Source organism: Brachybacterium sp. J144, assembly GCF_036321705.1.
In the GTDB taxonomy this organism is placed as follows: Bacteria; Actinomycetota; Actinomycetes; order Actinomycetales; family Dermabacteraceae; genus Brachybacterium.
In genome coordinates this window covers 1-96,118 of the sequence record NZ_JAZDCG010000011.1, presented here as the reverse complement: position 1 = coordinate 96,118, position 96,118 = coordinate 1, and the positions used below count along the sequence as shown (strand labels likewise).

At 72.5% G+C, this 96,118-nt stretch carries 83 protein-coding genes; 39 read left to right on the top strand and 44 right to left on the bottom strand.

The window, feature by feature from the left end; translation table 11 throughout:
* The first annotated feature begins 39 nt into the window (after positions 1 to 39).
* Entirely contained in the window at positions 40 to 519 is a 480-nt protein-coding gene (locus tag V1260_RS05755) for a carboxylesterase family protein (protein ID WP_329745851.1), read from the top strand.
* A 421-nt stretch (positions 520 to 940) separates the two neighbouring features.
* Here V1260_RS05755 and V1260_RS05750 read toward each other — a convergent pair whose 3' ends face one another.
* The 3 genes from V1260_RS05750 to V1260_RS05740 all read right to left on the bottom strand — a co-directional run bounded on the left by V1260_RS05750 (position 941) and on the right by V1260_RS05740 (position 3,933).
* Positions 941 to 1,747 (bottom strand): FadR/GntR family transcriptional regulator, encoded by an 807-nt coding sequence (locus V1260_RS05750; RefSeq protein WP_329745850.1) that lies wholly within the window; start codon positions 1,745 to 1,747, stop codon positions 941 to 943.
* 183 nt (positions 1,748 to 1,930) lie between these two features.
* Positions 1,931 to 3,157 carry a toxic anion resistance protein gene (locus V1260_RS05745; protein ID WP_329745849.1) on the bottom strand — a complete coding sequence of 409 codons (1,227 nt, stop codon included), beginning with the start codon at positions 3,155 to 3,157 and terminating at the stop codon, positions 1,931 to 1,933.
* A gap of 20 nt (positions 3,158 to 3,177) precedes the next feature.
* Entirely contained in the window at positions 3,178 to 3,933 is a 756-nt protein-coding gene (locus V1260_RS05740) for a hypothetical protein (RefSeq protein WP_329745848.1), read from the bottom strand.
* Between the two features lie 498 nt (positions 3,934 to 4,431).
* Between V1260_RS05740 and V1260_RS05735 the strand changes: the two genes are divergently transcribed.
* The 5 genes from V1260_RS05735 to V1260_RS05715 all read left to right on the top strand — a co-directional run bounded on the left by V1260_RS05735 (position 4,432) and on the right by V1260_RS05715 (position 9,578).
* Complete coding sequence (locus V1260_RS05735) at positions 4,432 to 5,370, top strand: sugar phosphate isomerase/epimerase family protein (protein WP_329745847.1); 939 nt, start codon at positions 4,432 to 4,434, stop codon at positions 5,368 to 5,370.
* A gap of 116 nt (positions 5,371 to 5,486) precedes the next feature.
* Positions 5,487 to 6,290: an SDR family NAD(P)-dependent oxidoreductase gene (locus tag V1260_RS05730; RefSeq protein ID WP_329745846.1), complete on the top strand. Its 804-nt coding sequence runs from the start codon at positions 5,487 to 5,489 to the stop codon at positions 6,288 to 6,290.
* Positions 6,291 to 6,430: 140 nt separating this feature from the next.
* Positions 6,431 to 7,735, top strand: coding sequence for an alpha-hydroxy acid oxidase (locus tag V1260_RS05725; protein ID WP_329745845.1), 1,305 nt, complete (start codon positions 6,431 to 6,433; stop codon positions 7,733 to 7,735).
* Positions 7,732 to 8,775 carry an NAD(P)-dependent oxidoreductase gene (locus V1260_RS05720; RefSeq protein WP_329745844.1) on the top strand — a complete coding sequence of 348 codons (1,044 nt, stop codon included), beginning with the start codon at positions 7,732 to 7,734 and terminating at the stop codon, positions 8,773 to 8,775. The genes V1260_RS05725 and V1260_RS05720 overlap by 4 nt, the downstream gene beginning before the upstream one ends.
* Positions 8,772 to 9,578, top strand: a complete 807-nt coding sequence (locus V1260_RS05715; protein WP_329745843.1) for an SDR family NAD(P)-dependent oxidoreductase — start codon at positions 8,772 to 8,774, stop codon at positions 9,576 to 9,578. The genes V1260_RS05720 and V1260_RS05715 overlap by 4 nt, the downstream gene beginning before the upstream one ends.
* A 112-nt stretch (positions 9,579 to 9,690) precedes the next feature.
* Here the strand turns inward: V1260_RS05715 and V1260_RS05710 are convergent, their stop codons facing one another.
* From V1260_RS05710 to V1260_RS05680, 7 genes are all read right to left on the bottom strand, one after another.
* Entirely contained in the window at positions 9,691 to 10,968 is a 1,278-nt protein-coding gene (locus V1260_RS05710; RefSeq protein ID WP_329745842.1) for a TRAP transporter large permease, read from the bottom strand.
* Positions 10,969 to 10,972: 4 nt separating this feature from the next.
* Positions 10,973 to 11,578: a TRAP transporter small permease gene (locus V1260_RS05705; protein WP_329745841.1), complete on the bottom strand. Its 606-nt coding sequence runs from the start codon at positions 11,576 to 11,578 to the stop codon at positions 10,973 to 10,975.
* Positions 11,575 to 12,609, bottom strand: a complete 1,035-nt coding sequence (locus V1260_RS05700) for a DctP family TRAP transporter solute-binding subunit (protein ID WP_329745840.1) — start codon at positions 12,607 to 12,609, stop codon at positions 11,575 to 11,577. Before V1260_RS05700 ends, V1260_RS05705 begins: the two co-directional genes overlap by 4 nt.
* Entirely contained in the window at positions 12,606 to 13,700 is a 1,095-nt protein-coding gene (locus V1260_RS05695) for an Ldh family oxidoreductase (RefSeq protein WP_329745839.1), read from the bottom strand. The genes V1260_RS05700 and V1260_RS05695 overlap by 4 nt, the downstream gene beginning before the upstream one ends.
* A gap of 134 nt (positions 13,701 to 13,834) precedes the next feature.
* Complete coding sequence (locus V1260_RS05690; RefSeq protein WP_329745838.1) at positions 13,835 to 15,088, bottom strand: MFS transporter; 1,254 nt, start codon at positions 15,086 to 15,088, stop codon at positions 13,835 to 13,837.
* Positions 15,085 to 16,155 (bottom strand): 2-keto-3-deoxygluconate permease, encoded by a 1,071-nt coding sequence (locus tag V1260_RS05685; RefSeq protein WP_329745837.1) that lies wholly within the window; start codon positions 16,153 to 16,155, stop codon positions 15,085 to 15,087. The genes V1260_RS05690 and V1260_RS05685 overlap by 4 nt, the downstream gene beginning before the upstream one ends.
* A gap of 98 nt (positions 16,156 to 16,253) precedes the next feature.
* The gene (locus V1260_RS05680; protein ID WP_329745836.1) at positions 16,254 to 17,195 is read right to left on the bottom strand and encodes a LysR family transcriptional regulator; all 942 of its coding nucleotides are present in this window, start codon (positions 17,193 to 17,195) and stop codon (positions 16,254 to 16,256) included.
* A gap of 275 nt (positions 17,196 to 17,470) precedes the next feature.
* On the opposite strand from V1260_RS05680, the gene V1260_RS05675 reads away from it, so the two are divergent.
* From V1260_RS05675 to V1260_RS05665, 3 genes are read left to right on the top strand one after another with little or no spacing between them, the layout of a single operon-like run.
* Positions 17,471 to 18,535 (top strand): tripartite tricarboxylate transporter substrate binding protein, encoded by a 1,065-nt coding sequence (locus tag V1260_RS05675; protein WP_329745835.1) that lies wholly within the window; start codon positions 17,471 to 17,473, stop codon positions 18,533 to 18,535.
* Positions 18,532 to 19,194 (top strand): tripartite tricarboxylate transporter TctB family protein, encoded by a 663-nt coding sequence (locus tag V1260_RS05670; protein ID WP_329745834.1) that lies wholly within the window; start codon positions 18,532 to 18,534, stop codon positions 19,192 to 19,194. The genes V1260_RS05675 and V1260_RS05670 overlap by 4 nt, the downstream gene beginning before the upstream one ends.
* Before the next feature lies 1 nt (position 19,195).
* Positions 19,196 to 20,779, top strand: a complete 1,584-nt coding sequence (locus tag V1260_RS05665; RefSeq protein ID WP_329745833.1) for a tripartite tricarboxylate transporter permease — start codon at positions 19,196 to 19,198, stop codon at positions 20,777 to 20,779.
* A gap of 68 nt (positions 20,780 to 20,847) precedes the next feature.
* On the opposite strand, the gene V1260_RS05660 is transcribed toward V1260_RS05665, so the two are convergent.
* On the bottom strand, positions 20,848 to 21,609 hold the full coding sequence (locus V1260_RS05660) for an SDR family NAD(P)-dependent oxidoreductase (protein ID WP_329745832.1): 762 nt from the start codon (positions 21,607 to 21,609) through the stop codon (positions 20,848 to 20,850).
* 384 nt (positions 21,610 to 21,993) lie between these two features.
* Here V1260_RS05660 and V1260_RS05655 point away from each other — a divergent pair, with 384 nt between their 5' ends.
* From V1260_RS05655 to V1260_RS05620, 8 genes are all read left to right on the top strand, one after another.
* Positions 21,994 to 23,334, top strand: a complete 1,341-nt coding sequence (locus V1260_RS05655) for an MFS transporter (RefSeq protein WP_329745831.1) — start codon at positions 21,994 to 21,996, stop codon at positions 23,332 to 23,334.
* An 87-nt stretch (positions 23,335 to 23,421) separates the two neighbouring features.
* Positions 23,422 to 24,504, top strand: coding sequence for a zinc-dependent alcohol dehydrogenase (locus tag V1260_RS05650; RefSeq protein ID WP_329745829.1), 1,083 nt, complete (start codon positions 23,422 to 23,424; stop codon positions 24,502 to 24,504).
* The gene (rhmD, locus tag V1260_RS05645) at positions 24,501 to 25,685 is read left to right on the top strand and encodes an L-rhamnonate dehydratase (protein WP_329745828.1); all 1,185 of its coding nucleotides are present in this window, start codon (positions 24,501 to 24,503) and stop codon (positions 25,683 to 25,685) included. Before V1260_RS05650 ends, rhmD begins: the two co-directional genes overlap by 4 nt.
* A 106-nt stretch (positions 25,686 to 25,791) precedes the next feature.
* Complete coding sequence (locus V1260_RS05640) at positions 25,792 to 26,643, top strand: fumarylacetoacetate hydrolase family protein (protein WP_329745827.1); 852 nt, start codon at positions 25,792 to 25,794, stop codon at positions 26,641 to 26,643.
* A gap of 247 nt (positions 26,644 to 26,890) precedes the next feature.
* Positions 26,891 to 27,862: a 3-hydroxyacyl-CoA dehydrogenase family protein gene (locus tag V1260_RS05635; RefSeq protein WP_329745826.1), complete on the top strand. Its 972-nt coding sequence runs from the start codon at positions 26,891 to 26,893 to the stop codon at positions 27,860 to 27,862.
* 363 nt (positions 27,863 to 28,225) lie between these two features.
* Entirely contained in the window at positions 28,226 to 29,626 is a 1,401-nt protein-coding gene (locus tag V1260_RS05630) for a GntP family permease (protein WP_329745825.1), read from the top strand.
* A 28-nt stretch (positions 29,627 to 29,654) separates the two neighbouring features.
* Positions 29,655 to 31,067, top strand: coding sequence for a four-carbon acid sugar kinase family protein (locus V1260_RS05625; RefSeq protein ID WP_329745824.1), 1,413 nt, complete (start codon positions 29,655 to 29,657; stop codon positions 31,065 to 31,067).
* Positions 31,067 to 31,948, top strand: a complete 882-nt coding sequence (locus tag V1260_RS05620) for an NAD(P)-dependent oxidoreductase (protein WP_329745823.1) — start codon at positions 31,067 to 31,069, stop codon at positions 31,946 to 31,948. The genes V1260_RS05625 and V1260_RS05620 overlap by 1 nt, the downstream gene beginning before the upstream one ends.
* A 194-nt stretch (positions 31,949 to 32,142) precedes the next feature.
* Here V1260_RS05620 and V1260_RS05615 read toward each other — a convergent pair whose 3' ends face one another.
* The 4 genes from V1260_RS05615 to iolD all read right to left on the bottom strand — a co-directional run bounded on the left by V1260_RS05615 (position 32,143) and on the right by iolD (position 38,129).
* Positions 32,143 to 33,315, bottom strand: a complete 1,173-nt coding sequence (locus tag V1260_RS05615; RefSeq protein ID WP_329745822.1) for a Gfo/Idh/MocA family protein — start codon at positions 33,313 to 33,315, stop codon at positions 32,143 to 32,145.
* 38 nt (positions 33,316 to 33,353) lie between these two features.
* A complete protein-coding gene (locus tag V1260_RS05610) occupies positions 33,354 to 34,304 on the bottom strand; it encodes a TIM barrel protein (RefSeq protein ID WP_329745821.1) in 951 nt (316 codons plus the stop codon).
* Between the two features lie 229 nt (positions 34,305 to 34,533).
* Positions 34,534 to 36,030 (bottom strand): CoA-acylating methylmalonate-semialdehyde dehydrogenase, encoded by a 1,497-nt coding sequence (locus tag V1260_RS05605; protein ID WP_329745820.1) that lies wholly within the window; start codon positions 36,028 to 36,030, stop codon positions 34,534 to 34,536.
* A 131-nt stretch (positions 36,031 to 36,161) separates the two neighbouring features.
* Complete coding sequence (gene iolD, locus V1260_RS05600) at positions 36,162 to 38,129, bottom strand: 3D-(3,5/4)-trihydroxycyclohexane-1,2-dione acylhydrolase (decyclizing) (protein WP_329745819.1); 1,968 nt, start codon at positions 38,127 to 38,129, stop codon at positions 36,162 to 36,164.
* Positions 38,130 to 38,743: 614 nt separating this feature from the next.
* On the opposite strand from iolD, the gene iolC reads away from it, so the two are divergent.
* From iolC to V1260_RS05575, 5 genes are all read left to right on the top strand, one after another.
* A complete protein-coding gene (gene iolC, locus V1260_RS05595) occupies positions 38,744 to 39,808 on the top strand; it encodes a 5-dehydro-2-deoxygluconokinase (protein ID WP_329745818.1) in 1,065 nt (354 codons plus the stop codon).
* A complete protein-coding gene (locus V1260_RS05590; RefSeq protein ID WP_329745817.1) occupies positions 39,805 to 40,722 on the top strand; it encodes a Cgl0159 family (beta/alpha)8-fold protein in 918 nt (305 codons plus the stop codon). The genes iolC and V1260_RS05590 overlap by 4 nt, the downstream gene beginning before the upstream one ends.
* A gap of 35 nt (positions 40,723 to 40,757) precedes the next feature.
* Positions 40,758 to 41,639, top strand: a complete 882-nt coding sequence (iolB, locus tag V1260_RS05585) for a 5-deoxy-glucuronate isomerase (RefSeq protein WP_329745816.1) — start codon at positions 40,758 to 40,760, stop codon at positions 41,637 to 41,639.
* Positions 41,636 to 42,724, top strand: coding sequence for a Gfo/Idh/MocA family protein (locus V1260_RS05580; protein WP_329745815.1), 1,089 nt, complete (start codon positions 41,636 to 41,638; stop codon positions 42,722 to 42,724). The genes iolB and V1260_RS05580 overlap by 4 nt, the downstream gene beginning before the upstream one ends.
* A 74-nt stretch (positions 42,725 to 42,798) precedes the next feature.
* The gene (locus tag V1260_RS05575; RefSeq protein WP_329745814.1) at positions 42,799 to 43,677 is read left to right on the top strand and encodes a GntR family transcriptional regulator; all 879 of its coding nucleotides are present in this window, start codon (positions 42,799 to 42,801) and stop codon (positions 43,675 to 43,677) included.
* 121 nt (positions 43,678 to 43,798) lie between these two features.
* Here the strand turns inward: V1260_RS05575 and V1260_RS05570 are convergent, their stop codons facing one another.
* The 3 genes from V1260_RS05570 to V1260_RS05560 are packed head-to-tail and all read right to left on the bottom strand — an operon-like array spanning position 43,799 to position 47,353.
* Positions 43,799 to 44,830: a nucleoside hydrolase gene (locus V1260_RS05570; RefSeq protein ID WP_329745813.1), complete on the bottom strand. Its 1,032-nt coding sequence runs from the start codon at positions 44,828 to 44,830 to the stop codon at positions 43,799 to 43,801.
* 40 nt (positions 44,831 to 44,870) lie between these two features.
* Positions 44,871 to 46,586 (bottom strand): hypothetical protein, encoded by a 1,716-nt coding sequence (locus V1260_RS05565; RefSeq protein ID WP_329745812.1) that lies wholly within the window; start codon positions 46,584 to 46,586, stop codon positions 44,871 to 44,873.
* Positions 46,583 to 47,353 carry an SDR family NAD(P)-dependent oxidoreductase gene (locus V1260_RS05560; RefSeq protein WP_329745811.1) on the bottom strand — a complete coding sequence of 257 codons (771 nt, stop codon included), beginning with the start codon at positions 47,351 to 47,353 and terminating at the stop codon, positions 46,583 to 46,585. The genes V1260_RS05565 and V1260_RS05560 overlap by 4 nt, the downstream gene beginning before the upstream one ends.
* A 338-nt stretch (positions 47,354 to 47,691) precedes the next feature.
* Here V1260_RS05560 and V1260_RS05555 point away from each other — a divergent pair, with 338 nt between their 5' ends.
* Complete coding sequence (locus tag V1260_RS05555; RefSeq protein ID WP_329745810.1) at positions 47,692 to 48,156, top strand: VOC family protein; 465 nt, start codon at positions 47,692 to 47,694, stop codon at positions 48,154 to 48,156.
* Between the two features lie 69 nt (positions 48,157 to 48,225).
* Here V1260_RS05555 and V1260_RS05550 read toward each other — a convergent pair whose 3' ends face one another.
* On the bottom strand, positions 48,226 to 49,194 hold the full coding sequence (locus V1260_RS05550; protein WP_329745809.1) for a hypothetical protein: 969 nt from the start codon (positions 49,192 to 49,194) through the stop codon (positions 48,226 to 48,228).
* Positions 49,195 to 49,558: 364 nt separating this feature from the next.
* Positions 49,559 to 51,127 (bottom strand): M81 family metallopeptidase, encoded by a 1,569-nt coding sequence (locus V1260_RS05545; RefSeq protein ID WP_329745808.1) that lies wholly within the window; start codon positions 51,125 to 51,127, stop codon positions 49,559 to 49,561.
* A 178-nt stretch (positions 51,128 to 51,305) separates the two neighbouring features.
* Between V1260_RS05545 and V1260_RS05540 the strand changes: the two genes are divergently transcribed.
* Positions 51,306 to 52,712 (top strand): alpha-L-fucosidase, encoded by a 1,407-nt coding sequence (locus V1260_RS05540; protein ID WP_329745807.1) that lies wholly within the window; start codon positions 51,306 to 51,308, stop codon positions 52,710 to 52,712.
* Between the two features lie 411 nt (positions 52,713 to 53,123).
* On the opposite strand, the gene V1260_RS05535 is transcribed toward V1260_RS05540, so the two are convergent.
* The 4 genes from V1260_RS05535 to V1260_RS05520 all read right to left on the bottom strand — a co-directional run bounded on the left by V1260_RS05535 (position 53,124) and on the right by V1260_RS05520 (position 56,625).
* On the bottom strand, positions 53,124 to 53,642 hold the full coding sequence (locus V1260_RS05535) for an SRPBCC family protein (protein ID WP_329745806.1): 519 nt from the start codon (positions 53,640 to 53,642) through the stop codon (positions 53,124 to 53,126).
* A complete protein-coding gene (locus V1260_RS05530) occupies positions 53,639 to 54,409 on the bottom strand; it encodes a DUF899 domain-containing protein (RefSeq protein WP_329745805.1) in 771 nt (256 codons plus the stop codon). Before V1260_RS05530 ends, V1260_RS05535 begins: the two co-directional genes overlap by 4 nt.
* Positions 54,406 to 54,963, bottom strand: a complete 558-nt coding sequence (locus V1260_RS05525; RefSeq protein WP_329745804.1) for a dihydrofolate reductase family protein — start codon at positions 54,961 to 54,963, stop codon at positions 54,406 to 54,408. The genes V1260_RS05530 and V1260_RS05525 overlap by 4 nt, the downstream gene beginning before the upstream one ends.
* 435 nt (positions 54,964 to 55,398) lie before the next feature.
* Positions 55,399 to 56,625 (bottom strand): amidohydrolase, encoded by a 1,227-nt coding sequence (locus V1260_RS05520; RefSeq protein WP_329745803.1) that lies wholly within the window; start codon positions 56,623 to 56,625, stop codon positions 55,399 to 55,401.
* Between the two features lie 272 nt (positions 56,626 to 56,897).
* Here V1260_RS05520 and V1260_RS05515 point away from each other — a divergent pair, with 272 nt between their 5' ends.
* Positions 56,898 to 57,155 carry a hypothetical protein gene (locus V1260_RS05515; protein WP_329745802.1) on the top strand — a complete coding sequence of 86 codons (258 nt, stop codon included), beginning with the start codon at positions 56,898 to 56,900 and terminating at the stop codon, positions 57,153 to 57,155.
* A gap of 35 nt (positions 57,156 to 57,190) precedes the next feature.
* On the opposite strand, the gene V1260_RS05510 is transcribed toward V1260_RS05515, so the two are convergent.
* The gene (locus V1260_RS05510; RefSeq protein WP_329745801.1) at positions 57,191 to 58,075 is read right to left on the bottom strand and encodes an aldo/keto reductase; all 885 of its coding nucleotides are present in this window, start codon (positions 58,073 to 58,075) and stop codon (positions 57,191 to 57,193) included.
* A gap of 269 nt (positions 58,076 to 58,344) precedes the next feature.
* On the opposite strand from V1260_RS05510, the gene V1260_RS05505 reads away from it, so the two are divergent.
* On the top strand, positions 58,345 to 59,145 hold the full coding sequence (locus V1260_RS05505; protein ID WP_442878126.1) for an SDR family NAD(P)-dependent oxidoreductase: 801 nt from the start codon (positions 58,345 to 58,347) through the stop codon (positions 59,143 to 59,145).
* Positions 59,146 to 59,164: 19 nt separating this feature from the next.
* Here the strand turns inward: V1260_RS05505 and V1260_RS05500 are convergent, their stop codons facing one another.
* Entirely contained in the window at positions 59,165 to 59,833 is a 669-nt protein-coding gene (locus V1260_RS05500; protein ID WP_329745800.1) for a class I SAM-dependent methyltransferase, read from the bottom strand.
* Positions 59,834 to 59,984: 151 nt separating this feature from the next.
* On the opposite strand from V1260_RS05500, the gene V1260_RS05495 reads away from it, so the two are divergent.
* Positions 59,985 to 61,304, top strand: coding sequence for an acyltransferase family protein (locus V1260_RS05495; protein WP_329745799.1), 1,320 nt, complete (start codon positions 59,985 to 59,987; stop codon positions 61,302 to 61,304).
* A 9-nt stretch (positions 61,305 to 61,313) separates the two neighbouring features.
* Here V1260_RS05495 and V1260_RS05490 read toward each other — a convergent pair whose 3' ends face one another.
* Entirely contained in the window at positions 61,314 to 64,454 is a 3,141-nt protein-coding gene (locus V1260_RS05490) for a DUF3427 domain-containing protein (RefSeq protein WP_329745798.1), read from the bottom strand.
* Positions 64,454 to 64,882: a (deoxy)nucleoside triphosphate pyrophosphohydrolase gene (locus V1260_RS05485; RefSeq protein WP_329745797.1), complete on the bottom strand. Its 429-nt coding sequence runs from the start codon at positions 64,880 to 64,882 to the stop codon at positions 64,454 to 64,456. The genes V1260_RS05490 and V1260_RS05485 overlap by 1 nt, the downstream gene beginning before the upstream one ends.
* Positions 64,883 to 65,074: 192 nt before the next feature.
* Between V1260_RS05485 and V1260_RS05480 the strand changes: the two genes are divergently transcribed.
* The 3 genes from V1260_RS05480 (at position 65,075) to V1260_RS05470 (ending at position 70,085) form a co-directional block, all read left to right on the top strand.
* Positions 65,075 to 65,929, top strand: a complete 855-nt coding sequence (locus V1260_RS05480; RefSeq protein WP_329745796.1) for a protein NO VEIN domain-containing protein — start codon at positions 65,075 to 65,077, stop codon at positions 65,927 to 65,929.
* A gap of 77 nt (positions 65,930 to 66,006) precedes the next feature.
* Positions 66,007 to 67,845: an HSP90 family protein gene (locus V1260_RS05475; RefSeq protein WP_329745795.1), complete on the top strand. Its 1,839-nt coding sequence runs from the start codon at positions 66,007 to 66,009 to the stop codon at positions 67,843 to 67,845.
* Positions 67,842 to 70,085: a hypothetical protein gene (locus tag V1260_RS05470; protein ID WP_329745794.1), complete on the top strand. Its 2,244-nt coding sequence runs from the start codon at positions 67,842 to 67,844 to the stop codon at positions 70,083 to 70,085. The genes V1260_RS05475 and V1260_RS05470 overlap by 4 nt, the downstream gene beginning before the upstream one ends.
* 84 nt (positions 70,086 to 70,169) lie before the next feature.
* Here the strand turns inward: V1260_RS05470 and V1260_RS05465 are convergent, their stop codons facing one another.
* On the bottom strand, positions 70,170 to 71,009 hold the full coding sequence (locus V1260_RS05465) for an NAD-dependent epimerase/dehydratase family protein (protein WP_329745793.1): 840 nt from the start codon (positions 71,007 to 71,009) through the stop codon (positions 70,170 to 70,172).
* A gap of 113 nt (positions 71,010 to 71,122) precedes the next feature.
* Complete coding sequence (locus tag V1260_RS05460; RefSeq protein WP_329745792.1) at positions 71,123 to 71,773, bottom strand: VOC family protein; 651 nt, start codon at positions 71,771 to 71,773, stop codon at positions 71,123 to 71,125.
* 216 nt (positions 71,774 to 71,989) lie between these two features.
* Here V1260_RS05460 and V1260_RS05455 point away from each other — a divergent pair, with 216 nt between their 5' ends.
* Complete coding sequence (locus V1260_RS05455) at positions 71,990 to 74,422, top strand: helix-turn-helix transcriptional regulator (RefSeq protein ID WP_329745791.1); 2,433 nt, start codon at positions 71,990 to 71,992, stop codon at positions 74,420 to 74,422.
* 4 nt (positions 74,423 to 74,426) lie between these two features.
* On the opposite strand, the gene V1260_RS05450 is transcribed toward V1260_RS05455, so the two are convergent.
* From V1260_RS05450 to V1260_RS05410, 9 genes are all read right to left on the bottom strand, one after another.
* Entirely contained in the window at positions 74,427 to 75,410 is a 984-nt protein-coding gene (locus V1260_RS05450) for a LacI family DNA-binding transcriptional regulator (RefSeq protein ID WP_329745790.1), read from the bottom strand.
* A 51-nt stretch (positions 75,411 to 75,461) separates the two neighbouring features.
* On the bottom strand, positions 75,462 to 76,589 hold the full coding sequence (locus tag V1260_RS05445; protein WP_329745789.1) for a Gfo/Idh/MocA family protein: 1,128 nt from the start codon (positions 76,587 to 76,589) through the stop codon (positions 75,462 to 75,464).
* A complete protein-coding gene (locus V1260_RS05440) occupies positions 76,586 to 77,386 on the bottom strand; it encodes a ThuA domain-containing protein (protein WP_329745788.1) in 801 nt (266 codons plus the stop codon). Before V1260_RS05440 ends, V1260_RS05445 begins: the two co-directional genes overlap by 4 nt.
* 20 nt (positions 77,387 to 77,406) lie before the next feature.
* The gene (locus V1260_RS05435) at positions 77,407 to 78,306 is read right to left on the bottom strand and encodes a carbohydrate ABC transporter permease (RefSeq protein ID WP_442878123.1); all 900 of its coding nucleotides are present in this window, start codon (positions 78,304 to 78,306) and stop codon (positions 77,407 to 77,409) included.
* The gene (locus V1260_RS05430; RefSeq protein ID WP_329745787.1) at positions 78,303 to 79,241 is read right to left on the bottom strand and encodes a carbohydrate ABC transporter permease; all 939 of its coding nucleotides are present in this window, start codon (positions 79,239 to 79,241) and stop codon (positions 78,303 to 78,305) included. The genes V1260_RS05435 and V1260_RS05430 overlap by 4 nt, the downstream gene beginning before the upstream one ends.
* 23 nt (positions 79,242 to 79,264) lie before the next feature.
* The gene (locus V1260_RS05425; RefSeq protein WP_329745786.1) at positions 79,265 to 80,530 is read right to left on the bottom strand and encodes a sugar ABC transporter substrate-binding protein; all 1,266 of its coding nucleotides are present in this window, start codon (positions 80,528 to 80,530) and stop codon (positions 79,265 to 79,267) included.
* A 231-nt stretch (positions 80,531 to 80,761) separates the two neighbouring features.
* Positions 80,762 to 81,253, bottom strand: coding sequence for a DUF3592 domain-containing protein (locus V1260_RS05420; protein ID WP_329745785.1), 492 nt, complete (start codon positions 81,251 to 81,253; stop codon positions 80,762 to 80,764).
* Positions 81,254 to 81,262: 9 nt separating this feature from the next.
* Positions 81,263 to 81,700: a DUF3592 domain-containing protein gene (locus tag V1260_RS05415; protein ID WP_329745784.1), complete on the bottom strand. Its 438-nt coding sequence runs from the start codon at positions 81,698 to 81,700 to the stop codon at positions 81,263 to 81,265.
* A 165-nt stretch (positions 81,701 to 81,865) separates the two neighbouring features.
* Entirely contained in the window at positions 81,866 to 82,465 is a 600-nt protein-coding gene (locus V1260_RS05410) for a hypothetical protein (RefSeq protein ID WP_329745783.1), read from the bottom strand.
* Positions 82,466 to 82,588: 123 nt separating this feature from the next.
* Here V1260_RS05410 and V1260_RS05405 point away from each other — a divergent pair, with 123 nt between their 5' ends.
* Entirely contained in the window at positions 82,589 to 83,437 is an 849-nt protein-coding gene (locus tag V1260_RS05405; protein WP_329745782.1) for a sulfite exporter TauE/SafE family protein, read from the top strand.
* Here V1260_RS05405 and V1260_RS05400 read toward each other — a convergent pair.
* Entirely contained in the window at positions 83,400 to 84,374 is a 975-nt protein-coding gene (locus V1260_RS05400) for a helix-turn-helix transcriptional regulator (protein WP_329745781.1), read from the bottom strand. The two genes, V1260_RS05405 and V1260_RS05400, sit on opposite strands and share 38 nt — an antisense overlap.
* Positions 84,375 to 84,453: 79 nt before the next feature.
* Here V1260_RS05400 and V1260_RS05395 point away from each other — a divergent pair, with 79 nt between their 5' ends.
* From V1260_RS05395 to manD, 5 genes are all read left to right on the top strand, one after another.
* Positions 84,454 to 85,101 (top strand): hypothetical protein, encoded by a 648-nt coding sequence (locus V1260_RS05395; protein WP_329745780.1) that lies wholly within the window; start codon positions 84,454 to 84,456, stop codon positions 85,099 to 85,101.
* A 9-nt stretch (positions 85,102 to 85,110) separates the two neighbouring features.
* Complete coding sequence (locus V1260_RS05390) at positions 85,111 to 85,659, top strand: SRPBCC domain-containing protein (RefSeq protein WP_329745779.1); 549 nt, start codon at positions 85,111 to 85,113, stop codon at positions 85,657 to 85,659.
* Positions 85,660 to 85,773: 114 nt separating this feature from the next.
* Positions 85,774 to 86,373, top strand: coding sequence for a mycothiol transferase (locus V1260_RS05385; RefSeq protein WP_329745778.1), 600 nt, complete (start codon positions 85,774 to 85,776; stop codon positions 86,371 to 86,373).
* A 61-nt stretch (positions 86,374 to 86,434) separates the two neighbouring features.
* Entirely contained in the window at positions 86,435 to 87,055 is a 621-nt protein-coding gene (locus V1260_RS05380) for a DinB family protein (RefSeq protein ID WP_329745777.1), read from the top strand.
* 100 nt (positions 87,056 to 87,155) lie between these two features.
* The gene (gene manD, locus V1260_RS05375) at positions 87,156 to 88,394 is read left to right on the top strand and encodes a D-mannonate dehydratase ManD (protein ID WP_329745776.1); all 1,239 of its coding nucleotides are present in this window, start codon (positions 87,156 to 87,158) and stop codon (positions 88,392 to 88,394) included.
* Positions 88,395 to 88,457: 63 nt separating this feature from the next.
* Here manD and V1260_RS05370 read toward each other — a convergent pair whose 3' ends face one another.
* On the bottom strand, positions 88,458 to 89,771 hold the full coding sequence (locus tag V1260_RS05370; RefSeq protein ID WP_329745775.1) for an MFS transporter: 1,314 nt from the start codon (positions 89,769 to 89,771) through the stop codon (positions 88,458 to 88,460).
* Positions 89,772 to 89,827: 56 nt separating this feature from the next.
* Positions 89,828 to 90,304 (bottom strand): MarR family winged helix-turn-helix transcriptional regulator, encoded by a 477-nt coding sequence (locus tag V1260_RS05365; RefSeq protein WP_329745774.1) that lies wholly within the window; start codon positions 90,302 to 90,304, stop codon positions 89,828 to 89,830.
* Between the two features lie 209 nt (positions 90,305 to 90,513).
* Here V1260_RS05365 and galB point away from each other — a divergent pair, with 209 nt between their 5' ends.
* Entirely contained in the window at positions 90,514 to 93,156 is a 2,643-nt protein-coding gene (galB, locus tag V1260_RS05360; RefSeq protein ID WP_329745773.1) for a beta-galactosidase GalB, read from the top strand.
* A 96-nt stretch (positions 93,157 to 93,252) separates the two neighbouring features.
* Here the strand turns inward: galB and V1260_RS05355 are convergent, their stop codons facing one another.
* On the bottom strand, positions 93,253 to 94,335 hold the full coding sequence (locus tag V1260_RS05355) for a Gfo/Idh/MocA family protein (protein WP_329745772.1): 1,083 nt from the start codon (positions 94,333 to 94,335) through the stop codon (positions 93,253 to 93,255).
* Between the two features lie 154 nt (positions 94,336 to 94,489).
* Positions 94,490 to 95,314 carry a PadR family transcriptional regulator gene (locus V1260_RS05350; protein ID WP_329745771.1) on the bottom strand — a complete coding sequence of 275 codons (825 nt, stop codon included), beginning with the start codon at positions 95,312 to 95,314 and terminating at the stop codon, positions 94,490 to 94,492.
* 113 nt (positions 95,315 to 95,427) lie between these two features.
* Between V1260_RS05350 and V1260_RS05345 the strand changes: the two genes are divergently transcribed.
* On the top strand, positions 95,428 to 96,118 hold a 691-nt coding region (locus V1260_RS05345; RefSeq protein ID WP_329745770.1), incomplete at its 3' end, for a maleylpyruvate isomerase N-terminal domain-containing protein.

The window sequence follows — 96,118 nt, the reverse complement described above, 5'->3', positions numbered from 1 at the left end:
GGCGGATGGGGGGAGGCGGCCTCTTCCTTGTTCTCGGCGATGCCCCCCCCCCACCCGTCGGCCGACGGCTATGAGCTTTCCGTCGCCCTGTTCTCCGCGCTGCTGTTCACGGGCCCCGCCGAGGAGCTCGCCGCCCGCCACGCCGCGCAGGGCACCTCGCCGGTGCACCGCTACCGGATCACCTGGCGCACGCCGGCGGGGGACGGGGCGCTGATGTCCCCGCACGAGATGGACGTGTCGCTGACCTTCGGGAACCTCGATGCGGCCGTCGGCCTCCACGCAGCGGCGCCCGAGGCGGCGGAGCTGTCCGCGACCCTGCGCTCCGCGTGGACCGCTTTCGCCCGCACCGGCAGCCCGCTCACCGAGCGCACCCCGGAGTGGCCCGCCTACGGGGAGGAGAAGCCGGTGCTGGTTCTCGCCCCGGAGCCGACGCTGGCCGCCGACGTCGACGGGGAGCTGATCCGCGCGGCGCAGGCCGTGCGCATCGAGGGCGTGAACTGGTTCTCGGTCTTCGGCTGAGGGCTCAGGCGGGGGCCGTTTCCTCGGGGCATCTGCTCGAGTGCTGCATGTGGACCGCTATGAGGGCGTGGTGACGGTCCAGATGCAGCACTCGGTGCGGGGGAGGGCCGGGGCGGGGGTCGTTTCCTCGGGGCATCTGCTCGAGTGCTGCATGTGGACCGCTATGAGGGCGCGGTGACGGTCCGGATGCAGCATTCGCTGCGGGGGAGGGCCGGGGCGGGGGTCGTTTCCTCGGGGCATCTGCCCGAGTGCTGCATGTGGACCGCTATGAGGGCGTGGTGACGGTCCAGATGCAGCACTCGGTGCAGGGGCTTGCGGCAGGAGCTTGCTGCAGGGGCTGAAGGCAGGGCCGAGGGGTGAGGGCTGGCGGCAGGGGTCGAAGGCAGGTCGACGTCCGGTCCGCCGCCCCCCGGCTGACGTCTCAGGCGGGGGCGGCGGCCGACGGGTCGCCGCCGGCCGCGCGCAGCAGGCGCGAGCGCGCCGTCTCCATGTGGGCGACCATCGCGGAGGCGGCGCGATCTCCGTCGGCCTCTTCGAGGGCGGCGAGGATCGCGGCGTGCTCCTCGCCGGCCAGGTGCATGTCCTCGGGGTGGTGCACGGCGCGGTCGTTGTAGACCCGCAGCAGGGTGCGGGTGACGTCGAGCAGATCGGTCAGCATCGGGTTGGCGGCGGCGCGGGCGAGGACCGCGTGGAACTCCGCGTCGGCCGCCACGAAGGTCACGAGGACCTCGTCGGGAATGCCGGCGCTCGTCCCGTCGGCCCCGGCCTGGGCCGCGGACGCGCCCCGCATCGCCGCCACCGAGCCGCGCAGGGTCTCCAGCTGGGCGGCGTCGACCCGGCCCGCGGCGAGCCGCGCCGTGTAGCTCTCCAGGCCCGCGCGCAGCTCGATGAGCTGGGCGGTGTTCTTCTCGCCGATCATCAGGCCCCAGCGCAGGGTCTGCGGCAGCAGATCGCTCGCCGCACCGCGCAGGTACGTGCCGGAGCCCGGGCGCACGTCGACGATGCCCAGGATCTCGAGGGCGGCCAGCGCCTCCCGCACCGCGGAGCGGCCGACGCCCAGCGACGCGGCGAGCTGCCGCTCCGGGGGCAGGCGCGTGCCCACCTCGAGCTCACCGCCGGTGAACAGCTCGAGCAGACGGTGGGCGACCTGCGAGACGGGGGTCCCCGCCGGGACGGCCTGCAGCGAGGAGGCGATCGCAGCCGAGGAGTCGTCGGAGAAGACGGGCATGGGAGGAACCTACCAACCGGTCGACCGTCGGCCGCCGGTCGCCCACCGTGTCGCCGGAGCGGGCTCGTCGGCGGTGCTCGGCGCACGGCGGGCCGGCCCCGCAGGCGGCCCCGCCCCATCGGCGGGACCGTACCGTCATCGGCCGCGCCCGTCGGCCCCCCGCAGGCGGCGCCGCCCCGGAGGTCAGTCCTCGACGGCGAGGATGTCCGCGGCCGACCGCAGCGAGGGCGCTCCCGTGCCGGAACCGGCCTCGATGCCCTCGGCCTGCATCCGGTTCATGTACGGCTGGGCCCGCTGCACCTGCTGCTCGAGGGCGGTGACCGTGGTGAGGAAGTTCTGGTTGGCCTGGGCGCGGAAGGCGTCGATCCCGTCCATGGTGGTGAACAGGTTGTCGAAGGCGCGCTGCAGCGTCTCGGGGGAGACGCCGGAGGTCGCGGCCTGCTCCTGGATGCGCACGGTGTTCTGCGCGAGCATCTCCGAGGTGCGGTCGATGAGATCGTTCGTGGTCTTGTTGACCGCGTCGATCTGGTCGAGCACGATCTTCTGGTTCTCGAGGGCCTGCGCCGTGATCACCGCGGTGCGCAGCGCCGTCACCGTGGTGGTGCGGGCCCGCTCGACGCCCTGGGCGAGCTTGGTGTTGTTGTCCTCGATGAGGCCCATCGACAGATACGCCTGCACGGTCACCGCGATCTGCGTGGCGACGTCCTGGCGGCGCTGGCGGACCGCGAAGAGCACGTCCCGCTCGAGGGCCGCGCCGACCTCCGGCCGCCCCTCGGACTTCGCCTGCTCGGCGCGGGCGACGACCTGGCCGTCGAGCTGCTGCAGCAGCTGGGAGGCCTTCTGCAGGTTGCCGAGGTCCTCCCACAGGGAGCGCCGCTCGACGGCCAGCTCGGCGTTGTCGCGCAGCAGCATCTCCTGGCCGCGGCCGAGGGCCTGCAGCACCTCGTCGAGCTGCTTCTGGTTGGACTCGAAGCCGCGGAAGTAGCGCTTGGCCGCGCCGCGACCCGGCAGGAAGCCGAGCGCCTTCGTCGCGAAGGTGTCCGGCTTGGGGGCCAGGTCCTCCATGCGCGTGCGGAGGTCGGCGAGGCTCTTGGAGACCTTCTCGGAGGTGCCGGATCCCTTCGCGTCCCGCAGCGACTGGTCCATGAAGCGCGAGGAGGTCGCGCCGGTGCGGTCGAAGGTCTTCTTGGCGACCGCGCCGATCGCGGTGACCTGCGCGGTGAACTCCTGGGAATGCGGGTTCAGCGCGGTGACCGTGTCGAGCCAGGTGCTCGCCTTGACCTCGAGCTCCTTCGACTGCTCCGGAGGCAGGTCGGAGAGCAGGGAGACGGCCTTCTCCTCGCTGATCTCCGCGACGGGCTCGGCGGCCTGGATCGCGGGGGCGGGGGTCGGGGGCTGCAGCTTGTCCATCGGTTCTCCTCGGGCTCGGATCAGATGTCGATGATCGGGGTCAGGTGCTCGTCGGCGAAGCGACGCCGCAGGAACTCGGCGTGCACCTCGAGGTCGCGGGAGACGCCGGCGACGACGTCCCGCTCGACCCCCTCGAGGCTCTCGCCGAGCACGGTCAGCTGGTGGTCGATGCTGGTGAGGTTCGCCAGGGCGTCCTCGCGGGCGGCCCCCTGGAAGGAGGCGAGGAAACCGATCGTGTCCTCGATCGCCTCCACCAGCTCGGGCAGGTACCGGGTGGCCATGCCCTCGAGCAGGGTCACGGAGCCGTCGGAGGGCCTGCTGGACTGCACGGATTCGGCGCCGGTGAGGGCCTCGAGGCGTCCCAGCAGGGCGTCCACGTGGTCGAGGGCCGGCCGTGCCGCCGGGTCGGGGGCGCGGCCGCGCAGCGCGGCGGTGGTCGCGCGGGTCTCCGCGGTCGCGCGCAGGATCCGCTCGAGCAACTCGCGGGTGCCCTCGCCGACGCCGGTCTCCGCCTCCACGAGCAGGGTCGGCGCGGGCTGCAGGGCGCGCAGCAGCAGGTGGCTGCCGCCGGCGAGCAGGACTCCGGCGCCGAGCGCCGCGACCAGCGCGAGGGGCAGGGCGAGCGAGGCCACGAGCCCCAGCGCGAGGGCTCCCACGGCGCCGACGCCGCCTGCCGCCAGGGGCACGCCTGCCGCGAGGGCGCCGCCCGGCCGACGGGGTCGGTCCACGGCGGCCGAGCGGGGCGGGTGCACGGCGCCCTCGAGCGGCTTCTGCACCGGGCCCCACAGGTCGCGCCGCTCGGCGGTCGCCTTCCAGGGGAGGTCCTGGTCGCCGGGGGCGCCGGGGACTCCGGGGGTGCTGGACGCCGACGGGGCTCCCGAAGCCGACGGGGCTCCGGACGACGCATCGCGTCGGGACGCCGCAGTGCTCCCGGCCGGCGCGGGGGTTCCGGGCGCGAACGGGTCGGGGAACGAACCGTTCCCCTGGGCCGGCGTGCGAGCCGGGTCGTCCGGACTGGTCGTCACAGGTCCCCGCGGATCTCTCGGAGTGCTGGGCTGAGGTGGTCGGTCAAACGGTGGTCGGCGTGAGGGAAGGCTATCGCGGGCGTCTGGGGCCGTGCTGGCAGACGGGGGGGGGGGATCCGCAGACCGTCGATGACCGCTCCGCCGTCCCATCCGCTGTCCCACCTGCCTTCCCATCCCTCGTCCCACCCGCCTTCCCTCCCGCCGTCATTTCCTATAGGATCCACGGGAAGCCTCCACGAAAGGACGACGATGTCTTCCGCCCAGACCCCGTACACCGCCGAGACCTGGCCGATCGGCGCCAACATGCTGTCCTTCGGGAGCGTCACGCCCGACGGCACCCCCACCCTCGAGGCGTCCTCCTCGGTGTGGGCCTCGCAGCTGCGACAGGTCAAGGAGCTCGGTGTCGACCAGATCGACCCGACCGACGCCTGGCTGCCCCTCGCGAAGCTCTCCGACGAGCGCGTCGAGGAATTCCGCCGCGTGCTCGACGGCGAGGGACTCTCGCTCTCCTCGATCTCCATGACCCGCAACTCGGTGGTCGACGTCGAGAACGGCGAGCAGAACCTCGCCGACGCCCTGCGCTTCGTCGAGCTCGCCCCGAGCTTCGGGGTGACCGTCGTGAACACCGGCTTCATGCAGGCCACCACTCCCGCGCAGAACGAAGCCATCTGGTTCTGGCTCGCCGACGGCCACGTCGACGACCCGGCGCTGCGCGACCTCGCGATCGAGCGCATCCGGACCCTCGGCGACGCCGCGGCGGCCCAGGGCATCCAGATCAGCCTGGAGATGTACGAGGATACCTACGTCGGCACCGCCGACGACGCGGTCTCCTTCGTGACCGACGTGGCCCACGAGGCCGTCGGCCTGAACCCCGACGTCGGCAACCTGGTGCGCCTGCACCGCCCCGTCGAGCCCTGGCAGGACATCTTCGAGAAGGTGCTGCCGCACTCGAACTTCTGGCACATCAAGAACTACACCCGCGACCTCGACCCGGCGACCGGCGCCTTCTCGAGCGCGCCCATGCCGCTCAAGTACGGCTACATCAACTACCGCACCGTGATCCGCCGCGCCCTCGAGCTCGGCTACTCGGGGCCGTTCTGCTGCGAGCACTACGGCTCCGACTCCCTCGGCGTCATCGCCGAGAACGTGCAGTACATCCGGCAGGTGCTGGCCTCCGCCCTCGCCTGATCCGCGCAGCCCCGGCGGACTCCGCGGAACCCTGACCGGCCCCATCCGGCCCATCCGGCTATATCCGGCACCCCGTACCCCAGTACCCCAGCACCCCCGTTCGAAGGAGAACACCCATGACCCTCGAGATCACCCGCATCCAGCCCTTCCCCGAGGCGCGCACCGCCGTCGTCACCGGCGCGGGCGCCCCGCGCGGCATCGGCCGACGCGTCGTCCGCAAGCTCCTCGCCGAGGGCTGGTCCGTCGCCGCGGCCGACATCGACGGCCCCGCCGTCGAGGAGTTCGCCGCCGAGGTTACCGCCGAGCTGCCCGCCGAGGCCGGCGTGCGCGTGATCGGCGTCGGCGTCGACATCTCCGACCAGGCCTCCGTGGACGCGGCCTTCGCCCGCATCGACGCCGAGCTGCCGCCGGTGGTGGCGCTGGTGAACCTCGCCGGCATCCCCAGCCCGCATTCCTTCTTCGAGCTCACGGGCGAGATCTGGGACCGCGTCATGGACGTCAACGCCAAGGGCACCCTGCTCATGACCCAGGCCGCGGCGCGGCGCATGATCGATGGCGGCGTGGGCGGCCGCATCGTGAACACCGCGTCGATCACCGCCCTCGACGGCGGCGGCACCTTCTCCAAGACCGGCTACGCCGCCGCGAAGGCCGCCGTGCAGGGCCTGACGCGCGGCTTCGCCCGCGAGCTGGGCGAGTTCGGCATCACCGCGAACGTGATCCTGCCCGGCCCGATCGACACCGACATCATGGGCGGCACCCTGACCGATGAGCGCAAGGCCGGCATGTCCTCGAACATCCCGCTGCAGCGCGTGGGCCAGCCCGAGGAGGTCGCGGGGCTGATCGCGTTCCTCGTCTCCGAGGACTCGTCGTTCGTGAACGGCACCTCGATCAACGTCGACGGCGGCAAGCACATGCACTGACGACCCCCGGGGTCCCGGGGCCGGGCGCCCCGGGGCCCTCTCGTCGGCGATCCAGCGGCCGGCCCGCCCGTCGGGCCCCCGCGCCCGGCCCCCGTCGGACCCACCGCCCTGCCCCGCCCGGACATCGAAGGAGATCTCCCATGGCCGATTCACCCCTGTCCTCCGCCCTCGAGTTCGCGAAGATGCTCGCCGCCGGCGGATTCCGTCTGGACCCGATCGACTCCGCCCCGTCGATCGAGGACATCCGCCAGGTCGCCCGCCGGCGTCTGCCGCGGATGGCCTTCGACATCGTCGACGGCGCCTCCAACCACGAGCTGACCCGGGAAGCGAACGTCGCGGACCTCCGCGAGGTCACCTTCCGCCCCCGCTGGCTCACCGACATCTCCACGATCGACACCGCGGTCGAGGTGGACGGCATGCGCCTGGACCGCCCGTACGTGATGGGCCCGCTGGGACTGCAGCGCATGATCGGCGGCGTCGGCGAGCTCGGCGCCGTGCGCGCCGCCGGAAGGGCGAACATCCCCTTCACCATCTCCACCGCCTCGAACTGGTCGATGGAGGAGCTCGCCGACGTCGCCACCGGCCCGCTCTGGTACCAGCTGTACATGTACAAGTCCGACCGGATCGTGCAGAACCTGATCGACCGGGCGCGCTCCATCGGCGCGATCGCGCTGGTCATCACCGTGGACGTGCCGCTGAACGGCAAGCGCTACCGAGACCACCGCAACGGCATGTCGATCCCCCCGCGGATCACCCCGCAGAACGCGGTCGAGGCCGTGCGGCACCTGAACTGGACCCGCTCGGTCATGCGCCCGCCCGCGATCGGCTTCCGCAACCTCCAGGGCGAGGTGCAGGGGAACAACGCCGTCTCCCACCAGGAGTTCGTCAAGAAGTACCTCGCGAACCTCACCCTCACGTGGGAGGAGGTGCGCCAGGTGCGCACCCGCTGGGACGGCCCGGTGTACATCAAGGGCATCCTCACGCCCGAGGACGCGCAGCGCGCCGCCGCGATGGGCGCCGACGGCATCTACGTCTCGAACCACGGCGGCCGTCAGCTCGACTCCTCGCCGTCGAGCATCTCGGCGCTGCCGAGGATCGTCGATGCGGTCGGCGACCGCATGACCGTGGTCTTCGACTCCGGGGTGCGCACCGGCGACGACATCGCCAAGGCGCTCGCCGTCGGCGCGGACCTCGTCTCGATCGGCCGGGCCTGGGGCTACGGCAACGCGGCGGCGGGTGAGAAGGGCGTGCTGCGCGTGCTCGACATCCTCGACGAGGAGCTCGAGCTCGCGATGGGCCAGCTCGGCGCGACGAGCATCGCGGCGCTGGACCGCAGCTTCGTCGAGTACCCCGAGGCGTGGCACGGGGAGGGCCGGCACCGTGAGCCGGAGCCCGACGGGGGAGCGGCCGACGGGCGCGTCGGCGGGAAGCAGGCCGCCCGATGAGCGCGCGACCCTGGCGACTGGCCGTCACCGCGGACTATGCGGAGGCCGACGGCTCCACCATCTACGGCGACATCGGCCTCGGCCTCCTGGCCGAGCAGGGCGTGGAATGGTCCCGCGTGGACGTCCCGATCGCGTCCGGCGCGCTCGAGGGCTTCGACGCCGTGCTCCTGCTGAGCGGCACCCCGTTCGGCGCGGCGCAGCTCGAGGGGGTTTCGACCCTGCGGCACGTGGCCCGCTTCGGCGCCGGCTACGACACGGTCGACCTCGAGGCCTGTGCGGCGCGCGGGATCGCGGTCACCAACGCGCCGACGGGCCTGCGGGTCCCCATGGCGCACACCGCGTTGACCTTCCTCTTCGCCCTCGCCCACAACCTCCTGCCCAAGGACCGCCTGGTGCGCGAGGGGCAGTGGGACCGCAAGTCCCAGTACCGCGGGCCCGGCCTCGCCTCGGCGACCGTGGGCGTGGTGGGACTCGGCGGCATCGGCCGGGAGACCGTCCGCCAGCTGCGAGCCCTCGACCTCGAGGTGATCGCCTGGAACCGCACCCCGCGGCCCGAGTTCTGCGCCGAGGAGGGCATCGAGCAGCTGCCCTTCGACGAGGTCGTCTCGCGCAGCGACTACCTGGTGCTGACCGTCGCCGCGGCCGAGGGCACCCGCCACCTCATCGGCGAGCGGGAGCTGGAGCTGATGCAGGACTCGGCGTTCCTCATCAACATCGCCCGCGGCGCCGTCGTCGACGAGGAAGCGCTCGTCCGGGCGCTGCAGTCGGGGGCGATCGCGGGCGCCGGCCTCGACGTCTTCGCGACCGAGCCGCTGCCGACGACGAGCCCGCTGATCGGCCTGGAGAACGTGGTCCTCGCCCCGCACTCGCTGTGCTGGACGAAGGACTTCACCGAGGCCACCGCCGCGGAGGTGCGCGGGGAGATCCTCGCCGTCGCCGCGGGACGGGTGCCGGGAAACCTGGTGAACGCCCCGGTGGGAGTCGACGGATCGGCGGCCGACGGGTCGGGAGCCGACGCGGCGGACGGAGCGGGCGGATGAGCCCCGCCCACGCCCCGGGCGAGCGCTCCGTCGCCGAGGAGGCCCGGATCAGCGAGGTCACCGCCGTCGTCACTGGGGCGTCCTCCCCGCGCGGCATCGGACGCGGCGTGGCGCTGCGCCTGGCCCGCGAGGGTCGGCCGCTCGCGTTGCTCGACCTCGACGAGGCCGGACTCGAGCAGGCCGCGGCCGCGGCCCGGGACGCCGGCGCCCCGCAGGTCCTCACCCGGCGCACCGACATCGCCGACTGGGAGAGCGTCGACGCGGCCTTCGCGGCCGTGGAGGCGGAGCTGCCCGCCGTCGGCGCCCTCGTCGGCTGCGCGGGGATCGCCGACCCGACCCCGTTCCTCGAGTCGACCTCGCAGACCTTCGCGCGGACCCTCGCGATCAACACCACCGGCACCTACCACCTCGCCCGGCGCGCGGTGCCGGGCATGCTCGCCCAGGGCCTCGGGCGGCTCGTCGCGATCTCCTCCACCGCGGCGCAGGACGGCGGCGGGAACTTCTCGACCTCCGCCTATGCGGCGTCCAAGGCCGGGGTCGAAGGGCTGCTGCGGGGCCTGGCGAAGGAGCTCGCCGGCACCGGAGTGACCACCGCCGCGATCGCTCCCGCGAACATCGACACCGACATCATGGGCGGCGCCCTCGAGGGGGAGCGGCGCGCGCAGTTCGTGGCCCGCACCCCCGTGGGCCGACTGGGCACCGTCGAGGAGCTCGCCGAGCTGGTGGCCTGGCTCGTCGGCCCCCACGGCGGCTTCACCACCGGCGCGACCTACAACCTCAACGGCGGCATGCGCGTCGGCTGAGCGGGGCCGGGCGCGGCGCGGGAGGTCGACACTGTCGACTCACGGAGCGGGGCGGGGTGGAGCAGGGCGCGACGGGGCGGGGCCGGATCCCTCCGGTCCCGCCCCGCTGGCGTCAGGTCCCGAGCAGCCCCGGCAGCCAGGTCGACAGCGCCGGGATGAAGGTGATCAGCAGCAGCACCACGACCATCGGGACGAAGAACGGGATCACGCCCTTGATCACCCTTGTGACCGGCGTCTTCGTGACCGAGGACAGCACGAACAACACGAGCCCCACGGGCGGCGTGAGCAGGCCGATCATCAGGTTGAAGATCATCATCACCGCGAAGTGCGTGGGGTCGATCCCGTACACGGACGCGATCGGGGCCAGCACCGGCACGAGGATGAGGATCGCCGCCGTCGGCTCGAGGATCGCGCCGACGATCAGCAGCAGCAGGTTCACCAGGATCAGGAAGATCAGCGGACGATCCGTGATCTGCAGGATCAGCTCGCTCATGACCTGCGGGGCCTGCTCGCGGGCGAGCACCCAGCCGAACAGCGAGGCGCTCGTGACGATCACCAGCACGCTGCCGGTGGTCTCCACGGTCGACGCGGCGATCCGGCCCAGCGTCCTCGGGGTGAGGGTGCGGTAGATCAGGGCGAGGACCGCGATGTAGGCGACGCCCAGGGCGGACGCCTCGGTGGGCGTGACGATCCCCGAGAGGATGCCGCCGAGGATGATCACGGCCGCGCCCGCGACGGGGAGCGCTTTGGCCACATCCTTGACGCGCTGCGCGGCAGGAGGCTTCGGCAGGCGCAGGTCCTCGCGCTTGCGGGTCTGCACCCACACCATCAGGCACAGCGCCGCCACGAGCACGAGGGCCGGGACGATGCCCGCCATGAACAGCGAGCTCACCGACAGCCCGGCGGTGACCGCGTAGATGATCGCGGGGATCGACGGCGGGATCATCGGGGCGATCAACGAGGAGGCGCCGGTGATGCCGAGCGCGAAGCCCTCGGGGTAGCCGCGCTGCTTCATCGCCGGCACCTGGATCCGACCCATCGCCGCGGCGTCGGAGATCGCGGCGCCGCTCATCCAGGAGAAGCCGAAGGAGGTCGCGATGTTGACGTACCCGAGCGAGCCGCGGACGTGCCCGATCGCGCTGGTCGCCGCGTCGAAGAGCCGGTCGGTGGCCCCGGAGACGTTGGCCAGGTTCCCCAGCAGGATGAACATCGGCACGGCGAGGATCGCGAAGTCGAAGACGCCGGAGGCGGTCTGCTGGGCGGCGAGGGCCGCCGTCGCGGTGTCGTCGAGGATGATGTACGCGATCGACGGCACGAGCAGGGCGATCCACACGGGGACGCGCAGGGCGAGCAGCACCAGCAGGGCTGCGAACATGATCAGCAGGACCATGGGGTCACAGACCTTCCATCGCGGCGGCCTTCTCGACCGCGTCGGGGACTTCCTCGGGGTGGCGCAGGTACAGCACGATGTTCAGCACCGTGTGTCCCAGCACCATCAGGTAGCCCACGAGGACCGCGCCGTACAGCAGCGGCATGGGCAGGGCGGTCGCCGTGAGGGTCAGCGACCCGGTGAGCAGCATGAGCGAGATCGCGGCGATCACCATGTAGAGCGCGGCCGCGGCCACGACCAGCATCGCGAAGATCTGCGAGGCGGTCGCGAGGCGACGGGGCAGATACACCGCGAGGATGTCCACGGCGATGTGCGCGTTGCGGCTCGAGACGAAGCCGGCGCCCACGAAGGTCAGCCACACGACCAGCAGCCGCGCCGCCTCTTCGCTCCAGGACAGCGGCGTGTTCAGCACGTAGCGGGTGAAGACCTGGAAGATGATCAGGCCGAAGATGCCCAGCAGCATCGCCCCGGCGACATAGCGCTCGGCGTCGATCAGCCAGGCGTAAGCCCGGAACCGCTGCTCGTAGCGGTCCCGCTCGATGTAGGTGTCGAGCTCGGGGACCTGGCCGTCCTTCGCCCCGGGGATCGGCTTGGGGGACTGCATGCTCATCGGACCGACTCCTGGATCTCGAGGTACAGGTCGCCCCAGGGGACCCGCGACGGGAACTCCTCGGCGATCAGTGCCTGGAAGGCGGCGACGTCCACCTCGTCGTTGACCTTGATGGCGTCCTCGTCCTGCCAGCGCTGGAGCACCTCCTCCTCGGCCTCGACGATGCAGTCGCGGGTCGCCACGCGGGCCTTCTCCATGGCGTCCTCGAACGCGGTGCGCTCCTCGGGGGTCAGCGACTCCATGAAGCGCTCGGAGGAGACGATGTTGACGGCCTGGACCATGTGCCCGGTGAGGTTGATGTAGTCCTGGACCTCGTAGAACTTCTGCACGTCGATCGTGGGGATCGGGTTCTCCTGGGCGTCGATCGCGCCCTGCTGCAATCCCAGGTACGCCTCGGACAGCGCCATCGGGGTGGCGGAGCCGCCCATGATCTGGAAGCTCGTGAGGTAGAGCGGCGCATCGGGGGTGCGGATCTTGATCCCCTGGAGGTCCTCGGGCTCGGTGATCGGCATGTTCGAGGTGATGTGCCGGGTGCCGTAGTACCAGGTGCTGTTCACCCGCAGGCCGGTCCCCTCGGCCATCTCGTCGTACACCTCGGCCATGATCGGGCCGGTGGTCGCCTCGTCGAACTGCTCGACGTCGGTGAACAGGAACGGGGCGTCGAGCACGGCGGCGTCCGGGTACCAGACGCCGAGGAACGAGGGGCCGATGACCCCGAGCTCGAGGCCGCCGGTGGCGATCTGCTCGGTCGTCTCGCCCTCGCCGCCGATCTGGCCGGAGGGATAGGACTTCACGGTGAAGCCGTCGTCGGCCAACTCGGTGCGCAGCGTCGCGGCGCCGCAGGTCTCGACGGGATGGGCGGGATCGTACTGGTGGGCGAAGCGGATCACGCGGGCGTCGGGGTCGACGGCCTGCTTCTCGATCTGGGCGGTGTCCACCGGCTCCCACAGCCCGCACCCGGCGAGGGCGAGGGTCGTGAGGACGGTGGCGGCCAGCATCGCCGGGCGGCGCCGACGGGCGGGGGCGGTCACGGGCGGCTCCCTTCGGAGGCAGCGGAGGCAGCGGCCGGCTCGTGTTCCGGGACGGGGTCGGGGAACGGGAGCGAGGCGGCGGCCGCGAGCTCCCGCAGCTCGGCCACGGTCGCCTCGGGCACGGCGACGCCGGCCCCGGCCTGCCGACGGCGGCGGTGCTCGAGGTCGCCGGGGGAGAGGACCTCGCGCTCGGGATGGGAGGCGCGGACGCTCTCCTGCAGCGCGGCGACCCGGCCGCGGATCGTCGCCGGATCGCCGAAGGCGGCGAGGTCGAGGGCGATCAGGAGGTGCCCGGTGTTCATCCGGGAGGAGGGGTCCTGCCAGATGTCGACAGTGTTCATGGCGAAGGATGCGCTGGTCAGCGCCGCGGAGAGCGCCTCGAGCAGCACGGCGATGCCGGAGCCCTTGTGACCGCCGAAGGGCAGCAGCGCCCCGCCGTCGAGCACGGCCGACGGGTCCGTGGTGGGCCGGCCGGCGGCGTCCACAGCCCAGTCCTCGGGGATCGGCTCGCCGGCGTCGCGGGCCGCGACGACCTTGCCGTAGGCACCCGCGGTGGTCGCGAGGTCGGCGACCAGCGGGCCCTCCCCGGCCGACGGCAGGCCGATCGTGAACGGGTTGGTGCCGAGCACGGGCACCGATCCGCCGTAGGCGGCGGCGACCGGCCCGGTGGTCGAGGCGAGGATTCCGGCGATGCCCTGGTCCGTGAGCTGCTCGATCCAGAAGCGGCCCGCGCCGAAGTGGCTCGAGCCCTGCACGGCGACGGTCGCCATGCCGTGCTCGCGGGCGGTCCCGGCCGCGAGGTCGACGGCCCGCTGCATGGCCACCTGACCGAAGGCGGCCCGGGCGTCGAGCACGGTGACGGCGCCGTGCTGGCGGATCACCTCCGGCTCAGAGGTCGGGTCAATGCCGCCGGAGGTGACGGCGCGGAGGTAGAGCGGCAGGCGCAGCAGGCCGTGGGAGAAGATGCCGGCGGCGTCAGCCTCCACGAGGGAGCGGGCGACCAGCGAGGCGTTGGCGGGCGGGGCGCCGCGCTGCTCGAGCAGTCCGGTGGCCAGCTCGATCAGGGAGGGCGCGGCGAATCGTGGTGACATCGTCGTCACGGTCCTTTCGTCAGGGACGATCGCAACCTATAGGATCTCTGGAGGCCCCGCAAGGGAGATCGCAATTCCCGAACCGGCCTCGGCTCCTTCCCGGCTCACTCACTGCCCTTCGAGACCTCCGAGGTCTAGGTGGAGGCTCGGTCGATCGACCATCGACGCGTGGTGAGGAGCAGGCCGAGGGCGGCGAGGGCCATCGGCAGGGCCATCGCGGTGAGCGCCACCCGGTAGTCCGCGAGGTCCGCCGCGCCGTCGGGCGCTCGAAGGTCCAGCACCATCCCGATCAGCAGCACCGCGAGCAGCGAGGCGGCGTAGCCGCCGATGTTCACCATCCCCGTCGCCGTGCCGATCGCGCGCCGTGGCACCCCGGTGCGAGCCAGGTCGAAGCCCACGGCGCAGGTCGCCGAGCCGAGGGAGAGGGCGAGCAGCAGCGGGACCAGCTGCAGCGCGCTGAGCGGTGCGGGGGCGGCGAGGGTCAGTGTCCACCCGATGAGGAGGATCCCCCCGGCGATCCAGCCCAGCCGGGCGCGGTGCGCCGGGAAGCGACCGGTGAGCAGACCGATGAACGGCCCCACCCCCACCATCACCAGGGCGTTGAGCGTCAGCAGTGCGCTCACCTCGCCCTCGGCGAGCCCGTGCCCGAGGGTCAGGAAGGGCACGCCCCAGAGGAACAGGAAGGAGTTCGCGGTGGCGAGCGTGAGGGCGTGCAGGAAGACGCCCGACCAGGCCGCCCGGGAGCCGAGCACATCGCGCAGCACCTGGATCGGATGGGCCGGGGGAGGGGGCGGTGCGCCGTCGAGGGCGGTCGGCTCGTCCCGGATCGCCGCGATCACCAGCAGCACGCTCACCAGCAGCAGGCCGGCCAGTCCGGCCCAGGCGGCGGTCCAGCCGCGGGAGACGAGGAGGGCCAGGAAGGGGACCGCCGCGACGACCTGGCCGAGCTGCCCGATCATCGTCGCGAGCTGCGTGAACAGCGGCACCTGCGCGGTCGGGAACCACGCCGCGATCAGGCGCACGACGCTGATCAGGGTCGCGGCGTCCCCGACCCCCGTGAGCATCCGCGCGAGCAGGGCGACGGGCACGACCGTCGCGGCCGCGAGCAGCACCTGCCCGAGCGCCATGGTCACCGCCCCGATCACCAACATCCGCCGGGGGCCGAGGCGGTCCAGCAGCAGCCCCGCGGGGATCTGCGCCACCGCATAGGTGCCCAGCTGCACCACGCCGAAGAGGCTCAGCACCGTGCCGTCGACCCCGAAGCGCCGCGACGCCTCGACGCTCGCGACGCCGAAGGCCGCGCGCCCCGACACGGCGCAGAGATAGGCGAGGACGCCGACGGCCCAGATCAGGTGGGCGTGGCCGAGCCGGGGCACGGGGGCGGTCATCGGGCGCGCGGCTCCACGGGGTCGGACGGCACGGTGGCGGTCGCGAGCGGTTCCCCGCGCTCGTCGAGGCCGTCCTCGTCGGGGTTGGAGAGGGCGCCGCTGCGGCGCAGCACCCAGGCGGCGATAAGCGGCGCCGTGATCGCGGAGATCAGCACGGCGGTGGCGACCTGGACGGTCGCGACGTCGACGTACTGCTCGAAGCGCGGATCCGCGGAAGCGATGATCGCCGGGGTCACGATCGAGTTGCCCGCCGTCGTGCCGGCGACGATGCCGATGCCCGAGCGCTTCCCGCGGCGCAGCAGGAACCGGTAGGCGAGATAGGCGCAGCCGCCCGTGAACGGGGTGACCAGCAGGCCGAGCAGGATACCGGTCACGCCGCCAGTGAGGATCGCGCCGATGTCGATGCCGGTGCCCAGGCCGAAGGCGAAGAAGGGGATCACGATCGTGGGCACGGGACGCATGATCTCGGTCCAGCGGTGGTCGATGTTCCCCACGATGATGCCCAGGACCAGCGGGATGATCGCTGCGGCGAAGGCGTCCAGCGGGATCGAGCCGAGGCCCGCCGCGCCGATGAACAGCATGGTGAAGAACGGTCCGTCGTTCACCGCGGAGGCGACGTACGCGCCGCGATCGGTCTTGGTGCCGTACTTGCCGGTGAAGGCCAGCCAGATCCCGCCGTTCGAGTTGTCGAAGGTCGCGAGCATGGCCAGGATCGAGATGCCGAGGATCCCGTCGAGGCCCAGGAAGAAGCCGAGGGAGACGACGATCAGGCCCGGCACGATGGTCTTGCCGAGGAGGATCGCGCCCGTCGTGCCCGCGACCGGGCCGATGCTGCGCGGCGTGATCTGCATACCGGTCGCGAAGATGACCAGCGCCATCATCGGCATCGGCGTCGCGAAGAGCGCGGTCGTGAAGCTGCCGAGCTCGAGGAAGGCGGGGGCGGTGGTGCCCACGATCGCGCCGAGGACCAGCGGGATCACCATGGTGCCGCCGGGGATCCGGTCCATCACGCCGTAGAGAGGGGAGCGCAGCGAGCTCAGGTCGGTGGTCGGGGATGCATCGGTCACGAGGACCTCCTTGTCGCCTCATCACGAGAAGGGGAGCGGGGAGGACGGACGTCGTACCCCGAGTGCGACCTATAGGATCTACGGCTCGCCCGCGGGCGTCAAGCGGTCCGACGCACCCCCGCGGGCACCGGGGCGGCGAGGATCGCGGCGAGGACCGCCTCGACGCTCGGCGAAGACGCGGTGCGCCGATCCCGGGTGACGGCCACGTGCCGCCCCTGCTCGAGCGTGCCCACCGGGGTGATCGCCATCCCCTCGGTCGCGGAGATCGCGGCGGCGAGCCCGTTGAGCACGCCGACGCCGAGCCCGGCCCGTGCGAGCTCGACGACCGTCTGCGGCTGCTCGGTCTGCCAGGCCACCGGGATCGAGAGGCCCCATGCCCCGAGGGCGCTGCCGGTGTCCGGGTCGACCTCCGCCCCCGGCAGGGCGACGGCGATCAGCGGGTGCTCCGGGATCGCCGCGGGCGGCAGGTCCCCCGTCACGGGATCCCGTGCGTCGAGCAGCGGATGATCCGGCGGGGTGAGGGCGACGAACCGCTCCGACCACAGCGGCTCGCTCTGCAGCTCGGGCGGTGGCGGATCGCCGGCCAGGGAGTGGATCGCGAGGTGGTACCGGCCGGAGAGCACGCCGGAGACCAGGTCCTGGGTGGTGCGCTCGCTCAGCTCGATCCGGATCAGGGGATGGCGGGCATGGACGGCGGCGAGGACGCCGGGGAGGAACCCGGCGCTCACGCTCGGGTGGCAGCCGATCACGACGGTCCCGCGGGGCGTGTCGGTGTGGCGGTCCACCGTGTCCGCCCCGCGCTGCAGGGCGTCGAGCACCTCGCGCGCGTGCGGCAGGAAGGCGGCGCCCAGCTCGGTCAGTCCGATCGGTCGATGGCTGCGATCCACGAGCGTCCCGCCGAGGGCGCGCTCGAGGGAGGCGACGTGCGTGCTCACTCGCGACTGGGCGCGGTGGAGGGCACGGGCGGCCGCGGAGAAGCTGCCGTGGTCGATGACGGCGACGAAGGTCTCCAGCCAATCGGTCTGCTCGATGCGGGGCATCGCATCCTCCTTCACGCGGATCACGATTCGATGTCGGCCCTGCGGCCCGGCGATCGTCCGCGCAGGCCATCGGTGCTCTGTGACGGAGCTTACCAATATCGCATATAGGATTTCCGGATCGCGGATCGTCTCCGGGCCGTGAGCGGGGTCTCCCGTTGGTAGCTTGCGGAGCACCCCGAGGGGAGCCGTCCCCGGGCCGGACCGCATCGATGCGGCGACCCCGCGACTCCCCGCGACGGACCATCCCTGACCCTCACGACGAAGTGGAGTCCCCCATGTCACGCCACAGCTCTGCCCGCAGCCCCCGCCCGGCACGCCGCCTGATGACCGGCCTCGCCTCCGCGGCCGCCCTCGCCCTCCTCGCCACCGGCTGCTCCGAGGGCGGCGGCGGGGAGGGCTCGGTCGCGGCCGACGCGATCCAGGCCTGCAACGACATCAACGCCGATTACCCGGCCGGCCCCGTCGAGCTGGTCGTCCCCTGGGCCGCCGGCGGCGGCACGGACGGCGTCGCCCGACTCATCGGCGACCAGCTCTCCGGCCAGCTCGGCACCAACGTCAACGTCGTCAACCGCACTGGCGGCTCCGGCGTCGTGGGCCACCAGGCCATGGTCGACGCGGCCCCCGACGGCCAGACGATCGGCCTGGTCACCGTGGAGATCGGGATGATGCACCACCAGGGCCTCACGGAGATCAGCGGCGAGGATCTCACCGCCATCTCGCAGATGAACGAGGACGGCGCGGGGATCACCGTCGCCGCCGACGCCGACTGGCAGAACGCCGAGGAGCTGCTCGCGTACATCGAGGCCAACCCGGGCGAGGTCACCGCCTCCGGCACCGGCCAGGGCGGCATCTGGCATCTCGCGCTCCTGGGCATGCTGCTCGACAACGGCCTCCCCGTCGACGCCGTGAACTTCGTGCCCTCGGAGGGGGCGGCCCCCGCTCTGCAGGAGCTCGCCGCGGGCGGCATCGACATGACCACCAACGCGCTGGGCGAGTCGAAGACCATGCTCGACTCCGGTCGCGCCCGGGCAATCGGCGTGATGGGCACCGAGCGCGATCCGGCCTTCCCCGATGTGGAGACCCTGCAGGAGCAGCTGGGTTCCGACTACTCGATGAGCGTGTGGCGCGGCATCGCGGGCCCGGTCGGCCTCGACCCGACCGTGGTCGAGGAGCTCGAGTGCCATCTCGGCCTGATCGCCGAGTCCGAGGAGTTCAACGAGTTCATGACGGACTCGGGCCTGGGCGTGAAGTACGCCGGGGCGGAGGACTTCCAGACCCTCATGCGCGAGGACGACATCCTCAAGGGCGAGGTCATGGAGGAAGCGGGCCTGGCGAAGTGACCGCCGCGGCTCCGAACTCCACTTCCCCGCCCCCTACCGCGCCGACCGCGCCGCTGCGCCAGAACCTGCTGATCGGCGGACTCGCCACGCTCGCGGGCGCGATCGTCATCCCCTACGGCGCCTCGATGCCGTACATCCGCGAGGGCATCCCCGGCCCGGGTCTGTTCCCGATGCTGGTCGGGGGACTGCTCATCCTCTTCGGGATCCTGCTGCCGGCGACCACCTGGTGGGGGCGGGGGCGGGATCTCCGCCACCGGGCCGAGCTCGCCGCGATCGCGGCGGCCGACGGCGCGGACTCCGCGGCGGCGGCCGACGGGGAGACGGCTCCCGGCTCGTCGGTCCCGGCGGTCGCGACGGACACCCCCGTCGAGGAGCTGCCGACCGTCGCGGTCCTCGACACCGACATCGGTTCCGACGGTCCCCGTCGCTGGATCAACGGGGCGATCCTGATGGGCGGCATCGTCGCCTACGTGTTGCTCGCCGAGCCGCTGGGCTTCTCGATCACGATGACGCTGCTCGTGGTCGCGATCCTGCTGTCGCTGCGGGCGAGGTGGTGGGTCGCGCTGCTCACGGGCGTGCTGACCGCGCTGGGACTGTGGGTGCTCTTCGAGCAGATCCTGCTGGTCCAGCTCCCCGACGGCCTGATCAGGGGGTTCTGACGTGATCGAGAACTTCTCCAGCGCGCTCGAGCTCGTCGCGGATCCGACCACGATCCTGGTGGTCCTCCTCTCGGCGGTCTTCGGTCTGGTGATCGGTGCGCTCCCGGGCATGACGGCGACCCTCGCTGCCGCCCTGCTTGTGCCCTTCACCTTCTTCCTCGACCCGGTCCCGGCGGTCGCCGCGATCATCACCATGTCCGCGATGGCGATCTTCGCCGGGGACATCCCGAGCGCCCTGCTGCGGATCCCGGGGACCCCGTCCTCGGCGGCTTACACCGAGGACGCCTTCGCCCTGACCCGCAACGGCAAGGGGCCGATCGGTCTCGGCGTCTCCCTGGTCTCCTCGGTGCTCGGCGGTCTCTTCGGCTCGGTTCTGCTCATCTTCGTCTCGCCGCTGCTGGGCGAGTTCGCCCTGCGCTTCACGAGCTACGAGTACTTCTGGGTCGCGGTCCTCGGTCTCACGGCCGCGGTGATCGTCTCGCAGGGGGCGCAGCTCAAGGGCGGCATCGCGCTCATGGTGGGCCTGCTGGTCTCCACCGTCGGCCTCGACGTGACCCTCGGGCACCCGCGCTTCACCTTCGGCGAGGAGGGCCTGTACCGGGGCGTCGACTTCATCGCCGCCATGATCGGGCTGTTCGGCCTCTCCGAGGTGCTGCGGGCGGTGACCGCGCGGCGCGGCGAGTCGATGCCGATCCCGAAGCTCGACGGGTCCGGGATGGTCCGGCCCACCCTCCGAGGCATCTGGCGGAACAAGGGCAGGGTCGGCTCCGGCTCGCTGATCGGCGGCGTCGTCGGCGCCCTGCCCGGCGCCGGCGCGGACATCGCCGCGTGGATCGCGTACGCCGTGACCCGGTCCACCAGCCGGATCCGCCCGGGCTCGGTGCGGCGCGGTCGGACCGAGACGACCGACGACCAGCGGATCGAGGCGATCTCCGGGGCCTCGAGCGCGAACAACGCGGGTGTCGCCTCCGCGTACGTGCCCACCCTCGCCTTCGGCATCCCGGGGGACACGATCACTGCGATCCTCATCGGCGTGCTGCTGGTCAAGGGCATCACCCCGGGACCGGACCTCTTCCTCTACCAGACCGACACCCTGTACTCGCTGTACATCATCTTCATCGTCGCGAACCTGCTGCTGCTCCCGCTCGGCTTCCTGCTTATCCGGGCGTCGGGGCTGGTGCTGCGGATCCCGCGATCGATCCTCATGGGCCTGATCGTGGCGATCTCGATCTGCGGCGCCTTCGCGATCAATAACGGCTACCTCGAGGTCGGCCTGGTGGTGGTGTTCGGCGTGATGGGCTATCTGTTCGAGAAGGGCGGCATCCCGCTCGCCCCCGTCGTGCTCGGCATCGTGCTGGGCCCGATCGTCGAGCGGAACTTCATGCAGTCCGTGATCAAGACGAACTGGGATCTCACCCAGTTCTTCACCCGCCCGATCAGCGCGGTGCTGATCGTGCTGGTGGTGCTCGCGATCGCCTCCGCCCCGGTGATGGGCTGGATCGGCCGACGCGCCGAGCGCTCCGCGGCGCTCAAGGCCGTCCAGGACGTCCAGGTCGATCCGGCCGTTCCGGCGGGCCGGTCCTGACGGCCGCGGACCGGACGCGGACGGGCCCCGTCGGAGGTGACTCCGAGGGGGCTCGTCCGGCGCGGGGGTCAGCTGCGGGTGCGCAGGTTGGTCATGCCGCCGTCGATCGGCAGCAGCACGCCGGTGGTCGAGCGGTTGCGCGGGGAGGCGAGGTAGCAGTGGGCCTCCGCGACCTCCTCGGGCTCGACCAGGCGGCCGTGGGGCTGACGGGCGCTGAGCGCGGCGCGCTCGGCCTCGGGGTCGTCGGCCCGGTCGAGCAGCCGGCCGATCCACGGGGTGTTCGCGGTGCCGGGCACGACGGCGTTGACGCGGATCCCCTCGCGCACCCAGTCCGCGGCCATGGCCAAGGTCATCGCCTGCACGGCGCCCTTGGAGGCGGAGTAGAGCACGCGCTCGGGCAGCCCCAGCATCGAGGCGATCGAGGCCGTGTTGACCACGGCGGCGGCCTCGGACTTGCGCAGATGGGGCAGCGCGGCCTGGGTCACGCGGGCCACGGAGACGACGTTGACGTCGAGCACGCGCGCCCACTCGGCGTCGTCGTTCGCGTCGACCTGGCCCTGGGCGCCGATGCCGGCGTTGTTGATGACGATGTCGATCCCGCCGAGCTCCGCGGCAGCACGGTCCACGGCCGCGGTCACGGCGGCGCGGTCGGTGACGTCGACCTGGATCTGCAGGGCGCCCTCGGGTGCGCCGGAGGGGTCGAGGTCGAGGGCCGCGGTGCGGGCGCCGCGGGCCTGGAGGGCGCGGATCGTGGCGGCACCGATGCCGGCGCCGCCTCCGGTGACGATGGCCGTGAGGCCGGCGAACTCGAGATCGGTCGGGGATGCCATGCGGGGTTCTCCTCATCGAGCGGTGGCGGTACGGACCTATCTTCACACCTCCGATGTCTGCGGGGGCAAGGTGCCCACGACTCGGCGCTCGCGGCGGGAGCGTGGGGTGGGGCGGCGGGGTGGGTCCGGGGCCCGCCTCGGGCGGCGGACCACGACGGCGACCTTATCAAGATTGGATATAGGATTTCAGGGGAACGGATCGTTCCCGGCCCCGGAATCGCCCCGGCGCGCAGTAGCGTCGGAGTCGATCCACCGGGATCCCCGTCGGCCCCGCAGCGAAGCGCTGAGCCGCACCCCGCCCCCGATGGTCCCGGCCCCTGGCCCGGCGCGCGTCCCCGACGCGCCCCGCCTCCCCGGCACCGCCCGCTCGAAGGAGAGTCCCCGATGTCCACCACCGGCACGTCCCGCGACCGCCGCGTCGCCGACGGCGAAGAGCACTACAGCGCCGCCACCCGCAGCGCGACCGCGAAGGCGCTGAAGCGTCTCCTGCCCTTCCTGCTGCTGATGTACGTCATCGCGTTCATCGACCGCACCAACATCGGCTTCGCCGAGGAGTCGCTCGAGATCCACGCGGGCCTCTCGACCGCCGCCTACGCTTTCGGTGCGGGCCTGTTCTTCATCGGCTACGCCGTCTTCGAGGTGCCCTCGAACCTGATCATGCACCGGGTCGGGGCGCGCTGGTGGATGGCGCGGATCATGATCACCTGGGGCATCGTCGCCGCCCTGTTCATGTTCACCACCGGGCCGACGATGTTCTACATCCTCCGCTTCCTGCTCGGCGTCGCCGAGGCGGGCTTCTTCCCCGGCGTGATCCTCTACCTCACCTACTGGTTCCCGCGCCGCCGCCGTGCCCAGGCGACCGCACTGTTCTACATGGGCCTGCCCATCGCGAACATCCTCGGCGGCCCGCTCTCGGGCGGCCTCATGGAGCTCGACGGCTTCCTCGGCCTGTGGGGCTTCCAGTGGATGTTCCTCATCGAGGGCCTGATCGCCGTGGTCGTCGGCGTCATCGCCTTCTTCTACCTCACCGACCGCCCGGCGAAGGCCCGCTGGCTCACCGAGCAGGAGCGCACCGAGCTGCAGTCCACCCTCGACGCCGAGGCCGCCGAGAAGGGGGAGGCCCAGCACCTGAGCTGGTGGCGCGCCCTGCTGAACGGCCGCATCCTCTACTTCTGCGCCGTCTACTTCACGATCCAGCTGTCCGTGTATGGCCTGACCTTCTTCCTGCCCCGCCAGATCGCCGGCATCGCCGGGCGCGACGTGGGCCTGATCGTCGGCCTGCTCTTCGCGATCCCGTGGATCGTGGGCCTGGTCGCGAACTTCTTCTCCGGCCGCCTCGCCGACCGCAGCGGCAACTACCGCGACATCGCCACGGGCCTGCTGGTCGTCTCCGCGATCGGCCTGACCATCACCGGCGTGCTCAGCTCGCCCGTGCTGGTGATGATCGGGCTGTGCCTCGCCGCCGTCGGCTTCTGCTCCGCGCAGCCGATCTTCTGGAACATCCCCACCTCGTACCTGTCCGGGGCGGCGCTGGCCTCCTCGATCGGCCTGATCAACGGCATCGGCAACCTCGGCGGCTTCCTCGCCCCCAACCTGCGGGTGTGGGTCGTCGAGACCTTCGGCACCGAGTCCGCGGGCCTGCTGATGCTCGCCGCCATGCCGCTCATCGGCGCGCTGCTCCTCGCGGGCACCCGCCTGTTCGACCGCCGCGGCGCCGCCGCCTGACCGCTCGCCCGTCGGCCGCCCCACTCGGCCGACGGGCGCCCCGGCACCCACCGTCCACCGCCCTGCCCGACCGCCCAGGAGGCCCCCATGAGAGCACTCGTCCTGACCGACTACCACCGGCTCGACGTCGTCGAGCGCGAGCGGCCCGAGCCCGGGCCGGGGGAGGTGCTGCTGCGGCTCTGCGCGACCGGCATCTGCGGGTCCGACGTGCACGGCTTCACCGGGGAGAACGGCCGACGGGTGCCCGGCCAGGTCATGGGGCACGAGTCCTCCGGCACCGTCGCCGCCCTCGGCGAGGGGGTCGACGAGGCGGCCTTCCCGCTCGGCGCCCCGGCCACCTTCAACCCGGTGGTGGTCCCCGCCGCCGAGGCGGAGGCGTACCGCGGCCGCGAGCAGCACGCCCCCGGCAAGGCCGTGATCGGCGTGGTCCCCGCGATCCAGGCGTCCTTCGCCGACTACGTCGTGGTGCCCGCCGGCAACGTGCTGCTGCTCGATCCGGACCTGCCGCTGCACCTCGGCGCGCTCATCGAGCCGCTCGCCGTCGCGGTCCACGCCGTCGGGCGCGGCACGCCGTCGGCCGACGACCGCGTGCTGGTGATCGGCGGCGGCCCCATCGGGCAGAGCGTCGTGCTCGCCCTGCACCGGGCGGGCGTGCGCCGGATCGTGCTCTCCGAGCGCGACCCGGCGCGTCGGGAGTTGGTGGCCTCGCTCGGCGTCGAAGTCCTCGATCCGTCGGCCGGGGACCTCGCCGAGCGCGTCGCCGAGCTGCTCGGCGGGCCGGCGGACCTCGCGATCGACGCCGTCGGCCTCACCCCGACCCTCGCCGACGCCTTCGCCGCGACCGCGCTGGGGAGCCGCATCGTGCTCGTCGGCATGGGCTCCCCGCGCCTCGAGGTCTCCGCCTTCGCGATCAGCACCGAGGAGCGCACCCTGATCGGCTCCTTCACCTATTCGGCGAAGGACTTCGCCGACGCCGCCGCCTGGATCGGCGCGCATGCCGACCAGGTGGAGCTGCTGGTGAGCCGCATCGTCGGACCCGAGGAGGCGCACGCGTCCTTCGCCGCGCTCGCCGCCGGGGAGGGACCGGCCGGCAAGATCCTCGTCCGCTTCGACCAGCCCGAGCCGTTCGACCAGCCCGACCAGCCCGACCAGGAGGGGGAGCCCGCATGAGCGCGAGCCACCGCACCATCGCCCATGTCCGCGCGTACACCGTCACCGGCGGCGGCGCCGACTATCACGACCAGGGCGCCGACCACTGGATCGACGACCACATCGCCACCCCGATGTCGGTGTACCCCGAGTACCGGGCGTCCCGGCAGTCGTTCGGTCTGAACGTGCTGGGCACGCTCATGGTCGAGATCGAGGCCGACGACGGCACCGTCGGCTTCGCGGTCTCGACCGGCGGCGACCTCGGCGCGTGGATCGTCGAGAAGCACATCGCCCGCTTCCTCGAGGGCGCCCGGGTCACCGACATCGAGCGGATCTGGGACCAGATGTACCGCTCGACCCTGTTCTACGGTCGCCGCGGCATCGTGCTGAACACGATCAGCGCCGTCGACCTCGCCCTCTACGACCTGCTCGGACGCCTCCGCGAGGAGCCCGTGTTCGCCCTGCTCGGCGGGCCCGTGCGGGACGAGCTGACGATGTACGCGACCGGCGCCCGGCCCGATCTCGCGCAGCAGATGGGCTTCATCGGCGGCAAGATGCCGCTGCACCACGGCCCGGCCGAGGGTGAGGAGGGCCTGGAGAAGAACATCGCCCTGCTCGCCGACATGCGCGAGAAGGTCGGCGACGACTTCTGGCTGATGTACGACTGCTGGATGTCGCTCGACGTCGACTACGCGACGCGCCTCGCCCACCGCGCGCACGAGCACGGGCTGCGCTGGCTCGAGGAGGCGCTGATCCCCGACGATTACTGGGGTTACCAGCAGCTGCGGCGCAACGTCCCGAAGGGCATGCTCATCACCACCGGCGAGCACGAGGCGACCCGCTGGGGCTTCCGTCAGCTGCTCGAGATGGGCTGCGCCGACATCATCCAGCCCGATGTGGGCTGGTGCGGTGGCATCACCGAGCTGCTGAAGATCTCCGCGCTCGCCGACGCGCACGGCGCGATGGTGGTGCCGCACGGCTCGTCCGTGTACTCGTACCACTTCGTCATCACCCGCACGAACAGCCCGTTCAGCGAGTTCCTGATGATGCACCCGACCGCCGAGGAGATCGTGCCGATGTTCTCCCCGATGTTGCTCGGGGAGCCCGTGCCGGTGAACGGGCGGATCCGCGTCCCGGACACCCCCGGCTTCGGCGTCGAGTTCAACCCCGAGATCCCGACGCATCGTCCGTACACCCACTGACAGCACCCGCTGACCGACCTGCTGACCATCCTCCGGGACCGTCACCCCTCCGATGTCTGGAGCTGGCACAGTGGGTCGTGAGCATCCACCCCTTCGAAGGAGAACCATGGAACTGCGTCGCCTCGGCCCGATCGGCCAGGAGAAGCCCGCCCTCGTCGCCGACGGGGTCACCTACCGCCTCGACTCGCTCACCGCCGACGTCGACGGGGCCTTCCTCGCCGCCGACGGGATCGCCGCGGTGCGCGAGAAGCTCGCCGCGGGCGAGCTGCCCGTGTGGGAGGGGGCCGAGTCCGAGCGCGTCGGCGCCCCCATCGCGCGCCCCCAGGCCGTGATCTGCATCGGCCAGAACTACGCCGCGCACGCCGCCGAGTCCGGCGACCAGCCGCCGAGCGTCCCGATCATCTTCTTCAAGCACCCCAACACGGTGGTCGGCCCGTACGACGCGGTCGAGATCCCGCCGGGCGCCGTGAAGGTCGACTGGGAGGTCGAGCTGGGCGTGGTGATCGGCAAGCAGGCCTCGTACCTGGCCGACGAGAAGGCGGCGCTCGACGTCATCGCCGGCTACGTGACCAGCCACGACGTCTCCGAGCGGGACTTCCAGATCGCGCAGTCCGGCGGCCAGTGGTCCAAGGGCAAGAACGCCAAGGGCTTCAACCCCGTCGGCCCCGCGCTCGTCCCGGCCGACGCGGTCGACCCGCAGGCGCTGCGCCTCTGGTCGAGCGTGAACGGCGAGGCCCGTCAGGAGTCGACCACCTCCGACATGGTCTTCACCGTGGCGCAGCTCGTGCACCACCTGAGCCAGTACATGGTGCTCGAGCCCGGCGACCTGATCAACACCGGCACCCCGCAGGGCGTGGCCCTCTCCGGTCGCTTCCCGTACCTCGCCGCGGGCGACGTCGTGGAGATCGGCATCGACGGCCTCGGCGCCCAGCGCCAGGAGTTCGTGGCGCACGCCTGAGCTCCCCTCGCGGACGGCGCGCCGGCCCCGGGACCCGAGCGGTCCAGGGGACCGCACCCCCACCCGAGCCCCCTAACCCCCCCTGCTCCCGGCGTCGTTCTGGGACGGTCCGGAGATCGGCCGGCGGCGGTCCACGGGTCTCCTCCCGCAGCGAGATCGCCTGTAGCCGAGATCCAATAGGATTTGCTACTGTCTGCGGCGTGCGCCCCGATCTGCGGCGGCGCCCCACGACGAAGGAGTCCCCCGCATGTCCATCTCCACCGTGACGATCGTCGGCGCCGGCTACATGGGCGGCGGCATCGCCCAGGTCCTGGCCATCGCCGGCTTCGAGGTTACCGTCGCCGACGTCAGCGTCGAGACCGCGAACGCCTCGCTCGAGCGCCTCCGCCGCGAGGCCCGCGAGTTCGAGGAGCAGGGCCTGTACGCGCCCGGAAGCGCCGATCTGGTGGAGAAGAACATCTCCGCCGGGAAGACCATCGAGGAGGCCGTCGCCGACGTCGACTTCATCGAGGAGGCCGTCTTCGAGCGCGTCGACGTCAAGCGCGAGGTCCTCGCGCGCATCTCCGAGCACGCCCGGCCGGAGGCGATCATCGGCACCAACACCTCCACCATCCCGGTGAAGGAGCTGGTCAGCGCGGTGAAGCACCCCGAGCGCTTCCTCACCGTGCACTTCTCCAACCCCGCGCCCTTCATCCCCGGCGTCGAGCTGGTGGCCGGCGAGGCCACCGCCCCCGAGGTCGTCGAGGCGGTCAAGGAGCTGCTTGCGAGGTCCGGGAACCAGGGCGCCCAGGTCGCCGACACCCCCGGCATGGTGCTCAACCGCCTCCAGTACGCGCTGCTCAAGGAGGCCACCGCCGTGGTCGAGGAGGGCGTCGCCACCGCCGAGGACGTCGACACCATCGTCCGCACCACCTTCGGCTTCCGCCTCGGCTTCTTCGGCCCCTTCGCCATCGCCGACCAGGCCGGGCTCGACGTCTACGCGAACTGCTTCGTGACCTTCGAGGAGGCCTTCGGCGAGCGGCTCGCCACCCCGGAGCTCCTCTCCGGCGCCGTCGCCGCCGACCGCAAGGGCGTCAAGAACGGGAAGGGCCTGCTCGGCGACTACGACGAGGCCACCGCCGCCGAGCTCGTCGCCTATCGCAACAGGGCGTACGCCAAGATGTCGCAGCTGCTCGCCGAGCTGGGCCCCGCCCCCAAGGCCACCCCGCGCGCGGACTGACGCTGCCCCCGCGAGGGGCGGGCGTGCGCCGAGTGTCACCGCCCCCCGCCGTGCACCGAGTGCTGCGTTTGGACCGCCACGGAGCGCTCATCGCGGTCCGGATGCAGCACTCGGTGACTCCCGTCGGCTGTCCCGGACCGTCGGCCGGCTCCCGCACCGAGTGCTGCGCTTGGACCGCCATCCGTCGGCTCTCGCACCGAGTGCTGCGTTTGGACCGTCATCGGCCGGTCATAGCGGTCCAGATGCAGCACTCGACCTGAGGATCGCGGCCCCGGGCGGCCCCGCCCCTTCCCACGGCCCCGACCACCGTTCCCCGGTCCCCACCCCAGCCCCATCCCCCCACCCCCGTCAACGGAGACATCCATGGAAGACCTCGTGCTCGCGGACCGCAGTGTCCTGCAGCTCCTCCTCATCGCGCTCGGCGCGATCATCCTGTTGCTCGTCCTCATCATCAAAGTGAGGCTCCACGCCTTCTTCTCGCTGCTGATCATCGCGGTCGGCACGGGCCTCGCCGCCGGGATCGGCGTCGGTGACGTGATCGACGTGGTCGTCGCCGGATTCAGCACCACCGTCGGCACGGTGGCGTTGCTGGTCGGATTCGGTGCCGTCCTGGGACGGCTGATCGAGATCACCGGCGGCGCCCAGGTGCTGGCCGACAAGATGCTCGACACCTTCGGCGAGCATCGTGCCCCGCTGGCCCTCGCGGTCGCCTCGCTGCTCTACGCCTTCCCGATCTTCCTCGACGCCGGCTTCATCGTGATGCTGCCGGTCATCTACACGGTCGCCCGGCGACTCGGCGGCTCCTTCATGCTGTACGTGCTGCCGTCGATCGCGTCCTTCCAGATGATGCACGGCCTGCTGCCTCCGCACCCCGGCCCCACCGCGGCCGCGACCGTGATGGGCGTGGACGTCGGCCTGGTGGTCATCATCGGCCTGCTCATCGGCCTGCCCACCTGGTACCTCGGCGGCTACTGGGTCGCCCGCGTCATCGCCCGTCGCTATCCGGACAGCCCCGTTCCCGCCCTCCTCGGCGAGCCCCGCGACGTGCCGCAGGACGAGCGTCCCGGCTTCTTCTCGATCCTCATCGTGCTGCTGCTGCCGCTCGCGCTGATCTTCTTCAACACCGCCTACTCGACCCTCGAGAAGCAGGGCACCGTCGGCTCCGACGACGTCTTCTTCCAGCTCTCCCGATTGCTCGGCGCGACCCCCGTCGCCCTGTCCCTCTCCGCCCTGCTCGCGATGCTGCTGCTGTACGTCGTCCCACGTCGTCGACGCGGCGAGAAGCTCGGCGGCCTGCTCGAGGACCTGGTCGACGACGCCCTCGCGCCCGTCTGCTCGATCATCCTGATCACCGGTGCGGGCGGCGCCTTCGGCCGCGTCCTCACCGAGACCGGCATCGGCGGCGAGATCGCCGAGGGGCTCGACGCGATGGGCCTGCCGCTGATCGTCGCCGCCTACCTCGTCGCGACCGTCATGCGCATCGCGCAGGGTTCCGCGACGGTTGCGGCGACCACCGCCGCCTCGATCATGGCGCCCGCCTTCCTCGGGGCGGACCTCGGCGCCGTCGCGGTCGCCGCCGCGGTCATCGCGATCGGCTGCGGCTCGATCGGCTGGTCGCACGTGAACGACTCCGGGTTCTGGCTGATCGGCCGCTTCTGCGGCTTCGATACGGTGACCACGTTCCGGACCTGGTCGCTCGTGGGCACCACCATCTCGCTGCTCGGCTTCGGCGTCTCGAGCGTGGTGTACGCGATCGCCGCCTGACCCCGTTCTCCGCTCGAAGGAGTCCCGCATGTCCACCCCCGCTCCCGTCGCTCGCCGCCTGCTCGTGCTGGACGACGACCCCACCGGGTCGCAGTGCGTGGCGGGGGTGGACGTGGTCCTCGACCTCGACACCGACCGCGCAGCCCAGGTGCTCACCACCCCCGGCGCGACCTGCTTCGTGCTCACCAACTCCCGCGCCCTCGACGAGGCGGAGGCCGTGGCCCTGACCCGCCGCGTGGTGGGCGGGGTGCTGGACGCGCTGGGCACCGAGGCGGCGGCCGACGGGGGCCTGCACATCGTCTCCCGCTCCGACTCGACCCTGCGCGGGCACGTCCTCGCCGAGCCGCGGGCGATCGCCGCCGAGCTCGCCGCCCGCGGCCGCACGGTGGACGCGATCCTGTTCGTCCCCGCGATGCTCGAGGCCGGCCGCTTCACCGAGGGCGATGTCCACTACGCGCGCGTCGGCGGGGAGGTGCTCCGCGTCGAGGACACCGACTTCGCCCGCGACGCCACCTTCGGCTACACCCGCTCCGACCTGCGGGACTTCCTCGAGGAGTGCTCCGGCGGCGAGCTGTCCGCGGCGGAGGTCCTCAGCATCTCCCTTGAGGACATCCGCGTCGGCGGCGTCGACCGCGTCGAGGAGATCCTCGCCGGGGCCCGCCATGGCCGCTGGGTCGTCGTCAACGCGACCGAGTACGCGGACATGGAGGTCGTCGCCGCGGCGGTCGGCCGCCGTGAGTCCGCGGGGGCGACCCTCGTCAGCCGCTGCGCGCCGTCCTTCGTGCGGCCGCTCGCCGGCCAGCACGGCGCGCGGGTGCTCGACGCCGACGCGATTCCCGTCGGCGCCGAGCGGCTGGAGCACGGCCTGGTCGTGGTCGGCTCCCACGTCGGCCTCACGACGACGCAGCTGCGCGCGGTGCAGGAGCGCGGCGGCCTCGTCGAGGTCGAGATCGACGTGCCCTCCGTGCTCGATGCGCGCCGTGAGCAGCACCTGGCCGAGATCGCGGAACGTCTGCGCGCGAGCCTCGTCCACGACGACTGCGTCGTCTACACCAGCCGCGAACTGGTGCGCACCGACGACCCCGCGGAGTCGCTCGCCATCGCCCGCAGTGTGTCCGACGCCGTGGTCGAGGTGGTGCGGCAGGTGCGGACCGTGCGTCCCGCCTGGGTGGTCGCCAAGGGCGGCATCACCTCGCACGAGGTCGCAGCCTCCGGCCTGGGGATCAGCCGCGCACGGGTCGCGGGCCAGTTCTGGCCCGGCCAGGTGTCGCTCTTCGCCGCCGAGGACGCGCCGGACGAGGTGCTCGGCATGCCGTACGTCGTCTTCCCCGGGAACGTCGGCGGGGAGCAGGCCCTCGCCGACGTGGTCGACGTGCTGACGGCGGCGGTCCGCCGCCCCCGCCCTGATACCGCCCCCGCCCCCACCCCGAGGAGCTCCTGATGACCACCACCCCCTCCGTCGCCTGGATCGGCCTCGGCGCGATCGGCGCCCCCATGGCCCGCGCGCTCGCGGGCGCCGGCCTCCCCGTGACGGCCTTCGACGTGTTCCCGGCGGCCCGCGAGGCCCTCGCCGACGTCGCCACGATCGCCGGCACCGCCCGGGAGGCCGTGCGCGGCACCGACGTCGTCGCCGTCATGGTCGCGACCCCCGAACAGCTCGAGGCCGTGCTCCACGGCGAGGAGGACGGCATCGCCGGCGAGCTCACGGCGGAGACGGTGCTGCTGATCATGTCCACCGTCGGCCCCGCCGCCGTCGAGGCGGCCGTCGCGCGGCTCGCGGGCGTGTCCAGCAGCATCGTCGACGCCCCGGTCTCCGGCGGAGCGGCACGGGCCGCGACCGGCGACCTGCTGGTGATGGTCGGCGGCGCCGAGGCCGACGTCGCCGCCGTGCGCCCCGTCCTCGACGCGCTCGCCGCGAACGCCCCCGTCGTCGGCCCCCGACCCGGCGACGGACAGCGGTTCAAGATCGTCAACCAGCTGCTGTGCGGCGTGCACATCGCCGCCGCGGGGGAGGCGATCGCCCTCGCGGACCGGATGGGGCTCGACGTGCGCCAGGTCCACGAGGTGCTGAACACGGGGGCGGCCCACTCGTTCATGTTCGCCGACCGCGGCGGGCGCATGGTCGAGGAGGCCTACGACGACGTCCGCTCCGCGCTGACCATCTTCGTCAAGGACATGGGGCTCGTCACCGAGGCCGCCGCGGAGGTGGGGCAGCAGGTGCCCCTGGCCACGGCCGCCCAGGCGCTGTACCGGCGCGGCAGCGAGCTCGGGCACGACCGCCGCGACGACTCGATCGTCCGCGAGGTCCTGCGCGAGGGGTGAAGGCGGGCGGCCCGCCACCTCCCGGTTACCGGCGGGTAGCGGCGTCTGAGGGAGCATGTGCGGCGGAACATGCTCCCTCAGGCGCCGTACTTGCTTGGGGGGCCGATTCCCGGCGACGCGCGGGGGCCGAGCGCCGTAACACGTGGTGTGGCCGACTCCCGGCCGATTCCCGGTCGCGACCCACCCGTCGGCCCTCACCCCGCGGGGACGGCCTCCCACTGCCGCGACGCGGCGGACCGCACCACGGCCTCGCAGACCTCCGCCGCGCGCAGCCCGTCGGCCGTGGACGGCGCCCGGTCCGTGCCGTGCACCGCATCGGAGAGGAAGGCGGCCGCCTCGATGGTCTTGAGGTCGTCGAAGCTCAGCGGGATCCCCGGGCCCGGCTGGAAGCGCGCGTACTCGCCGTGGCCCGCGCCGGTGAGCACCGTGGTGTAGCCGTGCTCGGTGCCGCCGTCGCCCAGCATCACCTCGAACTCGTTCATCCGCGTGAACGACCAGCGCGCCGACCCCTCGGTGCCGTACAGCTCGAGGGCGTAGTCGCTGCGATGCCCCCGGGCGACCCGCGAGGCCTCGAGCGTCGCGTGCGCCCCGCCGTCGAGCCGGGCGAGCGCCGCGACCCAGTCCTCGTTGCCGACCGGACCCCGCTCGGTCGAGACCGCGACCCCGCCGTGTCCGACGCCCGCGCCGAGCGGGAGGGGGCGGTCGGGGATGAGGATGTCGGACGCCGCGGAGACCTCGGTGACGGACTGCCCGGTGACGTGCCGGACGAGGTCGGCGCCGTGGGAGAGCAGGTCCCCGATCACGCCGCTGCCTGCCCGCTCACGGTCGTAGCGCCAGGTCAGCGGGCCGTCGGGGGAGGAGGCGTAGTCGGCGAAGAGCCAGCAGCGCACGGTGGTGATCCGGCCGAGCCGCCCGCTGCGGACCAGCTCCCGCAGGTGGGCGACCGCCGGGGCGTGGCGGTAGTTGAAGCCCACCGCGGTCGCGACCCCCGCCTCCTGCGCGGCGCGGTGGATCTCGCGGGACTCCGCCGCGGAGACCCCCATCGGCTTCTCGATCCAGAACGGCTTGCCGGCCGCCGCGGCGGCGAGCGCGAAGTCGCGGTGCAGGAAGTTCGGCGAGCAGATCGACACGACCTGGACCGCCGGATCCGCGAGCAGCTCGTCGATGCCCGCGACGACCCGCTCGGCGCCGAACTGCTCCATGGCCGCCCGCCGGTTCTCCTCGATCGGGTCCGCGGCGACGACGAGACGCGGCCGGATGCCGAGCTCGGGGAATCGGGTCGGGATCCGCTGGTAGCTGCTGGAGTGGAGGCGCCCCATCCAGCCGAGGCTGACGACGCCGACGCCGATCTCACGCACCGGAGCCACCGCCGCCGAGCAGGATCGTCACCATGGGAGGGCTCCTCTCACTTCACGCCGAGGCCGCACTCGGCCAGGAACTCGCGGGTCGCGATCGCGTTCGGCAGCGGCAGCGACGGGTCGCAGGGGTAGAGGTCCTGCTCGCAGATCACGTACAGCTCCTTGTCGAGCGTGGCCAGCTTCGCGACCAGGTCCCGCATGTCCGGCAGACCGGCCGGCGGCTTCACCGAGGCGCCCTTGGCGACGGCCTCGCCGAAGGGCCAGTCCTTCTCGTGGGCCTCGCGGGTGATGTCCGGGTCGAAGGCCTTGATGTGCACGTACCCGATCCGCTCGGGGTACTCGTCGATCATCGCGATCGGATCCCCGCCGCCGTAGACGATGTGGCCGGTGTCCAGGCAGAAGCTGACGAGCTCCGGGTCGGTCGCCGCGAAGACGCGGGCGATCTCCTCGGGGGTCTCGATGTGGGAGTCGCCGTGGGGGTGCAGCACCATCTGCAGGCCGTAGTCCTGCTTCATGATGCGGCCCAGCTCGTTCGCGTTCTCGACGTAGCGCCGCCACGCCGCACCGGTCAGCTCCCGGTCGTCGGTGAACTCCCAGGTCTTCTCGTCGCGGTACATCGGGGGCAGGTGCACGATGTACTCGGCGCCGACGGCGGCGTGCGTCTCGGCGATCGCCCGGAAGGTCCGCTCGGTCTCCGCCCACGCCTCCTCCTTGTGCAGGATGCCCCAGCCGGTCCCGGCGACGACGCGGAAGCCGTGCTCGTCCATGACGGACTGCAGCTCCTTTGCGTCCTGCGGGAAGTAGCCCCACGGCCCGGTCTCCATCACGGAGAACCCGGCCTCCGCCATCTCCGCGAGGGCGGAGCGCCAGGGGATCTGCTGCTCGTCCTCGGGGAACCACACGCCCCACTGATCCGGGCACACCCCGATGGTGAGCTTGTCGAACGGTGCCTCGGGGTTGCGGGAGCGGTCGGGGACGGGCGCGGTGCCGGGGATCATGGGGTCTCCTTCGACGGGTGGGAGCGGTGGCGCGGGCGGCGCGGGACGGGCAGTGGGGCGCTGGGCGGCGCGGACGGGCGGTGCGGCGGCCATCCTCCCCGCGGCGCCCCGGGATGGCCTGTTTCTCAACCACTTTCGGCCCGGAAATGGTTGAGAAACAGGCCAGAGCCGATGGCCCGGAGCCGACGGGCTGTCAGGTGGCGGCGCGACGGACGGCCGATGGGCCGGGTCAGTCGTGGGTCGGGAAGCTCATCGAGCTCTCGACGGACTCGTTCTGCGCGGGCCAGCGCGTCGTGACGGCCTTCTGCCGGGTGTAGAAGGAGACGCCCTCGGGCCCGTGGGCATGATGCTCGCCGAACAGCGAGTCCTTCCAGCCGCCGAAGGAGTAGTAGCCCACCGGGGTCGGGATCGGCACGTTGATGCCGATCATGCCCACCTGGATCTCGTCCTCGAAGCGGCGCGCGTAGTGGCCGGAGTCGGTGAAGATCGCGGTGCCGTTCCCGAACGGCGAGGCGTTGACCAGCTCGATCGCCGCATCGAAGTTCGGCACGTGCATCACCACGAGCAGCGGGCCGAAGACCTCGTCGGTGTAGGTCGGGTGATCCGCGGCGAGATCGGTGATCACCGTCGGCCCCACGAAGTTGCCGTTCTCGAAGCCCTCGACCACGAGCCCGCGCCCGTCGACGACGATCGTGGCGCCCGCAGCCTCGGCCTCGTCGGTCATGCGGATCACGCGCGCCTTCGCGTCGGGCGTGATCACCGGCGGCATGTCGGTGCCCTCGCGGTCGCCGGGGCCGACCACGAGCTTCTCGGCCCCGGCCGTGATCGCGGCGAGGAACTCCTCGTGCACAGCGCCCACGGTCACCGCGACCGGCACGGCCATGCAGCGCTCGCCGGCGGAGCCGAAGGCGCCCGAGGCGATCTGCGCGGCGGCGAACTCGACGTTCGCGTCCGGCATCACGACCGCGTGGTTGTTCGCGCCGCCGAGGGCCTGCACCCGCTTCCCCGCCGCGGAGGCGGTGGCGTGGACGTGCTTCGCGATCGGCGTCGAGCCGACGAAGGAGACCGCCGCGATGCCGTCGTGCGTGCACAGCGCGTCGACGACCTCCTTGCCGCCGTGGACCACCTGGAACACGCCGTCGGGCAGACCGGCCTCCTGGTAGAGGCGGGCGACGAGGTTCGAGGCGGAGGGGTCGCGCTCGGAGGGCTTGAGGACGAAGGCGTTGCCGGTCGCGATCGCGATGGGGTGCATCCAGAAGGGCACCATCACCGGGAAGTTGAACGGGGTGATGCCGGCGACGACGCCGAGCGGCTGGCGGAGGGTGTGCCCGTCGACGCCGGTGGAGATGTTCTGCGAGAAGCCGCCCTTGAGGTCCTGGGTGATGGACGTGGCGAACTCGAGGGTCTCCAGGCCGCGGGCGATCTCGCCCTTCGCGTCGGCGAGGGTCTTACCGTGCTCGCGGGTGATGACGGCGGCGATCTCGTCGGTGTGCTCGATCATCAGCTGCCGCATGCGGTACAGGATCTGGGTGCGCCGGGCGAGCGAGACCTTCGCCCACTCCTTCTGCGCGGCGGCGGCGACCTGCACGGCGCGGTCGACGGTCCCCGCATCGCCCAGGTGCAGCGTCCCGACCGCGGCGCCGGTCGCGGGGTCCATGATCGGCTGCGTGGCGCCGGAGCCGGCGACCTCCTGGCCGTCGATCCAGTGGGTGATCTCGTATCCCATGGGGTTCCCTTCGTGGTCTGCGGGGTCTGCGGGGTCTGTGTGGTCTGCGGGGTCTGCGGGGCGTTGGGCCGACGGGGGCCGCGTGGGACGGCCGACGGGGCCGCGCGGGGCGGCGCCCGGGTCCGACGGGGTCAGAGGTAGTGACGCTGCGGGGCGATCTCGGCCTCGTACCGGGCGCGGGCCGCCTGCGTGGACTCGAGCCGGGAGACGGCGCTGACCGGCACGTCCCACCAGCCGATCCCGGGCGGGTTCGGACCGTACAGGTTCGTGTTCACCACGATCGCGGTCGCCTCGGTCGACGCCGCCGCGCGACGGTAGGCCTTGCGGAAGGACTCCGCATCGGAGACCTCCTGCACCTCGAGGCCGTAGGAGCGGATGTTGGCGGGGATGTCGAAGGGGAGCGTGTCCCCGTCGAGCAGGCCGCTCTCCTCGCTGCGCATCCGGTACCGGGTCCCGAAACGCTGGCTGCCGTGGGACTCGGAGAGGGAGCCGATCGAGGACCAGCCGTGGTTCTGCAGGATGACCAGGATGACCTTGACCCGCTCGGCGACGATCGTGGCGATCTCCTGCGGCGCCATCTGGAAGGTGCCGTCGCCGATGATCGCGACCACCTCCGCGTCGGGCGCGGCCATCTTCGCGCCGAGCGACGCGGGCAGCTCGTACCCCATGCACGAGAAGCCGTACTCGAGGTGGTACTGCCGCGGGGAGCGTGCGATCCACAGCGCCTGCAGGTCGCCTGGCATGGAGCCGGCGGCGTTGATGAGGATGTCGTCATCGCGCATCAGCTCGTTGAGCGCGCCGAAGATCTCGGTCTGGGCCGGGAGCTCCTGATCGTGCGGGGCGAAGCAGGGCGCGACGAGCTCCCGCCAGGCCGCGCGCAGGCCGCGGGCGCGCTCGCCGTGCTGCGCGGGGACCTGCCAGCCCTCGAGGCCGGCCCGCAGCGCGTCGAGCCCCTCCCGCGCATCGGCGACCAGCATCGTCGCGGCGTGCTTCGCCGCGTCGAACGCCTTCACGTTGAGGTTCACGAAGCGGACGTCCGGGTTCCGGAAGGCCGTGTGGGAGGCGGTGGTGAAGTCGGTGTAGCGGGTGCCCACGCCGATCACGACGTCGGCCTCGGCGGCGAGCGTGTTCGCGGCGTCGGTGCCGGTCGCGCCCACGCCGCCCAGGCTCAGCGGGTGGTCGCCGTGCAGCGCGCCCTTCCCGGCCTGCGTGTCGAGCACGGGGATCCCGGTCGCGTCGGTGAACGCGGTGAGCGCGTCGCTCGCGCCGGAGTAGATCGCGCCGCCGCCGGCGATGACGACGGGGCGCTGCGCGCCGCGGATCACCTCGAGGGCTCGGTCGAGCGCCGCCGGCTCCGGCACGGGGCGGCCGACGTGCCAGGTCCGCTCGGCGAACAGCGCGAGCGGCCAGTCGTGCGCCTCGGCCTGCACGTCCTGGGGCAGGCAGATCGTCACGGCGCCCGTCTCGGCAGGATCGGTGAGGACGCGCATCGCCGCCAGGAGCGAGGGGATGAGCTGCTCGGGGCGCCAGATGCGGTCGAAGAAGCGTGAGACGGGGCGGAAGGCGTCGTTGACGGAGACGTCGAGGGCGCGCTCGTCCTCGAGCTGCTGCAGCACCGGGTCGACGGCGCGGTTCGCGAAGACGTCGCTGGGCAGGATCAGCACCGGGATGCGGTCGATCGTGGCGAGCGCGGCGCCCGTGACCATGTTCGTCGAGCCGGGGCCGATCGAGGCGGTGCAGGCGAGGGTCTGCAGGCGGTCGCGGGTGCGCGCGTACGCGACCGCGGTGTGCACCATGTTCTGCTCGTTGCGCGCCTGGTAGTAGGGCATCGCAGCCTCGGCGGGAACAGCGGCCTCGGCGGGGCCCGGGTCTATCGCGTTCTGCAGCAGCGCCTGGCCGAGGCCCGCGACGTTGCCGTGGCCGAAGATCCCGAAGACGCCGGGGATGAGGCGCTGCCGCACGCCGTCGCGCTCGCTGTGCTGGGCGGCGAGGAAGCGCACCAGGGCCTGGGCGACGGTGAGCCGGATCGTTCCGGCGGGGGCCGACGACGCGGCGGGGGCCGACGATGTCCCGGCGGGGGCCGAAGGGGTCTCGCTCATGCTGCCTCCGTGGTGCAGGCCCGCCGTGCTGTGGGGCGGGAGTCGGACCCGCCGTGCGCGCCGGCGGGCGTGTCGGTGCCACTGCCGGAGACCGCACGGGGTCCTCTCGACGGTGAGCTCGTCCGACAAGCATGGCCCGCCAGGCCGAGCATGTCAACACTTTGTCATGACAAGACGATCACGTGCTCGCCGCAGCATCGCCGCAGGTCAGAGGCGCTAACGCGGTTATAGTCGGGCTGCGGGGGCCTTCCCGGTCCGGGCATCCTGTTTTAGCTTCCCGTCTGGTCGGCATTGCTCGATCACTACGACAGGACAATCCGGCCTCGGTCTCGTCGGCATCCTTCGCGGGGATTGTCGGGGCCCATGGCGGGATTCGTCGGAATCCCTCGCGAGACCGCAGGACCTGGTCGGGCGGGCCGTGGTCGCCGCACTTCCGGCCCCTGCTCCTGTCTGAGGCGGGTCGGCGGAGGTGCACTCGACACCGTCCAACACATCGCGCTCTTTGTATGGACATAGAAGCTCCCGCGTGTGATCATGGGGCACCGGGAGGATCGTGGGGCAGAGCAGCCCACGAGATCCGCACCGGGTTCTGACGCAGGGAGGCATGGAGAGCCATGGCAACTGATCTCGACATCATCACGTTCGGCCGCAGCGGCGTGGACATCTACCCCTTGGAGATCGAGAAGGGGCTCGAGGACGTCACCAGCTTCGGGAAGTTCCTCGGCGGCAGCCCCACCAACGTCGCCGTCGCCGCGGCACGGCTCGGGCACCGCCCCGCGGTGATCACCGGCGTGGGCGATGATCCCTTCGGCCGCTACGTCGTGCAGGAGATGGAGCGACTGGGCGTCTCGGGCCGCTACGCGGTGAAGAACACCGAGCTGAACACCCCGATCACCCTGTGCGAGATCTTCCCGCCGGACGACTTCCCGCTGTACTTCTACCGTCAGCCCAGCGCCCCGGACCTGCAGGTCGCGCCCGAGCACCTGGACCTTCCCGCCATCCGGGAGGTGCCGCTGTTCTGGTTCTCCGGCACGGGCCTCTCCGAGGAGCCCAGCCGCTCCGCCCACCACGCCGCCCTCGAAGCCCGCGGGACCGATGGCGGCCCGACGGGCGGTCACACCGTCTTCGACCTCGACTATCGGCCCATGTTCTGGTCCTCGGTCGAGGAGGCCCGCGAGCAGTACCGCGCGGCGCTGCGCTACGCGACGGTCGCCGTCGGCAATCGGGAGGAGTGCGAGGTCGCCGTCGGCGAGACCGAGCCCGAGCGTGCGGCCGACGCCCTGCTCGCGGCCGGCGTGCAGATCGCGATCGTCAAGCAGGGCCCGAAGGGGGTGCTCGGCAAGACGGCCGACGAGCGCGTGGTCGTCGCCCCCAACCTGATCCAGGTGATCAACGGCCTCGGCGCCGGCGACAGCTTCGGCGGCTCGCTCTGCCACGGCCTGCTCACCGGCCAGTCCCTCGAGGAGACGCTGACCCGTTGCAATGCGGCCGGCGCCATCGTCACCAGCCGCCTCGAGTGCTCCACCGCCATGCCCACCACCGAGGAGATCGACCTGCTCCTCGCGGGCGGCGACCCCAACCACGGACAGACCGTCGAGGAGATGCTGGGCGCCCTGCGCGACCGTGGCACGGCGCGCGAGGGCGGCGCCGCGCAGCGAGCCGGAGCGGAGGCCCGATGAGCGGCCCCGACGCCTTCGTCTCGACCTACGACGAGGTCACGCGCGTGCGCGTCGAGGATCCGGGCCGGTTCGCCCGTCTCGCCGCCGCCCGCTCCCGCCGCACCGTCGCCGACACCGACGGCACCATGATGATCATCGCGGCGGACCATCCCGCGCGCGGTGCCCTTGCCGTCGGTCCCCGCCCCGACGCCATGGCCTCCCGCACCGAGCTGCTGGACCGGCTGCGCGAGGCGCTCGCCGTCCCGGGCGTCGACGGGGTGCTCGGCACCGCCGACATCCTCGAGGACCTGCTGGTGATGGGGGCGCTCGAGGACAAGGTCGTGTTCGCCTCGATGAACCGCGGTGGCCTCCAGGGCAGTTCGTGGGAGATTGAGGACCGCTTCACCGCCTACGACGCCACCGCGATCAAGCGGGCCGGCTTCGACGGCGGGAAGATGCTCACCCGCATCGACCTCGACGATGACCGCACCGCCTTCATCCTCGAGGCCAGCGCGAACGCGGTCACCGACCTCGCGCGCCACGAGCTGATCGCCATGGTCGAGCCGTTCCTGTCCTCCCGCCCCGGCGGGCCGGGCACCAAGATCATCAACGACCTCTCCCCGGAGGCGGTCATCTCCTCGATCCACATCGCCCAGGGCCTCGGCGCGACCAGCGCCTACACCTGGCTGAAGCTGCCCGCGGTCGAGGACATGGAGCGCGTCATGGACGCGACCACGCTGCCCACCCTGATCCTCGGCGGCGACCCGGTGGACGACGATCCGGCGACCCTCCGCGCCTCGTGGGGGCGGGCGCTCGCCCGCCCGAACGTGCGCGGGCTCGTCGTCGGCCGCACCCTGCTGTACCCGGCGGGGGACGACGTGACCGCCGCGGTGACCGCGTCGGTCGACATGGTCCGCGCCGCGAGCGCCGGCTGACCGTCCGGACGAAGCCCCAGAGCAGGAGAGCATCCATGAGCACCACCGAGCAGCTCCACCTCCCGGCCGGATCCACCGGCCGCGGCAGCTACGAGACGATCATCGATCCCGGCGCGCGCGAGGGCTGGGTCCACACCGGCCTGCGCGTCCTGGCGCTCGCCCCGGGCGGCAGCGAGGCCGTCACCGCGAACGGCGTCGAGGCGATGGTCGTGCCGCTGAACGGGGCGTGCCAGGTCTCCGTCGGCGGGGAGACCCACCACCTGCGCGGCCGGCCCGACGTCTTCGCCGCCGCGACCGACGTGCTCTACGTGCCCGTCGGCTCCCAGCTGACGATCTCGTCGGAGGGCGGGGGCCGCTTCGCGCTCGCGACCGCCGTCGCGACCGGCGCGCATCCGGTCACCCTGATCCGCGCCGAGGACGTGCCGGTCGAGATCCGCGGCGGCGGCAGCATGACCCGGAAGGTGCGGAACTTCGGCGCCGTCGGTGCCTTCGACGGCATGGACTCGCTCATCGCCTGCGAGGTCATCACCCCCGGCGGGAACTGGTCCAGCTATCCCGCGCACAAGCACGACGAGACCACTGAGACCGAGAGCGAGCTCGAGGAGATCTACTACTACGAGATCCAGGACGGGCCCGCCGGTCCCGGATTCGGCTACCACCAGACCACCGCGAGCGGCGAGGGCAAGCCGATCGACGTGCTCGTCGAAGTGCGCAGCGGCGACACCGTGCTCGTCCCGCACGGCTGGCACGGCCCCTGCGCCGCCGCCCCCGGTCACGACATGTACTACCTCAACGTCATGGCCGGCCCCGAGGCGGAGCGGGCCTGGAACATCACCGACCATCCCGAGCAGACCTGGGTGCGCGGCACCTGGGCCGACGCCGGGATCGACCCCCGACTCGACGGAGAGACCCGATGACCGCAGAGCAGACCGCACCCCCGCAGCCCGGATCGGGGCCCGTCGCCTCGCAGAGCGCCTCCGCCGCCCCGCCGGACGTGCGCATCGGCGTGATCGGCGTCGGCCGCATGGGCGCCGACCACGTCGATCGGCTCTCGCGCCGCATCAAGGGGGCGCGCGTGAGCGTGCTCAGCGACTACCTGCGCGAGACCGCCGAAAAGGTCTCCGCCACCGCCCCTGGCTCCCGCGTGGTCGACACCTGGCAGGAGGTGATCGCCGCGGCGGATGTTGATGCCGTGCTCATCGCCAGCCCCGGCCAGTTCCACCGCGAGCAGGTCCTGGCCTGCCTCGAGGCGGGCAAGCCGGTGCTCTGCGAGAAGCCGCTCGCGATGAACCCGTCCGACGCCTACGACGTGGTCCGCGCCGAGCACGAGGCCGGTCGGGCGCTCGTCTCCCTCGGCTTCATGCGCCGCTTCGACGCGGGCTACGGCCAGCTCAAGGACGCCCTCGAGGCGGGCGAGCTCGGCACCCCGCTGCTGCTGAACTGCAAGCACCGCAACGCCTCCGTGCTGCCCGGATTCACCGACACCCACATGGTCTACGACTCGGCCGTGCACGAGATCGACGCGATCTCCTTCTTCCTCGACGAGCCGGTGGTCTCGGTGCAGACCGTCATGCCGCGCTCCACCGAGAAGGCGCCCGAGGGTCTGCACGACCCGCTGCTGTTCCTCTTCCGCACGGCCTCCGGCACCGTCGTCACGGACGAGCTGTGGGTCAGCACCGATGCCGGCTACGAGGTGCGCACCGAGCTCGTCGGCTCGAAGGGCGCGGCGACCGTGGGCCAGGAGGCCGGGATGGTCACCACCCAGCAGGCCGGCTCCCGCTGGGGCGGCGCCGTGCCGCTCGACTTCCGGCCGCGCTTCCTCGCCGCCTACGACGCGGAGGTGCAGGCCTGGGTCGCTGCGGTGGCCGACGGGAGCAACATCGCGCCGCGCTCGGCGACCGCCTGGGACGGCTACGTCGCGGCCGCCGTGTGCGAGGCCGCCGAGCAGTCCCTCGCCGCCGACGGCGCGGTCGCGGTGACCTTGCGGGACCGGCCCGCCTGATCCGGCCCGACGGGGTGGTTCGCGATGAGCCGCCCCGTATTCTGCGGCACAGCACGGAACTCGAGGAGGACGACGTGGACAGCGAGACCGCGAGCAGCGCAGCGGAGGGCGGCGCTCCCGAGGCGGACGCCGACGAGCCCGGTACGCCCGAGGCGGTCGCCGACGAGCCCGGTACGCCCGAGGCGGTCGCCGACGAGCCGGGCGCGTCGGAGAACAGCACGATCACCCTCGACCTCACGATCGAGCGCGACGCGAGCACCCCGCTGTACCTGCAGCTCGCCGGGGGCATCGAGGACGCGATCCGCTCCGGGATCCTGCCCCCGGGCAGCCGCCTCGAGAACGAACTGGCCCTGTCCAAGCGGCTGAAGCTGTCCCGACCCACCGTGCGCCAGGGCATCCAGGAGCTGGTGGATAAGGGCATGCTGGTGCGCAAGCGCGGCGTGGGCACCCAGGTGGTGCAGGCCCCGGTGAACCGGCAGGTCGCGCTGACCTCGCTGTACGACGACCTGCGCACCGCCGGGAAGTCCCCGCGCACGGAGATCATCGAGTACCGCATCGGTCGGCCGTCCCGGGAGGCGCTGGACCGTCTGCAGCTCTCCCCGGGAGAGCAGGTGCTGGACCTGATCCGGGTCCGCTACGCCGACGGGGAGCCGCTCGCCGTCATGCGCAACTCGATCCCCGAGCGGATCGCCCCCGCCCGCGAGGCGCTCGCCGCCTCCGGTCTGTACGCCTGCCTCCGCGAGCGCGGGATCACGACCGTGCTCGCCCATGAGCGGATCGGCGCGACCGTCGCCGACGAGGAGCACGCCGAGCTGCTCGAGGAGCAGGTCGGCGCCGCGCTGCTGACCATGGAGCGCAAGTCCTTCGCGAACGACGGCAGCGTGATCGAGTTCGGCTACCACGTGTACCGGGCGTCCAGGTACAGCTTCGAGGTCACCCTCGTCGACTCGTGACCGCCGAGTAGCGGCACCTGAGGGAGCATGATCCGCCGAACATGCTCCCTCAGGCGCCGTGATCCGCGGCGCGAGCTGGCTGGGGCCGGCCGGGGCCGGGCGGGGTGCGGGCGGCGTCAGGTCACGGCGCGGTCAGCCAGGCGTCGAGCTCGCGCAGCTTCGCGAACAGGTCCTCGAACATCAGGCGCGTGTCGAGGTGGGTGTAGACCCGCATCGGGCGGGCGTCGGGCCGGGCGGTGTACCCGCCGTCGGCCCCGAGCGCCGGCGTCGGCATCACGACGTGCCGGCTCGAGGACGAGTCCGCCTCGAAGAAGGAGCGCAGCGCGGTGAGCAGCACGAGCGGCGAGTCGCCGAGCGCGTACGTCTCGGGGTGATGGCCGCCGTGACCGGTGACCAGCTCGGTGACGGCGATCGTCTCGTCGTACAGGTAGCGGCCGACGGGGCCGGTCGCCGCGACGCGTCCGCGCAGCTCCGCCTCGGAGACGAGGCACTGGCGGTAGGCGTCGCGCGGCACCTGCCAGATCTCGACCTCGGTGTCGGTGAAGACGATCTGGCCGGCGAGGACGTCGATGAGCAGGTTGTACTCGATCGGCATGGCGCCGGGCGGCGGGGTCGCGAGGCCCTCGTGCTCGTTCCCGCCGATCCACACCAGCGTCATCCGCTCGGCGATGCGCGGCTCGGCGATCAGGGCGGAGGCGATGTCGGTGAGCCCGCCGCCGGCGACGTAGAACAGCGGCTGGTCGGTGTCCTCGCGCAGCGCCTCGGCGATGATCACGTCGAGGGCGGGGGAGCGCTGCGGCTCGGTCCGCGAGGCGAGCGGGGTGTTCGAGCCCTCGACGACCAGGCCGGGAGCATCGAGGCCCATCCGGTCCAGCACGTCCCGCGCGATCGCCGCGGCCTGGGTCGCGGAGTCCGGGTGCGGGTAGAAGCCATCGCCCTCCCGCAGCCGGGATCCGATCACGGCGCGGATGTCGACCGACGGGGAGAGTAGGTGGTGGACCAGCTGGTAGAGGTCGTCGGGGTCGCCGGCGAAGTCGTTGTCGATGATCACGCGGGCGGCCGTCGGGCGGGCCGACGGGACCGACTGCCAGGGGGCGGTGCCCGGCGTCCAGCGCTTCGGGGCGGGGGCGGGCGTGGTGGGCAGACGCGTCATCGTCGGCGGTGTCCTTCGTCGAGAGGGGTGTCGGGGCTGGTCAGAGCGCTGACCAGGAGATCGGGTCGAGGGTGAGCGGGACGTCGCGGCCGGGCAGCAGCACGCGGCGCGGGCGGGGCGAGAGGTTCGCGAGGAGAAGGCTCTCGCCGTCGCCGATCGCCCAGATCAGGGAGTCGGCCGAGCGCCCGGTGGTGAGCGGACGGCCGGCGAGCCCGGCGAGGGCCGACACCGGCGAGGCGGGATCGTGAACGGGGCCGGGCCCGCCCGCGCTGGACGTCTCGCCCGCGCTGGACGTCTCGCCCGCAGGGAAGACGTCGGCGTCGCCGAAGGTCAGCGACGCGACACCCGCGACCGACAGCGCCGCGGCGCTCGCGACGACCCACGCCGCGTGCAACGGGGTCCCGGCGCGGGGGTCCGACGGCGGGGCCGGTACGGGCACGGCCTGCGGCCGGGTCGCGACGTTCGCGAAGCGGGCCAGCAGCGTGATCGGGCCGACGTGCACCGGCAGCCCCGGCGCGCGGGCGGTCAGCTGCTCGGCCAGGAGGCGCTGCATGGCGACCGCCTCAATCAGCTGCTCCGTCTCGAGGGTGTGGAACAGCGGCGTGGTCGCGAAGGCCAGCGCCGACGGATCGGCGGCGAGGACCGTCCCCCACTCGCGGTTCAGCTCGGTGTAGTGCGAACGGGCGCCGCCGACGACGGGGATCCCCTCCGGCAGCACGGCGCGCAGGGCGGCCGCGAGCTCCGCCGTGGTCACGTGCCGGTCTGCGTCGGCGATCCCGACGAACCTCAGCTCCGCACCCGCCTCGACCGCGGCGGTGAGGCGGCGACCCAGCTCCGCGAGGGCCGACGGGTGCGCGGGGGAGGGCGAGACGACCCAGAGGGCGAAGCCGGATCCAGCGTCGGTGAGGGCTGTGTCGAGCGCCCCTGCGAGCGCCGCGTCGAGGCGCGTGGGCCAGTCCGGGTCGGCGAGCTCGAGGTCGAGGTGACCGGTGCCGATCCTGGGCACGATGCCGCCGGAGTGCCAGGTCAGCTGCTCCGGGGAGGCGACCGCTGCATCCCCGTCGGCCGCGCTCGCGGCCCGCACCCCGTCGGCCGTGCCGCCCGCCCGCGCGCCCGCCGTGAGCACGAGCGACTGGCGCACCCCCTCGCCCGCGGGCAGCAAGTACGGGAACGGCTCGTCGAGCGGCCGCGAGTAGGTCTTGAACGAGGCGTCGGTCCAGTTGCGCTGGTCCTCCATCTCGAACACCTCGCCTGCGAGCTCGAGGCGCAGCGGCAGGCCGTCCGCCGCCCAGGCGAGGCCCGCGATGTCCCGCGCAGGCTGATGCGGGCTGACCTGCACGGGGAAGGCGATCTCGGAGACCGCGCCGTCCGGGTGCGTGACCTGCAGGGGCGTGCCGGCGAGCTGCGGCGGATGCAGCACCACGAGCCCGGTGCGGTTCGTCGACGAGTCGGAGCGCGCCGCGAGGTCCAGGTCCACGCGCAGACGGTCCCCGTCGGCCATGACGCGCAACGCGCCAGCCAGATCGAGGCCCAGATCGGCGATCTCCAGATGCAGGGTGAGCGCGTCGGCGTGCGCGTCGACGCGGATCTCCCGCGGCCAGGCCGTCGCCCAGTCCTCGTCGCGGGCGACCGCGCGGATCGCCCGCAGCACCACGTGGCCGTCGCAGCGGACGTCGGCCAGCTCGTCGCCGCGCACCTCGAGCGACCAGCGGCCTGAGGACCAGCGCTGAGCGGCGGCCGGCACGTCGGCGCTCACAGCGAGGTCATGCCGCCGTCGACACGGAACAGCGCACCGGTCGCGAAGGCGGCGTCGTCGCTCGCGAGGAAGACCATGATCCCCTCGACGTCGGCGGGCGCTCCGGGGCGGCCCATCGGGATGCGGCCGACGATCGCCGCGCGCTCCTCCGGGTCGTCGGAGATGCTCGTGACCAGCGGCGTCTCGGTGTAGCCGGGGACGACCGCGTTGACGCGGATGCCGTCCTTCGCGTAGGCGGCGGCGACCGTGCGGGTGAGGCCGTGGATGCCGGCCTTGGTCGTCGCGTAGGAGGTGAAGTCGTTGCCCTCGCCGGTCAGGCCCGTCGGCGAACCGGTGAGGATGATCGAGCCGCCGCCGCTGGCGAGCATCGCGCGGACCGCGTGCTTCACGGTGAGCATCGTGCCGGTGAGGTTGATGTCGACGGTGCGCTGCCAGACGGCGAGGTCGAGGTCGGCGATCTTCGCGTCCTGCCCGAAGAGCTGCACGCCCGCGTTGGCGACCACGACGTCCGGCGTCCAGCCCGCCTCGGCGAGCTCGGCGTACCCGGCCTCGACCGCGGGCTCGGAGGAGATGTCCATGGTCAGGGCGTAGGCGGCGCCCTCGCCGAGCTCGGCGGTGAGGCGGTCGGCGGCGGTGTGGGCGGCGTCGGCATCGCGGTCGGCGATCACGACGCGGGCGCCCTCCCGGGCGAAGCGGGAGGCGACGGCCAGGCCGATGCCGGAGGCGGCGCCGGTGACGAGGGCGGTGCGGGACGCGAGACGAGACATCGTTGGGTCATCCATTCACGAGGTGGTGGGAGCAGTCTGCCCAACCGGTTGACCGGATGGCAAGCGGGTGGTCGAGGCGCGGACGAGTCTGCCAGGGGGCGGGGGCGGCATCGTGCGTCGAGACTGCCATTTCTGTCGGTATCCGCGCCGATACCGACAGCTGATACAGCGTCGGCGTCGACGTCGGGGACGGGTGCGACGGCGTGGGGGCGCGGGACGAATCGCGCCCCACGCCGGCGCGGGGCGGGTGCGGCGGACCCCTCGCGTGCGTCGGACGGCGGTCCTACGCTGAGCGCGAGTCCCCGCAACAGCGCGGGACCGCCCCGAGAGGAACCGCCATGAGCGAGAACGCTGCGACCCCGTCCGAGACCACCGACTCCGCCCCCGGCGCCCCGGACCAGAACTGGGCCACCGGCCGACCCGTCCACTTCGAGATCCAGGCCGCGGACCCGCAGCGGGCGAGCGAGTTCTACACGAGCGTGTTCGGCTGGACCACCGAGGACTGGTCCGAGTTCGCGGGCATGCCCTACTTCGGCGTCACCACCGGCGCCGGTCCCGGCATCGACGGCGCGATCCTCGGCCGCCCCGGTGGCGAGAACGCCGAGGTGGGCGGACCCGTCATGGGCGCCGTGATCACCATGGGCGTCGCCGACTTCGACGCGGTCGCCGAGAAGATCACCGCCGCCGGCGGCGCGGTCGCGCTGCCGAAGTACGCGCTGCCGGGCATGGCGTGGCAGGGCTACTTCCACGACACCGAGAACAACGTCTTCGGCATCCACCAGCCGGATCCCGAGGCCAAGTGAGCCGGCGGCCCGGGGTGCGCAGGCGTGCTGCGCGCCCCGGGCTGGCCGGGACACTGTGGCCCCTGAGCCTCAGCGCCCGAAGAGGTCCCCGAGGCCGAAGTCCGAGATCTGATCGCCCAGGCCGGAGAGCTGGTCGCCGAGGTCGGTGACGCCGCCGCCGAAGCCGTCGGCGATGCCGTCGACCCCCTCGAGCCCCTCCACGCCCTCGAAGCCCTCGGTGAAGCCGGCGAGCTGGTCCCCGAGGTCGGGGGCGAGGGCGTCGACGTCGATCCCGTCGCCGATCGCCGCCGAGAGCAGCGAGCCGCCGACGGAGCTGAGCACTGCGCCGCCCGCGACGGCCGCGAGCAGTCCGCCCGCGCCGAGGGCCAGGGCGCCCACGCCGCCGGCTCCGAGGGCTGCGGCACCCAGGCCGCGCCCCCGCCCGCCGGCTGAGCGACTGCCGCCGGACCGGCCGAGCAGCCCGGTGAGTCGACGCGGGTCGAAGGCCGCGAGCCGCGTCGCGGAGCGCGCCAGATCCTGCGGTGCCTCGCTGCGCGGCCGCTCGCCCTCGGGGAGCTCCTCGCGCATCGTCGCTTCGAGCTGGGCGCGCTGGGCCGGGGTGAGCCGCTCGAACGCCTCGCGGTGGACCCGCTCGAGCTGGTCCGGCTCGGCGGTGCGGACGAGATAGTCGTAGCGGGCGATCGCCCGACGGTCCTCCGTGGAGATGTCCGCCGTGTCGCGGGCGGGACCCGCGTCGTGGCCGGGGCGCTCGTCAGAGAGCGAGGGCATCGAGGTCGTCGGGATGCCGACGCCCGAGGTGCGCGAGGTGTCCGGGGTCTGCGGCGCGCGGTGCGGGGTGTCGTCCCAGGCCGACGTCGTCCGGTGGGGGTCGCGGGACGAGGAGCTGTCGCGGGACGAGGAGGTGTCGCCGGTCAGGGAGTCGGCGGCGCTGCGGACGAGGTCGCGCCAGTCGCTCCCGCGGCCACTGCGGGACGAGGAGGAGCTGGAGGAGTCGAGGGCCTTCTGGGCGGTGCCGATCAGGCGGCGGAACGTGCTCATGCGGGTCCTTCCATCGGGGAGGGGAGGTGTCGAGCATGCGGGGAGCGCCTCGACGTGCCCCGAGGTCGCGCTGTGCTCCCGCTGTGAGGCGGTGGCTGGGGCCCGGACCCGGGCCCGAGCCCGGTGCCAGGGCAGGGCCGGTGCCGGGGCGGGGCGGCGCTGGCCGGTCGGTGCTCCGCCGGAGTGGGCCAGGGGCTGCGGCGGGGCGGTCGGCGGATCGCCCTGCTGAAAAATTGCGTCTGGCGTGACCTCACGGCCCCACAGGGCTTCAGGTCACGCTAGGCGCGGAGTCTCAGCAGCGCTCCGCCCATACCCCGCGCAGACTGCGCCGCCCCTGCCCTCAGGCCGCCTCCGCCCCGCCCGGTCACACCCCGCCGCCGCGCCGCACGTCAGCGGGGGTCGGCGCCGAGATCTCCGCGTCGAAGGGGATCATCGGCCGGGCGATCCTCTGGTGGCCAAGGCGCAGCAGGTCCTGGTCGACGCCGCCCGGGGTCAGTGCCAGCAGCCAGTCCGCGGCGGACTCGTACTGGTCCGGCTCGAGGTAACCCATCTTCACGGTGACCACGTCGAAGCCCGTCATCGACAGCCCCAGCCGCGCGAACATGTCGTGCGTCGCCCACTGCGACCGCCGCCCGGTGACGACCACGGTCAGCCCGGTCCGCGCCGCACCCTCCGGGAGATCGCCCGCCCCCGTCCCGACGTCGAGCACCCGCAGCGCGGCGGCACGGCCCGTCGGCCCCGACTCGTCGAGGGCCGCGACCTCGACCCGCAGCGGCACCGGCCCCGGCTCCCGCGCATCGATCCGGCCTCCCACCTGCACGTCCACCTGTCCGCCGACGCCCGCCTCCCAGGCGGCGTCGGCCGACGTCGGATCCACGAGCGAGACCATCAGCGCGCTCACCGCGCCCGCACGGATCTCGGGGCGCGCGGCGAGGCGGGCGAGGCAGTAGGTGGTGTCGTCGGCCCCGCCGGCGCCGGGGTTGTCGCCCGAGTCGGAGATCCAGAACGGCCGGGCGTCCGACGTGACCGCCCGGTCCAGGCAGTCGTCGAAGCTGCCGGTCGGGGCGACGAACTCGAAGTCGTGCCGCACCTCCCACAGCGCCGTGCCGAGCTCGAGCGCGGCCGCCTCGACCGCCTCCGCGCTGTCGCCGTGCGCGACGATCGCAGCCTGGCAGCGCGGCTGATCGGCCCAGGCGAAGCCGATCCAGCAGGACACGTCGGTGACGCCGTCGCGCGAGGTCAGCGCCGGGATCCGGGCGTACAGCGACTTCGCGGGCTCGATGCGGGTGGACGTCTTCTCGCCGGGCAGCAGGATCGGCACGTGCACGAGCGCCTTGTGCGGCCGGCCGCCTCCGTCGCGCACCTCCGCCGCGACACGGACCAGGTCCCTCAGCCCCCGCTCGCGGGTCTCCCAGGCGTCGATGTGCGGGGCGTGCCGGTAGCAGGTCAGCAGGTCACAGGCGTCGAACAGGGTCTCGGAGACGTTGCCGTGCAGGTCCATCGCGGTGCCGACCACGACGTCCGGTCCGATCGCGCCGCGGATCGCCGTGATCAGGTCGCCCTCGGCGTCCTCGAGGCCGACCACGCTCATCGCCCCGTGGATGTCGAAGAAGAACCCGTCCAGCGGCGCCTCGGCGTGCGCGGCGGCGAGGCCGCCGACGATCTCCTGCTTCCAGCCGGCGTACGTTGCGGCGTCGAGCTGCCCGCCCGGCAGGGCGCGCGCGTGCAGGACGCCGACGTAGTCCGCCTCCGGCACGTCGAACGGGTAGCGGGCGAGGATCGCGTCCGTGCCGCGGCGCACCTCGAAGTCGGATGCGCCAGAACGATAGGGCGTGAAGGTCGAGGACTCGATCGCGATGCCGGCGATGGCGAGGCGCGGCGGGGTGGCCTGCGGCGTCGTGGACGGGGCGGGGGACTGCGTCGTCGCAGGCATGGGGAGGCTCCGAACAACTTAAGCGGTTGATAGCGTGGGTCCATCCTCGCATCCGCGCTCGACGCCCGCCACTGCGGGGGCCTCGATCCCGCGGTGCCGTCGGCGGCCGATCCGCCCCGTCGGCCGCCCGACCATCCCACCCGCGAGCCCCCCGCTTCGAGGAGGAAGCCCCGCCCCGATGATCAGCTTCGACGACCGCCACGGCCCCGCGGAGGCCGCCTGCGCCTCCGCCTACCCGGAGCTGCGCGTGCCCGAGTGGTACCGCGACGCGAAGCTCGGCATGTTCGTGCACTGGGGTCTGTACTCCGTCCCCGCCTGGGCCGACGTGCTGGACCGCAGCGACGTCACCGCCGACACCGCCTATGCCCGCCACCAGTACGCGGAGTGGTACGCGAACACCGTGCGCATCGAGGGCAGCCCCACGCGGGAGCGGCACGAGCGGCTCCACGGCGTCGGCCGCAGCTACGAGGACTTCGCCGACGACTGGCATCCCGCCCCCGACGCGGCCGCCCGGATCGTCGACCTCGCCGCCCGCGCCGGCGCCCTTTACCTCGTCCCCACCACCAAGCACCACGACGGCTTCTGCCTCTGGGACAGCGCCACCACCCCCTTCACCGCCGCCCGACGCGGACCCGGCCGTGACCTGATCGCCGAGCTCGCGAGCGCGACCCGCGGGGCCGGCCTGCGACTCGGCCTCTACTACTCCGGCGCGCTGGACTGGCACATGAGCGACTTCCCGCCGCTGACCTCGAACGACGACCTCTTCGCGCTGCGCCGCAACGACCCCGCCTTCGCCGCCTACGCCGCCGCCCAGCTGCGCGAGCTCGTGGATCGCTTCGCCCCGGACCTGCTGTGGAACGACATCGACTGGCCCGACGCCGGCAAGCACCCCGGCCCGGACTCGCTCGTCCAGCTGTTCACTGAGCACCTCGCCGCGGTGCCGGACGGCCTGGTCAACGACCGCTGGGGCGCCCCCGTCCACGGCGTGCTGACCCGCGAGTACCAGGACATCGACGCCGTCCAGGACGAGGTGTTCGAGGCGACGCGCGGGCTCGGCCTCTCCTTCGGGTACAACGCCGACGAGTCCGCCGGGCATGCCCTCGACGGTCCGGCGCTGATCCGCCTCCTCGTCGACGTGGTCTCCAAGAACGGGAACCTGCTGATCAACGTGGGGCCGCGCGCCGACGGGTCGGTCCCGCCGCTGCAGTCCGCGGCGCTCGAGGAGCTCGGCGCCGGGCTCAGCGAGCACGGCACGGCGATCTTCGGCACCCGCCTGTGGTTCCACGAGGCGGTGCGCGTCCCGCCCGCGGGGGTGCGCTTCACGCGCGGTCCCGGGGCCGACCGGGGCGAGCTGCTACACGTGTTCCTGCTGGACCCCGCCGCGGGGGAGGTGGTGCTGGACCCGCAGGTCAGCGCAGCTCTGCGGGAGGTTGCGGAGGTGCCGGGCGGGTCGGGCGAGAGGGTCGTGCTCGGTGTGGGGGCCGGGGCCGGGGTTGCCGGTGGGGGAGATGGTGGGGCGGCGGCGGGGCCGGTCGGTGTGCTCTCGTTCCCGGTGCGTCGCGGTGCGGTCGGGGCGGTCTCCTGATCCGCAGTCCGTGGCTCTCTGATCCGCGGTCCGGCCGCCTCCTGATCTGCTGTCCAGAGTCGTCCTGATCCGCTGTCCGGCCACCCGGCTCGACCGTCCGACGGGACGCCGTTCTGGCTGGATGTCCACCGAGGGGACGTGAGCGGCTCCTGCCCTGCCATATGCAGGTCTCGCGCCGCTCACGTCCCTTTCATGGACAGGCCCCGCGGTGGCGGACGGGCGGGCTGCTGCCTTGGTCGTCGTCCGGTCTGCCGTCTGGTGCGCTGGCGAGGTCAGTGGGCGGCCGTGGTGTGGTCGGCGGTCGGGCTGGCTGTCCGCCGAGGGGACGTGAGCGGACCGTGCCCTGCCATATGCAGGTCTCGGGCCGCTCACGTCCCGTTCACGGACAGCCGGCGGCTCGACGGCCGGAGATCACCCCGCAACGACCGCCCGCTCCACCGCCTCGAGGGACTGCTCGAGGAAGCTCGGCGGGAAGGGCGGCAGGCCGGAGGACTCGACCATCGCCGCGGGGACCGCGCTCCAGTCGTAGGTCAGGGTGACGCGGGTGCCGTCGGTGTCGGGCGCGAGGTCGTAGCGCCAGGTCCAGCCGCCGGTGCCCAGCTCGCCGTCGGGCCCGTACTGGCCCGGCTCCCACGCGACGGTGCGGTCCTGCTCGAGGGCGATGACGCGGTTGTGCATGTCGTAGCGCCCGGGGACGTTCACATGGAACATCTCGATGCCGAACACCTGACCCACCTCGGTCAGCGGCTCCGGGTCCTCCTCGAGGGAGCCGCGCACCCAGTCCGTCGGCTCGGTATCGTGATGCCGGGCGGGGTCGGTGAGCAGCGCGAACACCTCCTGCGGGGTGGCGGGGATCGTGCGGGAGACGACGTAGCGTCCCTCGGCCGGTACGGTGCGCGCACCGTCGGCGCCCTGGCTCTCGGTGCTCATGCCTGCTCCTTCATGTCCTGCTCCGTCGGGTCCTGGTCGGCGCAGCACGGCGCGCCCGGTGCCGATGTGTCGTGCGAGGCTCCGCCTCCCGGCCCGTAGAGGGCCGCGACGTCGGGGGAGTCGAGCCACTTCTCGTAGGCCGCGGACTGCGGCCAGCCCTCGGGGGAGTCCTGCCACGCCTCCTGGCGGCCGTAAGGCAGCACGTCGACGAGCGAGAAGGTGTGGCCGAGCTGCTCGGTGCCTCGGCCGTCGGTGTGCCAGGTGCGGAACACCCGCTCGCCGTCGCGGAGGAACACGTTGATCGCGAAGCCCTCACCGGGGCCGGCGCCCATGTCGGCCCCGAAGTCGCTGCCGGCGGTCGAGTACCAGTCCATGCGGTTGCCGACCTTCTCGCGGTAGGCGAGGGCCTCGTCGATCGGCCCCTGGGTGACGATCACGAAGCGCGCGTCGTAAGGGCGCAGGAAGTCGGTGCGGGTGAACTGCGAGGTGTAGCCGGTGCAGCCGCCGCACTGCCACTCCGCGCCCAGCGACCACATGTGGTGGTAGGTGATCAGCTGCGCGGCGCCGTCGAACAGGTCGACCAGGCGCACGGGCCCGTCGGCACCCTCGAGCGTGTAGTCGGGCAGCTCCACCATGGGGAGGCGTCGGCGCTGGGCGGCGATGGCGTCGAGCTCGCGGGTGGCGGCCTTCTCGCGGGCGCGGAGGGCGGCGAGCTCCTGCTGCCAGGTCGCGAGATCGGTGACGGGTGGGAGGGCGGGTGCGGTCATGATCGGTCCTTCCGGGGTGACCAGCGGGTGTAGACGACGCCCGAGCCGAAGGCGCGGTGCTCGAGCAGGGTGAGCGGCGCGCGGTGGCCGTCCGGCACGAGCCGTCGGCCGCGGCCCTGCACGTACGGGAACGTCCACAGCCGGTACTCGTCCACGAGCCCGGCCGCGATCAGGGTGTGGCACAGGGTGATGCTGCCGGTCAGCGAGATCTCCCCGCCGTCGCCCCGCTTCAGCTCCGCCACGGCGGCCACGGGATCCGCGGCGATGATCGTGGTGTTCCCCCACTGCGGATCGGTGAGGGTGGTGGAGACGACGATCTTCTCGATCGTGTTCAGCTCCTCGGTGATGCCGGTCGTGTCCTCGGTCTGCTGCGGCCAGTAGCCGCGGAAGTCCTCGAAGGTCTGCCGGCCCAGCAGGAGCGCGTCGCACGCCGCCGAATCGCGCCGGGTGATCTCGCGCTGGCCAGGGTCGTCCGCGGCGGGGTCGAACCAGTCGTCGAGCATCTCGATCGAGCCGTCGACGGTGATGTTCTGGGTCAGGATCAGGGGACGCATGATCTCCTCCGGTGGAGCGGTGTCGTGCCCGTGCCTCGTGCCCTGCACCGTATGACCGCGCCCGGGGAGGGTCAAGGGCGGCGATCGTGCCATGGGGAGTTCTCCCCAGGTAGTCCACCCCATCGCGCTTCTGAGCAGGTGTCCGTAGATTCCAGGTACTGGGTGCGGGCCCCACGGGGAACGCGAGGACAGGGCACGGGATCGACCCGCTGCGGGAGTCGACCGGGACGGTGGGGGCCGTCCGGGTCGGCGCGGATCGCGGCGACGGGAGCCCGTGCCGGTCCTCAGCCGGAGACGGCGGACGGGGGAGTCCGCACCCGGTGCGAGGCGAGGGGACGGGCTGGGCGCGGGGGTGCCCGGCCCGTCCTCCGTCGTTCCGGCCGACGCCGGTGCCGGACCGCCGACGACCGTCCGTCGGCCGTCACCCGGCCCGGGTCAGCCGCGCCCTCCCAGCAGCGCCACGGCGGCGGCCGCGGCGGCCTCGGTGCCGGTGCGCAGGGTGGGCTGGAGGTCGAGGGACCACAGCGGGGAGTGGTTGGGCGCCGGGTCGCGCCCCTCGGCGTAGCCGCCGAACACCCAGTAGCAGGAGGGGACCCCGAGGGCGTCGGGGATGATCGAGAAGTCCTCCGAGCCGGTGGACGGCTCCATCACCTCGACCCGCTCCTCGCCGAGCTGGGCGGCGACCGCGGCGCGCACGGCCTCGGCGAGCTCGGGGTCGTTGTCGGTCAGGGGGTAGTGGTTGAACAGCTCGACCTCGGGCTCGCGCGGGGAGCGGGCCGCCTCGGACTCGGCGCGGGCGATGCGCTGCACGCCCTCGACGAGCTGGTCGAGGATCTCGTCGCTGTAGGCGCGGAAGTTCAGCAGCATCTGCGCGCGGTCCGGGATGATGTTCGGCCCGGATCCGGCGTGGAGCGCGCCGACGGTGACCACCCCGAAGTCCCCGGGCGCGATCTCGCGGGCCACGAGCGTCTGGAGGCGGGTGACGATCGCGGCGGCGAGCACGATCGGGTCGACGGAGCGGTGCGGCATGGAGCCGTGGGATCCGGCGCCGTGGACGGTGAGCCGCATCGACACCGAGGCGCTGAACATCGGCCCGGGCGCGACCGCGATCCTCCCGGCGACCGGGTCGCCCATGACGTGCTGGCCGAGGCAGGCGTCGGGCGTCGGGATCTTCTCGGCCAGGCCGTCCTCGACCATGGCGCGGGCGCCGGCGGCGATCTCCTCGCCCGGCTGGAAGAGGGCGATGAACGTGCCAGACCAGTCCTCGCGGTGCTCGGCGAGGAGCCGGGCGGCGCCGAGCGCAGTGACGATGTGGGCGTCGTGGCCGCAGGCGTGCATGGTCGGTTGCTCGACCCCGTCGGCGTCGGCCTGCGTGTGCTCGGAGGCGTAGGGGAGACCGGAGTCCTCCCGCACCGGGAGGCCGTCCATGTCGGCGCGGTGCAGGATCGTGGGCCCCGCGCCGCTCTCGAGCACCCCCACCACACCGCCGCCGATCCGCTGCACGGCGTAGCCGAAGCCCTCGAGCTGCTCGGCGACGATCCCGGTGGTGCGCTCCTCCTGCATCGACAGCTCGGGGTGGCGGTGGAGGTCCTCGAACAGCGGCTCCTGCCAGCTCGCGTACTCCTCGAGGGCGGCGGTCATCGCGGGGGTCAGGGTGCTCATCGGGTCTCCTCTCGCGCCGTCGCGCGTCGCCGGGTCGGCCGACGGGGCGGCGGCGCCTCAGCGCGGTCTCCGCCCTCGAGCGTAGACCCGCGGTGTACGTGCGGTGGCGGTCTCGTGTGATTCCGGTGACCAGCGCTCGAGACCCCTTCTCGCGGGCCTGCCTGCGGCAATACGGTGGTGCCGAGCACCGCCGGAGAGGGTCGGATCGGCCCCCGGCGGCCGACCACAGCCTCCCGCCCCGCTCCCATCACACCCCGGAGGAGGAACCCCGCATGGACCCGCGCCCCGACGCCCCCGTCGGCCACGAGACGACCGCAACTATGACTGCGACTGCGGAGACCTCCGCGCTGCCCGCCATGACCGCCGCTCTGCCGACGGTGACGACGGCGCTGCCGACCGTGAGCGGTGCGCTGCCGACCGTGATGGCGCCGGCCGAGCCGGGGATGCGCCCGACGGGCCGCCGCGCGACCGCCGGCGTGACGATCGCGCTCGTCGTCGCCTTCGTGCTCGTCACCCTCGCGAGCCTCTGAGGTCCGGCCCCGCGGGGGCATGAGCTGCGCCCGGCTCAGGCCTCGTCGATGACGACGTCGAAGTAGGCGTCGCTGGGCTGATCCGGGTCCGGGCCGCCGCGCACGCCGGTGTCGAGGGCGTCGATCCGCGCCATCTCCTCCGCGCTCAGCTCGAGGTCGAACACATCGAGGTTCTCGGCGATGCGCTGCGGGTTCACGGACTTGGGGATCACGGAGCGGCCCTGCTGGAGACCCCAGCGCAGCATCACCTGAGCGGGCGACTTCCCGTGCGCCGCCGCGATCTCGACGAGCGTCGGATCCTCCATCACGGAGCGGCGCTTCTCGCCCCACCCGGGGTAGAAGGTGATCCCGCCGATCGGCGACCAGGCCTGCGTGAGGATGCCGTGGCGGGCGTTCGCGGCCTGCACCTCGGGCTGGGCGAAGTAGGGGTGGAGCTCGACCTGGTTCACGGCGGGGACGATCTCGGTCGCCGCGAGCAGCTCCTCGAGGTGGTGCGGCATGAAGTTGGAGACGCCGATCGCGCGCACGCCGCCCCCGCCGAGCGCCGACTCGAGCGCGCGGTAGGCGGCGATGGTGCGGTCGAAGCGGGTGGGGATCGGCTGGTGCAGGAGCACGAGGTCGAGAGTGTCCACGCCCAGCTTCCCGCGCGCCTTGTCGAGCGCGTGGAGCGTCTCGGCGTGGCCGTAGTCGGAGACCCACACCTTGGTCTCCACGAAGATCTCCTCGCGCGGCACGCCGGAGCGGCGGATCCCCTCGCCGACCTCGCGCTCGTTGCGGTACGCGGCGGCGGTGTCGATGTGCCGGTAGCCGGCGCGCAGCGCGGTCTCGACGGCGGCGGCGGTCTCCACCGGCGGGCTCTGGAAGACGCCGAGGCCGAGGGCGGGCATGGTCACGCCGTTGTTCAGGGTCAGATCGAGCATGGGGGTCCTTCCGGGGGTCGGGCGCGGCCGACGGGGGAGGTCGGCCGACGGATCCATGGCACCACCGCTCGGTGAGGTGCGGGAGGCACTGATGGGGCACCCCTGGGGTGGAGGGGGAAGGGCGGGCATGCTGCGAAGAGCGGGCATGCTGCGAGGAGCGGCACACCCTCCTGGCACCGGGGAAGCCCGCGGCCGGGCGCGGCGTTCTGCCCTCCACGCGACCACCGGCGCGCCGTGCCCCGCGGCGCGCACCGCTCAGGGAGGACCCCATGATCGACCTCGATCTCACCGACCGCACCGCCTTCGTCTCGGGCTCCACGCAGGGCATCGGGCTGGCCATCGCCCGCCGGCTCGCCGAGGCCGGCGCCCGCGTGGCCGTCAACGGCCGCACCGCCGACCGCGTCCAGGAGGCGATCGACACCCTCACCGCCGACGGCCTCGATGCCTCCCGCCTCGTCGCCGCGCCGGGCGATGTCACCACCGACGAGGGGCTGGCTGCCGCGCTCGAGGCCGCCGGGGAGGTGGACGTGCTGGTCAACAACCTGGGTGTCTTCGGCGCCCGGCCGGCTCTGGAGATCACCGACGCGGAGTGGCAGCGGTTCTGGGACGTCAACGTGATGGCGTCCGTGCGCCTGATCCGGGCGCTGCTGCCGCGCATGGTCGAGCGCGGCTGGGGGCGGGTGCTGAACATCGCGAGCGACTCGGCGATCGTCACCCCCGCCGAGATGATCCACTACGGCACGTCGAAGACGGCGCTGCTGGCCGTCTCCCGCGGCTTCGCGAAGGAAGCCGCCGGAACCGGAGTCACGGTGAACTCGGTGATCGCCGGGCCGACCTACACCGAGGGCGTGCAGGACTTCGTGTACCAGCTCGTCGATTCGGACCTGCCGTGGGAGGAGGCGGAGGCGGAGTTCATGCGACTCCACCGCCCGCAGTCCCTGATCCAGCGCCTCATCCGCCCCGAGGAGATCGCCAACATGGTCGTCTACCTCGCCTCCCCGCTGGCCTCGGCCACCACGGGCGGCGCCTTGCGCGTGGACGGCGGGTACACCGACGCGATCCTGCCCTGAGGGCAGGGCCGGGGCGGGCTCAGCGCCGACGCAGCACGAGCACCGCGTCGAGATGCTCCCCGGCGCTGCCGTCCGGGGCGATCGCCGGGCGGGGCCGGTCCTCGCAGGTCACGACCTCCCAGTCGGCGGTGGGCAGGTCGAGCTGGGCCAGCTCCTCGGCGGCGCCGAGCATGTCTGCCCGGTGGTGGTCCGCCCAGGAGGGCGGGGCGGCGTGGGAGACGCTCACCAGGTGCCCTCCGGGGCGGAGCGCGGTGAGGGCGCGGCGCAGGATGCGGGTGCGCTCGAGAGGGACGTCGGACTGGAAGAAGGAGGCGGTGACGAGATCGGCCGACGCCCGCTCCGGCTCCCAGGCCTCGAGGTCGGTCGCGGCGAAGGTCGCGGTGGTGAGGCCGCGTGAGGTCGCCCCGGCGCGGGCGCGGCCGACGGCGGTCTCCGAGATGTCCAGGCCGTGCGCGGTCCAGCCCTGCTCGGCGAGCCACAGCACGTCCCCACCTTCCCCGCACCCGAGGTCGATCGAATCACCGGGGGCGAGGCCCGCGACGACCGCGGCGAGCGCCTGGTTGACCTTCCCGGACCAGACCCGGTCGCTGCCCGCGTAGCGCTGCTCCCAGTGGTCGGCGGGAGAGAGGGGAGTGTTGGGTGTGGGCGCTGGCGCGTGCCCGTGGGCGTGCTGGTGCTGGTGGGTCATGGGGTGAGGGTGGCAGATGGCGGCGGGGTGCGGAAGCGGTGTTGCCGGGAACGCCAGGGCCGACCGGGTTGCCGTGCGACGTGGGCGAATCGAGGTAGATTGTCGCCACTTCCAGCGGCTCCGTCGCCGCGGGAGCGGGGGAGGGGACCTTATGACGAGCACGCGACCGAGCCGCGCCGAGACGATCGACGCTGCGACGCCCGCGAGCCGCAACCGCGTGGTCGACTTCCTCCGCGCCGCCGCGATCACCGTGGTGGTGCTCGGGCACTGGACGATCATCGCGGTCGACCCCGACGGCGGGATCCTCCCGCACGGGGTGCTGGACGGTGCTCGGTGGACCCACCCGTTGACCTGGGTGTTCCAGGTGATGCCGATCTTCTTCCTCGTCGGCGGGTACTCCAACGGCCTTTCCTGGCGCTCCGCGCGGCGCAAGGGGATCGGCTATGCCGAGTGGCTGCGCACGAGGCTCCGCCGCCTCGGCATCCCGCTGATCCCGCTGCTGCTCGCCTGGCTGGTGATCGGCGTGGTCGCCGTGCTCGCCGGCGCGCCGACGTCGACCGTGCAGCTCGCCTCGCAGATGGCGCTGATCCCCACGTGGTTCCTCGCCGCGTACCTGATGGTGATCCTCGTGGCCCCGCCGTGCCTGTGGCTGTGGGAGCGGCTGGGCTGGTGGTCGATCGCGGGCGGGATCGCGCTCGCCGGCTTGGTGGACGCGGTGAGCATCGCCGCCGACCAGCCGCTGCTCGGCTACCCGAACTACCTGCTGGTCTGGGCGGCGTTCCACCAGGTCGGCTACGCCTGGCTCGACGGCCGGCTCGCCGGGACCGGGAAGCGGCTGGGGCTGGCCGCGATCGGTCTGGTCGGTCTGCTGCTGCTCGTGCTGGTGGGTCCGTATCCGGTCTCGATGATCACCGCCGGCGGGGACGCGATCTCCAACTCGAGCCCCACGCGCGTGTCGATGGCGTTCCTCGGCATGCTGCAGGCCGGGCTGGTGCTCTCCTTCGAGAGGCCGCTCGAGGCACTGCTGCGCCGGCCCCGGATCTGGTTCGCGACGGTGCTCGTGAATCAGCGGATCATGACCTGGTTCCTGTGGCATCTCACCGTCATGGTGGGCCTCGCCCACCTGCTGCTCGCTCTGGACGCTCGGGCGCTGTTCCCCGAGCCGCTCATGGGCGCGTGGTGGGCGACGCGGCCGCTGTGGGTGATCGCGCTGCTGGTGCTCACCGGACTGGTCGTGCTGGTGATGGGTTGCTTCGAGACCCCGCGGGCCGACGACCGCCCCGCCCCGCCGGTGTGGAAGCCGCTCGCCGCCGCGGTGTGCGTCATCGCCGGGCTCGCCGTCATGGCGAGCGTGGGCGTGGCGGGGGAGAGCGGCGTGACCTGGTGGTGGCCGCTGCTGCCGGTGGTGGGGTTGTGGGGGTTCGGGGTGGTGGCAGTCGGACGTCGCCGAGGCGTTACAGGTCCGACCTGACTCGGCTGCTTACGCGACCGCTCGGGCCTCCATGAACAGATCGACCGGCATGGTCCGGTCCAACTTCCACACGACCTGCATTGGCCGGGAGCCCGTCGCGTGCTGGAACTGGGCCGTGCCCAGGCAGGTGTAGGGCTCGGTCCCGATGTCGCCGGTCTTTGCACGCCGCACGAAGAGCACGACACTCGAGCCGCGCGTCGAGTGGTTGATGTATCGCTGGCCGGTGGGGCTGTCCGCGCTGGTCGTGCTCTGCGACTCCCAGTGGAAGAGCTCCTGGTTGATCGCGTAGTCGCGGTACATCGTCGTGGGGGAGTAGTCGGCCTCCGACTTCTTGAGCGTCACCAGGAGGGCGTCCACTCCGAGCGTGGGAAGCCACTTCACCCCCTCGCGAATCGACCCGGGCGTTCCCTTATCGAGTGTGCCGAGGCCGAAACCTGCAAGCAGTTCTTCTCGGGAATAGCGCGCATGGGAGCGCAGCGGAGAGCGAGCTGCGGATCCGCTGAGCGACGCAGGCAGTACCCGCGACGCCTGCTCCTGGTAGGCGAGGAGGTTAAGCATCTCTGCGACGACCTGGGAGTATGCGCGGATAGTCTCCAGCCCCGCGCGGACTCCGTGCTCACCCGCGGGCCAGAAGGAGAACACCAGCATGGCCGCGTAGAGGTCTGTCTCGACGTCGGGCGGAAGGGTCGGTGTCGTCAGCAGGCGACGGTAGGCGCGAATCCGCTCGGGATCGTCCACATGCGTGAGGGTGCCGACTCGGCGCAGGAGAGCGTCGGCCTCGTCCGAAAACCCCTCGTCGATGGAGGCGGGGAACGCCCAGTCGACGAGTGCGGACCACGACGCCGAGCGCTTCTCTCCGGCGAGGCTGCGGGTGCCGGGTGCGTACACATCGGCGAGAGATCGCTCGCCAGACATGAGGTACGACCCGAGTGCGTACTCCTTTGGGGCCACGTTCTCCGGCTTGTGTTGGCGCACATCGACGACGAGATCCCGGGTCGACAGCTTGAGCTGCTTCTTCACGTTCGAGAGCACGATGTCTTGTGCGACGCGGTCAAAGACGATCTGCGTCCCCGGAGGGAGGAAGGGGAAACCGTCTCGGATGCTGCGCTCGAGCTTGTTCCGTGAGAGTCCCGTGAGGGCCCGGTACTTCAGATCGAAGCGGAAGTTCTCGCTCTGCAGGCCGACGAAATCTAGAACGGTGAGCACAGCCTTGTTCTCCGCGCGGCGTAGGCCGCGCCCGAGCTGCTGCAGGAAGATCGTGGCTGACTGCGTCGGCCGCAGCATGAGGACGGTGTCGATCAGGGGAATATCGAGGCCCTCATTGAAGAGGTCGACCGCGAAGAGGCACACGATCTCGCCGCTGCGAAGCATCTCGAGGCCGTCCCGACGCTCGTCCGAACCGGAAGCCCCGGTCAGGGCCAGCGAGGGGAGACCGGCACGGGTGAACACCTCGGCCATGTAGTGCGCGTGCTCGACGCTGACGCAGAAACCCAGGGCCTTCATCTGACGGGGGTCTGTGACCTTGTCTCGCACAGCAGTGAGGATTTTGCCCGCTCGCGCATCATTCCCGGTGTACACCGAATTCAACTGGTCGATGTTGTACGAGCCGCGAGCGAAGCGGACCCCGCGGAGATCCACGCCGTCGGCGATCCCGAAGTAGTGGAACGGGACGAGGAGATCGGCGCTGAGGGCGTCCCAGAGGCGCAGCTCGCTTGCCACGCGACCGTCGAAGAACGCCTGCGCCACGTCGACCCCGTCGGCCCGCTCAGGCGTCGCGGTGAGACCGAGCAGTTCCCGCGGTGTGAAGTAGTCGAGGACCTTGCGGTATGTCGCGGCCTCGGCGTGGTGGAACTCGTCCATCACGATGATGTCGAAGTGGTCGCGTGCCCACCGCTCCAGCTCACCGGGCTGCTGCAGCGACTGGACCGACGCGAAGACGTGTCGACGCCGGAGAGGCTTGTGCCCTCCGACGAAGAGCTCCCCGAAAGCGCCATCCTTGAGGACGTCGCGATAGGTCCTCAGAGACTGCTCAAGGATCTCCCTGCGGTGCGCGACAAAGAGGATCGTCGGCTGGTCGGCGTTCGACGCCCGCAGGCGCCTGTAATCCAACGCCGCCACCACTGTCTTGCCGGTCCCCGTGGCCGCGACCAGCAGGTTCCGATGGCGGTCGTGCACCTCCCGTTCCGCCGAGAGGTCATCGAGCATCTCGATCTGATGCGGGCACGGCCGCACATCCAGATGGCTGATCGACAGGGCCGCGGAAGAGGTGCGGCCGCTGTTCTTCGCGAGAAGCGCGTCGAGGTACTCGGCGTCGGTGTCTGGGTCGTACGGAGCGAAGGCTGCGTCATCCCAGTACGTCTCGAAGGTGGACTCGAACTTGTCCACCAGGCTCGGAGTCGCCAGATGGGACAGGCGCACGTTCCACTCAAGCCCATCGACCAAGGCGGCGCGGCTCATGTTGGAGCTGCCCACATAGGCGGTGGTGTATCCGCTGGATCGATGGAACATCCACGCTTTGGCATGGAGGTGAGTGGACTGCGCGTCGTAGTTCACGCGGACCTCGGCGTTCAAGGAACGCACGAAGTAGTCGAGGGCCTTGCGATCAGTCGCGCCGATGTACGTCGTCGTGAGCACGCGAATCGGCACACCGCGCTCGGAGGCCTCGCGGAGAGCGGACTCCAACACCCGGATTCCGCTCCACTGGACGAACGCACACAGCAGATCAATGCGATCAGCGCTCGCCATTTCGAGGCGCAGCTCCGACCCGAGCTGGGGATCCATCCGGGAGTTCGTGAACAGGGCGACGTCACTGAGCGGCGTCGACGGTCGCGGCAGGAGCGGAGCCTCGGGCGCTGTCACGGAGGTGAGGAGTCGGGGGCCAGGAGAGACAGAGGGGTCGGGGGCCGACGGCGGCAGAGCGGACAGGAGGCGGTTCGCGAGGGCGATGCGCTCTTCCCGTGGAGCGGCGTGCAGTGCCTGTTCCACGGTCCGTGCGACGTGCTGGGTGAGGACGTGCGTGACATCCGCGTCGTCCACGTCGTCCGTCGGCGTGAGGAAGCCGCGCTCCTCTGTCGAACGCACAGCCTCGGTCAGTCCGGTGGTGAGGAGCAGTTCGTAGAGCCCGGGATCGAGGGCCTGCTTCGCCTCCATTACTCCGCCTCGGAGTCGCGTCGCAGAGAGCCCAGTCGCTCGGGCAAACCCTCGAGCAGCGGAACATCTCCCGGCGCCCACCGCAGCGAGGACAGCTCGGTCAGGGGCACCCACTGCATGGCGTCGTGATCGCTGCTGGCGGACGGATCCTCACCCGCGAACTGTGCGGCGTAGCAGGAGAGCTCGATGCGCGCGGTCCCGACATCGCTCAGGCTCCGGTCGACGAACTCACCGACGGTGACGTCGACGCCGAGCTCTTCTCGCAGCTCGCGTCGCAGTGCGGCCTCGGGAGATTCGCCGTGCTCCACCTTGCCGCCCGGGAACTCCCACAGCCCTCCAGCGCTCCGGTCTGCGTTGCGCCGGGCAGCGAAGACCGCGCCGTCACGTTCCACGATGGCCCCGACGACGCGGATGACTGGACTGTCCACCGGAAACTCTCCTCTGCCCTGGGTCGACACTAGCGATCGTACGGAGAGGACCTGACGTGCGCAGCGCAAGCCGCCTAGCGGTCCGGAAACGGTTGAGACTCGATCTGCACGGCAGCGTTTCGGATCCCCGCCAGTTAGTCGCAGATGGAGCTTCGCGCTCCGTCTGTCGGCCCGCTGTGCCACCATCGGCGCATGACACCGAAGTCACCTCTGCAACTCTCGAACCACGAGGTCGAGGTTCGAGCCGTTGAGGCCGTGATCGCCTTCGAACGCGCGGCCGGCCGAGCGGTCGTTGACTTGCGATATCGGAAGGACGCTCTCGTCGACCTCGAGTCCTACGACGACGCCACGGACGAGAAGCGACTAATCGAGATCAAGGCTTTCGGCGGATCCGGACGTGGCGACTTCCTATGGCTTGAGAGAAACCAGGTTCGTGCATTCGAGCAGGACCCGCTTGCCCATCTCTACCTCGTCACCAATGTCCGTGCGGCCGACCCGTCCGAGATCCGGATCCTTGACCTAACGGGCGAGCAGCTGAAGGCGCGGCTTGCGGCGAAGAAGCTAAAGCAATACTTCGAAGTGCCACTGCCTGTCGCAGTCTACGACGACCTCCTCTCACGCTCTCCGGCTGCATTGACGCTCGACGGCGTGCAGTTCTGTCTTCAGATCCTCGACGGTGTAGTCGCACTGCATGAGCGTGGCTTCCATCGGGCGCGGTTCGTGACTCGATGGGCGCCTACTGGTCTCCACGTGCGCCTGTTCGTCGGCCGTCGCGAGGACATGCTTGGGACTGCGCCTGAGGCGAAGGTCGTCGACAGCGTTGTGCACCTCTCCGTCGACGACTCGGAGCGAGCCGTACGGGAGTTCGCCGGTGCCCTGATCCCCGCGCGGTGGGGCCGTGATCGAGTCGCTGACCAGCTCCTGTCCGCGCTCCCTCCGATGTCACCCACGGGAGACGATCCGGAGTATCAGCGCGAACTGAGGCGCCTGCTGGATCGGCATCGCGCCGCGGTCACCTTCCCGCTCACTGACAGAGGTGAGGCGTGAGGTCTGATCGCGAACGCGATTTTCGCTAGCAGGCGATACCGCCCCCACCCCACCCACCCCCCCCGTACCCTTCCCCCATGGCGGGAACCACGGAGAACTTCCAGGTCGACCTGCGCGGGATCGTCGAGATCCTGTCGCACAACCTCTACTCGAGCCCTCGCGTGTACGTCCGGGAGCTGATCCAGAACGCGCGGGACGCCGTCGTCGCGCGGGGGGAGACCGGGGAGGACCTCCCGCCGATCGAGCTGCTCGTCGACCCGGTCGCGGGGGCGCTCACCGTGCGGGATCACGGCATCGGCCTCACCGAGGCGGAGGCGCGCAGCCTGCTGTCCACGATCGGCGCGTCCAGCAAGCGGGAGGAGCTCGCGGCGGCGCGGCGCGAGTTCCTGGGCCAGTTCGGGATCGGCCTGCTGTCCTGCTTCCTCGTCGCGGACCAGATCGAGGTGACCTCCCGCAGCGCCCGCGACCCCGAGGCGCGGACCATGCGCTGGGTGGGCCGCGGAGACGGCACCTTCACGGTCACGCCCGCGCCGGAGCAGCTCGCCGAGCCCGGCACCGAGGTGCGCGTGCACGTGCGCCCCGACGAGGCCGAATGGGTCGGCGCCGACCGCGTCACCCGGCTCGCCAGCGAGTACGCGAGCCTCCTCGCCGTCCCGATCACGGTGGCCGTCGCCGGCGATCCGGCGCCGCCGCTCCTCGTGAGCAGGAACCCGGCCCCCTGGGACCTGCCCGAGGGCGACGCCGCCACCTGGTGCGCGGACGCCTTCGGCTTCGAGCCGCTCGCGGCGATCCCGCTGCACGTGCCGATGCTCGGCGTCCGCGGCGTCGCCTTCGTGACCCCTCAGGCCACGCCCGGGCGGGGTCGCGCCGGGGACCGGGTGTTCTCCCACGGCATGTCCGTCGCCTCCGACAACACCCAGCTGGTGCCTGAGTGGGTCGCCTTCGCCCGCGTCGCGCTCGAGGCGGGATCCCTCGGCCTCACCGCCTCCCGCGAGTCGCTGCACGAGTCCGGCTCCCTGGCCACCGCCCGGGAGGAGATCGGCCGACAGATCCGCGCGGGCATCGAGCAGCTCGCCGCCGGGGACCCCGCCGTCTTCGCCCGGTTCGTCGACGCGCACGGGTCGAGCCTCATCGCCCTCGCCGTCGCCCACGCGGAGATGCTGGAGTTCGTGGCCCGCCACCTCACCTGGGAGACCAGCGTCGGCCTGCTGCGACTCGTGGAGATGCCCGCGCGCATCGCGTACACCACCGACGACCGCGAGTTCGCCACCTATGCGCCGCTCGTGCAGGCGCAGGGCGGGCTGCTCGTCAACGGCGCCTACACGCACGGCGGCGCGATGCTGCGGGCCTACGGCGAGTCGCAGACCCGCCTGACCGCGCGCGAGTTCGAGCTGTCGCGGCTGCTGGAGGACCTGCCCGGCCCCCGCGCCGAGGACGCGGGCCTCGCCGAGCGGATCGGTGATGCGGCACAGGCCGTGCTCGGCCCGCTCGGCGTCGCCGTCGACGTGCGGGCCTTCCGCCCGGCGACCCAGCTGGTGCTCCATGTGCCGCGCCGTGCCCCCGGGTTCGCCTTCGAGGAGGTGGAGGACGATCCGTGGGCCGACCTGCTCGGCGGGGGAGCCGCCGTCGACCCCGTCGGCCCCGCGGACTCCCGCCCCGCCCTCGTGCTGAACCTCCGCGCCGAGGCGGTGCGGGCCCTCGGCGGCCGGCTCACCCCGTCGGCCCGTGAGGGCGCGATCCGCGCCCTGCACCTGCTGAGCCTGCTCCAGGCCGGCATCCGCCTCCACGCCGAGGAGCAGGCGAGCCTGGCCGTCGCGCTGGAGACGCTGCTTCTGGCGGCGGCGCGCAGCGAGGACAGCCCCACCGCAGACGGCCCAGCAGGGAACCACACCACCGACGAACGGGGACGCGCATGATCCGGTACGACGAGGTCGCAGGACTCACCGGCGAGCAGGCCCAGCGCTTCCGCGCGCTCCTCGACCGCAGCAACGAGCTCTCGGACATGCCCGATGACCTCGGCACGATCCGCGCCTGGGAGGAGCAGATCGCGGCCTGCGAGGCGGAGGGCGTGCCCCACCTCGCCGCGAGCGGCCGCTTCGCCCAGTACTCGATCTACAGCACGGGAGGCATGCCGGCGGCGGCCCTCGAGACCTACGCGCGGCTGATGCAGATCGTCGGCCGCTACGGCGACCACATCAACCCGAAGAATCTGACGCTGTTCCTCGGCACGGTCGCGGACCTGGTGGTCACCGCGGGAGAGGATCCGTCCGTCCCCCGCCCCCAGCTCGAGCGGATCGTCGACCTCGTCGAGAAGCAGACCGTGGCCCACGGCTTCGACCTCTCCTACGTGACGCTCGCCCGCGCCTCGCTCGCCGCCGAGTTCGGGGAGCACGACCGCGCCCTCGCCCTGCTCGATACGTGGCAGGGCATCGGCAGCCCCGAGTGGCCGCCGTTCGACGCCAACACCGTCACCCGTGAGGTGATGATCCTCGAGGCTGTCGATCCGAGGCTCGCCGCCGAGACGCTCACCCGCCGCCTCACGGCGATGGGCGTCCCGCCGGGCCCGATCGACGAGCACCGGGAGGATCACGTCCAGGTCCGCCTGCTGCGGGTGCTCCTCGGATCGCTCTTCGCGCGCGCGGGACGGTGGGACCTCGCCGCCCGGATCGGCGACGAGCTGCTCGACCAGTACGGCATCGAGCGACTCGTCCGCTCCGCCGAGATCCCGGATGTGCTGCTGGTGCTGGAGCACCGGCCGGACGAGGCCCGTGTCGCCGCCGACTTCGGCCTCGAGAACAGCGGGCTCGACCACGTCGACTGGCGGGTCCAAGCCGCTCTCGCCCGCAGCCGCTCCCTCGAGGCGCAGCACAGCGAGGAGGCGGCGCTGCTGCGCGCCCTCGCGTCGGAGGCCGCCGCCGCGCACGACGCCCGCGGCAGGACGGACGTCAACACCCGCGAGCTGCAGGACTTCTGGTTCGCGGGGCTGCCGCCCGCCGCCGCGATCGCGGCGGGCGGGTCCGACGCCCGTTCCGGGTCCGACGCCGACGTCGATCCCGCGGACCGGGCCGAGCGGATCCTGCGCGCCGGGTGGATCCCGCGGCGTACCGCGCCCGTGACGCTCGGCGCCGTCCCCATCTCGCTCAAGGACCGGTACGTGGAGCTCCACGAGCAGGCGATGTCGATCTCCGAGATCGAGTCCGCGGAGGAGGCCGAGGCCGCCGTCGCCGCCACGATCGCGCGCGCTCGCGAGCTGCGGATGCCGATGGCCGAGTTCATCGCCCGGCTCATGCACGCCTTCCACGCCTATCAGGCAGGGGACCACGCGTCGATGGTGCTGCGCTACCCGCGGGTGCAGAGTGCCCAGAGGGCCGCGCCGGACGGCATCGAGCCGGCCCTCGAGAAGGCCGCCGCGGGGCTCTTCGTCCCGGTCGTCCTCACCGCCCTGGACCTGCCCTCGATCCCGCTGGAGCTCGTGGCGGAGATCATCGCCGACGAGACCTCGCTGCGCGCCGTGACGGGCATGCCGACCACGCCGCTCGCCGTGGCCGAGCTCGCCCGGGCCGCGCATCTCGGGCAGCTGGGCGAGATCGGCCCCCGGCTCGAGGAGGTCCGCACCCGGCTCGCGGCCGAGGCGCGGGACGTGGACCCCCACGACGTGCACCTCGACGTGGCGCGGATCCTCGCACCGGTCGATCCCGGAGTCGTCCCCGACCTCGTGGATCCTGTGCTGAACACCTCGCACGATCCGGCGCAGCAGCGGCCGGCGTACGCGTGGCTGACCTGGGCGGCGCTGCGGGCGGGGCGGCCCGCGGAGGGGCACGTCGCCGCGGTCCTCGACCAGCTCGAGCGGGTGGACCGGGAGTTCGAGGAGTTCGGGGACCTGCCCCGCTCGGTCGTCCTCGAGGTCGCCTCCCGCGCCCCGGCGGCACGGGGGTGGGTGGTCGACGCCGCGCTCGCCGACACGACGCCGGGGGACCCGACCCATCTCGACACCTTCGCCGGCGCGGCGCGCCTCCTGCTCGACCACGCCCCGGAGGACGAGCGCGGCCCGCGGCTGCGCGAGGACGCCCTCCGGATCGCCGCGGCCCTCGACCGCCGGAACGGCAGCGAGGTGCAGTCCGCGCTGCTGCGGGAGCGGTTCTTCCCGGAGGGGTGAGGGCGGGGCGGGGCGGCGTCGGCCCGGTCGCGGGCAGGGCGGCCGACGGGGCGGCGAGCACGCCCCCATGGCCCTCCGCAGCGACTACCGCCAGGAGTGCTGCGGCGCGTACCCGAGAACGCGGCGGGCCTTCTCGATCGAGAGCAGGGTGCCGTTGCCGGCGATGTCGCCGCGCACGGGGACATCGGGGAACACCTCGGCGACGAGCTCACGGTTGTCGCGGGTCATGACGGTGTCGGCCGCGGAGACGATGAAGCGGTCGAAGCCGGTCTGATCGTGGTCGAGGGAGAGGCGCACGGCCTGGGCGGCGTCACGGCCGTCCACGTAGCCCCACAGGTTCCACTTGCGGGCGGTGGCGTCGGCATCGAAGGCGGGGAAGCGCTCGTAGTCCGCCTCGTCCATGACGTTCGAGAAGCGCAGCGCGATGATCTTCAGGTCCGGGTGCCAGCGGCACAACTGGATCGCGAGCTGCTCCTCGAGGTGCTTGGAGAGCGAGTAGTGGGACTCGGGCCGAGCGTCGTACTCCTCGTCCACCGGGATGTACGGCGGCGGGGTGTCGAAGGGCAGGCCCAGCACCGTCTCGCTCGAGGCGGTGACCACGGTGCGGATCCCTGCCTTGAGCGCGGCGGTGAGCACGTTGTAGGTGCCGAGCATGTTGTTCTGGAAGGTCGCCGTGTTCGTGGCCAGACCGGGGGCGGGGATCGCGCTGAGGTGCACGAGCGCGTCGAAGCCGCTCGGCGCCCTCTCGTCGATGCCGGTGAGGGCGTCGAGCACCTGTCCCGCGTCCCGCAGGTCGATCTGCACGACCCCGGAGCCGCGCTCCCCGGCCCGGTCGAGGTTCACCACCTGGTGCCCGTTCTCGCGCAGGTCGCGCACCACCGAGCGCCCCAGCTTGCCGGAGCCACCTGTCACTGCGATTCTCATGTGCACATCCTCCACCCGAGGAAGCGCGGGCGCTATCGGTGACCGTCGGGAGCGGACGGCGCCGATCGGCTCGCTGGAGGGCCTCGACCCTCGGCGTCAGCTCGCGCCGGTCCTCAGATCGTGACCTCGCGCCCGTCCTCCATGCGCAGCACGAGCTCGAAGCGGCTGCCCTGGCCCTCGCGGATCTCGGCGAGGGCGTCGCCGAGGCCGAGCGCCGCGGTGGCCTCGCGCAACGGCTCGGGGTTGACCTCGATACGGGCGAAGGAGACCAGCTCGAGGGTGGGGAGCTCGCCCAGCCCGGGCTGGTCCGCGGTGCCCCAGTCGATGAGGAAGGGCAGGCCGTAGTTCACCGGCGGCGGCGCCTGGGTCAGTCGCCACTGCAGGGTGTCGCCGGACGGGGTGGTGCGGGAGAGCGGCTGCGGATCGCCGAGCTCCACGCCGCCGGCCCGCGCGGCCGCGACGACGCCGTCGAGGTCGCCGGGATGTGCGGCGTAGGTGATCAGCGTCGGCTTCCGCAGCCGGTGGATGTTGAAGAGCTTCGGCAGCGCCTCGCCCTCGCGCTCCGGATCCGGGCCGACCAGCTCGAGGTAGTGGGGCCGGCGCTCGCCGCCGACGGTGAGCGCGACCAGCGCGTTCGCGGTGCCGACGGGGTGGCTCCCGCCCGGCGCGGCGGTGACGCCGGTGAGATCGCGGAACCAGCCGACGAGCTCCTCGAGGGACGGGCCGGCGATGACGATGTGGTCCAGCAGCGGGGGAACGTTCATGCCCCCGACGATAGCCCGCGCCCGGGCGCTCGCCGGCTCGCCGCCTCTCCTCCCCAGGGCACCGCTTTCCACATGCGCCACAGTTCCGTGCCACGTGTCAGTGCCCCATGATGGAATGCCATATAACGGGCACATGCCCGTGCGGCATCGGGGTCGGCCCCGGTGTCGGAGCGCGCCGTGCTCGGACATCCCGGGGCGCAGGGGAGAGGGGGGCGGATGCTCCATCGTCGACTGCTCGATGCGCTCGATGCCGCATCCCCGCTGCTGTTCCTCGAGGCGGTGCCCGGCAGCGGGCGCTCCACGGTGCTGCGCCAGTGGGAGAGCCGGGCGCTTCCGGCGTCGGGGGAGCTCCGGCTGCTCTTCGACGCCCGCCACGTCCCGTTCCTCCGGCGCGACCGGCTGCAGGTGCTGCTCTCGGCCCTCCGGCACAAGCTCGGGGAGGGCGCCGGGGCCTTCTGCCTCGAGGAGGAGGTGCTCCGCGACAGCCCGCTGCGGTTCCTCCGGGACCTCGGGCGGCCCGTCTCGATCGGCATCCTCGAGGCCGACCACATGCCCGTCGAGGTCTTCGACGCCGCGCTCGCGCTCCTCCCGGCCGGCGTCCGCCTGCTCGTCGTCGGCGTGGACGTGTCCCCGCTCGTGCGCCGGGCCGAGGAGCTCGGCCACTACTTCACGCTGCTCGGGGAGACCGACGTCCAGCTCACCCTCGAGGAGACCCGCGCCCTCGTCGCCGAGCGCGGCGTCGAGCTGACCGAGCACGCCGCCGCGACCCTCCGGCGGGCCACCTACGGCCACCCCGGCATGATCCTCTCCAGCCTCGACGCGCTGCCGGTGGACTCCGCCGCCGGGCTGATCACCCGGGACCGGGCGCTGGCCGCCTTCCTCATGGCCGGCGCCGGGAACTGGGGACCGGCCCCCTTCGCCGCCTTCCTCGGCCTCGTCCTGCAGACCTCCCGCTTCACCAGCCGCGAGGCGGAGTCGCTCACCGACCCCGCCACCGCCGCCCGCTACCTACACCGGATGGTCGCCCTCGGCCTCGGCACCCGCGTCTGGCACGACGGGCTGCGCACGCGGGTCTTCCGCTGGGACGCGTCGATCCGCGAGATGCTGCTGCACTCGTCGCTCACCCGCCCCACCCCGACGCTCGAGCTCGACCTTCGCCTGGTCGAGGCCGCCCGCCGCACCGGCGACCACGAGCTGCTGATCACCGCCCTGGTCTCCCGCGGGCAGCTCGCCGAGGCCGAGGAGCTGCTCGCGGAGCAGATCTGGGATGTGCTGCCGGACTCGCTGTCCTCGCTGTGGGCGCCGCTGCAGCGGATCAGCCCGCTCTCCCTCGAGGAGCATCCGTCGCTGCTGCTGGCCCGGCTGCGGCTCAGCCCGCACCGCTCGGAGTCCCCGGTCTCCCTGCGGGCCGCGCTGCGCGCCCTGCGCACGCACCTCGAGACCACCGGGCCCGATGCCCCCTGGGGCCGGATGGGGCACCTCGCCCACGCCTTCGCCCTCGCCCTCTACGCGGGCGAGCGCACGGGGATGATCGAGGTGTTCACCCGGCTGCGGGCCCTGATCGCCGACCTCGCCGGCACGGAGGCCGCCGAGGCCGCCCGTCCCCGGGACGTCTCCGTGCTGATGCTCGTGGTCGACACCGCGTTCCGCAGCGGCAACGCCATCCCCGCTGCGGAGATCGCGCGCTTCGTCGTCCAGGTGATCGAGACCGATCCCGCGCGGCTCGATCCGCGCGGGCTCCGCACGGAGTCGGCGCTGCGCGTGATCCTCCACGACCATCGCGCCCGCGGCCTCGAGGACGGCTTGGACCCCGAGCCCCTGCTCGCCGGCTCCCAGCGCCTGCACCGCGACGTGGACGTGCTGGCCGCCGCCATGTGCTTCATGTGGGAGGCCATGGACGAGGGAGATTTCGAGGCGGCCGACGGATACCTCCAGGCCGCCACCGCGCGCCTCTCCGACCCCGAGGGGCTGCCGCTGCTGCAGCTCATGCGCGCCCACATCGCCGTCTACCGGCAGGCCCCGGCGAAGCTCGCGACCTACGCGAGCGCCTACGAGCGCGCCACCCTCTCCGTCCCCCAGCACTTCGCGCAGTCCTCGCACAGCCAGATGCAGCGGATCACCGACTTCCTCGCCCGTCAGCTGGGCCGGCCCCTGCCGAGCCCCGGCTTCCTGCCCGCGAGCCCGGTGCCCGGCCGGGTGTTCTACCCGCGCACCGAGTTCACCGTGCTGCTCATGGAGAGCCTCTACGCGCTGCGCGAGGGCCGGATGCCCAGCGTGCGCGTCGCCCTCGGGAAGGCCACCGCCCTCACCCCGCGCCGCGACCTGGGCCTCTACGTCCTCAGCCACGCCACCGCCGAGGAGATCACCGAGCTGGTGCGCCTCTCCCACGAGGTACCCGGGGGCGAGTCCCTGCGCCTCGAGCGGGCGATGCGCTTTGCGGGGCACTTCGCGCGACGCCCCTTCGAGCTGTCCGATCGCGAGCGGGAGGTGCTCGAGCTGCTGCGCCGCGGCGCGACCAATCCGGAGATGGCCGAGGCCATGTTCGTCTCGGTGAACACCGTGAAGTCCCACCGGCTGACGCTCATGCGGAAGCTCGGCGCGACCAACCGGGACGAGGCGCTCGCCGCCGCCGACCACTGGCGGCTCTAAGCCGCTACAGCGCCTCCGCCCAGTCGGGCGGCAGCAGTGTCGTGCGCGGCTCCGCCCCCGGCTCGCGCAGCAGCCGGACCAGCTCCCGCACGGCGAGCGCGCTCACGTCGGCCTGGCGCGGGGTGAGCCGGGGGAGGGTGGCGACCGGGCCGCCCACCCCGTCCAGGGGCTGGTCCGCGAAGGAGATCACCACCCGGTCCTCACGGCCCAGACGCCCCGCGAGGGCCAGGGCGAACAGCAGCTCCTGCTCCTGCGACAGCCCGAACAGGGCGGTCCGGTCCTCGGCCCCGTCGAACGACGCGTCGAGGGCGACGACCTCCTCCGGGGAGCCCGGCGCGATCACCACCTCGAGCTCGGCGGGCGCCGCGGCCCGCAGCCCCCGCAGGAAGCGGGAGACGTCGTTGCGACGGCTCTTCTCGTCCAACTGCCCGAACAGCAGCAGCCGCGCGCATCCCTCCGCGAGCGCGCCCTCGACGACCTTCGCCCCGAGCAGCTCGAAGTCAAGGTCGACCACGGACGCCCCCGGCATCTCGTCTGGCTTGCCGAGGGACACGCAGGGCAGCCCCGAGGCCGCCACCGCGTCCAGACGCTCGTCCTGCCGCGAGATCTCCATGAGGATCAGCCCGTCGCACAGCCCGGTGCCGGCGACCCGCCGCACCCCGGCGGCGCCCTCGTCGGCCGTCACCACCAGCACGTCCAGGTCGAAGCGCCGGGCCTCCTGCGAGATCGCGAGGAGGAACGGCATCGGCCCGACCGGGCGGGGCGCGGTCGCCGGCACCATCAGGCCGATCACCCCGGAGCGGCGCGAGCGCAGCGTGCGCGCCCCGGAGTTCGGGTGGTAGCCGAGCTCCTCGATCGCCGCCTCGATGCGCCGCCGCGTCTCCTCGGAGATGGGCCGGGCGCCCGTGAGGGCGTAGCTCACGGTGGACTGCGAGACGCCGGCCAGCCGCGCCACGTCCTGGCTGGTCGGAGCCGTGCGCCTGGTCACGACGTCACCACCGCTGCTCCCCGATCCCCGAGGAGTCCCCGGCTCGTCCGCTCATGTAGCCCGCAGGCCGCTCGCGCCATCCTCCCATCGCGACAGCGCCGTGCGGACGCCCTCCGGGCCGGGCATCTCGCGGGCTGCGGCGAGCGCCTGGTCGAGCACCTCGGCGAGCTGGACCGTGCGGTCCTCGTCGGCTGAGCGCACCGCCGCCTCGACGATCGCCTGCGTCCACACGTTCCCGTGCACCTCCCCGGCGGGCACCGGCCCGCCGCGCAGCGCGGCGCAGAAGTCCGCGAGCGAGCCCGCGAGCTCCCAGCGCTCCGCGGCCGATGGCGCCCTGCCCTCGGCCACCTCGCCCTCCGCGGCGACGGAGCGGGGGACGGTCTCGCCGTCCCAGGTCACGGTGCCGCCCGCGCAGCTGATCCGCCAGTCGCCGTTCCAGCTGGTCTCCTGGCCGGGTGAGCACCAGGAGCCGGTGAAGGCGTGCACCGCGCCCGAGTCGTAGGTGACGTGCACGGTCGCCGCCGCATCGCCCGCGTACCAGCTCCAGGAGGGGTTGTGGGAGATGGCGCGGACGGCGACGGGGCTGCCGTCGATCAGCACCCGCGCCGCGTCGAAGGCGTGGATCGCCATGTCCACGATCAGCGGGTGCCGCATCTCGTCGCGGAACCCGCCGAAGTGGGGCGCCTTGAAGAAGCGGGTCGCGACGATGCCCGCGCCGCCGAGGGCGTCGGCCAGGCGCCGCGCCTCGTGCAGGTGCGGGTTGTAGCGGCGGGACTGGGAGACCATGAACAGCCGCCCGCTCGCCTCGGCGTGCCCGGCCAGCGACACCGCCTCGGCGAGGGTCGCCGCGCACGGCTTCTCGCCGAGAACGTGCAGGCCCGCCTGCAGGGCCGAGGCGGTCACCGGGTGGTGCGCCTCCGGCACGGTCACGTCGATGACCGCCTCCGCCCCGGCCGCGAGGGCGACCTCGGTCCCGTCGGTGCCGACGGCGACCGCATCGCGCGCCGCGGGGTCCTCGATCATGTCGGCGACGGCGCGCTCGGCCGCGCCCGGGACGACGTCGGCGACGCCGACGAGCCGGGCGGAGTCCGCGTCGAGCACGGTGCGCATCCAGGCACGGCCCATGCCGCCCGCGCCGACCACGACGACGGGGACGCGGGAGTCGGAGGGGCCGGTCATGCGGTCCTCCCCGCGGCCTCGGCATCGCCCACGCCCTGGCCGCCCTCGCCGGAGAGGAACCAGTCGGTGGGATAGCGGTCCAGGAAGGGCACCTCCCGCTCGGGGCTCGCGGGCCGCGCCCAGGAGACGCCGTTGGCGATCACGCGGCGCACGTCGCGGTGGTGGTAGACGGGATAGTCCTGGTCACCGGGGGAGAAGTAGAAGATCTTGCCCTTGCCGCGACGGAAGGTGCAGCCCGAGCGGAACACCTCGCCACCGCTGAAGGAGGAGACGAAGATCAGCTCGTCCGGGGTGGGGATGTCGAAGTGCTCGCCGTACATCTCCTGCTCGGGAATGACGATCGGATGCGGCACGCCCTCGGCGATGGGGTGGGTGGGGTCGACGGTCCACACCAGCTCGCGGTCGGACTCGTTGCGCCAGCGCAGCGTGCAGGTGGTGCCCATCAGCCGGGTGAAGATCTTGCTCCAGTGCCCGGAGTGCAGCACGACCAGGCCCATGCCGGAGAGGACGTGGCGCTGGACGCGGTCCACGACCTCGTCGGACACCTCGCCGTGCGCCATGTGCCCCCACCAGGTGAGCACGTCGGTCTCGGCGAGAACCTCCTCGCTGAGCCCGTGCTCGGGATCGTTGAGCAGGGCGAAGCGGGTGGTCACCGCGTCGCCGAGGTTCTCGACGATCCCGTCGCGGATCGCGGAGTGCATGCCCTCGGGGTAGTGGCCGCGGACTCGCTCGTCGCGCTGCTCATGGCGGTTCTCGCCCCAGACGGTGACCCGCAGGGGGGTGGTGGCAGTGGTCATGGTGGGTGGTGTCCTTTCGGTCATTTCACGGCACCGCCGGTGGCCCCGGCGGCGATGTACTTCTGGGCGGCGATCATCAGGACCACGGCGGGGACGGAGGCGATGACGGCGGTGGCCATGACCGAGCTCCAGTCGGTGTCGTTGGTCCCGATGTAGTTGTAGAGGCCGAGGGTCACCGGTCTGATCGTCTGGCCGGTGGTGAGGGTGAGGGCCATCAGGAAGTCGCTCCAGGCGAACAGGAACGAGAAGATGCCCGCGGTGATGAGCGAGTTGATGCTCACGGGGAGCACGATCGACCAGAAGGCCCGCAGATGACCGCAGCCGTCGATCTGCGCGGCCTCGATGATCTCCTTCGGGAACGCCAGCATGAAGGCCCTGATGATGAGGATCGAGAACGGGATGCCCATCGTCGCGTCGGCGAGGACGAGCCCGGGGATCGTGTTCAGGAGGTTCAGCTGGTTGTAGGCGGTGTACAGGGCGTTCGCGATGACGATCCCGGGGATCATCTGGGAGATCAGCACGACGAACAGCAGCACGCCGCTTCCCCGGATGGGGAACTGGGCGAGCGCGTAGGCGCACGGCGTGGCGATCGCGAGCGACAGCAGGGCCGCGCCGACCGCGATGATCAGCGAGGTGACCAGGTTCTGCCCCTGGTCCTCGAAGGCCCTGACGTAACCGCCGATATCGGGGTCGAGCGGCAGGATCTGGGTGTTCAGGCTGTTCCCACCGGGGGCGAGGGAGGCGTTGACCATCCAGTAGACGGGGAACAGCATGATCGCCAGGAAGAGGATCCCGAGCGCCGTCCGGAGCCCGCGTCGCAGCGGGGAGTTCCGGGAGAGCGCGGGACGGTGACGAGCGGGGGAGGTGCTCGCGCCCGGCGACGGGCGATGTGCGGTGGCAGTGGTGGTCACGGGGCTCATCCCTTCGAGGCCGACCGGGCGTTGGCCCGGAGGTAGACGACGGCGAAGGCCAGGGCGATCACGATGAGGATGTTCCCGAGCGCTGCTCCCTGTCCGAAGTCGAACTCGATGAAGCTCATCTCGTAGCTCCGCGTCGCGATGGTCTGCGTGGCATTGGCCGGACCGCCTCCGGTCAGGCCGATGATCAGGTCGAGCACCTTGATCGTGTAGATGACCCCCAGCAGGAGGACGACGCCGACGACGGGCCGCAGGAGCGGCAGCGTGATGTGCCGGAAGGCGTTCCAGCCCGTCGCCCCGTCGATCTCACCCGCCTCGTACAGCTCCTCGGGGATCGCCTGGAGCCCGCTGTAGAGGAGCACCACGTTGAACGGGATGCCGAGCCAGATGTTCACCATGATCACCGCGATGAGAGCGGTGTCGGAGCTGGTCAGCCACGGGATCGGGGTCGAGATCAGGCCGATCGCGTCGAGGAAGCGGTTCAGGATCCCGCTGTCCTGCTCGAGGATCCACCGCCACACGGCCGCCGAGACGATCATGGGGAGGAGCCAGGGCAGCAGGAGGAGCGAGCGGAGGAAGCCGGACAGGGGGAAGCTCTTGCGGAAGAACAGGGCCAGGCCCATGCCGAGGACGAACTGCCCGACGATCGAGCCGACGGTGAAGAGCCCCGTGTTCAGGAGCGCCTTGGAGAAGATCGGGTCGGAGAGCACCTCCGTGTAGTTGGTGAGCCCGGTGAACGGGGCCTCGCCCGAGAAGAAGGTCGCGGAGGTGTACTCCTGGAAGCTCATCGTGAAGTTCTTGACGATGGGGTAGCCGAAGAACAGGAGGAGGTAGAGCGCGGCGGGGGCGATGAACGCGATGCCGACGAGCGCGGAGCCTCGAGGGCCGGTGCGGCGTCGGCTCGCGGCCGCCGGAGCGGACGGTGCGGTGACACTCATGATGATCCCGGTCCGTGCGCCGCTCAGCCGAGCGACGCCGCGGCCTCGGCGAAGGCCGTCTCCGGATCGACGCCGTCGACGAGCACCTGCTGGTTCGCGGTGTAGATCGCCTTCGCGGTCGTCGGCCAGTCCGGACCGAGCTTGCCGGTGCGGGACCGAGCGCTCGCGACCTGCTCCACGAAGGTCGCGAGCTCCGGGTGCTCCTCGGCGAAGGTCGCCGCGGCATCCGTGTTCGCCGGGATGGTGTTCCGGGCGGCGCCCATGGTCAGCTGGTTCTCGGCGCTGACGAACTTCTGGAGCACCTCGGCGGCCTTCTTCTGCTTCTCGGCGTCACCGGTCTGGGGGATGGTCCAGACCTCTCCGCCGAGGGGAGCGACCGAGGTGGCACCCGCTTCGGGGACGGGGATCATGACGACGTCCCAGGAGAGGTCCGGGGCGTCCTCGGCCAGACCGTTGATGTTCCACGGACCGTTGACCACCATCGCCGCCTTCCCGGCCTTGAACTGGTCCATCGCGTCGCCCTGTCCCCAGTTGATGACGGACTTCGAGGCGGAGCCCTCGGTGACGAGGTCCGCCCACAGCTGCGCGGCGCCGGCCACCTCGGGGGTGCCGAGGTCGGTCTCGTCGCCGCCGTTGGACCACATGAACGGCAGGAACTGCCAGGTTCCCTCATAGGTGGCGATGGCCGAGAAGGCGATGCCGTAGACGTCGCCGTCGGTTAGCGCCGCCGCGGCGGTCTTCAGATCGTCCCAGGTGGTCGGCGGCTCGACCCCGGCCTCCTCGAGGAGCGCGGTGTTGTAGAAGAGCGCGATGGTGTTCACGGTCGGGGCGAGCCCGTAGACCTTGCCCTCGTAGGTGCCGGCGTCGAGGATCTCCTTCTTGAAGCCCGAGGTGTCGATCCCGAAGTCCTCGAGCGGAGCGAGGGCCCCGGAGCTGGCGATCTCCTGCAGATCCGGGTTGTCGAGCATGAGGATGTCCGGGAGCGTCTTCGAGGAGCTCATCTGGAGCACCTTCTGGATGAGCTGGTCGCCGGGGACCTTCTCGCGGTTGATCGTCACCCCGACCTCGGAGGCGACGGCCTCGAGGGTCGACTGGATGACCTCGTCGTCGGCGGGGGTGTTGTAGTAGTCGACGACGCGGATCGTGCTCGCGTCGCCGGAGGAGGAGCCGCCGCCGTTCGAGCCTCCGCACGCGGAGAGGGCGACGAGCCCGGGAACGGCGAGGGCGGCGGCGCTGAACGTGCGGCGGGTGGGACGGACACCGGTACGGGGGGAGCTCTGCGGGGACATCGTTGTCTCGACTCTCTGTCAGGGCACCGACACGATGGATCGATTCGAATCGATGATGTCGATTCGAATCGACATCGTGGTCGTTGCTTCGGGGTGCGGATTTCTGGGGAGTCGCCCGGGCCTCTGTGCCCTCGGGCGGGGTGCCGACGCTCTCGTCGGCTCGACACGGATCGTGGCATGAGTCGTGACGGGAAGCAACCCCCTCCCGCGGCCCGGCTCCCGCCCCGCGCCTCAGAACTTCTGCAGGATGCCGTCGACGCCGCCGAAGATCGGCAGCACGCGGCTGAGGAAGAACACGGTGAACACCAGGAACACCAGCGAGAAGCCGATGCGCTTCAGCGGGCGCCCGGCGGAGAGGGAGCGGCCGTTCTGCGGGGCGATGAACCGCTCGGGGCGGTCCCGGTCGTAGAGGACGTCGACGGTCATGCCACTGCGGTCGACGGTGTGCTGCTCGGCGACCCAGGGGTTCGCGCGCACGGTCCGGCCGCGATCCGAGGTGAACTCGATCGTCTCGATCATCTGGGTGACCGTGTTGCTGTCGCCGCGGCCGCCGTAGTGGGACTGCGAGGAGATCACGCGGCCCTGGGCCTTCTGGCCGATGGCGGCGAGGCGCCGACCGCGCAGCAGCTCGACCACGGCGGTGAGCAGCCGCCACAGGGCGCCCAGCAGCATGGTGCCGGGGATGATCAGGAACAGCAGCGGGAAGAGCTGGAATCCGGACACTGCCCCTCCTCAGCCCAGCATGCCGAAGACCCAGCTGAGCCCCCAGATCACGAAGATCGCAGCGACGAGCAGGAGGACCACCGGGCGCAGCGGCGAGACCTTCAGCTCGTCGAGCGGGGCGATGAAGCTCTCGGGCTGCGCGGGATCGAAGTAGACGACCACGGAGGTGCCGGAGCGGTCGGTGTGGCCGACGTCCGAGAGCACCGGGTTCCCGCGCACGATCCGCCCCTCGGCGGTGGTGAACTCGATGGTCTCGATGAGGGTGACCGTCCTTCTGCTGACGACCGAGTCCGAGTTCCGGGTGACCTTCCGGAACACGGAGACCACGCGCCCCTCGACCTGGGTGCCGCTCTCGGCGAGCCGCTGCGAGGTCCTCAGGTTGCGGAACGCCGGGATGCCGAAGCGCGCGGCGGCCGCGAGCATCATGAGCCCCCCCAGGATCTTCATCAGACTGAACGCTTCCACAGCGCAACCCCTCGTCTCGTGCTGGTCGACCGCGTCGGCGCCCCCTCGGCACCGGTCGACGAGCACAGACCTTACCCGTTCACGGGGTTACGGCCGGACGGAGCCGGCGGGTGTGGCCGGGCGCCGGAGGCGAGACCCGGCATCGGCTCAGCGGCGGCCGCGGCGGTTCAGGTGCAGCCCCAGCAGCGCCGCGGCGACCTGCACCAGGCCCACGCCCGCGGCGACGACGCCGAGGATCCCGGCCGCCAGCAGCACCCCGAGGCCCGGTCGCGGCAGCCGGTCCGCCTCGAGCGGCACCGGCTGATCGGTGAGGTCTGTGGGCTCACCGAGGCGGTCGGTGAGGGCGCCGCGGAGATCCTCCGGGGCGTCCCGCGGCAGGGCGCACCAGGTCGTGGAGTAGGAGCCGTCGCCGCCGGACCCCCACAGCAGCAGCGGGGTCCCCGGCTCGATGCGGCCCAGCCCGCAGGCCGTGGTCTGCGTGTGGGTGGTGAGCCGGATCGTGCGCGACTCCTCGCCCTTCCACACCGTGTCGACCACCGCGTAGTAGGTGACCTCCCCGGCGAGGTCGACGATCTCGTGCTCGACGGTGACGTCCGCGATGAGGTCCGCCGCCTCGATCGCCTCGTCGAGGTCGAAGCCGACGCAGCTGCAGGCATGGGCCGAGGGGGCCGCGACCAGCGACACCAGCAGCAGCCAGGCCAGCATGACGAGCAGCGTCCCGCCGCGGCGCACCCCCGTGATCCCCATGGCCCGAGGATAGGGAGGGCGGGCGGCCTCCGCCAGCCCCGGAGAGATCGCCGGCCCCGCAGCGCCCGCCGGGCCCCGGACCTCCCGTCGGCCGACGGACCGTCGCTGGTAGCGTCGGCGCTCGTGCCAGATCTCGCCGCCCTGATCCCCGCGCTCGGCCCCGCCACCTGGGCGCTCGTGTGCGCCGGGGCGCTCGTGGTGGGCCTGTCCAAGACGGCGATGCCCGGCGGCGGCACGATCGCCGTGGGCCTGTTCGCGCTGGCCCTGCCCGCGAAGGAGTCCACCGCCGCCCTCCTGCTGCTGCTCATGGTCGGCGATGCGACCGCGCTGTGGGTCTACCGGCGCGAGCCCGACGTGCGCACCCTCGTGCGCCTCATCCCCAGCGTCCTGATCGGCGTGGTGCTCGGGACGATCTTCTTCGCGACCGTCGGCGGCGACACCGTCCGCACCACGATCGGCGTGATCCTGCTGGCCCTCATCGCCGTGACCGTCTGGCGACGGCGGGCGGCCCGGCGCAAGGAGCTGCGCGCCGCGTCGGCCGACGCCGGGGCGGACCCCGCCGCCGCGGGCTCGACCACCGGCGCGGGCGGCTCGTCGGCCGACGCGACACCCGCCGCCCCGGCGCTCGCCCGCGCCGGCTACGGCGTGCTCGGCGGCTTCACCACCATGGTCGCCAACGCCGGCGGGCCGGTGATGTCGATGTACTTCTACGCCATGCGCATGCCGGTGCTGACCTTCCTCGGCACCTCCGCCTGGTTCTTCGCGGTGGTCAACGTGATCAAGCTGCCGTTCTCCGCCGGGCTCGGCCTGATCACCCGCGACACGCTCGTGATGGACCTGATGCTGGTGCCGCTCGTCCTGCTCGGCGCGTACATCGGCGCCCGGGTCGCGCGGCGCATCCCGCAGGGGGTCTTCGAGAAGGCCGTCCTCGTGCTCACGGTCGTCTCGGCGCTCGCCCTGCTCGTGCTGTGACCCCGTTCGCCCAGCGGCCGAGCCCCCCGATGATCTCGAGCAGCTCCGGCGGCTCGATCACCTCGAGGTCCTCCCCGAGCAGGGCGAGATGCAGCGCGGTCCAGCGCATGTCGTCGTCCCCGGCGCGCAGGACGCAGGCGCCCTCGCCGTCGGGCTCGAGGGTGACCGAGCGGGCCGAGACCTGCGGGGCGATCCGCTCGTACGGGGCGAGGATCCGCACCGTCACCGACCGCTCGTAGCCGCGCACCGCGATCGACTCCCGTACCCTCTGCTCGATGTCCCCGGTGTCCCGCGGGGCGAAGGAGAAGGTGCTCGCGGCGACCTCGTGCATCCGATCCAGGCGGAAGGTGCGCCAGTCCTCCCGCTCGAGGTCGAAGGCGTAGAGGTACCAGCGGCCCTCCATCGACAGCACCCGGTACGGCTCGAGACGGCGCTCGAAGCGCTCGCCGTCGGCCCGCTCGTAGTCCACCCGCACCCGCACCCGATCCCGCACCGCCGACGCGAGGGTCACCAGCACCTCCGAGCGGGCGTCGGGGGCGGCGTTGGTGATCACGCCCATCGCGTCCGACACCGCCTGCACCTCGGCGCGGACCTCCGGGGGCAGGATCCGGTCCAGCGCCGCGAGGGCGCGCAGGGCCTCCTCGTCCAGACCGCTGATCCCCGAGACGGCCGTGAGCCGCAGCCCCACCGCGACCGCGAGCGCCTCCTGCGCCCCGAGCAGCAGCGGCGGCAGCTCGCGCCCGGCCCCCAGCTGGTAGCCGCCGCCGTGCCCCGCGGAGGTCAGCACCGGATAGCCCATCTGCCGCAGCCGGTCCACATCGCGGCGGACCGTCCGCACGGTCACGTCCAGGCGGTCGGCCAGCTCCGGACCCGTCCAGACGCTGCGGGACTGCAGCAGCGCCAGCAGCCGCAGCGCCCTCGTGGTCACATCGCTCATGCGGCCAGTGTGCTCTCCCGGGCGGACAGAATCCGTCCGCCCGGCCCCATGGCGACGCGCGATGACGCACCATGTGGGCATGTCCTTCGACGTCGTGCCCCTCGAGCTCCTCGCCGCGGCCCTGATCGCCGTGCTGACCGCGCTGCCCGTGTCGGTGCCGCTCGCCGCCGGGGCGACGGCCGGTCCGCGGGAGCGCTGGAACGCGGTGGGGCTCGCGCTCGGCGGTGGTCTGCTGCTCGGCGTGCTCGGCGCCATCGTGCTCCTCCTCGCCGGCGACCTCGCGCTCGCCGCGCTCCTGGCCCGCCTCGCGCAGGTCCCCGGGCTGCTGCTCCTGCTCGCCGCGGCGATCCTCTCGCTGCTGCGGGCCACGGGGCCGACGCTCCCCTGGGTGCTCGGGCTGATCGGCTGCCTGCTCACCGGGCTCGGCGAGCCGCTCCAGGCGCTGCCCGCGCTCGGCGGGATCTCGAACTCGGCGCTCGTGCTGATGGTCGGCGTCGTCGCCGAGGCCGTGGTGGTCGTGGTGATCGTGGGGCTGCTGGTCGCCGTGGCCGCCCGGGCCGAGGTGTTCGGGGGCGGCCTCGCCGTGGGCGGTGCCGTGGGCGCGCTGGTGCTGCTGATCGCCCTGATGCTGCCCCACGGGATCGGGGTGATCGTCCAGGTCGTGCTGATCGTCCTCGGGATCGTCGCGGGCGTCGTGCTCTCGGCGATCCGCTCCCGCGCCGCGTAGCCTGCGGGCATGGAGATCACCGGAGCCCTCACCGCCGACGGCACGGACCTGGTCCTGGTCCGTCACGTCCCCGCCGCCCGCGCCGAGATCTGGCGCCATCTCACCGAGTCCGAGCGCCTCGCCGCCTGGTTCGGGACCTACACCGGCGATCCCGCGAGCGGGACGGTCCAGGTGACCATGACCGCCGAGCCGGGCGACGCCGTCGCCTCGGACTACACGATCCACGCCTGCGCCCCGCAGGAGCTGCTCACCGTCAGCTCCGCCGCCGGCGAGGGCACCTGGCGGCTGTCGCTCGAGCTCGAGGACGCGGCGGGCGGGGCCGACGGGGATGCTCCGGCGGGCTCGGCGGGTGGCGGCACGCGCGTCGCCCTGCGCCACCATGACGTCCCTCGCGAGATGGTCGAGCACATCGGCCCCGGCTGGGAGTGGTACCTCGACCGCCTCATCGGCGTCGCCACCGGCGGCGACGTGCCCGGGATGGACGTCTGGGACGCGCAGTACATGAGCCTCGCGCCGGCGTACGCGGAGCTGGCGGCGGGGGAGCGGACCGGGGACTGAGCAGGGCAGGGAGCGGCGCCTCTGTCTTCGCGGACACGATCTGTCCGCCTGGTCCGGGAACCTGGGTCCTGTCAGCGCGACGACGTCGCGACCGGACCATCGTCAGGACTCGCCATGCCGTTCCTCACCCGCAATGTCACCACCGAGGCCGATGGCCTCGCGACCTTCGGTCGTCAGCAGGTCCATCAGATCGTCACGACCCTGCACGCGCTCGACGACCAGCAGCTGCGCGCGACCCCGAGCGCCTCGGAGCTGAGCGTCGGCGCGATCGCCCACCACGTCCTCGCCGTCGTCGATGGCAACGCCCACGAGATCGAGCGGGCCACGGCGCGCGCGGCGCGGGCCGTGATCGGGGACGAGCCGGTGATCCACGCGCCCGGCGAGGACGACGACCCGGAGCTCGGTGATCCCTCCCTGAGCGTGCCCGACGGGGCGACCGCCGCCACGCTGGGCGCCGCGCTCGAGCAGGCCGGGACGCGCCTCGAGGAGGCGCTGCGCGCCGCGGATCTCGACGCCCCGGTGCCGACCCCCGAGGCGCCCTGGTACACCGGCGCCGAGGACTGGAACGTCCGCTGGCTCGCGCTGCACACGATCGAGGAGGTCGCCCGACATGCCGGGCAGGCCGACGTGATCCGCGAGAGCATCGACGGCAAGGGCGCCTATGAGCTGAACGCCCTGACCGACGGCGAGACCTGGCCGCCCGCCGGCTGGTGACCCCGTCGGCCGGCGACGCGATCGATCCCACCCCACCCCCACCGGATCGAAGGAGTCCCCGATGACCTCCGAGACCACCGCACCCGACGCCCGCGGACCGCGCGGACGCGACGGTGACCTGCCCACCGTCCTCATCGACCAGATCGAGTTCCATGTGCGCGCGATGCTGCGGCCGCGCCTCGAGGGGCTCACCGACGAGGAGTACCTCTACGACCCGACCGGGACGGGCCATGCCTGGACCGTCCACCCGCGCGTGCCCGAGGGGCAGGAGCCGCCCACGTCGATCCAGGGCGGGGGCGGCGCGATGACCATCGACTTCGAGCATCCCGAGCCGAGCCCCGCCCCGTTCACCACCATCGCCTGGCGGCTCGGCCACGTGATCGTCGGCGTTCTCGCCGCCCGCAGCGCCTCCCACCACGGCGGTCCGCCCGCGGGCTACATGACCTGGGAGTACGCTGCCACGGCCGAGGAGGCCCTCGCCCAGTTCGACGCCGAGTACGAGCGCTGGATCACCGGGGTGCGACGCTGGGACGCGGAGGACCTCCAGGTCGCCGTCGGCGAGGCGGAGGGACCGTACGCCGAGTACTCCCGCGCGACCCTCGTCGCCCACATCCACCGCGAGCTCATCCACCACCTCGCCGAGATCGCGCTGCTGCGGGACCTGTTCGCGCACCGGGGGTGAGGGAGCCGAGGGCGGGACGGGGCCGGGTCGCGCCCCTCCCGCCCCGCTGAGGTTTCGTGGTATATCAGAAACATCACCGAAAACTCATCGAGGAGTGCGCATGGCCATCGAGTCCGTCGACGTCGTCGTCACCAGCCCGGGACGGAACTTCGTCACCGCCGTCGTCACCACGAGCGACGGTGTCGTCGGGCTCGGCGATGCGACCCTGAACGGCCGGGAGCTGGCCGTGGCGTCCTACCTCCGGGACCACGTGGCCCCCACCCTCCTCGGCCGCGACGAGTCGCAGATCGAGTGGATCTGGCAGTACCTCTACCGCAGTCCGTACTGGCGGCGCGGACCGGTGACCATGTCCGCGATCGCGGCGATCGACATGGCCTTGTGGGACATCGCCGCGAAGAAGGCGGGGGTGCCGCTGTACCAGCTGCTCGGCGGCGCCTCCCGCTCGGGACTGCTGAGCTATGCCCACGCCTCCGGCACCACGGTCGAGACGCTCCACGAGGCGATCCACGGGTACCTCGAGCAGGGGTTCCGCGCCGTGCGGATCCAGGCCGGCGTGCCTGGGCTCGACCAGATCTACGGGGTCCACGACGCCGCGCCCGGGGGGACGTACGAGTACGAGCCCGCAGGCCGAGCGGCGGTGGGCGAGGCGATGCGCCCGACAGAGGAGACCTGGGACACCGCCGCCTACCTGCGCCACCTGCCGTCGGTCTTCGCCGCGGTGCGCGAGGAGTTCGGCGGCGTGCTGCGTCTGCTCCACGACGGCCACCACCGCATGAGCCCGATCGAGGCGGCCCGGCTCGCGCGGGACCTCGAGCCCTACGACCCCTTCTGGCTCGAGGACTGCACCCCGGGCGAGGACCAGTCGGTGCTGCGCCTGGTGCGCCAGCACTCCACGACGCCGCTCGCCATCGGCGAGGTGTTCAACTCCGTGTACGACTACCAGACGCTGATCACCGAGCGGCTCATCGACTACGTCCGCTCCTCGGCGACCCACGCGGGAGGGATCACCGGACTGCGCCAGATCATGACCTTCGCCGGGATCTACGGCATCCGCTCCGGCTTCCACGGCCCCACCGACGTCTCCCCGGTGGGCATGGCCGCGAACCTGCACCTCGGACTCGCGATCCACAACTTCGGCATCCAGGAGTACATGCCGCACTCGGCGCTCACGAAGACCGTGTTCCGGACCGGCTACCGCTTCGCGGACGGCCTGCTCCACCCGGGCGATGCCCCGGGCCTCGGCGTCGAGCTGGACCGCGAGGAGGCGGCGAAGCACGAGTACCGGCCCGCCTATCTGCCCGTGAACCGCCTGCGCGACGGGTCCGTGCACGACTGGTGACGGCGGGTTCGGTCCGCCGGATCGTGGTCTCCGGTGCGGCGCCGGCGGCTGCCGCGGAGCTGATCAGGCCTCGTCGCCGACGCTGATCGCCTCCGCCTCCTCGGCGGCGGTGAGATGGTGCTGGTCGCCGACGGCGGACAGGTGGCGTCGGCCGATCAGCAGCATCGCGATGCTCACCACGAGGGCGGCGGCGGCCAGCAGGTAAGGGGCGCCGGCGGTGGTCGCGGCGGCGAGGGGTCCGGCGACGGCCGGGGCGATCGCGCCGCCCAGGAAGCGCACGCCCGAGTATGCGGAGCTGGCCACGCCGCGGGGCAGGTCGGTCGCCTCCATGACGGTCTCGGTGAGGGCCGTGTTCATCACGCCGAGCAGCAGCCCGCCGATGACGATGAGGGTGATCATCCCCGGCATCGAGGTGTGCGCGATCGACAGGACCAGCATCAGCGCGGTGAGCAGGGACAGGGTCGTCAGCAGCGTCGGGATCAGCCCGAGCCGGCGGGTCAGCACCGGGGCCGCGAACACCGACGTGATCGCGAGGGCCAGGCCCCACCCGAAGAACACCCCGCCGATCCCGAGGGCCCCGAACTCCGTGCCGCGCGCGGTCGCGGCCGCCTCGAGCGGGAACGGCGAGTACGCGAGCAGGGTGAAGAAGGCGACGTTGTAGAAGATCGCGGTGAGCGCGAGGGTGCGCAGCGCCGGGTTGCCGAGGGCGCGCAGCGCCGCGAGGGGCGAGACGTGCGCGGGCTTCGGCTCGCGCCGCAGCAGCACGGCGATCGCGAGGAACCCGATGCCCATCAGCACGGCGGTGCCCGCGAAGGGGGCGCGCCAGGAGACGGAGCCGAGCAGCCCGCCGAGCAGCGGCCCGAGGGCCATCCCGATCCCGAGCGCGGTCTCGTAGAGGATGATCGCGCCGCCGCTCGGTCCCGCGGTGGCGCCCACGATCGCGGCGAGCGCGGTCGAGATGAACAGGGCGTTGCCGAGGCCCCAGCCGGCGCGCAGGCCGATGATCTCGCCGACCGAGCCGGAGGCCGCCGCGAGGGCCGCGAAGACCACCACGAAGGCGAGCCCGATCAGCAGGGTGCGCTTGGTGCCGAGCAGGGAGGCGAGCCAGCTGGTGAAGAACATGGCGATCGCGGTGACGAAGAGATAGCTGGTGAACAGCAGCATCGCCTGCGACGGCGACGCATCCAGCTGGACGCTGATCGCGGGGAGGATCGGGTCGACCAGGCCGATGCCCATGAAGGACACGGTCGCGGCGAAGGCGATCGCCCAGACGGCCCGTGGCTGGCGGAAGGCGTCCTTGAGCGTCGGTGCGGCGGGGGTCGTGGCCGCCGCGGTGGGGGAGGAGGTGCCGCGCGCGGCGGCTCGGGTGGTGGTCATGCGGGGTGTCCTTCGGGGGTGCGCGGGGGAGATCGGGCCGGGGCGGTGCGGCGCCGTCAGCGGTCGTGTGTCTCCACCAGGTCGGCGAGGATCCGCGCCGCGCGATCGAGGGCCGCGAGGTCCTCCTCGGGCAGCGGCGCGAGGAGCCCGCCGACGCCGACGGCGAGCTGGCCGCGCCACTGCGCGAGCTGCTCGGCGCCCTGGTCGGTGATGCTGATCAGCGAGGAGCGGGAGTCCTGCGGGTCGGCGTCGCGCCGCACCAGCCCCTCCTGCTCGAGCCGCTTGATGACCGTGGTCGCTGTGGGGCGCGAGACCCGCTCACGATCGGCCAGCTCGCTCAGCCGCAGCGGTCCGTGGCGCTGGATCGTGGCGACCACCCGCCAGGACACCGTCCCCACGCCCACCTCGGAGCGGCGCGCGGCGAGCCGGGCGAACTGGCTGCACACCAGCGCGAGGGTCTGCGGGAGCTCGGGGCGGGGGGAGGGCGCCGTCGCGGACTCCTCGCGCGGAGCGGGGGCGGGGGTTCTGGTCACGACGCCCCATAGTAGTTAGGAATGCGAACTATCGCAAGAGCGGTCCGCGCCGCTCCCGCCCGCCGCCACGAGGGGGCGGGTGCGGGGCGACGCGCCGAAACGGCTCGAAAGATTGCGAGAAGGTCGGTGGAACGGCACGGGGCATGTCGATAGGATCGAAGCCGGCCCGCAGCCGCGGGACGACCCCCAGCGCTCGGAGGAGCACCGCGATGACGCCCTCGCCCCGTGAACGCCGTCGACTCGACGCCGGGTGGAGGTTCCGGCGCATCCCGGCCTCCGAGGTCGACCGCGCCCTCGACTACATCCCGTGGCCCGATCTGGGCGAGGCCGAGGACGGCAAGGACGCCGACGCGCGCCCCGAGGACGTGCGCCACGACGTGGCCGAGGCCGGGCTGCGGCGCTGGATCCTGCCCTGCCGGGACGAGTTCGTCGGCGATCCCGCCGCGAGCACGCCGCGTCCCGCCGAGAAGCCCCTGGTCCGGCCGGACGCCGCGCAGCCGGAGCACGACGACAGCTCCTGGCAGCAGGTCGTCGTGCCGCACGACTGGGCGATCGCCGGCCCCTTCCTCGTGGAGGGTCCGCACGGCGGGATGGGACGACTCGAGAGCTGGGGCGTGGGCTGGTACCGCCGGGAGCTCGACATCCCCGCGGAGGACGCCGGGCGTCGCCTCCACCTGGAGATCGACGGCGCGATGTCCTATGCGACGGTCTGGGTCAACGGCGAGCTCGTCGGCGGCTGGCCCTACGGCTACAACAGCTGGCGCCTCGACCTCACCGACCATCTCGTCCCCGGCGGCCGCAACGTGCTCGCCATCCGTCTCGACAACCCGCCGCGCTCCGCCCGCTGGTATCCCGGCGGCGGCCTCTTCCGCGACGTCCACCTGGTGCGCACCGCTCCCCTCGCCGTCGCGCACTGGGGCACCCGGGTGACCACCCCGCACGTCGCGGCGGACCGCGCGCAGGTCGACGTCGAGGTCACCCTCGACAACGCCGCGTCGGCCGGGGCGACCGCGCTGGTGCGCACCGAGATCCTCCCGCTGGACCCCGAGGGGCCGCGGGAGGATGCTCCCGTCGTCCGCGCTGAGGACCTCGCGCTCGAGGTCCCCGCTGGCGCCCGGGCGGTCGGCGTGGTGAGCGCGGAGCTCGCGAATCCCGCCCTGTGGGGCCCGCCGCCCACCCAGCATCCCCACCGCTATCTCGCCCGCACCACGGTGCTCGTCGACGGGGAGGTCGTGGACCGCGTCGAGACGCCCTTCGGCGTCCGCACCGTCCGCTTCGACCCCGACGAGGGCCTGCTCGTGAACGGGGAGCGGATCCCGATCCAGGGGGTCAACAACCACCACGACCTCGGAGCGCTCGGGGCGGCCTTCCACCTGCGCGCCGCCCGTCGGCAGCTGGAGATCCTGCAGGAGATGGGGGCGAACGCCCTGCGGACCGCCCACAACCCGCCCGCTCCCGAGCTGCTCGACCTCGCCGACGAGCTGGGCGTGATGGTCCTCGACGAGCTCTTCGACTCCTGGTACGCCCGCAAGACCGATCTCGACTTCCACCTGATCTTCGAGGACTGGCACGAGGCGGATCTGCGGGCCATGATCCGCCGCGACCGCAACCACCCGAGCGTCATCCTGTGGGGCGTGGGCAACGAGGTCGGCGAGCAGTACACCGAGGAGGACGGCGCGGAGATCGCCCGGCGCCTCGTCGCCATCGCGCACGACGAGGACCCGACCCGCCTCGCCACCTCGGCCATGAACTACGCCAAGCCGCACATGCCCCTGCCGGGGACGCTCGACGTCATCGGCATCAACTACCAGGGCGAGGGCATCCGGCAGGAGCCCGAGTTCGAGGGCACCGACCGGATCCGCACCCCTCCCCAGTACCCGCTGTTCCGGGAGCGGCACCCGCGCACCCCGATCCTCGGCACCGAGACCGCCTCGGCCCTCAGCAGTCGCGGCGTGTACCTCTTCCCGGTGACCCCCTCGCGCAGCGCCCCGGCCCGCGACGGCTCCGGGGCGGACTCGACCCGGTGCCAGGTGAGCGCCTATGAGCTGCACGCCGTCGACTTCGGGTCGACCGCCGAGAAGGTCTTCGCGACCCTCGCCGAGCACCCATACGTCGCGGGGGAGTTCGTCTGGACCGGTTTCGACTACCTCGGGGAGCCGACCCCGTACTACAGCGCCCGCAGCTCCTACACCGGGATCGTGGACCTCGCCGGATTCCCCAAGGACCGCTTCTGGCTCTACCGCTCGCAGTGGCGTCCCGAGGTGCCCACCGCGCACCTCCTGCCGCACTGGACCTGGCCCGGCCGGGAGGGCGAGGTGACCCCGGTGCACCTGTTCACCTCGGGCGACGAGGCCGAGCTGTTCGTCAACGGCACCTCGCACGGCCGTCGGCGCAAGGAGCCCGGGACCTCGCGGATGCGCTGGGACGAGGTCGTCTACGAGCCCGGGGAGATCTCCGTTCTCGTCACGAGGGACGGCCGGCCGTGGGCGGAGGACTCGCGTCGCACCGCCGGTCCGGCGCGGGCGCTCGTGCTCGAGGCGGACCGCTCCGCGATCGAGGGCGACGGCCGCGACCTGTCCTTCGTCACCGTCCGCGTGGTGGACGCCCAGGGGATCGAGGTCCCCACCGCCGATCACGCGATCACCGTCGAGGTGACCGGCGATGCGGAGCTCGCGGCGACCGACAACGGCGACCCGACGGACCTCGTCGCCTTCCCCTCGCCGATGCGCCGCGCGTTCAGCGGCCTGGCGCTCGCGATCGTGCGGGGCACGGGGCGCGGCGGCACGGCCCGGGTGCGGGCGTCGGCCGACGGTCTGCACGGCGCGGAGCTCGAGATCCGCACCCGCCTTTGAGCGGAGCAGACGGGGCCCGACGAGCGTCTGCTCGTTGGCCCCCGTCGGTTCGGTGATGCGGCTCAGCGCCGTGGCCGGCTCGGCGCCGCGGCCGGCTCAGCGGCCGGTCAGCTCCCGCGCCTGCTTCTGCGCCGTGAGCGCGAGCTCGACGGCCTTGAAGGCGTGGGCCTGGGTCATGGCGTTCTCGGTCCGGTTCAGGACGTCGAGCACGAGCTCCCCGAAGAAGGGGTAGCCGACGTTCCCGTTCGCCTCGAGGCGGTGCTCGCCCTTCCCGTCGACGAGGATCACCTGGTTGGGGCCGTTCTCGGTGGTGACGTCGATGTACTTGCGCAGCTCGAGGTAGCCCTCGGTGCCGACCACGAAGGTGCGGCCGTCGCCCCAGGTGCGCAGGCCCTGCGGGGTGAACCAGTCGACGCGCACGAAGCCCGTCGCGCCGGAGGACAGCGCGATGTGCGCGTCGCCGAAGTCGTCGAGCTCGGGGTGCTCGGGGTTCCCGAAGTTGCCGATCGAGGAGGAGAGCACCTCCGCGTCCTCGGAGCCGGTGAAGGTGAGCATCTGCTCGAAGTTGTGGGAGCCGATGTCGGTGAGGATGCCGCCGTAGCGGGCGCGCTCGAAGAACCAGTCCGGTCGGGTCGAGGGATCCCCGATGCGGTGCGGGCCCATGCCCGTGACCTGGAGGACCTTGCCGATCGCGCCCTGCTGGATGAGCTGGGTGGCGAGCACGGCGGCCTCGACGTGGATCCGCTCGGAGTAGTAGACGGCGTACTTCTGGCCCGTGCGCTCGACGGCGGCCTTCGCCTCGGCGAGCTGCTCGAGGGTGATCAGCGGGGTCTTGTCGGTGAAGTAGTCCTTGCCGGCCTCCATCACGCGGATGCCGAGCGGGGCGCGGTCCACGGGGACGGCGGCGGCCGCGACCAGCTTCACCTCGGGGTCCTCGAGGATCTCCTGCTCGGAGCTCGCGACCTTCGCCTGCGGGAACTGCTCCGTGAAGGTCTTCAGGCGCTCGGGCTGCGGGTCGTACACCCACTTCAGGGTGCCTCCGGCGCCGAGCAGGCCCTGGGTCATCCCGCCGATGTGGCCGTGGTCCAGGTGCATCGCGGCGAAGACGAACTCGCCGGGCTCGACGACCGGCTTCGGCATCGCGGCGGGTGCGTAGTTGGCTCCTTCGGAGGCAGACATCGACAGTCCTTTCGGTCGAGGCGGGCGCCGGGCGGTCGGGCGCAGTCCCCGCCAGTGTCCTGCATCACCTGCGGTGATCGGGGGAGGTGCCGGGGGTTGCCAGGTGGGTCGGGGCGGGCTCCGAGTCCAGCCCGCACCCACCGGCCGGCGCCGCTCACGCCTCGTCCGTGCTCTCGGTGCTCTCTGCGGAGCCCTCGGCCGCGGGGGACTCCCCGGCGAGGATCCGGTACACCGAGCGCTTGGCCTCGGTGAGCAGGGCGGTGACCTCGGCGAGCTGCGCCGCGTTCGCCGAGCGGCCGGCCTCGCGGACGGCACCGCCGAGGTCGTGCAGGGCGGCGCGGAGATCGGGGATCTCCTCGTCGGCCCCGGCGTCGGGGGAGGCGAAGGGATCGGCCCAGCTCGCCGAGTGCTCCTCGACGTGGGCGCGGCCCGCGTCGGTGAGGGTCGCGAGCTTGCGCCCGCCCTCGGGGGTGGTGAGCACGAGACCCTCGTCCTCGAGCTGGGAGAGCGTCGGGTAGATCGCTCCCGGGCTCGGGGTCCAGCGTCCGCTGGTCCGCTCGGTGATGGTCTGCATCAGCTGGTAGCCGTGCTGCGGGCCCTCGGCCAGCAGCAGCAGGACCGCGGTGCGGACGTCGCCGCGGGACCGCCGGTCGCTTCGGCCGCGCCCGCCGCCCCGATGGGGGCCGCCGCGCCGCTCGTCGCCGGGGCCGAAGCCCCCGCGCGGGCCGCCGCGCCGCTCGCCGCCCGGGCCGAAACCCCCGCGCGGGCCGCCCTCGGGGTCGAAGCCGCCGGGGCCGAAGCCTCCGCGTCGGCCACGGCCCCCGCGCGGACCCCAGCCCCGCGGGTCGGAATCCGCCGGGCCCTCGCCGACGCCGCCGAAGCGGCCTCCGCCGGGTCGACCGCCCTCGGGGCGGTGTGCTCGCCCGCGGCGCTCGCCGCGGAACTCGTCGTATCGATGATCGTCATGATGCTGTCGCATGGATGCGCTCCTTCAGTGTGTTCGTATCGTGACAGCATCACGATATATCGCTAACGAGGGTGGGGCAAGGGGCTGTGACGCGCGACCCGTCGGCGCGGGGCTACCGTCGCCCCATGGAGCTGTTCACCGCGACCTGGTCGGCGCTGCGCGCGGCCGTCGACGCCCTCCCCGTCGACGCGTTCGCCGAGCCCTCGGGCTGTGCGGGCTGGAGCGTGCAGGACCTCGTATGCCACCTGGTCATCGACGCGCAGGACGTGCTCATCACCCTCGCGTCCCCGGCGGAGACCGCCCCGACCGCCGATGCGCTGAGCTACTGGACCCCCACGCCCACCCCGCCGGACGGCACCGATCCGCTCGACGCGCTCACCCGCCGCCTCGCGACCGCCTACGAGGACCCCGCACTGCTGCGGCACCACCTCGCCGACGTCGGCGCCGCCGCCGGACGGGCCGCGCTCCTCGCCCACCCCGACATGCCCGTCGCCACCCAGGACATGAGCCTCACCGTGCGCGACTACCTGCACGCCTACGTGCTCGAGTGGACGCTGCACCACCTCGACCTGATCGCCCGTCTCACGCCCGTGCAGATCGCCGTCGTCCCGCCGCCCCCGGCCGACGGGCTCGCCGAGGCTCGCTCGATGCTCGAGCGCCGCCTCCGCCTCGCCCTGCCGAGCACCTGGGCCGACGCCGACGCGCTGCGGGTGGCGACCGGTCGGCGCCCCCCGACCGATGCGGAGCGGGGGGGGGGGGGGGGGGGGGGGGGGGGGAGAAGGGGGGGGGGTACCTCTCTTTGGTTTGACCTGTTTT

What these genes read in the sequence shown, in the direction of transcription:
- V1260_RS05755 (WP_329745851.1), top strand. Translation starts at nt 40, where the DNA reads ATGCCCCCCCCCCACCCGTCGGCCGACGGCTATGAGCTTTCCGTCGCC.
- V1260_RS05750 (WP_329745850.1), bottom strand. Translation starts at nt 1,747, where the DNA reads ATGCCCGTCTTCTCCGACGACTCCTCGGCTGCGATCGCCTCCTCGCTG.
- V1260_RS05745 (WP_329745849.1), bottom strand. Translation starts at nt 3,157, where the DNA reads ATGGACAAGCTGCAGCCCCCGACCCCCGCCCCCGCGATCCAGGCCGCC.
- V1260_RS05735 (WP_329745847.1), top strand. Translation starts at nt 4,432, where the DNA reads ATGTCTTCCGCCCAGACCCCGTACACCGCCGAGACCTGGCCGATCGGC.
- V1260_RS05730 (WP_329745846.1), top strand. Translation starts at nt 5,487, where the DNA reads ATGACCCTCGAGATCACCCGCATCCAGCCCTTCCCCGAGGCGCGCACC.
- V1260_RS05725 (WP_329745845.1), top strand. Translation starts at nt 6,431, where the DNA reads ATGGCCGATTCACCCCTGTCCTCCGCCCTCGAGTTCGCGAAGATGCTC.
- V1260_RS05720 (WP_329745844.1), top strand. Translation starts at nt 7,732, where the DNA reads ATGAGCGCGCGACCCTGGCGACTGGCCGTCACCGCGGACTATGCGGAG.
- V1260_RS05715 (WP_329745843.1), top strand. Translation starts at nt 8,772, where the DNA reads ATGAGCCCCGCCCACGCCCCGGGCGAGCGCTCCGTCGCCGAGGAGGCC.
- V1260_RS05710 (WP_329745842.1), bottom strand. Translation starts at nt 10,968, where the DNA reads ATGGTCCTGCTGATCATGTTCGCAGCCCTGCTGGTGCTGCTCGCCCTG.
- V1260_RS05705 (WP_329745841.1), bottom strand. Translation starts at nt 11,578, where the DNA reads ATGAGCATGCAGTCCCCCAAGCCGATCCCCGGGGCGAAGGACGGCCAG.
- V1260_RS05695 (WP_329745839.1), bottom strand. Translation starts at nt 13,700, where the DNA reads ATGTCACCACGATTCGCCGCGCCCTCCCTGATCGAGCTGGCCACCGGA.
- V1260_RS05690 (WP_329745838.1), bottom strand. Translation starts at nt 15,088, where the DNA reads ATGACCGCCCCCGTGCCCCGGCTCGGCCACGCCCACCTGATCTGGGCC.
- V1260_RS05680 (WP_329745836.1), bottom strand. Translation starts at nt 17,195, where the DNA reads ATGCCCCGCATCGAGCAGACCGATTGGCTGGAGACCTTCGTCGCCGTC.
- V1260_RS05675 (WP_329745835.1), top strand. Translation starts at nt 17,471, where the DNA reads ATGTCACGCCACAGCTCTGCCCGCAGCCCCCGCCCGGCACGCCGCCTG.
- V1260_RS05660 (WP_329745832.1), bottom strand. Translation starts at nt 21,609, where the DNA reads ATGGCATCCCCGACCGATCTCGAGTTCGCCGGCCTCACGGCCATCGTC.
- V1260_RS05655 (WP_329745831.1), top strand. Translation starts at nt 21,994, where the DNA reads ATGTCCACCACCGGCACGTCCCGCGACCGCCGCGTCGCCGACGGCGAA.
- V1260_RS05650 (WP_329745829.1), top strand. Translation starts at nt 23,422, where the DNA reads ATGAGAGCACTCGTCCTGACCGACTACCACCGGCTCGACGTCGTCGAG.
- rhmD (WP_329745828.1), top strand. Translation starts at nt 24,501, where the DNA reads ATGAGCGCGAGCCACCGCACCATCGCCCATGTCCGCGCGTACACCGTC.
- V1260_RS05640 (WP_329745827.1), top strand. Translation starts at nt 25,792, where the DNA reads ATGGAACTGCGTCGCCTCGGCCCGATCGGCCAGGAGAAGCCCGCCCTC.
- V1260_RS05635 (WP_329745826.1), top strand. Translation starts at nt 26,891, where the DNA reads ATGTCCATCTCCACCGTGACGATCGTCGGCGCCGGCTACATGGGCGGC.
- V1260_RS05630 (WP_329745825.1), top strand. Translation starts at nt 28,226, where the DNA reads ATGGAAGACCTCGTGCTCGCGGACCGCAGTGTCCTGCAGCTCCTCCTC.
- V1260_RS05625 (WP_329745824.1), top strand. Translation starts at nt 29,655, where the DNA reads ATGTCCACCCCCGCTCCCGTCGCTCGCCGCCTGCTCGTGCTGGACGAC.
- V1260_RS05620 (WP_329745823.1), top strand. Translation starts at nt 31,067, where the DNA reads ATGACCACCACCCCCTCCGTCGCCTGGATCGGCCTCGGCGCGATCGGC.
- V1260_RS05610 (WP_329745821.1), bottom strand. Translation starts at nt 34,304, where the DNA reads ATGATCCCCGGCACCGCGCCCGTCCCCGACCGCTCCCGCAACCCCGAG.
- V1260_RS05605 (WP_329745820.1), bottom strand. Translation starts at nt 36,030, where the DNA reads ATGGGATACGAGATCACCCACTGGATCGACGGCCAGGAGGTCGCCGGC.
- iolD (WP_329745819.1), bottom strand. Translation starts at nt 38,129, where the DNA reads ATGAGCGAGACCCCTTCGGCCCCCGCCGGGACATCGTCGGCCCCCGCC.
- iolC (WP_329745818.1), top strand. Translation starts at nt 38,744, where the DNA reads ATGGCAACTGATCTCGACATCATCACGTTCGGCCGCAGCGGCGTGGAC.
- V1260_RS05590 (WP_329745817.1), top strand. Translation starts at nt 39,805, where the DNA reads ATGAGCGGCCCCGACGCCTTCGTCTCGACCTACGACGAGGTCACGCGC.
- iolB (WP_329745816.1), top strand. Translation starts at nt 40,758, where the DNA reads ATGAGCACCACCGAGCAGCTCCACCTCCCGGCCGGATCCACCGGCCGC.
- V1260_RS05580 (WP_329745815.1), top strand. Translation starts at nt 41,636, where the DNA reads ATGACCGCAGAGCAGACCGCACCCCCGCAGCCCGGATCGGGGCCCGTC.
- V1260_RS05570 (WP_329745813.1), bottom strand. Translation starts at nt 44,830, where the DNA reads ATGACGCGTCTGCCCACCACGCCCGCCCCCGCCCCGAAGCGCTGGACG.
- V1260_RS05560 (WP_329745811.1), bottom strand. Translation starts at nt 47,353, where the DNA reads ATGTCTCGTCTCGCGTCCCGCACCGCCCTCGTCACCGGCGCCGCCTCC.
- V1260_RS05555 (WP_329745810.1), top strand. Translation starts at nt 47,692, where the DNA reads ATGAGCGAGAACGCTGCGACCCCGTCCGAGACCACCGACTCCGCCCCC.
- V1260_RS05550 (WP_329745809.1), bottom strand. Translation starts at nt 49,194, where the DNA reads ATGAGCACGTTCCGCCGCCTGATCGGCACCGCCCAGAAGGCCCTCGAC.
- V1260_RS05545 (WP_329745808.1), bottom strand. Translation starts at nt 51,127, where the DNA reads ATGCCTGCGACGACGCAGTCCCCCGCCCCGTCCACGACGCCGCAGGCC.
- V1260_RS05540 (WP_329745807.1), top strand. Translation starts at nt 51,306, where the DNA reads ATGATCAGCTTCGACGACCGCCACGGCCCCGCGGAGGCCGCCTGCGCC.
- V1260_RS05535 (WP_329745806.1), bottom strand. Translation starts at nt 53,642, where the DNA reads ATGAGCACCGAGAGCCAGGGCGCCGACGGTGCGCGCACCGTACCGGCC.
- V1260_RS05530 (WP_329745805.1), bottom strand. Translation starts at nt 54,409, where the DNA reads ATGACCGCACCCGCCCTCCCACCCGTCACCGATCTCGCGACCTGGCAG.
- V1260_RS05525 (WP_329745804.1), bottom strand. Translation starts at nt 54,963, where the DNA reads ATGCGTCCCCTGATCCTGACCCAGAACATCACCGTCGACGGCTCGATC.
- V1260_RS05520 (WP_329745803.1), bottom strand. Translation starts at nt 56,625, where the DNA reads ATGAGCACCCTGACCCCCGCGATGACCGCCGCCCTCGAGGAGTACGCG.
- V1260_RS05515 (WP_329745802.1), top strand. Translation starts at nt 56,898, where the DNA reads ATGGACCCGCGCCCCGACGCCCCCGTCGGCCACGAGACGACCGCAACT.
- V1260_RS05510 (WP_329745801.1), bottom strand. Translation starts at nt 58,075, where the DNA reads ATGCTCGATCTGACCCTGAACAACGGCGTGACCATGCCCGCCCTCGGC.
- V1260_RS05505 (WP_442878126.1), top strand. Translation starts at nt 58,345, where the DNA reads ATGATCGACCTCGATCTCACCGACCGCACCGCCTTCGTCTCGGGCTCC.
- V1260_RS05500 (WP_329745800.1), bottom strand. Translation starts at nt 59,833, where the DNA reads ATGACCCACCAGCACCAGCACGCCCACGGGCACGCGCCAGCGCCCACA.
- V1260_RS05495 (WP_329745799.1), top strand. Translation starts at nt 59,985, where the DNA reads ATGACGAGCACGCGACCGAGCCGCGCCGAGACGATCGACGCTGCGACG.
- V1260_RS05490 (WP_329745798.1), bottom strand. Translation starts at nt 64,454, where the DNA reads ATGGAGGCGAAGCAGGCCCTCGATCCCGGGCTCTACGAACTGCTCCTC.
- V1260_RS05480 (WP_329745796.1), top strand. Translation starts at nt 65,075, where the DNA reads ATGACACCGAAGTCACCTCTGCAACTCTCGAACCACGAGGTCGAGGTT.
- V1260_RS05475 (WP_329745795.1), top strand. Translation starts at nt 66,007, where the DNA reads ATGGCGGGAACCACGGAGAACTTCCAGGTCGACCTGCGCGGGATCGTC.
- V1260_RS05470 (WP_329745794.1), top strand. Translation starts at nt 67,842, where the DNA reads ATGATCCGGTACGACGAGGTCGCAGGACTCACCGGCGAGCAGGCCCAG.
- V1260_RS05465 (WP_329745793.1), bottom strand. Translation starts at nt 71,009, where the DNA reads ATGAGAATCGCAGTGACAGGTGGCTCCGGCAAGCTGGGGCGCTCGGTG.
- V1260_RS05460 (WP_329745792.1), bottom strand. Translation starts at nt 71,773, where the DNA reads ATGAACGTTCCCCCGCTGCTGGACCACATCGTCATCGCCGGCCCGTCC.
- V1260_RS05455 (WP_329745791.1), top strand. Translation starts at nt 71,990, where the DNA reads ATGCTCCATCGTCGACTGCTCGATGCGCTCGATGCCGCATCCCCGCTG.
- V1260_RS05445 (WP_329745789.1), bottom strand. Translation starts at nt 76,589, where the DNA reads ATGACCGGCCCCTCCGACTCCCGCGTCCCCGTCGTCGTGGTCGGCGCG.
- V1260_RS05440 (WP_329745788.1), bottom strand. Translation starts at nt 77,386, where the DNA reads ATGACCACTGCCACCACCCCCCTGCGGGTCACCGTCTGGGGCGAGAAC.
- V1260_RS05435 (WP_442878123.1), bottom strand. Translation starts at nt 78,306, where the DNA reads ATGAGCCCCGTGACCACCACTGCCACCGCACATCGCCCGTCGCCGGGC.
- V1260_RS05430 (WP_329745787.1), bottom strand. Translation starts at nt 79,241, where the DNA reads ATGAGTGTCACCGCACCGTCCGCTCCGGCGGCCGCGAGCCGACGCCGC.
- V1260_RS05425 (WP_329745786.1), bottom strand. Translation starts at nt 80,530, where the DNA reads ATGTCCCCGCAGAGCTCCCCCCGTACCGGTGTCCGTCCCACCCGCCGC.
- V1260_RS05415 (WP_329745784.1), bottom strand. Translation starts at nt 81,700, where the DNA reads ATGAAGATCCTGGGGGGGCTCATGATGCTCGCGGCCGCCGCGCGCTTC.
- V1260_RS05410 (WP_329745783.1), bottom strand. Translation starts at nt 82,465, where the DNA reads ATGGGGATCACGGGGGTGCGCCGCGGCGGGACGCTGCTCGTCATGCTG.
- V1260_RS05400 (WP_329745781.1), bottom strand. Translation starts at nt 84,374, where the DNA reads ATGAGCGATGTGACCACGAGGGCGCTGCGGCTGCTGGCGCTGCTGCAG.
- V1260_RS05395 (WP_329745780.1), top strand. Translation starts at nt 84,454, where the DNA reads ATGTCCTTCGACGTCGTGCCCCTCGAGCTCCTCGCCGCGGCCCTGATC.
- V1260_RS05390 (WP_329745779.1), top strand. Translation starts at nt 85,111, where the DNA reads ATGGAGATCACCGGAGCCCTCACCGCCGACGGCACGGACCTGGTCCTG.
- V1260_RS05385 (WP_329745778.1), top strand. Translation starts at nt 85,774, where the DNA reads ATGCCGTTCCTCACCCGCAATGTCACCACCGAGGCCGATGGCCTCGCG.
- V1260_RS05380 (WP_329745777.1), top strand. Translation starts at nt 86,435, where the DNA reads ATGACCTCCGAGACCACCGCACCCGACGCCCGCGGACCGCGCGGACGC.
- manD (WP_329745776.1), top strand. Translation starts at nt 87,156, where the DNA reads ATGGCCATCGAGTCCGTCGACGTCGTCGTCACCAGCCCGGGACGGAAC.
- V1260_RS05370 (WP_329745775.1), bottom strand. Translation starts at nt 89,771, where the DNA reads ATGACCACCACCCGAGCCGCCGCGCGCGGCACCTCCTCCCCCACCGCG.
- galB (WP_329745773.1), top strand. Translation starts at nt 90,514, where the DNA reads ATGACGCCCTCGCCCCGTGAACGCCGTCGACTCGACGCCGGGTGGAGG.
- V1260_RS05355 (WP_329745772.1), bottom strand. Translation starts at nt 94,335, where the DNA reads ATGTCTGCCTCCGAAGGAGCCAACTACGCACCCGCCGCGATGCCGAAG.
- V1260_RS05350 (WP_329745771.1), bottom strand. Translation starts at nt 95,314, where the DNA reads ATGCGACAGCATCATGACGATCATCGATACGACGAGTTCCGCGGCGAG.